General features: G+C 48.5%; 101 protein-coding genes, 2 pseudogenes, 1 riboswitch and 1 other annotated feature (2 of these 105 running past the window's edge). Of the genes and pseudogenes, 53 read left to right on the plus strand and 50 right to left on the minus strand.

Translation table 11 applies throughout. From position 1 onward, the window contains the following. Together UF06_RS19610 and UF06_RS19615 are read left to right on the plus strand one after the other, a co-directional pair. Positions 1-174: the 3' end of an ElyC/SanA/YdcF family protein gene (locus UF06_RS19610; RefSeq protein ID WP_226972431.1), read on the plus strand. The gene continues 504 nt to the left of window position 1, outside the view; the window shows 174 of its 678 coding nt (coding positions 505-678); its start codon lies beyond the left edge, outside the window; its stop codon occupies positions 172-174. Between the two features lie 215 nt (positions 175-389). Further along, positions 390-1760, plus strand: coding sequence for a DASS family sodium-coupled anion symporter (locus UF06_RS19615; RefSeq protein WP_045571921.1), 1371 nt, complete (start codon positions 390-392; stop codon positions 1758-1760). 134 nt (positions 1761-1894) lie between these two features. Here UF06_RS19615 and UF06_RS19620 read toward each other — a convergent pair whose 3' ends face one another. Continuing rightward, the gene (locus UF06_RS19620; protein WP_045571922.1) at positions 1895-3214 is read right to left on the minus strand and encodes a diguanylate cyclase; all 1320 of its coding nucleotides are present in this window, start codon (positions 3212-3214) and stop codon (positions 1895-1897) included. A 333-nt stretch (positions 3215-3547) separates the two neighbouring features. On the opposite strand from UF06_RS19620, the gene UF06_RS19625 reads away from it, so the two are divergent. Beyond that, positions 3548-4372, plus strand: coding sequence for a DUF2797 domain-containing protein (locus UF06_RS19625; RefSeq protein ID WP_045571923.1), 825 nt, complete (start codon positions 3548-3550; stop codon positions 4370-4372). A gap of 361 nt (positions 4373-4733) precedes the next feature. On the opposite strand, the gene UF06_RS19630 is transcribed toward UF06_RS19625, so the two are convergent. Next, the gene (locus UF06_RS19630) at positions 4734-5969 is read right to left on the minus strand and encodes a cysteine desulfurase-like protein (protein ID WP_045571924.1); all 1236 of its coding nucleotides are present in this window, start codon (positions 5967-5969) and stop codon (positions 4734-4736) included. Then, complete coding sequence (locus tag UF06_RS19635) at positions 5953-6612, minus strand: 2OG-Fe dioxygenase family protein (protein ID WP_082069787.1); 660 nt, start codon at positions 6610-6612, stop codon at positions 5953-5955. Before UF06_RS19635 ends, UF06_RS19630 begins: the two co-directional genes overlap by 17 nt. Before the next feature lie 433 nt (positions 6613-7045). Here UF06_RS19635 and trxB point away from each other — a divergent pair, with 433 nt between their 5' ends. The 3 genes from trxB (at position 7046) to cydC (ending at position 11614) form a co-directional block, all read left to right on the plus strand. Further along, positions 7046-8005: a thioredoxin-disulfide reductase gene (trxB, locus tag UF06_RS19640; protein ID WP_045571926.1), complete on the plus strand. Its 960-nt coding sequence runs from the start codon at positions 7046-7048 to the stop codon at positions 8003-8005. A 107-nt stretch (positions 8006-8112) separates the two neighbouring features. Then, positions 8113-9900: a cysteine/glutathione ABC transporter permease/ATP-binding protein CydD gene (gene cydD / locus UF06_RS19645; RefSeq protein ID WP_045571927.1), complete on the plus strand. Its 1788-nt coding sequence runs from the start codon at positions 8113-8115 to the stop codon at positions 9898-9900. Beyond that, entirely contained in the window at positions 9893-11614 is a 1722-nt protein-coding gene (cydC, locus tag UF06_RS19650; protein ID WP_045571928.1) for a cysteine/glutathione ABC transporter ATP-binding protein/permease CydC, read from the plus strand. The genes cydD and cydC overlap by 8 nt, the downstream gene beginning before the upstream one ends. A gap of 257 nt (positions 11615-11871) precedes the next feature. On the opposite strand, the gene serC is transcribed toward cydC, so the two are convergent. Continuing rightward, on the minus strand, positions 11872-12966 hold the full coding sequence (gene serC, locus UF06_RS19655; RefSeq protein WP_045571929.1) for a 3-phosphoserine/phosphohydroxythreonine transaminase: 1095 nt from the start codon (positions 12964-12966) through the stop codon (positions 11872-11874). A 125-nt stretch (positions 12967-13091) separates the two neighbouring features. Then, on the minus strand, positions 13092-14354 hold the full coding sequence (locus tag UF06_RS19660; RefSeq protein ID WP_045571930.1) for a DUF945 family protein: 1263 nt from the start codon (positions 14352-14354) through the stop codon (positions 13092-13094). A gap of 188 nt (positions 14355-14542) precedes the next feature. Here UF06_RS19660 and UF06_RS19665 point away from each other — a divergent pair, with 188 nt between their 5' ends. The 3 genes from UF06_RS19665 to UF06_RS19675 all read left to right on the plus strand — a co-directional run bounded on the left by UF06_RS19665 (position 14543) and on the right by UF06_RS19675 (position 17730). Further along, positions 14543-16477 carry an ATP-binding protein gene (locus UF06_RS19665; protein WP_045571931.1) on the plus strand — a complete coding sequence of 645 codons (1935 nt, stop codon included), beginning with the start codon at positions 14543-14545 and terminating at the stop codon, positions 16475-16477. Beyond that, complete coding sequence (locus tag UF06_RS19670; RefSeq protein WP_039443801.1) at positions 16470-16967, plus strand: response regulator; 498 nt, start codon at positions 16470-16472, stop codon at positions 16965-16967. Before UF06_RS19665 ends, UF06_RS19670 begins: the two co-directional genes overlap by 8 nt. A gap of 214 nt (positions 16968-17181) precedes the next feature. After that, on the plus strand, positions 17182-17730 hold the full coding sequence (locus tag UF06_RS19675; protein WP_045571932.1) for a hypothetical protein: 549 nt from the start codon (positions 17182-17184) through the stop codon (positions 17728-17730). Between the two features lie 64 nt (positions 17731-17794). On the opposite strand, the gene UF06_RS19680 is transcribed toward UF06_RS19675, so the two are convergent. After that, on the minus strand, positions 17795-18382 hold the full coding sequence (locus tag UF06_RS19680) for a TfoX/Sxy family DNA transformation protein (protein ID WP_045571933.1): 588 nt from the start codon (positions 18380-18382) through the stop codon (positions 17795-17797). Between the two features lie 357 nt (positions 18383-18739). On the opposite strand from UF06_RS19680, the gene UF06_RS19685 reads away from it, so the two are divergent. The 5 genes from UF06_RS19685 (at position 18740) to UF06_RS19705 (ending at position 24483) form a co-directional block, all read left to right on the plus strand. Continuing rightward, positions 18740-19660 (plus strand): HDOD domain-containing protein, encoded by a 921-nt coding sequence (locus UF06_RS19685; RefSeq protein WP_045571934.1) that lies wholly within the window; start codon positions 18740-18742, stop codon positions 19658-19660. Positions 19661-19993: 333 nt separating this feature from the next. Further along, positions 19994-20899 (plus strand): lysine exporter LysO family protein, encoded by a 906-nt coding sequence (locus tag UF06_RS19690; RefSeq protein ID WP_045571935.1) that lies wholly within the window; start codon positions 19994-19996, stop codon positions 20897-20899. Positions 20900-20971: 72 nt separating this feature from the next. Further along, positions 20972-21484, plus strand: coding sequence for a hypothetical protein (locus tag UF06_RS19695; protein ID WP_045571936.1), 513 nt, complete (start codon positions 20972-20974; stop codon positions 21482-21484). Positions 21485-21654: 170 nt separating this feature from the next. Continuing rightward, on the plus strand, positions 21655-23310 hold the full coding sequence (gene panP / locus UF06_RS19700; RefSeq protein ID WP_045571937.1) for a pyridoxal-dependent aspartate 1-decarboxylase PanP: 1656 nt from the start codon (positions 21655-21657) through the stop codon (positions 23308-23310). Between the two features lie 318 nt (positions 23311-23628). Then, positions 23629-24483 (plus strand): MurR/RpiR family transcriptional regulator, encoded by an 855-nt coding sequence (locus UF06_RS19705; RefSeq protein ID WP_039429516.1) that lies wholly within the window; start codon positions 23629-23631, stop codon positions 24481-24483. Between the two features lie 38 nt (positions 24484-24521). Here the strand turns inward: UF06_RS19705 and UF06_RS19710 are convergent, their stop codons facing one another. After that, positions 24522-25775: an iron-containing alcohol dehydrogenase gene (locus tag UF06_RS19710; RefSeq protein WP_045572065.1), complete on the minus strand. Its 1254-nt coding sequence runs from the start codon at positions 25773-25775 to the stop codon at positions 24522-24524. A 275-nt stretch (positions 25776-26050) separates the two neighbouring features. Here UF06_RS19710 and UF06_RS19715 point away from each other — a divergent pair, with 275 nt between their 5' ends. Both UF06_RS19715 and UF06_RS19720 read left to right on the plus strand, forming a co-directional pair. After that, positions 26051-26314: a GrxA family glutaredoxin gene (locus UF06_RS19715; protein ID WP_011080656.1), complete on the plus strand. Its 264-nt coding sequence runs from the start codon at positions 26051-26053 to the stop codon at positions 26312-26314. A 181-nt stretch (positions 26315-26495) separates the two neighbouring features. Next, positions 26496-28175: an aspartate:alanine antiporter gene (locus UF06_RS19720; protein ID WP_045571938.1), complete on the plus strand. Its 1680-nt coding sequence runs from the start codon at positions 26496-26498 to the stop codon at positions 28173-28175. 69 nt (positions 28176-28244) lie between these two features. Here the strand turns inward: UF06_RS19720 and fabV are convergent, their stop codons facing one another. From fabV to UF06_RS19760, 8 genes are all read right to left on the minus strand, one after another. Further along, positions 28245-29447 carry an enoyl-ACP reductase FabV gene (gene fabV, locus UF06_RS19725; protein ID WP_045571939.1) on the minus strand — a complete coding sequence of 401 codons (1203 nt, stop codon included), beginning with the start codon at positions 29445-29447 and terminating at the stop codon, positions 28245-28247. 175 nt (positions 29448-29622) lie between these two features. Then, the gene (locus UF06_RS19730; RefSeq protein ID WP_045571940.1) at positions 29623-31905 is read right to left on the minus strand and encodes an acyl-CoA dehydrogenase; all 2283 of its coding nucleotides are present in this window, start codon (positions 31903-31905) and stop codon (positions 29623-29625) included. A gap of 61 nt (positions 31906-31966) precedes the next feature. Further along, positions 31967-32593, minus strand: coding sequence for a TetR/AcrR family transcriptional regulator (locus tag UF06_RS19735; RefSeq protein ID WP_045571941.1), 627 nt, complete (start codon positions 32591-32593; stop codon positions 31967-31969). A gap of 419 nt (positions 32594-33012) precedes the next feature. Next, positions 33013-34170: a Na+/H+ antiporter NhaA gene (nhaA, locus tag UF06_RS19740; RefSeq protein ID WP_045571942.1), complete on the minus strand. Its 1158-nt coding sequence runs from the start codon at positions 34168-34170 to the stop codon at positions 33013-33015. Positions 34171-34470: 300 nt separating this feature from the next. Then, a complete protein-coding gene (locus UF06_RS19745; RefSeq protein WP_045571943.1) occupies positions 34471-35607 on the minus strand; it encodes a lipocalin-like domain-containing protein in 1137 nt (378 codons plus the stop codon). Then, positions 35607-38060, minus strand: coding sequence for an FtsX-like permease family protein (locus UF06_RS19750; RefSeq protein WP_045571944.1), 2454 nt, complete (start codon positions 38058-38060; stop codon positions 35607-35609). The genes UF06_RS19745 and UF06_RS19750 overlap by 1 nt, the downstream gene beginning before the upstream one ends. Further along, a complete protein-coding gene (locus UF06_RS19755; protein WP_039429534.1) occupies positions 38041-38712 on the minus strand; it encodes an ABC transporter ATP-binding protein in 672 nt (223 codons plus the stop codon). Before UF06_RS19755 ends, UF06_RS19750 begins: the two co-directional genes overlap by 20 nt. A 113-nt stretch (positions 38713-38825) precedes the next feature. Further along, on the minus strand, positions 38826-40202 hold the full coding sequence (locus UF06_RS19760) for an MATE family efflux transporter (RefSeq protein ID WP_045571945.1): 1377 nt from the start codon (positions 40200-40202) through the stop codon (positions 38826-38828). Positions 40203-40311: 109 nt separating this feature from the next. Here UF06_RS19760 and UF06_RS19765 point away from each other — a divergent pair, with 109 nt between their 5' ends. Then, the gene (locus UF06_RS19765; protein ID WP_045571946.1) at positions 40312-41763 is read left to right on the plus strand and encodes a DUF2867 domain-containing protein; all 1452 of its coding nucleotides are present in this window, start codon (positions 40312-40314) and stop codon (positions 41761-41763) included. 24 nt (positions 41764-41787) lie between these two features. On the opposite strand, the gene UF06_RS19770 is transcribed toward UF06_RS19765, so the two are convergent. The 3 genes from UF06_RS19770 to rsuA all read right to left on the minus strand — a co-directional run bounded on the left by UF06_RS19770 (position 41788) and on the right by rsuA (position 44590). Next, positions 41788-42447, minus strand: a complete 660-nt coding sequence (locus UF06_RS19770; protein ID WP_045571947.1) for a DUF2913 family protein — start codon at positions 42445-42447, stop codon at positions 41788-41790. Continuing rightward, positions 42447-43649 (minus strand): Bcr/CflA family multidrug efflux MFS transporter, encoded by a 1203-nt coding sequence (locus UF06_RS19775; protein WP_045571948.1) that lies wholly within the window; start codon positions 43647-43649, stop codon positions 42447-42449. The genes UF06_RS19770 and UF06_RS19775 overlap by 1 nt, the downstream gene beginning before the upstream one ends. 239 nt (positions 43650-43888) lie before the next feature. Beyond that, positions 43889-44590 carry a 16S rRNA pseudouridine(516) synthase RsuA gene (rsuA, locus tag UF06_RS19780; RefSeq protein WP_039429560.1) on the minus strand — a complete coding sequence of 234 codons (702 nt, stop codon included), beginning with the start codon at positions 44588-44590 and terminating at the stop codon, positions 43889-43891. A gap of 73 nt (positions 44591-44663) precedes the next feature. Here rsuA and UF06_RS19785 point away from each other — a divergent pair, with 73 nt between their 5' ends. From UF06_RS19785 to UF06_RS19815, 7 genes are all read left to right on the plus strand, one after another. Further along, on the plus strand, positions 44664-46409 hold the full coding sequence (locus tag UF06_RS19785; RefSeq protein ID WP_045571949.1) for a DEAD/DEAH box helicase: 1746 nt from the start codon (positions 44664-44666) through the stop codon (positions 46407-46409). Between the two features lie 81 nt (positions 46410-46490). Continuing rightward, complete coding sequence (locus UF06_RS19790) at positions 46491-46880, plus strand: PepSY domain-containing protein (RefSeq protein WP_045571950.1); 390 nt, start codon at positions 46491-46493, stop codon at positions 46878-46880. A gap of 12 nt (positions 46881-46892) precedes the next feature. Beyond that, complete coding sequence (locus UF06_RS19795; RefSeq protein WP_045571951.1) at positions 46893-47552, plus strand: response regulator transcription factor; 660 nt, start codon at positions 46893-46895, stop codon at positions 47550-47552. After that, positions 47542-48879: an ATP-binding protein gene (locus UF06_RS19800; RefSeq protein ID WP_045571952.1), complete on the plus strand. Its 1338-nt coding sequence runs from the start codon at positions 47542-47544 to the stop codon at positions 48877-48879. Before UF06_RS19795 ends, UF06_RS19800 begins: the two co-directional genes overlap by 11 nt. A 197-nt stretch (positions 48880-49076) precedes the next feature. Continuing rightward, complete coding sequence (gene rplY, locus UF06_RS19805; RefSeq protein WP_039435460.1) at positions 49077-49355, plus strand: 50S ribosomal protein L25; 279 nt, start codon at positions 49077-49079, stop codon at positions 49353-49355. Positions 49356-50007: 652 nt separating this feature from the next. Continuing rightward, positions 50008-51753, plus strand: a complete 1746-nt coding sequence (gene ushA, locus UF06_RS19810) for a bifunctional UDP-sugar hydrolase/5'-nucleotidase UshA (protein ID WP_045571953.1) — start codon at positions 50008-50010, stop codon at positions 51751-51753. Positions 51754-52127: 374 nt separating this feature from the next. Continuing rightward, a complete protein-coding gene (locus tag UF06_RS19815; RefSeq protein ID WP_039429576.1) occupies positions 52128-52349 on the plus strand; it encodes a hypothetical protein in 222 nt (73 codons plus the stop codon). A gap of 114 nt (positions 52350-52463) precedes the next feature. Here the strand turns inward: UF06_RS19815 and UF06_RS19820 are convergent, their stop codons facing one another. Further along, positions 52464-52718 (minus strand): DUF1289 domain-containing protein, encoded by a 255-nt coding sequence (locus UF06_RS19820; protein ID WP_045571954.1) that lies wholly within the window; start codon positions 52716-52718, stop codon positions 52464-52466. Between the two features lie 191 nt (positions 52719-52909). Between UF06_RS19820 and UF06_RS19825 the strand changes: the two genes are divergently transcribed. The 7 genes and pseudogenes from UF06_RS19825 to UF06_RS19855 all read left to right on the plus strand — a co-directional run bounded on the left by UF06_RS19825 (position 52910) and on the right by UF06_RS19855 (position 60014). Next, positions 52910-53356: an META domain-containing protein gene (locus UF06_RS19825; protein ID WP_045571955.1), complete on the plus strand. Its 447-nt coding sequence runs from the start codon at positions 52910-52912 to the stop codon at positions 53354-53356. Positions 53357-53732: 376 nt separating this feature from the next. After that, positions 53733-54878, plus strand: coding sequence for an ABC transporter substrate-binding protein (locus UF06_RS19830; protein ID WP_045571956.1), 1146 nt, complete (start codon positions 53733-53735; stop codon positions 54876-54878). Positions 54879-54887: 9 nt separating this feature from the next. Further along, entirely contained in the window at positions 54888-56597 is a 1710-nt protein-coding gene (locus UF06_RS19835) for a thiamine ABC transporter permease (RefSeq protein ID WP_045571957.1), read from the plus strand. Continuing rightward, positions 56563-57210 carry an ATP-binding cassette domain-containing protein gene (locus tag UF06_RS19840; protein WP_045571958.1) on the plus strand — a complete coding sequence of 216 codons (648 nt, stop codon included), beginning with the start codon at positions 56563-56565 and terminating at the stop codon, positions 57208-57210. Before UF06_RS19835 ends, UF06_RS19840 begins: the two co-directional genes overlap by 35 nt. Next, entirely contained in the window at positions 57203-57811 is a 609-nt protein-coding gene (locus tag UF06_RS19845) for a CDP-alcohol phosphatidyltransferase family protein (protein WP_045571959.1), read from the plus strand. Before UF06_RS19840 ends, UF06_RS19845 begins: the two co-directional genes overlap by 8 nt. A 264-nt stretch (positions 57812-58075) precedes the next feature. Beyond that, positions 58076-59116, plus strand: a pseudogene (gene hcp, locus UF06_RS19850) (hydroxylamine reductase); the annotation flags it as partial. Next, positions 59049-60014: a hybrid-cluster NAD(P)-dependent oxidoreductase gene (locus UF06_RS19855; RefSeq protein WP_045572066.1), complete on the plus strand. Its 966-nt coding sequence runs from the start codon at positions 59049-59051 to the stop codon at positions 60012-60014. The pseudogene hcp and the gene UF06_RS19855, both read left to right, overlap by 68 nt. A gap of 64 nt (positions 60015-60078) precedes the next feature. Here the strand turns inward: UF06_RS19855 and UF06_RS19860 are convergent, their stop codons facing one another. The 3 genes from UF06_RS19860 to UF06_RS19870 form a co-directional block, all read right to left on the minus strand. Continuing rightward, entirely contained in the window at positions 60079-61011 is a 933-nt protein-coding gene (locus tag UF06_RS19860) for a class I SAM-dependent methyltransferase (protein ID WP_045571960.1), read from the minus strand. Positions 61012-61039: 28 nt separating this feature from the next. Then, entirely contained in the window at positions 61040-61732 is a 693-nt protein-coding gene (locus tag UF06_RS19865) for a TIGR01621 family pseudouridine synthase (protein WP_045571961.1), read from the minus strand. A 134-nt stretch (positions 61733-61866) separates the two neighbouring features. Then, complete coding sequence (locus tag UF06_RS19870) at positions 61867-63210, minus strand: sodium-dependent transporter (protein WP_045571962.1); 1344 nt, start codon at positions 63208-63210, stop codon at positions 61867-61869. 346 nt (positions 63211-63556) lie between these two features. Here UF06_RS19870 and cls point away from each other — a divergent pair, with 346 nt between their 5' ends. Both cls and UF06_RS19880 read left to right on the plus strand, forming a co-directional pair. Further along, positions 63557-65011 (plus strand): cardiolipin synthase, encoded by a 1455-nt coding sequence (cls, locus tag UF06_RS19875; protein ID WP_045571963.1) that lies wholly within the window; start codon positions 63557-63559, stop codon positions 65009-65011. A gap of 112 nt (positions 65012-65123) precedes the next feature. Continuing rightward, on the plus strand, positions 65124-66323 hold the full coding sequence (locus UF06_RS19880; RefSeq protein ID WP_045571964.1) for a cystathionine beta-lyase: 1200 nt from the start codon (positions 65124-65126) through the stop codon (positions 66321-66323). Between the two features lie 82 nt (positions 66324-66405). On the opposite strand, the gene UF06_RS19885 is transcribed toward UF06_RS19880, so the two are convergent. From UF06_RS19885 to pspA, 7 genes are all read right to left on the minus strand, one after another. Further along, a complete protein-coding gene (locus UF06_RS19885; RefSeq protein WP_045571965.1) occupies positions 66406-66972 on the minus strand; it encodes a DNA-3-methyladenine glycosylase I in 567 nt (188 codons plus the stop codon). Between the two features lie 81 nt (positions 66973-67053). Further along, positions 67054-70161, minus strand: coding sequence for an efflux RND transporter permease subunit (locus UF06_RS19890; protein ID WP_045571966.1), 3108 nt, complete (start codon positions 70159-70161; stop codon positions 67054-67056). Further along, on the minus strand, positions 70154-71269 hold the full coding sequence (locus UF06_RS19895; protein ID WP_171816763.1) for an efflux RND transporter periplasmic adaptor subunit: 1116 nt from the start codon (positions 71267-71269) through the stop codon (positions 70154-70156). Before UF06_RS19895 ends, UF06_RS19890 begins: the two co-directional genes overlap by 8 nt. Continuing rightward, on the minus strand, positions 71241-72272 hold the full coding sequence (locus UF06_RS19900) for an efflux RND transporter periplasmic adaptor subunit (protein WP_045572067.1): 1032 nt from the start codon (positions 72270-72272) through the stop codon (positions 71241-71243). The genes UF06_RS19895 and UF06_RS19900 overlap by 29 nt, the downstream gene beginning before the upstream one ends. Before the next feature lie 158 nt (positions 72273-72430). Beyond that, complete coding sequence (pspC, locus tag UF06_RS19905; RefSeq protein WP_045571968.1) at positions 72431-72820, minus strand: envelope stress response membrane protein PspC; 390 nt, start codon at positions 72818-72820, stop codon at positions 72431-72433. Further along, positions 72813-73046 carry an envelope stress response membrane protein PspB gene (gene pspB, locus UF06_RS19910; protein WP_045571969.1) on the minus strand — a complete coding sequence of 78 codons (234 nt, stop codon included), beginning with the start codon at positions 73044-73046 and terminating at the stop codon, positions 72813-72815. The genes pspC and pspB overlap by 8 nt, the downstream gene beginning before the upstream one ends. 14 nt (positions 73047-73060) lie before the next feature. Next, on the minus strand, positions 73061-73732 hold the full coding sequence (gene pspA / locus UF06_RS19915) for a phage shock protein PspA (RefSeq protein ID WP_039429618.1): 672 nt from the start codon (positions 73730-73732) through the stop codon (positions 73061-73063). A 226-nt stretch (positions 73733-73958) separates the two neighbouring features. Here pspA and pspF point away from each other — a divergent pair, with 226 nt between their 5' ends. The 7 genes from pspF (at position 73959) to UF06_RS19950 (ending at position 81283) form a co-directional block, all read left to right on the plus strand. Then, entirely contained in the window at positions 73959-74993 is a 1035-nt protein-coding gene (gene pspF / locus UF06_RS19920) for a phage shock protein operon transcriptional activator (protein ID WP_045571970.1), read from the plus strand. A gap of 218 nt (positions 74994-75211) precedes the next feature. After that, the gene (gene sapA, locus UF06_RS19925; protein WP_045571971.1) at positions 75212-76828 is read left to right on the plus strand and encodes an ABC transporter substrate-binding protein SapA; all 1617 of its coding nucleotides are present in this window, start codon (positions 75212-75214) and stop codon (positions 76826-76828) included. Next, positions 76828-77790 carry an ABC transporter permease subunit gene (locus UF06_RS19930; protein WP_045571972.1) on the plus strand — a complete coding sequence of 321 codons (963 nt, stop codon included), beginning with the start codon at positions 76828-76830 and terminating at the stop codon, positions 77788-77790. Before sapA ends, UF06_RS19930 begins: the two co-directional genes overlap by 1 nt. Beyond that, positions 77777-78664 carry a putrescine export ABC transporter permease SapC gene (sapC, locus tag UF06_RS19935; protein WP_045571973.1) on the plus strand — a complete coding sequence of 296 codons (888 nt, stop codon included), beginning with the start codon at positions 77777-77779 and terminating at the stop codon, positions 78662-78664. The genes UF06_RS19930 and sapC overlap by 14 nt, the downstream gene beginning before the upstream one ends. Next, the gene (locus UF06_RS19940) at positions 78664-79659 is read left to right on the plus strand and encodes an oligopeptide/dipeptide ABC transporter ATP-binding protein (protein WP_045571974.1); all 996 of its coding nucleotides are present in this window, start codon (positions 78664-78666) and stop codon (positions 79657-79659) included. The genes sapC and UF06_RS19940 overlap by 1 nt, the downstream gene beginning before the upstream one ends. After that, complete coding sequence (locus UF06_RS19945; RefSeq protein ID WP_045571975.1) at positions 79656-80441, plus strand: ATP-binding cassette domain-containing protein; 786 nt, start codon at positions 79656-79658, stop codon at positions 80439-80441. Before UF06_RS19940 ends, UF06_RS19945 begins: the two co-directional genes overlap by 4 nt. Positions 80442-80494: 53 nt before the next feature. Beyond that, positions 80495-81283 (plus strand): DUF2927 domain-containing protein, encoded by a 789-nt coding sequence (locus UF06_RS19950; RefSeq protein WP_139046420.1) that lies wholly within the window; start codon positions 80495-80497, stop codon positions 81281-81283. Between the two features lie 82 nt (positions 81284-81365). On the opposite strand, the gene UF06_RS19955 is transcribed toward UF06_RS19950, so the two are convergent. Together UF06_RS19955 and UF06_RS19960 are read right to left on the minus strand one after the other, a co-directional pair. After that, positions 81366-81755, minus strand: coding sequence for a DUF2750 domain-containing protein (locus tag UF06_RS19955; protein WP_039429631.1), 390 nt, complete (start codon positions 81753-81755; stop codon positions 81366-81368). 142 nt (positions 81756-81897) lie between these two features. Next, entirely contained in the window at positions 81898-82803 is a 906-nt protein-coding gene (locus tag UF06_RS19960; RefSeq protein ID WP_045571976.1) for a manganese-dependent inorganic pyrophosphatase, read from the minus strand. A 210-nt stretch (positions 82804-83013) separates the two neighbouring features. Here UF06_RS19960 and UF06_RS19965 point away from each other — a divergent pair, with 210 nt between their 5' ends. Continuing rightward, entirely contained in the window at positions 83014-84225 is a 1212-nt protein-coding gene (locus UF06_RS19965) for a putative manganese transporter (RefSeq protein WP_139046421.1), read from the plus strand. A gap of 14 nt (positions 84226-84239) precedes the next feature. Further along, a pseudogene (locus UF06_RS28060) lies at positions 84240-84495 on the plus strand (IS4 family transposase); the annotation flags it as partial. 97 nt (positions 84496-84592) lie between these two features. Here UF06_RS28060 and torA read toward each other — a convergent pair. The 3 genes from torA to torE are packed head-to-tail and all read right to left on the minus strand — an operon-like array spanning position 84593 to position 88489. After that, positions 84593-87055 carry a trimethylamine-N-oxide reductase TorA gene (gene torA / locus UF06_RS19970; protein WP_045571977.1) on the minus strand — a complete coding sequence of 821 codons (2463 nt, stop codon included), beginning with the start codon at positions 87053-87055 and terminating at the stop codon, positions 84593-84595. Positions 87056-87079: 24 nt separating this feature from the next. Continuing rightward, positions 87080-88264, minus strand: a complete 1185-nt coding sequence (gene torC / locus UF06_RS19975; RefSeq protein ID WP_045571978.1) for a pentaheme c-type cytochrome TorC — start codon at positions 88262-88264, stop codon at positions 87080-87082. 48 nt (positions 88265-88312) lie between these two features. Further along, on the minus strand, positions 88313-88489 hold the full coding sequence (gene torE / locus UF06_RS19980; RefSeq protein WP_039431579.1) for a trimethylamine N-oxide reductase system protein TorE: 177 nt from the start codon (positions 88487-88489) through the stop codon (positions 88313-88315). Between the two features lie 775 nt (positions 88490-89264). Between torE and UF06_RS28220 the strand changes: the two genes are divergently transcribed. Then, the gene (locus UF06_RS28220; RefSeq protein WP_264299506.1) at positions 89265-89393 is read left to right on the plus strand and encodes a hypothetical protein; all 129 of its coding nucleotides are present in this window, start codon (positions 89265-89267) and stop codon (positions 89391-89393) included. 43 nt (positions 89394-89436) lie between these two features. On the opposite strand, the gene focA is transcribed toward UF06_RS28220, so the two are convergent. Next, positions 89437-90279: a formate transporter FocA gene (gene focA / locus UF06_RS19985; RefSeq protein ID WP_045571979.1), complete on the minus strand. Its 843-nt coding sequence runs from the start codon at positions 90277-90279 to the stop codon at positions 89437-89439. A gap of 236 nt (positions 90280-90515) precedes the next feature. Continuing rightward, entirely contained in the window at positions 90516-91880 is a 1365-nt protein-coding gene (locus UF06_RS19990) for a hypothetical protein (protein ID WP_045571980.1), read from the minus strand. Between the two features lie 345 nt (positions 91881-92225). Between UF06_RS19990 and UF06_RS19995 the strand changes: the two genes are divergently transcribed. Then, a complete protein-coding gene (locus UF06_RS19995; protein WP_039439378.1) occupies positions 92226-92459 on the plus strand; it encodes a TIGR02647 family protein in 234 nt (77 codons plus the stop codon). Here UF06_RS19995 and UF06_RS20000 read toward each other — a convergent pair. After that, the gene (locus UF06_RS20000) at positions 92449-93195 is read right to left on the minus strand and encodes a transporter substrate-binding domain-containing protein (RefSeq protein ID WP_045571981.1); all 747 of its coding nucleotides are present in this window, start codon (positions 93193-93195) and stop codon (positions 92449-92451) included. The genes UF06_RS19995 and UF06_RS20000 overlap by 11 nt on opposite strands. 298 nt (positions 93196-93493) lie before the next feature. On the opposite strand from UF06_RS20000, the gene UF06_RS20005 reads away from it, so the two are divergent. Beyond that, the gene (locus UF06_RS20005; RefSeq protein ID WP_045571982.1) at positions 93494-94348 is read left to right on the plus strand and encodes an NAD-dependent epimerase/dehydratase family protein; all 855 of its coding nucleotides are present in this window, start codon (positions 93494-93496) and stop codon (positions 94346-94348) included. A 55-nt stretch (positions 94349-94403) separates the two neighbouring features. Here UF06_RS20005 and UF06_RS20010 read toward each other — a convergent pair whose 3' ends face one another. Both UF06_RS20010 and cysS read right to left on the minus strand, forming a co-directional pair. Next, a complete protein-coding gene (locus tag UF06_RS20010; protein ID WP_045571983.1) occupies positions 94404-94982 on the minus strand; it encodes a thymidine kinase in 579 nt (192 codons plus the stop codon). Between the two features lie 76 nt (positions 94983-95058). Next, complete coding sequence (gene cysS / locus UF06_RS20015) at positions 95059-96441, minus strand: cysteine--tRNA ligase (RefSeq protein WP_045571984.1); 1383 nt, start codon at positions 96439-96441, stop codon at positions 95059-95061. A 200-nt stretch (positions 96442-96641) separates the two neighbouring features. On the opposite strand from cysS, the gene UF06_RS20020 reads away from it, so the two are divergent. The 4 genes from UF06_RS20020 (at position 96642) to UF06_RS20035 (ending at position 99828) form a co-directional block, all read left to right on the plus strand. Beyond that, the gene (locus tag UF06_RS20020; RefSeq protein ID WP_045571985.1) at positions 96642-97136 is read left to right on the plus strand and encodes a peptidylprolyl isomerase; all 495 of its coding nucleotides are present in this window, start codon (positions 96642-96644) and stop codon (positions 97134-97136) included. Positions 97137-97196: 60 nt separating this feature from the next. Then, positions 97197-97925 carry a UDP-2,3-diacylglucosamine diphosphatase gene (gene lpxH, locus UF06_RS20025; RefSeq protein ID WP_045571986.1) on the plus strand — a complete coding sequence of 243 codons (729 nt, stop codon included), beginning with the start codon at positions 97197-97199 and terminating at the stop codon, positions 97923-97925. A gap of 122 nt (positions 97926-98047) precedes the next feature. Continuing rightward, on the plus strand, positions 98048-99262 hold the full coding sequence (locus UF06_RS20030; protein ID WP_045571987.1) for an EAL domain-containing protein: 1215 nt from the start codon (positions 98048-98050) through the stop codon (positions 99260-99262). A 65-nt stretch (positions 99263-99327) separates the two neighbouring features. Further along, on the plus strand, positions 99328-99828 hold the full coding sequence (locus tag UF06_RS20035; protein WP_045571988.1) for a YchJ family protein: 501 nt from the start codon (positions 99328-99330) through the stop codon (positions 99826-99828). A gap of 218 nt (positions 99829-100046) precedes the next feature. Here UF06_RS20035 and hisIE read toward each other — a convergent pair whose 3' ends face one another. From hisIE to UF06_RS20080, 9 genes are all read right to left on the minus strand, one after another. Further along, positions 100047-100682 (minus strand): bifunctional phosphoribosyl-AMP cyclohydrolase/phosphoribosyl-ATP diphosphatase HisIE, encoded by a 636-nt coding sequence (gene hisIE / locus UF06_RS20040; protein WP_039432431.1) that lies wholly within the window; start codon positions 100680-100682, stop codon positions 100047-100049. Further along, complete coding sequence (hisF, locus tag UF06_RS20045; RefSeq protein WP_039429666.1) at positions 100679-101452, minus strand: imidazole glycerol phosphate synthase subunit HisF; 774 nt, start codon at positions 101450-101452, stop codon at positions 100679-100681. The genes hisIE and hisF overlap by 4 nt, the downstream gene beginning before the upstream one ends. Beyond that, positions 101434-102171 carry a 1-(5-phosphoribosyl)-5-[(5-phosphoribosylamino)methylideneamino]imidazole-4-carboxamide isomerase gene (hisA, locus tag UF06_RS20050; protein ID WP_045571989.1) on the minus strand — a complete coding sequence of 246 codons (738 nt, stop codon included), beginning with the start codon at positions 102169-102171 and terminating at the stop codon, positions 101434-101436. Before hisA ends, hisF begins: the two co-directional genes overlap by 19 nt. Before the next feature lie 12 nt (positions 102172-102183). Further along, positions 102184-102798 (minus strand): imidazole glycerol phosphate synthase subunit HisH, encoded by a 615-nt coding sequence (hisH, locus tag UF06_RS20055; RefSeq protein WP_045571990.1) that lies wholly within the window; start codon positions 102796-102798, stop codon positions 102184-102186. A gap of 13 nt (positions 102799-102811) precedes the next feature. Next, positions 102812-103885, minus strand: coding sequence for a bifunctional histidinol-phosphatase/imidazoleglycerol-phosphate dehydratase HisB (gene hisB, locus UF06_RS20060; RefSeq protein WP_045571991.1), 1074 nt, complete (start codon positions 103883-103885; stop codon positions 102812-102814). A gap of 58 nt (positions 103886-103943) precedes the next feature. Next, a complete protein-coding gene (hisC, locus tag UF06_RS20065; protein ID WP_045571992.1) occupies positions 103944-104984 on the minus strand; it encodes a histidinol-phosphate transaminase in 1041 nt (346 codons plus the stop codon). A gap of 10 nt (positions 104985-104994) precedes the next feature. Next, a complete protein-coding gene (gene hisD, locus UF06_RS20070) occupies positions 104995-106290 on the minus strand; it encodes a histidinol dehydrogenase (protein ID WP_045571993.1) in 1296 nt (431 codons plus the stop codon). A 5-nt stretch (positions 106291-106295) separates the two neighbouring features. Next, on the minus strand, positions 106296-107192 hold the full coding sequence (gene hisG, locus UF06_RS20075; protein ID WP_045571994.1) for an ATP phosphoribosyltransferase: 897 nt from the start codon (positions 107190-107192) through the stop codon (positions 106296-106298). 44 nt (positions 107193-107236) lie between these two features. Continuing rightward, positions 107237-107373, minus strand: a sequence feature (His leader region). 179 nt (positions 107374-107552) lie between these two features. Beyond that, positions 107553-109154 carry a Na+/H+ antiporter NhaC family protein gene (locus UF06_RS20080; protein WP_045571995.1) on the minus strand — a complete coding sequence of 534 codons (1602 nt, stop codon included), beginning with the start codon at positions 109152-109154 and terminating at the stop codon, positions 107553-107555. A gap of 110 nt (positions 109155-109264) precedes the next feature. Then, a riboswitch (Lysine riboswitch) is annotated at positions 109265-109446 on the minus strand. 456 nt (positions 109447-109902) lie between these two features. Here UF06_RS20080 and UF06_RS20085 point away from each other — a divergent pair. Then, positions 109903-110319 carry an H-NS family nucleoid-associated regulatory protein gene (locus UF06_RS20085; RefSeq protein WP_045571996.1) on the plus strand — a complete coding sequence of 139 codons (417 nt, stop codon included), beginning with the start codon at positions 109903-109905 and terminating at the stop codon, positions 110317-110319. Between the two features lie 51 nt (positions 110320-110370). Here UF06_RS20085 and UF06_RS20090 read toward each other — a convergent pair whose 3' ends face one another. Both UF06_RS20090 and UF06_RS20095 read right to left on the minus strand, forming a co-directional pair. Continuing rightward, positions 110371-111675, minus strand: a complete 1305-nt coding sequence (locus tag UF06_RS20090) for an inosine/guanosine kinase (protein WP_045571997.1) — start codon at positions 111673-111675, stop codon at positions 110371-110373. 117 nt (positions 111676-111792) lie between these two features. Beyond that, positions 111793-112062: a hypothetical protein gene (locus tag UF06_RS20095; protein WP_045571998.1), complete on the minus strand. Its 270-nt coding sequence runs from the start codon at positions 112060-112062 to the stop codon at positions 111793-111795. 191 nt (positions 112063-112253) lie between these two features. Here UF06_RS20095 and mnmA point away from each other — a divergent pair, with 191 nt between their 5' ends. From mnmA to purB, 3 genes are all read left to right on the plus strand, one after another. After that, complete coding sequence (gene mnmA, locus UF06_RS20100; protein WP_045571999.1) at positions 112254-113378, plus strand: tRNA 2-thiouridine(34) synthase MnmA; 1125 nt, start codon at positions 112254-112256, stop codon at positions 113376-113378. A 10-nt stretch (positions 113379-113388) separates the two neighbouring features. After that, positions 113389-114006 carry a high frequency lysogenization protein HflD gene (gene hflD, locus UF06_RS20105; protein WP_045572000.1) on the plus strand — a complete coding sequence of 206 codons (618 nt, stop codon included), beginning with the start codon at positions 113389-113391 and terminating at the stop codon, positions 114004-114006. 143 nt (positions 114007-114149) lie between these two features. Next, on the plus strand, positions 114150-115343 hold the 5' portion of the coding sequence (gene purB, locus UF06_RS20110; RefSeq protein WP_045572001.1) for an adenylosuccinate lyase. The gene runs 177 nt beyond the window's last position; 1194 of the gene's 1371 nt are visible here — the first part of the coding sequence; its start codon is at positions 114150-114152; its stop codon lies beyond the right edge, outside the window.

Raw genomic sequence — 115343 nt, forward strand, 5'->3', positions numbered from 1 at the left:
TCGCAAACGTGGTCAGTACGCATTCGAGAGATTTTTGCGCGCAGCAAAGCGTTATTAGACCTCTACATTATTGATACTCAACCTCGTTTTCTCGGGCCTCAACAACCAATTCTGCGCAGAACGGACGAAGGGGATGCACCCATGTCTGACTCCATCCCATCAGCCAATGGGTAGGAATCTACTCCTTTTCATTCCAGCACCTCACACTTTGTTGCTATTAAGTTAAAAGCCACCAACATAGATTGCACAACTCTCGTAACATCCAAGTAACACAAGTCAGATATTCGCCTCTGCAACAACCGTCCTTGCCATGCCCAGCACAGTGCTGAGCTCTAGGTCGGTTGACAAAACAACAACACGCTACAGAGGCAGAGCAAAAGGAGCACTCAATGACTGCACTCGTCGTTACTCTAAGAAACTGGTTTTTCACCAGAAACAGCATGATATTTATCGCCAATATTTTGTTGTTTATCACTCTGCTGGAGACGCTACCGTTTGACCCAAAAGTGGTGATCGGTTTAAGCATTCTCACTTTCGTCGCAGTATTGTGGCTGACTGAAGCAATCCACGTCAGTATCACCGCTTTGTTAGTGCCGCTGCTGGCGATTTTCTCCGGCATTTTCGACACGCAAGCTGCGCTAAACAACTTTTCTAACTCGATCATTTTCTTATTTCTAGGCGGTTTCGCTCTCGCAGCGGCACTGCACAAGCAAAAACTTGATCAAGCAATTGCGGATAAAGTGTTGCTGATTGCAGGCGGCAAAATGTCAACAGCGGTATTCATGCTGTTTGGTGTCAGCGCCGGTTTGTCGATGTGGATTTCGAACACCGCCACCACCGCAATGATGTTGCCACTGGTTTTGGGCGTGATGAGCAAACTTGACCGCGAAAAAAACCATAACACCTACCTGTTTGTGCTGCTTGGTATTGCTTACTGCGCGTCGATTGGCGGGATCGCCACCATCGTCGGTAGCCCACCTAATGCCATCGCGGCAGCAGAAGTTGGCCTCGATTTCACAGGCTGGATGAAGCTCGGTATGCCGATCACCTTCTTGCTATTGCCAATCGCGCTAATCGTTCTCTACAGCATGACCAAGCCGAACCTCAAGCATTCGTTTGAACTTGACCACCAACCGGTTGAGTGGACCAACGGCAAGCTCATCACACTGGCCATCTTCTTAGTCACGGTGACTCTGTGGATCTTCTCTAAACCGATCAACAGTATGCTGGGCGGCTTTAAGAGCTTTGATACGCTAGTTGCCATCGGCGCCATCTTAGCGCTGGGCGTTTCTCGTGCGGTTGAATGGAAAGACATCGAAAAAACCACCGATTGGGGCGTTCTGATCCTATTTGGCGGCGGTATCTGCTTGAGTAATGTACTGAAAGCAACCGGCACCAGCGTCTTCCTCGCTCAAGGCCTCAGTGCTTTCCTTGACCAAGCGGGGATGTTGCTGAGTATCTTGGCAGTGGTGACTTTCGTGGTGTTCTTAACCGAGTTTGCCAGTAACACCGCTAGTGCGGCGCTGCTTGTTCCTGTGTTTGCCACCATTGCAGAAGCGCTGGGCATTTCACCAGTGATTCTTTCCGCGCTGATTGCGATTTCGGCTTCCTGTGCATTCATGCTGCCCGTGGCGACGCCACCCAATGCAATTGTGTTTGCCACCGGGCACATTAAGCAAAGTGAAATGATGCGTATTGGTATGGTGCTCAACATCGCCTGTATTGCCGCACTCACTCTCTTCGCCGCGATATTTTGGTAATCAGTTTCACTTTGCAGATGCGCAAATCCGTCTAGGATGATGCTTTGCAAAAGCTTGCCCCTTCCCCGGGGCAATCTGCAGCCCCTGTTAGGTGGCCAAGTGCCACCTTTTTTAATTTGTTTTCAACGCAGCGTTTATGCAGAGGCGGCGGTATTGCCGTAGTTCACTTCTACCCGATTACGCCCGCGGTGCTTGGCCTGATAAAGCGCTTCATCCGCTCGTGCCAACACCTCGGTTATCCGCTCTGCGCCCATTTCCGCCACACCAATACTGCACGTCAGCAGCCCACCATGTAACCAAATATGCTGTGCAATATGACGACGCAAGCGCTCCGCCTTTTCACTCGCTTGATGCAAATGGATACCCGGACAAAACACGACAAATTCTTCGCCGCCCCAGCGGACTAACCGTTCATCGCCTTCGAGCAAACTGGCGACCACCATGACAAACTCACGGAGAATGTCATCCCCCATCTGATGTCCATAGCGGTCATTGATGTGTTTGAATTTATCAAGATCGAGATAAAGCAGCGACAAAGACTCTTGCCCCCAACGCACTTGTCGAGCGGTTTGATTGAGCCAATCACGCACTGCATGACGGTTCATCGCTCCGGTCAAAGCGTCGCGGTGCGCCAGCTCGGCAAACTCATAATTTTGCGCGCGTAAATCGGCGTTGAGCTTTTTCAAGTGCAATTGACGTGCACGCACCTCACGAAAGGCTCGTTTGCTTTTACGCAGTTCATTGAGTGAAAAGGCCAAGCCGAGCAACACCCAAGAAAAAAGCAACGTGGTAAGCAGCGTCTCTTTCGCAAGATAAGCGCCTTCAAACTCGATACTTTCGACTTGCAGATGGTGATGACCCAAGCGTGCCCCCGAACCCGTCGCTAAGTCGATGCGCACAATGTTGGTGAACTCCGGCCCCGATTCGACAATCGGAATTTTGTTGTCTGACAGCCACCAGCTCATCACTTGCAAGTTAGCCAGAGGAATTTCAATCGTCTGCGCGCCTTGCACGACACTAAACTCCACGCCGTTGTATTTATAGCTGTACTCTTGCTCTGCCGTCGAATAGACCAGATTGAAGTTGCGCAAATAGAAGCGCAGTCGAGGCTCGCTACTCTCCGGTGCATCATAGCGAAGCCGTAGTCTGACTGTATGATAGTTTGAAAGATCAAGCCCTTGTGTTTTTGTCACCGTATCGGTGTGAATGGAAATACCACAATAAGGCCACGGGTAGTTTTCCAGTTTGAGTTGACATTGCAGATCGAGGGCTTGGTTGTGGGTGTGCATTTCCGACTGGCTGACTCCCCCATCGAGGCGATCATCATTGGAATAAAAAGTGAATTGATCCGGTGTGACGAGGAGTACGCGTGTATCGCCTAGCGCCCGATAGAGCAAAAACAGCGCTATGGTACCTATTGCCAAGACAAGCACCAGTTTAGGGATCGATTTCATCATTGCTCTCCACACTGCTCCAAAAAATCGGAAAAATCGAAACTTAAAATGCAAAACTTTTTTTAGCTTTTTATTGTTATTCTTAATTTAGTTACATCTTATCTTAATCACTAATGTGATATTAGTTCAGAAATAGTCAAGTCTGTTTAAAAGCGCATAATTGCGACATAGTTCACGTCACAAAATAAGCATGCAATCACATAGCCTGCTGGCACTATCCGTCCTCGCAATCGGTCAAGAACAAGGCGTTTGCAAACCGAATACGGCAAAAGCTGCCCACAATCGCTATCAGCCCTGATATACTGCAAAAAAAGCAAAACAATGAGTAATGTCATGTCAAAGCAAATCACCGGCACGCTGGATAAACTGCGTGCGACCCTCGACGGCGTTGTGTCCTACCGCCTCCCGGTCGGAGAGGAAGAAATTGAACTCAACCGCCTGATTGGCCAACCTATTCGCCTCACTTATACCGGCAATATTTTTTGTAGTTCATGCGGCAAAAAAACCAAGAAAAGCTACGCACAAGGCCACTGCTATGTCTGTATGAGCAAACTGGCCAGTTGCGATATGTGCATTATGAAGCCAGAAACCTGCCATTACGCGGCGGGCACTTGTCGCGAGCCTGAGTGGGCACAGAGTCACTGCATGGTGGATCATTTCGTTTATCTTTCTAACACCTCCAGCCTCAAAGTGGGCATCACACGTCATACGCAAATTCCGACCCGCTGGATTGACCAAGGGGCGACGCAAGGCTTGCCAATATTGAAGGTAAAAACTCGTCATATTTCCGGTTTGCTTGAAGTGGAACTGGCGAAGCACATCGCCGATAAAACCAACTGGCGTGCCCTTCTTAAAGGTGATGGCCAACCACTCGATCTCGCCGAGCAAGCCAACGTATTGTTGCCGTTGCTGGAAGAGAAAATCGCTCAGGTAAAAGCCGAGTTTGGTGAAGAGAGCGTTGAAGTCGTGCATGACAGCTTGACCTCTCTGGCGTATCCGGTTGAGCACTACCCAACCAAGATCACATCGCACAACTTTGATAAAGAGCCACAAGTGAGCGGCATTTTGCAGGGAATTAAAGGGCAATACCTGATTTTAGATACTGTCGTTATCAATATTCGCAAGTTCACATCTTACGAAGTGGAATTCGAAGGCTAGAGATCGCCTAAACTATATTCGCCTCAATGATAGAAAGAGCCCGCACTTAGCGGGCTCTGAGTTCTCATGTAACTAGGGTCTGTTGACCTTTTGAGATGATTTTTGCAGCAGTTTGTGGGTTCTTTGTGCAAGGCAGAGGCTTTGAATTGTAGGGGCCTACATGATAAGCCGATAACGCAGCAAAAAGGAGCCACAAACGCTGCCCGAAGGGTTCGAGCTAGGCGCCCCCGCAAAAAGCGTTTTACTCTTTGTTGAGAGGTGTTTTGCTTAGAATGACTAGGCTACAAACCTCTCGCCGCGATTAAAACGCTTTTATCTCGAACAAAATTTAACCGCAAAAGGTCAACAGACCCTAGAGCGACTACTGATCGAGAATACTTTCCAACACGTTAAACAGCAGATCGATCTCTTCAACGGTGTTGTAGTGCATACAACCAATGCGGATCACGCCACCGCTCTCTTCTAAACCAAGCTGACGAACCAAACCTAAGGCGTAGAAGTGGCCATTCCACACACAAATGTTGTGCTCCCCCAAGGTCTTGGCGATAAAACCCGGTGGATATTGCGCAAAACGCACTGCAAACGTCGGAGTACGTTTGTCGCTTGCACTGTCGTTGATGCCGTATAAGGTCGCGCCATCTAACGCACTTAAACGCTGTAAAAAGTGCTGGCTGAGGCGCTCTTCATGCAGATTGTATTGCGCGTAGCTCTGCACTAAACGCTGGCGCAACGGCAGATGCGCCTCGCCAAACTGCGCCAGATACTCCACCGACGCCGTCACACCCGCCAAGCCTTCAAAACTCTGGGTGCCCGTTTCAAAACGGCCTGGGCCAACATTGGTGGCAGGTTCCACTTTGTAAGGTTGTAGTGATTGCAGCCAAGGCTCTGCAACAAACGCGATGCCAACGTGCGGGCCAAAGAATTTATAAGCCGAGCAAGCAAGGAAATCACAGCCAAGTGCCTGCACATCGACCAAGTGGTGTGGCAGATAATGCACCGCATCCACGTAAACCTGCGCGCCCACCGAATGTGCTAACTCAACCACCCGCTCGACATCCACAATCGAACCCGTAGTATTTGAGGCATAAGTAACTGCCACCAAACGCGTTTTCTCATTGAGCAATTGCTCAAGATGCGCCATGTCGAGCGTGCAGTCTGACTCGTTGACTCGCACTTGATGCACAATGGCCCCTTTGTCTTGCGCCGCTTGCTGCCAGCTCGATACGTTGGAGTAGTGATCCAAGGCGGTGACAATCACTTCGTCGCCCGCCTGCCAATCACGGCTGATGGCACGGCTCAATTGGAAAGTCAGCGAAGTCATGTTCGCGCCAAACACAATGTTGTCGGCACTGGGGGCATTGAGCAATGCTTGCGCGGATTGGCGCGCCTGCGCCATCACATCCACCGTGATCTGGCTAGAAAAATAGTGCCCGCCTAAGTTGGAGTTGTAATGACCCAGATAACCAATCATCGCATCCAGCACCGATTGCGGCACTTGAGAGCCGCCCGGACCATCAAAGAAGGTCACCGGTTTATCATTGTGGTACTGATGCAGCGCGGAAAACTGTCCGCGAACTTGCTCAAGATTGAAGTTCATGTGCAGCCCCTTTGGCAGTCAACACAAACACGTCCATATACCCTTCATGCGCGTTTTCCAGAGCACGAATCGGTTTGGCGTTGTGCCACAACTTGCTGTCTGCCAGCATAGCCACTTCGCCATTTTCTAGCACTTTTCTAAAGAAAGGCTCGGCGTGGAAGTCGCTATACAGCAGAATATCACCGCCTTCGATGTTATTGCGGCCGATGCCGACAATAGCGATGTGATCAAAACCGTCTTGGTGCACCCCTTCTGGCGCCACTTCGGTTTGGTCGTAAATGGCGGTGATACGGATCTGATGGATTTCAATTTCCTGCCCATCGCGCAGATTATTTTTATGGGCAAAGAGCTGACACATTTCGCAAAAACCTTCACTGTGTAACGTGTGCGACTCGATCGGCTCGAACTGCCGGGTCACATCGCCTTGAAAACGATTGATATCCGAACTCTGCACAAAGTTACTCTTCTGCAAATCGATCAACTTTCCTTGCTTCATCTGCACGACAGAATAGCGACGCAGACGGTACTTTCCATCGGCATGTTCCGTATGCGGCAAGGTCGCGAACGAGGGAGAGAGTTGTTCGATCGCTTGGCGGCTCAGTTGGGTTAAATGTAAAGTGTTCTCGTGCGAATGTAGCATCATTCACTCCTTTGATAGATACATTTGTTGTTATATTTGTTAACAATAAATTCACATATAGGATACGAGTAAATATCGTCAAAGCAACGTTTAACCACAACTTATTTCAATATATTTATATATTCGACATATAATACCATATTAATTTAAATTACCAGTTCAATAGCCCAAACTGAGCACTTAGCCGATTCCAAAAGCAGTGAAGTTCACTAACATTGAAACTAAAGCTAATATTTTCATAATGTTAAGTTCATTTCCCCCATCAAATGATCTTTAGCTACGTTAGCTCATCAAAAATATGGAACGCCCGCACCAAAGCACAAACTTAGCTATAACCTATAACCAGAAATTCGTTACAGTGTGTGGCTTGCATCTTTTATTAGGCCAATATTTTCCATACAATCAGGCAAATTTATCTGCCCGATAGGGAGTCGAAATGAGCGACGTAAAACACTGTAAATTATTAATTCTTGGGTCTGGTCCTGCGGGGTACACCGCCGCGGTTTACGCAGCTCGAGCCAACTTAAACCCAGTGCTGATTACTGGGATGCAACAAGGTGGTCAGCTCACTACCACCACTGAAGTGGAAAACTGGCCGGGCGATGCGGAAGGACTCACTGGCCCTGCTCTGATGGATCGCATGAAAGAGCATGCAGAACGCTTTGAAACTGAAATCATCTTTGATCACATTAACCAAGTTGAACTAACTTCTCGTCCATTCCGTCTTAAAGGCGACTCTGGCGAGTACACTTGTGATGCACTGATCATCTCAACCGGCGCATCAGCCAAATACCTAGGTTTAGACTCTGAAGAAGCCTTTAAAGGTCGCGGTGTTTCGGCTTGTGCCACCTGTGATGGTTTCTTCTACCGCAATCAAAAAGTTGCGGTGGTGGGCGGCGGCAATACCGCAGTTGAAGAAGCGCTTTATCTGTCAAACATCGCTGCTGAAGTGCACCTTATTCACCGTCGTGATTCCTTCCGCGCAGAGAAAATCCTCATCAATCGTCTGATGGACAAAGTGCAAAATGGCAATATCGTGCTGCATACTGACCGCGTGCTGGATGAAGTGCTCGGCGATGAGATGGGTGTGACAGGCGTGCGCATCAAAAACGTTCACTCTGGCGAGTTCGAAGAAGTTGACGTCATGGGCACGTTTATCGCGATTGGCCACCAGCCAAACACGCAGATTTTCCAAGATCAGCTTGAGATGAAAGATGGTTACATCGTGGTGAAATCAGGTTTGGAAGGTAACGCGACCCAAACCAGCATCGAAGGTGTGTTTGCCGCTGGCGACGTGATGGATCACAACTATCGTCAAGCCATCACCTCTGCAGGCACTGGATGTATGGCAGCGCTGGATGCAGAGCGCTACCTTGATTCACTGAACGATAAATAACTTTTCACATTTGTGTCATAACCTTAAGGCCCGGCAGTGTTCCTGCCGGGCTTTCTTTTGTATACTTAGCTCCCTCGAAATAAAACAATTCTCATTAAGCCTTCACAATGGATAAAAAGAAACAACGCAGCTTGAACAAATGGCTCAAGCAGCAGAGTAAACTGGCCAAGCGCTGGTTGATGATTGCTGTTGGCCTAGGCGTATTGTCGAGCGTGTTTTTGTTGGCCCAAGCCGCTTTGCTCGCCACCATTCTTCATCAGCTCATCATAGAGCAAGTCGATAAGTCGCAACTGCTGCCGCAATTTCTCGGCCTAGTGGCACTCATCGCACTGCGAGCTCTCTGCTCGTGGGGACGCGAGATCGCGGGTTACCGTTGTGGTGAACAGATCCGCGTTTACATTCGCCAACTGATCCTCGACAAACTGCGCGAGCTTGGCCCCGCATACATCAAGGGTAAACCTGCTGGCGCGTGGGCGACCTTAGTGCTTGAGCAAGTCGACAACATGCAGGATTTCTTCGCCCGCTATTTGCCGCAAATGTCACTGGCGGTGCTGGTGCCTTTCGTCATTTTGGCGGTGGTGTTTCCGGTCAACTGGGCCGCAGGGTTGATCTTTTTGATCACCGCGCCATTGGTGCCGCTCTTTATGGCCATGGTGGGGATGAAAGCCGCCGACGCCAGTCGCAAAAACTTCAAAGCGCTGCAACGTCTCTCGGGTCATTTTTATGATCGTTTGCAAGCAATGACCACGATCCGCCTTTTTGACCGTACCCAAGCGGAAACGGAAATCATGCGCGGCGCGTCGGAAGTGTTTCGCAGCCGCACCATGGACGTGCTGCGTATCGCATTTCTCTCTTCGGCAGTGCTGGAGTTTTTCACCTCCATCTCTATCGCTTTGACTGCGGTCTACTTTGGTTTTGCCTTTATTGGCGAACTCAACTTTGGTGATTACGGCGCTGGAGTCACACTGTTCTCCGGGTTGTTTATCCTTATTCTCGCTCCTGAGTTCTATCAACCACTGCGCGATCTCGGTACCTTCTATCACGCCAAACAGCAAGCAGTTGGCGCGGCTGAGAGCATCGTTGACTTTCTCGAAACCGAAGCGAGCAGTGTGCGCTCTGGGGACAAAAGCTTTGACCATTGCCAAGCGATTGAGATCGTCGCTCGCGATCTAGAGGTGTTTTCACCACAAGGAGAGCACTTAGTTGGCCCAATCAGCTTTGCCATCAACGCCAACCAAACGACAGCGCTAGTAGGCCCAAGTGGCGCTGGCAAAACCAGCTTAATCAATGCGATTCTGGGCTTTTTACCGTATCAAGGCTCACTGACCATCAACAGTATTGAGCGCAGCGAGCTCGATTTAGCCAAGTGGCGCAAACAGATCAGTTGGGTTGGACAAAATCCGCTGCTACTGCACGGCTCGATTCGCGACAACATCACGCTCGGCAAAGAGCAAGTAAGCGAAACCCAACTGCGCACCGCACTGGAACAATCGTTCTCAGCTGAGTTTGTTGACCAGCACGGATTGGATTACCTCATCACCGACCGTTCCGGTGGTCTTTCTGTTGGACAAGCTCAGCGGTTGGCACTGGCTCGAGCGATGGTGCAAAACGGTGGTTTCTGGCTTTTAGACGAACCAACAGCCAGCTTAGATGCACGCAGTGAACGGCTAGTGATGCAAGGCCTTGCCAGTCAAATTCAAGGGAAAACCACCTTGATGGTGACGCACCAATTGACACCCTTACAGCACGTCGAGCAGATCCTGGTGATGCAAAACGGCCAACTGGTTCAGTCCGGCGGTTATCATGAGCTCGCAGAGCAAGCGGGCTTATTCCAACGGATGCTTAACGCCAATCAAGCACTTCATCAAACCAACAAGGGGAATCTTGATGCGTGATTTAGTTCCCTACCTAAAACTGTATAAAAAACATTGGTTCGGCCTCTCGCTCGGGATGTTTCTGGCCTTTTTGACCCTGTGCGCCTCCATCGGCCTGTTAACGCTTTCTGGTTGGTTTTTATCCGCCGCAGGCATTGCCGGGCTGACCATCGCACGGGAAACATTCAACTACATGTTGCCCGGTGCGTTTGTACGCGGCTTTGCCATGGGTCGCACTGCTGGGCGTTGGGGCGAGCGCGTTGTTAGCCACAATGCTACCTTTAAGCTTTTGACTGACTTGAGAATTTTCTTTTTCTCCAAGCTAGCACCGCTTATCCCCGGCCGCGTATCTAACCTGCGTGACGCCGATCTGCTCAACCGCTTGGTGGCCGATATCGATGCGATGGATCACGTCTATCTGCGCCTTATCAGCCCTATGGTGGTCGGTACACTGGGCATTGCTGGCCTCACTGCGGTGCTGTGCTGGTTTGATATGACACTCGGCCTCACACTAGGGGCCATTTTGCTGGCGCTACTGCTCTGCTGGCCAGTGCTGTTTTACAAGCTGGGCAAACGCAACGGCGCAGAACTTACCCAACATCGCGCGCAATTGCGTATCGCCGCGCTTGACTGGTTACAAGGTTACAGCGAGCTAACACTGTTTGGCGCAGAAACGCGTTATCACGACGCCATTGGTGATGCACAGCAACGCTTGATGCGTAATCAGTACTTCAATGCCCATTTTTCTGGGTTGGCTCAAGCGCTTTTGATGCTGGCCAACGGCTGGACATTAGTACTGATGCTTTGGTTAGCCGCCGATGGAGTTGGTGGCAATCCACCTGATCCGATGATCGCTTTAGTCGCCTTTGCCACGATGGCGAGCGTTGAACTGCTGATGCCGATTGCGGGCGCATTCCAACACCTTGGCCAGACGCTTTCATCCGCGCGCAGGCTCAACGAAGTGATCTTGTCAGAACCGGAAGTACGCTTCCCTGCCGAACCGGTGGCGCACAGCGGCGAATTCTCGATTGCCTACAACAATGTCTCATTCCACTACCCAGACAGCGAAAAACTGGCGCTGCAAAACGTCAATCTGTCTATCCCTGCGGGTTCAAGAATTGCGATTGTTGGGCAAACGGGCTCGGGCAAATCGACGCTTCTTCAGCTTCTCAATCGCTATTGGGATGTGCAGAGCGGTTCGATTGAAATCGCTGGTCAGCCGTTAATGCAATGGAATGAAAGCCAGCTTCGTCAAGCCTTGAGCGTGGTGAGTCAGCGGGTTGACATTTTAAATGGTAGCTTGCGTGATAACCTCTTGATGGCCTCTCCGGATGCCAGTGACGAGACCATCAGCCAAGTACTAAATAAAGTGGGACTTGACAACCTACTCGAGCACGACGGCTTAAATGCGTGGCTCGGAGACGGTGGTCGCCAGCTTTCCGGTGGTGAGAAGCGCCGTATTGGCATCGCTCGCGCCTTGCTGCACGATGCGCCGATCTTACTGCTCGACGAACCAACGGAAGGCTTGGATAAGCAAACCGAGCAGCAGATCATGCAGTTGTTCGCCAGCCATTTTGCTGGCAAAACCGTCGTTTTCATTACGCACCGTTTAGTCAACTTAGACCAGATGGACAGCATCTGTTTGATTGAACAGGGCGAAGTGGTAGAACACGGTAGCCATCGTGAGTTACTGGCCAAGCAAGGCCGCTACTATCAACTGGCGCAATCTCTTTAAAGGTCAACAAATAACCCGGGCAAGCCCGGGTTATTTTTATCCGCAGTTTTCTCTCAGCGCAGGCGATGAATGCTCATCACGAGCTACTCGCCAAACAAGGCATTTATGCCCAGCTCTGGGCGCACCAAACAGGCGGGTTCCTCGGCGAGAAATAGCGTCTACGCCGTTTTTAAACCACGCGTCGTGTTTTAAATACCGAGCATAAAAAAGCGCCTTTCGGCGCTTTTTCTTTCAAAATCAAGCAATAGAGAAACCGGTTAAGCGTTTTCTTGTTCGAATTTGCGCATAAAATCCACCAGCGCTTGCACGCCTTCAAGTGGCATGGCGTTGTAAATGGAAGCGCGCATACCACCCGCAACACGGTGACCTTTAAGCGATTTAAGGCCAACGGCATCGGCTTGCTTGAGGAACAAGGCGTCTAGCTCTGGCTTCACCATCTGGAACGGCACGTTCATCAACGAGCGGTTTTGCGGATGAATGTTGTTGATGTAGAAATCCGATTGATCGATGTAGTTATACAGCAGTGCCGCTTTCTCACGGTTGATCTGCTCAATCGCTTTCACGCCACCCTGCGCTTTAAGCCACTTAAACACTAAACCAGATAAGTACCATGCAAAGGTCGGCGGTGTATTGAACATCGAATCCTGCTCTGCCAGCGTTTTGTAATCCAAAACACTTGGCAATACCTGTTTCGCCAAACCAAGTAGATCATCACGGACGATGGCAATCGCGATACCAGATGGGCCGATATTTTTCTGCGCACCAGCGTAAATCACCCCATATTGGGAAACATCGATTTCACGAGACAAAATGGTGGAAGACATGTCCGCCACAATCGGTTTATCGGTAACAGGCAGATCATTGATTTCAATGCCATCGATGGTTTCATTCGGGCAAAAATGCACATAAGCAGCGTCTGGATGAATTTTCCACTGCAAAGCAGGCAATACCGCGACTTTGCCATCAATGCTGGTTTTGGCATCGAACACATCCGGCTCACAATATTTCTTCGCTTCTTCTACGGCACTCTGCGCCCAGTAGCCAGCGTCGATATAAGTGGCGGTTTGCGCGTCACCCAGCAAATTGAGTGGCACCGCTGCAAATTGTGCTCGCGCGCCACCCTGACAGAAAAGCACTTTGTAGTTATCTGGGATGTTGAGCAAATCGCGAAGATCTCGCTCGGACTGTTCCGCCACCGCGACAAATTCTTTACTGCGATGGCTGATTTCCATCACCGACGTGCCTAGCCCTTGCCAGTCAAGTAGTTCTTGCTGCGCTTGCTGCATAACCGGTTTTGGTAGTGCTGCGGGACCAGCACTAAAGTTAAATACGATATCCGTATTTTGTTCCATGACGCTCTTTGCTCCTGCTCGATGATATAAAAAACTGCTCAAGTAATAGCATGTTTTTCTTTGACGAAAAACAACAAAAGAGGTCTTACGACCTCTTTTTTTCTTTAAAGCGGATTAATTGGCAATTACTGCATCATCGCGGGCATCAACAAAGAGAACAGCGGGAACGCCTGGCCATTTTCAAACACCAATTTGCCCTCTTTAATATCGGCCTTTAATTGGTAACCACCTTCAATTTGTTCAAGAAGCTCCATCACCAATAATTCATCGACACCCTCTTGGATGAATGGGTATTGCGTGACAAGTTCATTGGAGAAATAGGTGTGCACATCCCCTTGCATTGCCGTGATGATTTTCATCGGATCCTGAGTGATTTTATCTGTTCCTTGAGGAATCTGCAGATGCCATTGATTTTCAAACTTGCCCTCTCCCAACGTCATAGAGAGATTATCGATCGCGATGGCGAAGCCTTTGTCAAACAAGGTGTCGATGTGCGGCAAGATTTTGCCAAGATCTTCTTCTGTAAGTACTGGGGAATTTTGATAAATCGCCATCACTTGATTAAAAGCCTGACGATCAAGGTTTTTCAATGAGAAATCAATATTCAGATTTTGCGCTTCATTACCGTCGGACATCAGCAATTTGTTGGTTTTGAAGCTGAGCTGGCTTTCCAATCGCTCGCCCTTGGCATCTAGCTGAGTGTTGCCAAGATAGCGACTTTGATATAAGCCAAATATCGGTTGTGCATCCACATCACTGAGCTGCAACTCACCCACTTGAATATCTTGTTTACCCAGCCAGTAGCCGCTTTGTTGCTTTCCTTGCCCTGTCCCTTTGAGATTAGACAAATGCAACTCTTCACCCGATTCAAAATCCACCTGAATCGACGGCACATCAAACTCGAAATTGAGATCGCCAAGCACCGTTGCTCTGCCACTGACACTCATCGGCGCGGTAGACACTGAAACGCCCTCCACCTCGCTCTGCACGTTCCAGCTGTCCATCGCGATAGTAAAATCGGTATTACCATTAAGCTGAGTCGTGGAGGAAATCGTCAACGGTAACGTTTCTATACCCAGTAGCAATGATTGCGCATCCAGCGAGGTCAAACCGTGGGTAAGGTCAGAGCGCATCTCAAACTCCACCGGTAAACCGTCAGCTTCAAATTGCTCCGCAATCACTGGATCGATGATGGTATAGCGAGTGGTGACAACGGATGAGAGGTAACCGCGCTCATAGCTGATAATTTCCGCTTTCAGCGATTGGCTGTCGAGCTTGGCAATGCCATCTTCAATGATCGATTGGCCAATTTGACCGACCGCTAGAGGCCAGCACACCGCCAGAGAGACCGCGCCACCAAGAGCAGCCCATTTTTTTAACGTGTTCATAAAGTCACTTTGAGTGAGAAATTTGCCACAGTCTATCCTATCTGAGTATGGGATAAAACATTGAGATATATCAGGCTATTGCCACTTACCAGCTTATAGCTGATAAAACTCAAACTCAGCTCTCAAACCCCTTGTTCACTTCCTGTTAACGTAATGTGGTGTGATTTGCGCCAATCGACGAGGTCAAGGTGAACCGTTACGCCATACTCTGTTTAGATAACAATCCGATCAGTACTGAGCAGTTTCGTCAGGAATTGGCGACGTTTTCTCATAAGTTTGACGTGTTCAACACCGATTCGCTCGAAGAAGCACACCATGCCATTGAATATTTGGAACAAAGCCAGCAGGAAATGGCGCTGGTTATTGCCAGCCACCACGCCGAACTCAATGGCGTCGATTTCTTGATTGGTCTCGATAAGAATCCACGCACCGAAAGCGCACGCAAAATCTTGATCAGTGGTTCAAGCGATATCGGGGCGATTTTGACCGCCGTTAACGAAGGTAGGCTCGACCATTGCCTGACCAAACCACTCCCAGACAACGTCTTGCAGAACACCGTTCAAAAGGAGCTGACGCAATTTATTCTGAAATTTGATAAAGAAGAGTTACTCAGTTACAGCAGCGTTTTGGATCAAAATCGCTTGCTGCGTGCGCACATTGATAATCAGATGCGCAGCTATCAAGCCGGATTCATTCATGATTACCACACCCTATCCGACGTTGAACTCACTGAACGTTTTATTGGCGCACTGCAAGCCTTCTTCCGCGAAAAAGACGAGACTCGCGCCTGCCGCACTTATTCGGCGGAGCATCTGCTGACCATGGAAGGCGAAGCTAACAAGTTCCTCTGGTTTATTACTTCAGGCGAAGTAGCGCTCTATAAACGTGACGATATGGGCATGCAACGGGAAGTAGTCCGCCACGGCAAAGGAAATCTCGTCGGCGGCATGTCCTTCGTGACCGGAGAAAAATCCTTTTCAACCGCACTAACCTTGTGCAAAACCGAAGTGATCAAACTGGACCGCAGTGTGTTCTCGCAAGTGATGCAATCCGATTCCAACCTGCTGCCCCTATTTACTAATCTGTTACTGCGTCACTTCAACCGTCGTTTGCAACGCAGCATCAACACCAAACTGCAACTGCAAAAAACGCTTGAGTCATTGGAATCTGCCCATCAGCAACTGATCGAAAAAGAGAAAATGGCGATGTTGGGTCAACTTGTTGCAGGGGTGGCTCACGAATTGAATAACCCCATCGCTGCGATTTTGCGCGGCATCGAAAACCTCACTCAGAGTCTAGAGTTGGTGCTACAAAGCCGCCATTGCGAGGCACTGCAATCGAAAGGGATCAAAGTGCTCGATAACGCCAAGCTGAGTAAGCCGCTCTCCACCGCAACCCTAAGAGAAAAAGCCAACCAGCTTAATTTAGCAAACCGTAATCTCGCGCGCAAAATTGTCACTCTTGGCCTAGAGCAAGACAGTGAGTTGATAGGCCGAGTAAAACGCTCAGAAACCGGTGTGAAAGAGGTGGAGGTATTAGAAAACTACTTCCAAATTGGTAACGCACTACGTTCTATTGATGTCTGCGCAGCGCGCATTGCCGATATGGTGAAAAGCCTTAAAGGCTACGCCCGCGCCGACGATGAGCGAGTGCATAAAGTCGACATTCACGAAGGCATTGAAGATACCTTAGTGATCTTTGAAAACCGCTTAAAACGACATAAAGTCATCACAGATTATTGCCAGTTGGAACCGATTTACTGCCAACCTATCGCTTTACAACAAGTTTGGACCAATATGATCTCTAACGCGTTGGATGCGATGCCAGAACAAGGTGAGTTAACCATCACCACCGCGCTGCAAACACGCGACGGGAAAAATTATGTCACGGTCGCCTTTTTAGATAATGGCAGTGGCATTCCCGCCCAGCAAAAAGAGGCCATTTTTGAGCTGAACTACACGACAAAAAAAGAAGGCAATTTTGGACTCGGCATTGGTTTGTCGATCTGTTTACAAATCATTCACGCGCACGGAGGATGGATAGACGTAGACTCCGTCGTGGATCAATACACCTGCATGACCATCTGGTTACCGCTCGAAGCAGAAGGAACACACCATGAATAAATATCTGATCTTATGCGTTGATGATGAACGAGAAGTGTTGGATAGCGTGCTGCAAGATCTTGCCCCTTTTGAAGATCATTTTGTCCTCGAAGGTGCTGAATCGGTATCCGAAGCGCGCGCTGTGATTGAAGAGTACCAAGATGACGATATCGCTCTGGCTTTGATTCTGTGTGACCACATCATGCCCGAACAAACTGGCATCAGTTTTTTGATCGAATTGAGCGACGATGAGCACACCCGAAAAGCAAGAAAAGTGCTTCTCACCGGTCAAGCAGGATTGGAAGATACCGTTGAAGCGGTGAATCATGCCAGCTTAGATTTTTACATTTCAAAACCTTGGTATGGTGAAGAGCTTCGAGCCGCCATCAAGAAACAGTTAACTCAATTTGTCATTAAATACGACGATAATCTGCTTAATTGGGTTTCTATCTTGGATGCCGAAGCGATTCTTAACGCGATGGCGGAAAGACGAAGCAGCTTCGGAGAATAAATTGTCTTCTTTCGCTCGTTCGTCCCGGCCTGAATGTAAGGCAGCTGTTAAAAATGGTACTGTTTTTGCTTAAATATTGGCTACACGACAAAACTATGGCATTTTTTTATTGGTCACTTGCATGCAAGTTGATTAAGATGTCGCGAATCGATTATTGGTGAAACTCGCTCGAGTTCCGTCAGGAAACAATTCATTTTAAAAGGTTTACCGAAATATGCGTAAAACAATTCTAGCCGCAGCACTGCTGATTGCATCTGGTCAGGTTTTGGCCAAGGAAGATTCTAATCGTCCAGAAACCATGAGCAATTTTAGCTACGACTATTTCGAAGCTCGCATTGGCGCTAGCCCAATGACCTTCGGTGCTGGTTTCAGCAAATCTGTTCATCCAAACGCTCACCTCATTGCGCGCGTTGATTCAAAGTTCGAAGGAGATTTTGATTCAGCGGCTGGTTTTGGCTTCCATGCTCCAATCAATAACTGGGCAGACATGACGGGCGCTATGCTGCTACGTGTGGTTGAACCAGAAGATGCCAGCAGTGCGGATATGGGGATGGAACTGAATCTTGGTGTTCGCCAATGGCTTGGCCCACAACTGGAAGTTGGCGGTAAAGTAGGTTACGTTTCTATTGATGATAACGATGACTGGATTGGTTCAGCTTACGCACGCTTCCACTCTACTGAGCTTTTCTCTCTTGGTCTTGAAGCACGCATCAACGATTTCTATGACGATCAGTTGATGTTCTCTGCTCGTTTTAAGTTCTAAGTTCTAAGTTGAAGATAAAAAAACCGAGACGTATGTCTCGGTTTTTTATTTCAAGCTAGATGAACTACTGACAAGCAGAAAGCAGTTGGCGACGACGAGGCTCTTGCAAAAGTTTCCAGTGGATGCCCTCTACCGCACCGGCAAATTTCCACAGCAGTTTGACATCAACATCATTGCCGTACGCTTGCCGTACTCGATTAAACACTTCCACAGCACCGAGTTCGATAAATGTCTCAACATCGTCTATACCCGCTTTCTTTACCATGCGCTCCAATGTCAGCTGCATATTCGGCAGATCTCTAAGCCGACGGCTAGCGGACGATTTTTGAAAGCTACGCTGATGAACGGAACACTCAATTGACTTTTTGACCAGACTATCCAGATCCGCATACTGTGTTTCTAACAACGCGCTAATGTCGTAGTAGTTCACCGTTGCAGTCGTCTGTTTCTTTATATGACGATACTTTTCGCACCCTAGTTCTGTCAGTTGTTCATCCAAGCCGTTGCTGCCACGAAGATAGCAGCAATCGTTGCTAATCAAAGCGAACATCGCATCATCAGCGAATAATCCGATACCGCCAAACATAGAACGTTTTTGGAAATCACCAAACTGACTAACATAGTTAAAAAAAGTTTGCTCTGTCATATCCATTGACTCCTAATTCAAAGATTAACCCCGATTAGTTATGTCTCCAGATAGCAGCATTGTATTTTTAGCGAATAAAAATTTATAAATTGGCTTAATTAGATTGTAGTAACGAAGCGCCAATGCCCTAAATCATACTTAACGATAAAAAATAAGTCGGGATTCGTGTCACAAATAAAGTTTCACGTCTCATAACTGCGTGACTAAATTCACATCTTAGAAAAGTTCTATGCTATTTTTTTGACGTCAAGTTTTTGTAAGGTCGAAAAAACATCAAACAAACTGCAGCGTTAGGTGCATTTGATTGCGCTTTCTGCACTGGTAGGAGTACACTGTATTAAAGCTCACGTGTTCAGATTACCTATGGAACATCTATCATTTTTTTGGCTGCCCAACAATAAGGATATGCTGGTGCAGGCACTGGAGTCAGAGTTTGCTCAACTTGTAGAGCAATCACTCTCCACTGGCAAAATTGCTCTGCCGCCTATCCCTGATGTTGTCCTTAAAATTCAACAACTGTGTACACAGGAATCAACTGGTATTGTCGACGTTGCGGACTGCTTACTCGAAGATCCTGGCTTAGCGGCTATTGTCATACGCGTAGCAAACTCGGTCATTTTCAATCGACGTAACATCACCTGTACTGATTTGACCACAGCGGTATCACGTTTGGGGATATTGCGTGTCAGAGACATAGTTACCGCCCAAGCCATTGAACAGCTTAAACATTCGGTTAACCTTAACAAAGAGTGTAATGCGGTGTTAGTAAATAGCGCTGCGGTTTCACGCGAGTTGGGCGCGACCATGGTTCTGGTGGTAAATACTTTTAGGAAGCTTGGTGCAGATAAATATGCTCACCTTGAGGCGGAAAAAGCACTCTTGGTGGGTTTGCTGGCAGATATTGGTCTCTTTTGCCTAGTTAATGAATACCACCTGTATCTTGATAAAGGTAATTATCTTGATCACCAGATTGCACTACAAATCTTCCAGACACGATGCTCCGCGACCAGTAAACTGGTATTAGAAAACTGGGGATTTGACCGCGATTTTATCGAAGTGGCATCCAACCAGTCTTTTTCTCAAACTCGCCCTGAGGTCAGCTACCTCGATATTGCACGAATCGCGAACCACTTACTCATGTTCCGCAGCCAAGATGAGCGCATTGAAGAGCATGAAGTGGAGTTCAATTTAACGGGTGCTGAAGTGCTGTTTGAGCTGAGTAACCTCAACGACAATGAGTTCCAATCGAAGATTAACGACGTGCTAAACGCTAGCGGCTTATAAAATTACCGTCCCTTCGCTCAAGCCCATAAATTCCGAGCTACAAATGAATAACTGACTGTGAAAAGCCACCAGTTTCTGGTGGTTTATCACGGGTTTGTTCTGTATTCTATGCAAGCGTTCACCTAGCGATGTAGGTTGAGCGTTTGCAAACACTGATCTACTTATTAACGTTCGTCCTCAGACAAATCGTATACTGCACACTCTTTGTTAATCGCCATTGTTCAATGGTTTCGAACACAGGCACTGTTTGTCAGACAAATTACGTTGCGATGAAAACGCTAGCTTAGGCCAACGCTCTACATCGGAAAACTATCGAAGGAATCAGGAGTTCTCATGTTGTCAGGGATGCTATTTATTTTTGCTCCGCTTGTTTTCGGCTATTTCATTTCCATTTCGCGTGAAGCAACCTTAGTGACAATTAACAAGGTTACCTCTCAGCTTATTTACGTGATCCTTTCCCTCATGGGACTTAGCCTAGCCGCTTTGGATAACCTAAGCAGTAACTTACAAACGATTCTCCTCTATACAGCCACGTTTTTCTTTTGCTTGGGCATCTGCAATTTGGCGGGCTTACCCTTGATAGACAGACTACTGCCCGTTGTCACAGACAACACACATAAGAAGCTGCCACTTTCCGCCATGGCATTAGAATCAGCCAAATTGATCCTTGTGGTCGGCGGAGGACTCCTAGTTGGTTTGTTGCTGCCTTTTGAGTTGCATTGGGTAGACACCGCTAGCGAGTGGATATTGTTTATCTTGCTGTTTTTTATTGGCATTCAACTGCGTAACAGTGGCCTGACGCTCAAACAAATACTGCTCAATAAACATGGTATGTTGATCGCGCTGGTCATTATCGTCACATCTATGCTTGGCGGTCTACTTGCCGGGCACCTTTTAGGCTTACCCATCTATCAAGCCTTAGCGATGGCTTCTGGGTTTGGTTGGTACTCGCTAGCAGGCATACTCATGGGGGACGCTTTTGGTCCCGTCTTTGGCGGAACGTCATTTTTGATCGAACTGCTGCGAGAACTGGTGGCACTAGTGGTTATCCCGCTATTAATTAGGAGCTACCCTTGTACCTCGATCGGTTATGCTGGCGCGACAGCTATGGATTTCACCCTTCCTGTGATTCAGACGACAGGTGGAGTGCGCTGCGTACCGATTGCGATTGTCAGCGGTTTTATACTCAGCCTACTCGTTCCCGTATTAATGTTATTCTTTGTGTCACTTGCTAGCTAGATCTCAGGATGACCCGCCCGCATTCGTTACAATACGCGCTAAAAATTAAAACATGTGTCAAAAGGAAGAACTATGAAACGTTTCGTTGTCGCTCTTATGCTAGCTTCAACTTCATCTGTTGCCTTGGCTGCCGACAGCCAATGTTTAGCCCAAAAATACGACGCTTACATCGATGCTTCTCTGAATTGGTACTCAGATCTTGCCCAACTGACCACGCAACAATACCCAGAATTGCAAGATGTGAGTGGATGGTTTCTTGAAGGGCGTAAGCACCATTTCGAGCTCAATCGTGCAGCCGTGCATTACTACCTCAAACACGATGCTAGCCGAGTCGCGACCGACAAATCGATTGAAAACTGGTTGCAACTGGAGCAAAGCGACATTAAACAGCTCGCGAGTCGCAGTGATGAATTGGGTGAAATTGCTAAACGAACCTTTGAAGATCGCCAAGCGGCAAACCATGAGAAGAATTACCAGCTGCGCTCCGCGTTTGCCGATCTCCTCAGCCATCCGAAAAAGATCGAAGCTGCGCTGAATCGTTACAATGATGCCATCTCCGGTGTAAGTCAGGTTAAGTGTAACTAAATCACAAACAGAACCATTTTATTCCTAGGGCGTGTTTCTTTTCTGCCAGCCATTCAGTGGCAGATGAGAAACACGCCTCTGTGATCGTTGAATAAAAACGGGACTTTACCGCCATTTTGGTTTAGATTATCCCGCTCGAACTACTAGTATAATTAAGTCGATTTGTTTATATGGCAATGGAACAAAAAATCGCTGACGTCAGCTTCGAAAGTCTGTTAAAAATCTTTACCATACCAGAGGGTCCAGATTCCACTTTGACGCAAATCGAAGCAAAGCTCTCACAAAACCTCAATAAATTCCTCGGTGAACATATCGTGGCAGAAGAAAAGCCTTTACGTGAAATCGAGAAAGACTTTTCTTCTGCTAGAATTCCGGAACAGCCCGAATTTGTCTCTGACCATACAGAACATTTGTTGGACACTCTGGTTTCTCATTCTGTTCATACATCCTCACCCAGCTTTATCGGTCATATGACTTCGGCATTGCCCTATTTCCTGATGCCATTATCGAAGATCATGATCGCTCTGAATCAAAACTTAGTGAAGATTGAAACATCAAAAGCGTTTACTCCTTTAGAACGTCAAGTGATCGGTATGCTGCATCGTTTGATCTACGGACAAGACGACGCTTTCTATTCGCAGTGGATGCATAGCGCTGAGCACTCACTGGGGGCGTTTTGCTCTGGCGGTACCATCGCCAACATCACCGCCTTGTGGGTAGCGAGAAATAATGCCCTACGTGCCGAGGGAGCTTTTCAAGGCGTTGAAAAAGAAGGCTTATTCAAAGCGATGAAACACTACGAATATGAAGGCTTAGCCGTACTGGTTTCAGAGCGTGGACACTATTCACTGAAAAAAGCCGCCGATGTGCTTGGTATCGGCCAAAGTGGCCTTATTGCTATCAAGACCGATGAAAACAACCGCATCTGCCCACAGGCGCTAGAAGAGAAAATTCAAGAGCTCAAATCGCAGCGCATTAAACCGTTCGCAGTTATCGGCGTCGCGGGCACCACAGAAACGGGCAGCGTCGATCCACTGCGCGCAATCGCTGAAGTGTGCCAACGCCATGCTTGCCATTTTCATGTTGATGCCGCTTGGGGCGGCGCCACTTTGATGTCCAACAAGTATCGTCATCTGCTTGATGGCGCAGAGCTTGCCGATTCTGTTACCATTGATGCCCACAAACAGCTTTATGTGCCAATGGGCGCGGGCATGGTTCTCTTTAAAGATCCCAACGCGATGAGTTCGATTGAGCACCACGCGCAGTACATCCTGCGCAAAGGGTCGAAGGATCTTGGCAGCCATACGCTCGAGGGGTCGCGCTCTGGTATGGCGATGTTGGTCTACGCCAGCATGCACATTATTAGCCGTCCAGGCTATGAACTGCTCATTAACCAAAGCATTGAGAAAGCAAAATATTTTGCTACGTTGATTAAACAGCAAGAAGACTTTGAGCTGATCTCAGAGCCAGAGCTTTGCCTGCTAACCTATCGCTACATTCCTGCCAAAGTGAAACAGGCTTTGACGCTGGCTAATGATGAAGAACGTGTTGAGCTCAACGAGTTACTCAACGAACTCACCAAATTTGTACAAAAGCGCCAGCGCGAAACGGGTAAGTCCTTCGTGTCGAGAACCCGATTGAACCCAGCTCAGTGGTCACGAATGGACACGATCGTCTTTCGTGTGGTGCTCGCTAACCCTTTAACTAGCAACGATATCCTTGCTTGTGTTTTGCAACAACAGCGGCAAATTGTTCAGCAACAAGCCCCCAATTTGATGGCAGAAATTGGACGGTTAAGCGAACAGATACTGAGCAAGTCTCACTGAACGCTTCTCCTAACGAGTTACAGCAAAATGAAATTTTCTTTCTCTTTTGCTGTAATTCCAAAGTCAATATACCGTAGAATTTGCCGAAACAGCGTGCGACAACATTCAGTTTTGTAGTTTTAACAAACTTTTGTTTGAGGCCTGTCAAATTCTCACTAAATAGTACGGCTATTTGTTTTAGTCGTATCGCTTATTAGGTTTATACTCTCGCTATGGCGCTGATTGCAGGTTGCCGTCCTAAATATACGTTTTTCCCAAGAATAGTATCATCTGGACTGGTATTGTCGGCGAGTTGTTCTCTATACCCTCGTGAACACTATGAATACATTAGAAAAAATTCAAAAAAACCTTGAGAACTTTAGCAAGTCGGAACGCAAAGTCGCTGAAGTGATTATGGCGTCACCGCAAACGGCTATCCACTCAAGTATCGCAACACTGGCAAAAATGGCAGACGTCAGTGAGCCAACGGTCAACCGCTTCTGTCGCAGATTGGATACTAAAGGTTTCCCCGACTTTAAACTCCATTTAGCGCAAAGCTTGGCGAACGGAACGCCTTATGTTAACCGTAATGTCGAGGAAGATGACGGCCCAGACGCCTACACGCACAAGATTTTCGAATCCACCATGGCGTGTCTTGACGTCGCCAAAAACAGTTTGGACCCGATGCAAGTCAACCGCGCGGTGGACCTGCTCACTCAAGCCAAGCGTATCTCCTTCTTTGGCTTAGGCGCATCCTCTGCGGTGGCTAAAGACGCGCAAAACAAGTTCATTCGTTTCAATATCCCCATTACTTGTTTTGAAGATGTGGTGATGCAACGTATGAGCTGTATCAACTGCAGCGATAACGATGTGTTTGTGCTGATCTCTCACACAGGTCGCACTAAAAGTCTGGTAGAGATTGCCAATCTTGCACGTGAAAATGGCGCAACCGTCATCGCTATCACCGCAAAAGATTCCCCCTTGGAAAAAGCGGCCTCGCTGGCAATTTCTTTAGACGTTCCAGAAGATACTGACGTCTATATGCCGATGGCAAGCCGTGTGGTACAAATGACCGTGATCGATGTTTTAGCCACAGGCTTCACACTACGTCGCGGCTCAGGCTTTCGCGAAAACCTCAAGCGCGTAAAAGAAGCGCTTAAAGACAGCCGATACGACAAGCTGTCCCACTTCTAAACAGCCCTTTTCAACGGAGCCTTCAGGCTCCGTTTTATTTAGTTTTCCACGTTATCGCGACTTGGTAAGCTTCGCTGATTTCCTCCCAGCACCTCTATCACGGCGGCATTGATTGGCTGCGCATCTTGTCCTTCACCCCAGCGGCAACTGCACACCTGATTAAGAATGTAGATGAGGCGATCTTTGGTCAACGGTAACGGGTTTCCTTTTATCGCAACGGACTTCAAGGCATCTTCCGCAACCTGAGTAAAAGAAGTGGCACAGACGCCAAACTGGCTAAGCTGTGGCACCGACAGCTTATCTAAAAGTTCCGCCACCCAATCAATCCCCTCTTCTTCATCCGCCTCTGTTCTTCCCGTTACGATGCGCGCGATAGAGCGGTAGCGATACAGCAAGTCACTGCGCCCCGCGGTGCGTGCGGCCATAATATTTTCCCGCATCACATGAGGAGCCAAGCGTCCTGTAATTACACTGTGCGGCGCATCTAACTTGCCACCTAATGCCGAAGCTAAACCATGCGCTGCGCCCAGTTTAGCATTGGTGATCGCCATACCGCCGAGTAAAGCGGCAAAGGCAACGTCAGAGCGCGCTTTGTGATCATCTTGTAAACAAGCGGGTAAAATGGAATTCGCCAGTCGCCGCAACCCTTCTTCACATATCATGTCAGTTAGGGGGTTCGGTTCTCCACACACATACGCTTCCATCAAGTGAGTGAAAGCATCCATTGCACCACGCCCCGAAGTATAAGGATCGGTTCCGTAAGTCAGTGTTGGATCAATAATCGCGACGTCCGCCAACATGTCTGGGCTGCGCAAGCTCACCTTGACCCTATCTTGACCTGATTTTAATACCGCGTTGCGGGTCACCTCAGAGCCTGTACTCGCCGTTGTCGGTATCGCGATGAAGTGCAATGGATGTGTCTTGAGAGGGACGTTTCGCCCTACCACTTCAACGTAGTCATAGACATTGCCTTGATTGGGAATAATAGCCGCTAGCGCTTTGCCCATATCAATCACACTTCCACCACCAATGGCAACCACCATATCGGGTTTGAATTTTCGTCCAAGGACGGCCGTCTCTTCCACCATCGCGATGTAGGGTTCACCAGAGATGGCAACATGTTGGTAGCGCATATTCTGTGACTTCAGGTAACCAATAACTGGCTGAGCGCGAGAGAGATCTTGCCCTGTCACTAACAGTACGCTGTAACCAAACTGATTAAGCACAGACAATGAGGCTTGCAGGGCTCCCTCGCCAAAAATGATCCTCGTGGCCGTCATAAACTGAAACATAGCGTACATCCTCTTCCTGTCATCACTGATCCTCAGCGCAAGTTAATGTTGCTCACTGTGCCTTGATTTATCGACAAAATGTTTGATCAAGTGCAACCTGCCCCAATTAACCTTGTATTTTGTGAGACTTTTTGCTGTGCCTCACATCATCTGCTACGCAAATTGTCCAGCAAGTGTTCAATGTGTTTCCTCTATCAGAGCGAGAGGCATTTGCCACTTTATTTCCGCCATCGGATCGGGCATAGTTGCAGCTATCAAAATAAAGGAGAAAGTATATGTTCGTAGTTATCTTTGGTCGTCCGGCTTGTCCTTACTGTGTGCGTGCAAAAGAGCATGCGGAAACCCTGAAAGCCAAACGTGACGATTTCAACTATCGTTATGTAGACATTCAAGCTGAGGGCATTTCAAAGGCAGACCTAGAGAAAACTGTTGGTAAGCCGGTTGAAACCGTGCCACAAATTTTCATCGACCAGCAACATATCGGTGGTTGTGATGACTTCGAAGCTTATGCAAAAGAGCACTTAGGTCTATTTGACTAATCTCCGCTCATTTTTCTTTAAACCCGCTGCGCAGCGGGTTTTTTTATAGCGTTTTTTATTAAAACAGCCAATACAAGTCAACTCTTGGCAAAACTGAAAAATTTCTCTTATCTTTTAGCTATATTTGGTTACAATTCCTATTCTAACCCTGTTCCCTGACCTAACTTTTTAGAGCGACAACGTGAATATAGACGTCGTACTTCTTCTTGAGCAAAATCCAGTTCTGCTCATCTTTGTGGTGTTGGCCATCGGCCTCTCTTTTGGCAAAATCCGCTTTGGTAATATGCAGCTTGGCAACTCAATTGGTGTTCTCATTACTTCCCTTATCATGGGCCATCTCGGTTTTTCGTTTAACGCCGAGGCGCTCACCATCGGGTTTATGCTGTTTATCTATTGCGTAGGTATCGAAGCCGGACCCAACTTTTTCGGTATTTTCTTTCGAGATGGCAAACACTATTTGACACTGAGCCTAGTGGTGTTAGTCACGGCGTTAGCTATTGCCTACTTTGCCAGCCATTACATGGGGCTGGATTTTGGTTTGGCCGCCGGCATGATGGCGGGGGCGCTCACTGCGACACCGGTATTGGTTGGGGCACAGGACGCACTCAATTCGGGATTAGCGTCCATTCCGAGAAATATGGAATTTTCATTGGTGCTAGAAAACCTTTCGGTCGGTTACGCCATGGCCTATCTCGTTGGTTTGGTCAGCATGATCATGTTTGCCAAGTTACTGCCTAAGTTACAAAAGCAAAATTTATCTGACTCAGCGCAACAAATTGCGCAAGAGCGCGGTTTGGGCGGTTCGGGACGTAAAGTCTATTTGCCCATCATCCGCGCCTATCGGGTCGGCGCGGAACTTATTGACTGGACGGATGGTAAAAACTTGCGTGAACTGGGTATCTACCGCCAAACAGGCTGCTACATCGAACGTATTCGCCGCAACGGTATACTCGCCCATCCCGATGGTGATGCGATTTTGCAAGAGGGTGATGAAATTGCCTTAGTTGGTTTCCCCGATAGCCACGCGCGTCTTGACCCGAGTTTTCGCAACGGTAAAGAGGTTTTCGACCGAAACCTGCTCGATTTGCGCATCGTAGAAGAAGAGATCGTGGTAAAAAGCGATGCGATTGCGGGCAAGCGTCTTTCCGATCTTAATCTTTCAGAATATGGCTGTTTCCTTAACCGTGTAGTCCGCGCGCAGATCGAAATGCCAATGGATCTCGATATCGTGCTAGCCAAAGGCGACGTATTGCAAGTCAGTGGTGAAAAGAGCCGTGTTCATGGCCTGGCTGAGCGCATCGGTTTTATCTCGATCCACAGTCAAATGGCCGACCTGCTCGCTTTCTGCAGTTTCTTCATTCTCGGCATTATGTTCGGCTTAGTCACCATGACGTTTGGCCAAGTCTCCTTCAGTTTGGGCAATGCGGTCGGCTTGTTGCTCTCTGGGATCACGCTGGGCTTTTTACGCGCAAACCACCCTACCTTTGGCTACGTACCACAAGGAGCGCTTAACATGGTCAAAGACTTGGGGTTGATGATTTTTATGGTGGGGATCGGCCTTAGCGCAGGTGGTAAGATGTTCGACCATCTGACCCTAGTTGGACCGAAAATCATCGGCATCGCTTTCTTGGTCAGTGTCGTGCCTGTGGTTTTTGCCTACCTTGTTGGTGCTTACATCCTTAAGATGAACCGCGCGTTACTATTTGGCGCCATCATTGGTGCTCGTACCTGTGCACCCGCCATGGACATCGTGAATGACTATGCGAAGTCAACCATTCCTGCCCTTGGTTATGCCGGCACATACGCTATCGCCAATATTTTGATGACATTGGCGGGTACGATATTGATTATTCTTAGCTAGCATCAGCCATCACAAGTAAACAAAAGGCGCTCAACTGAGCGCCTTGTCTATGTGTTGTCTAGTATCAGATTAGATAGTGATAAAATCGGTTGCGACTTGTGGATTCACTTCTGCATCGTAATCGACCCCATCAATCCCAAAGCCAAACAGCTTCAAGAACTCTTCTTTGTACTGCACATAGTCTGTCAGTTCTTTCAGGTTCTCAGTGGTGATTTGAGGCCAAAGATCACGGCAGTATTGTTGAATGTCGTCACGCAGTTCCCAGTCATCCAGACGCAGACGGTTCTTCTCGTCCACTTCTGCCGCGCTGCCATCTTCTTTGTAAAGACGCTGGCTGAACATGCGATAGATCTGCTCCATACACCCTTCGTGTACACCTTCTTGGCGCATTTTCTTAAACACCATCGCAATGTACAAAGGCATCACTGGAATGGCAGAGCTCGCCTGAGTAACCACTGACTTCAACACTGCGACATTCGCGCTACCACCAGTTGCGGCTAGCTTATCGTTCAGTGCAGCGGCGGCGCGATCTAGGTCCATCTTTGCTTTACCTAGTGCGCCATCCCAGTAGATTGGCCAAGTCAGTTCGGTACCGATGTAACTGTAAGCAACCGTTTTACAACCGTCTGCCAACACGCCCGCTTCGGCCAACGCATTGATCCACAGTTCCCAATCTTCGCCACCCATAACCGTAATGGTATCTTGGATTTCTTGCTCCGTCGCCGGCTCTACGCTCGCTTCGATGATCACATCTTTGTTGGTATCAACCGCCGTAGACGTGTAAGTTTGACCGATTGGCTTGAGCGCTGAACGAATCAGTTCACCCGTGCTTGGAAGCTTACGGACTGGCGATGCCAAAGAGTAAACCACCATATCTACTTGGCCCAGATCGGCTTTGATGAGTTCGATGGCTTTCTCTTTCGCTTCATTGGAGAAAGCATCGCCATTGAGACTTTTCGCGTACAAACCTTCTTCACGCGCTAGCTTCTCAAATGCGGCCGCATTGTAAAAACCTGCTGTGCCTGGTTTCTTCTCCGTGCCTTCTTTTTCGAAGAAAACACCAATAGTTGCTGCGCCGCCACCGAATGCCGCTGCAATACGAGAAGATAAACCGTAGCCACTTGACGAACCAACAACAAGAACGCTTTTTGGTGCGTTTTTGATCGGGCCTTGCGCCTTGGTGTAAGCAATTTGTTCTTTTACGTTCGCTTCACAACCCACTGGATGCGTTGTGGTACAGATAAATCCACGAATTTTAGGTTTGATGATCATATTCAACTTCCTTTAAAAAACGCTGCTAGGATAAAAGTTTCGACCACAATTCGCATCTAATTTCTGTAAAAATGCGGCGAAAATGCAAGTGGTTGGAGCACTCTCATAGATTTTTCTCCGTTTAAAATAGAAAAAGCACCTTAAATTAGGTGCTTTTTCGGCAATGCGCTGCGAATTATGCAGCGCTAGTCAGCTTTGCTTTAACGGGGGCATCCGTCAAAGTTTCGGAAAAATCGAAGCTGAAGTGGTCAACTTGAATCGCTTTATAGCGCAGTTTGTCCGCCGCGAGGATCTTATCGATCTCTTGCTCGCTTAATACATCGGCCTCAAACGCTTGCTGTAAGCGGTCGTGCAATAAGCCTTTGCGCGCCACTTTGCCCTCTTTGACCGCTTTCATCAGTTTGCGCTCTAGCGGTTTGATGTCATACATGGCTAAGAATGCCTGCTCCATCAAACCAACACTATCATCTGCAGATTTGCCGATGTAGCAGAGGCTTGTCATGCGATCGCGCTGTACGCCCGGAGTCATCATCGCTTCAGCTAGGCTGATGCACAGATCATCACTCGGTTTTTTGAAATGATTGCCCAGTGGGAAAAGCAATGCTTTCAGTACACCGCCTACGTATTTCACTGGGAAATTGGCGTAAGCTTCGTTGAGCGATTTGGCCGCATGGTGCAAACAGTGCTGAACCGCATAGTGGACAAAGTTGAGATCGCCCTGCTGGCGTCCTTCATCTTCATACTTCTTCAACGCTGCTGAGGCCATGTACAGATAGCTAAGTCCGTCGCCAAGACGCGCTGAGATCATCTCTTTGCGCTTGAGCTCACCACCGAGCGTTAACATCGCAAAATCGGCACTCACGGCGAGCGCACGGCTCAAACGTGTCATATCTTTGTAGTAGCGCTGAGTCGGACCGCTCATGTGCGCTTTGACAAAGCGAGAACCTGTCAGTGCCGCCGCCAATGCGCCGAAGGTATTGCCAGCGGCATGTTTGATGTGTTTAAACAACAGGTCATCAAATTGCTTGGCGCCCTCTCTCTCATCCGGGTTTGCCGCCGCTTCCATCTCTTTAAGCACGTAAGGGTGACAACGCGTTGCACCTTGACCAAAGATCATCAAGTTACGTGTTAGGATATTCGCACCTTCCACCGTAATCGCCACCGGAATACCGAGATAATGCGTCGCCAGATAGTTCATTGGTCCATCTTGAATCGCACGGCCTGAATGGATATCCATGGAATCATTAAGAATGGTGCGCGCCATTTCGGTCATATGGTATTTGGCAATCGCAGTCACAATCCCTGGTTTCTCTTTCAGATCCAGCGACGTGGTGGTCAATGTCCGTGTCGCTTCGAGCAGATAAGTTAAACCGCCAATGCGGCCCATCGCCTCTGCAACACCTTCAAATTTACCAATCGACATACCAAACTGTTTACGCACGTAGGCATAAGCGCCGGTTGTACGTGTCGTCAGGTGACCAATCGCTGTGCCCAGTGCAGGCAGCGAAATACCGCGTCCGGCAGAGAGACACTCAACCAGCATGCGCCAGCCTTTGCCCGCATAATCCGCGCCGCCAATCAGCCAGTCCATCGGAATGAAAACATTCTGTCCACGAGTTGGCCCGTTCATGAAAGCTAAACCCAGCGGATCATGGCGTTCACCAATCTCAACCCCTTCGTGATCGGCTGGGATCAAAGCGCAGGTAATACCGATGTCTGTTTTATCGCTAAGCAGGTGATCAGGATCGCTCAGTTTGAACGCCAGCCCTAGTACGGTTGCGACTGGTGCTAGGGTGATATAGCGTTTATTCCAGCTCACACGGATGCCGAGGACTTCTTTGCCTTCGTGCATACCGTAGCAGACAACACCTTGGTCTGGAATGCCACCGGCATCCGAGCCAGCTTCAGGACCAGTCAAGGCAAAACAAGGGATATCGGTACCATCCGCTAAACGTGGTAGCCAGTAGTCTTTTTGCGCTTGTGTACCATAGTGCGATAAAAGCTCACCCGGGCCGAGTGAGTTTGGCACCATGACCGTCACGGCAGTACTGATGCTACGTGTCGCAATCTTCGAAACGATGGTTGAATTCGCCAGAGCCGAGAACTGGCGACCGCCGTACTCTTTAGAAATGATCAACGAAAAGAAGCGCTCTTTACGCAGATACTCCCAAACTTTCGCAGGCAGATCGCGATCTTCCTTAACCATTTTATGGTCATCAAGCATTTCAAGCAGCGTTTCCAGCTCGTTGTCCATGAAAGATTGTTCTTCAGCGGTAAGAACAGGTTTTGGATAGTGATGCAATTTTTGAAAATCAGGCTTGCCTGAAAACAGTTCTGCATCCCACCAGACGCTGCCGGCTTCCATTGCTTCCTTCTCTGTAATAGACAGAGGAGGCAAAACCTTTTTGAATACTTTAAACGCCGGGTCGCTAACCCACTTCCTTCTTAGAGAGCTCATAGTTCAGATCCTTTTGTTCACTGGTGGAACCCGATCAGGTCCTGGTTATCTGTTATTTTAGTTACTCAGCTGACATTCCTGCCGCCATATAGGGGATCAAGAGGTCAACAACTGATTTTACGTCGGTTTTTTTGTTGAAATTGCTTTCAGCAATTTCAGACAGCGCCTGACTGGATGCCATAGTAAAAACACAGGTTCCCAGTGTGAAATGCAAGCGCCAAAAAAGCGTTTCTTCGGTTAAGGTCGGATTGGCTTTCAGCACGGATTCAGTAAACAGCCTCAATACATCGTTATAACGTGTAGTGATAAACCATCTTAAATGCCCTTGTACGTCGGTATATCCGCGGCCAATCAACAACATGAACAGACTCGTGCCATTCGGACGCACTTCGTTGAGTTCTTTGAGCGGTACGCGAAGCGATTCAAACACTTCGGCCATGGTGTAAGACTCTTTGCTGTTCAGTTGTACTAACGAAATTTTCATTGCTGGCATTAACGCTTCGAGATAACGATCTAACACCGCTCGAACCAAGGTTTTTTTGTCACCAAAGTGATAATTGACCGAAGCCAAGTTCACACCGGCTTTGCCAGTAATGGTACGAAGTGAAGTGTCATTGAACCCGTACTCGGCGAACAACCCTTCGGCGATGTCGAGAATTTTTTCTTTTGTACTGCTTCTTGGTGCCATTTCAATCACTCGTATCAAACAACTGTTTGAAATATACTTTTGACACCAATAATTAACAAGCAATTAACATCACATTTTTTAATATTGGTCGGACCAGATTTCAATTTCGCCTGTCAGCCAAGGGGTTAGCGAGAGAAAATTTTTTAGATATTTTCGTTGATTTAGGGAACTGCAGCTCGAACACTTGGTCTGAATAAGGGTAACAACAAGCGCATTGCTAAGTTTCACTGGCCGTCAAACTTGTTTCAGACTTTTGTTACGTTGCTGCTTTTTCATTATTAACTCCTGTGTTTGTATCTGCCCGAATCCGCTTGGTTTGGGCTTTTTTTTGTCCCCTCTTTCTATTGTTATTGCCCGTTTTTAGAAGCAATAAAAAAACCTCCGAAATTCGGAGGTTTTTTAGCCTAACCTAAGTGAGTTTAGCGGCTGCTACTGTCACTCTTTGGTAAAGAGATGTGCAGTAAGCAATAACCTATCACAGCAGCTGTGGTAGAGCCCATCAGGATCCCCAGTCGTGCATACGTATCATACTCTGGACTTAGCCCGCCAAACGCCAGTGAAGAGATGAATATCGACATGGTAAAGCCGATACCACACAGCACTGACACTGCAAAAATATGACGAAAGGTGATGCCCTCTGGCAATCTCGCAACGCCCGTTTTCACCGCCACCCAACTGAAGGAGAAAATCCCCAGAGGTTTACCAATCAACAAGCCCAAAGCAATACCCAGCGGAAGCATAGACGTTAAGCCAGACATCGAAACGCCTTCCAGTGATATGCCCGCATTAGCGAAGGCAAATAGAGGCAAAATCGCAAACGCAACATAAGGATGAAGTGCGTGTTCCATATGCTTGAGAGGAGAATGCTCACCCTTTTTGCCATTGAGAGGGATAGCAAAACCAATGACCACACCGGCTAACGTTGCATGTACGCCTGACTTCAGTACGGCAGCCCACAAGATAATGCCCACTACGATGTACCACGTCAGTTTTGTCACTTCTTTCGCATTCAGTAAGAACAGTACACCAGTCATGATGAAGCCGATTGTCAGCGCCAGTGTCGACAAATCGCCGCTGTAGAACAAGGCAATGATAACGACCACGCCTAGGTCATCAATAATCGCGAGAGCAAGCAAGAATACTTTCAAACTCACCGGAACGCGCTTGCCAAGTAACGCCATGATTCCTAATGCAAATGCAATGTCGGTAGCCGCAGGGATAGCCCAACCTTGCACCGCTTGTGGATCACCGCTGTTAAACAGCACGTAGACCAGCGCAGGAGCTAACATACCACCGACGGCCGCAATCGCAGGAAAAATCGCCGTCTCTTTTGATTTCAACGCGCCTTCCAATAGTTCGCGTTTCACTTCTAGACCGATCAGAAGGAAGAAGATGGCCATCAAACCGTCGTTAATCCAGTGCGATACTGACATACCAAATACATAGCTATGCAGTACCGACTGATATGTATCGTTTAGCGAAGTGTTGGCAATCACCATAGCAATGGCTGCAGCAATCACCAGCAGGATGCCGCCTGCGGATTCCATTTTGAAAAAGTCACGGATAGCATCGTTCATGATTTCGCCCTTATATTTATAATCGTGATAAATGAACAACTAACAATGTGTAGCAGTGTATAGCGAAGAATAATGTAGGAATAATCGCTTGTTTAGATGTTAAACATCGGTTTTTCCTACATTGATGTCAACGTCACTCATTTGAAAATAGCCGCAGTCACCCGATAACTGACTGATAAGATTATAGTCAATGAGCGACATACAGGTGAACATAAGCATGACAACTACGCAACAAATTGTAAATACGTAGAAAAAAGTAAGGGTCCCATCGTCGGGACCCTTTTTACTTTTGAATGCGCTTTAATTGGTTTCGCCGTAGCCAGTTAACTGCATAAAACCCCAACCTTGATGGCTGCCCGCCACCTGAATAGGTCCTTCCCAGTAAGGCAGTAAAAAGGGTAACCACATTTCCTGATCCACAGCCGTGGCGGTGAGGCGGATTTGATACTGTGGCACTTCAACAGACCATCGCAGAGGTAAACGCGTACCATCGGCCAGCTCGCTTTCCTCTAAGGGGATGATCTTGATGTCTTGCTCTTTGAGGGGAAAAACCTTACCCGACGAGGTAGAGAGTGTGCCAAACACATAAGGCAACCGGCTTTTATGTCGGTACTGATTGACGCTCAACGCCATACCGTTGTCGAGATTAAACACCAGCCAGTCCCAGCCCTGTTGATCTTGTCCTACCAGATCTGAGCCCCACTCTTTTTGCAGCCATGCAGAGCCACTCACTTTGATACTTTTGCCATCAAGATGCAAAACACCATCCGTTTGCAGAAACGGTGCGCTCACACTAAACGACGCAACGGATTCCAAGTCATGCTTGAGCTGATAACCACTTTCGCCATTGAGGACAAAAGGGCCGCTGGTTCGCGTGGCCAACTCCAGTGAAAATTCGTCACTGGCCGCGATCAGATTACCCGGAAAAGGGGTCACCCCTAAGGCTCGCCAAGTCCAGTTATCAATCCACATGCGAAACGGCTTATCGCTCGAGCCCGCCTGACCTATGCCCCCACGGGCAATACGTTGGTCTTTCCACACTTTACCTTCGCCACTGACAACCACATTCGCAAGGTAAATCTGTGGGTTTTGCCAACCATTGACGTCTCTTTCATCACCTGCCAGACGAAAAAAGCTCCACTGCACAGAATAAGACGTACCCTTTGCATCTTGCAGACTGGCAAAGTAGTGCCACCACTCATGCTGGTATTGTGAGTGGAAGCGGAAATCGTTTGGCAGGCGGACTTTTTGTCCTGGCAGTACGGGTTCAAACACCATCTGCGGTGGTGCAGCAAACACACTGTTAAATTGATACTGTGTTTGCGTTGTCGAATTTTTGACATAAAAAAGCAGATACCAAGCGGCCACTAAACTTGCAACAGCAATGGTAGAAAAAAGCAGCGACATTAGGATAAATCGACCACGTACTCGCTTCATTACAAGGCGTCCCTTAATGACTTCATCGGCGTATTTCTCACCATTCTGAGCACAGGCAAAGCACCCGCCAGCATGATCGCCAGCATTGCCCACGCAAGGGTTTCACCATATTCGCCGGGGTTAATTTGTAGCTCCAGCGACCAGCCAAAAGATTGCTTAATCACGATGTCAACAATCAAGGTGGCCAGCGCCATACCAAGCGGCACAGCGATAACGGCGGAAATAAGACCAAAAACAAACAGTTGCAGTCCACCCAGCGCGATCAATTCTTTGCCCGATACGCCGAGACAGCGCAAAATCGACACGTGACGCTGACGCGAAACCTCTCCGGCTAACGTGGCGAAGAACAGGCCGAACACCGCGATAACGAGGGTGATATTGCCTAAGGTATCGGCGATGGCAAAAGTATGGTCGAACACTCGCATTGCCTGCTTATAAATATTGTTATTATCGAGCACACGCTCTGGCGTCATGCGGAAAATCTTTTCTAAACGCCCTTTCAGCCCCTCAATATTCACCCCTTCGTGCATGACCGCACCCAGCGCGACATTCCCATTTCCAGCAAAGGCATACAGCCAGTTACGATGGGACAACAGTACCTGATTATACGGATTGCCGTAGTCATAATAGACGCCGACCACCAACCACTTGTCCCCTAAAGGCGCCGTCAGATTGATAAAATCTCCGGGACGAATACCCATTTTCAACGCCATCGATTCGCTGATCATCACACTGCGGGTACTGTTGAGATAATACCAATAATTGGGCACACCGAGCTTGACCGTCAATGCATCAAGTTCCCCTTCCGAAGCACCGGTACTGACCACTTGCAACTGCCCTGCGTCAGTTTGAATCTCTTTTTCCCAGCGCCACCAAACTTGGTCCACTTCTGGCTGCGCCATCAACCAACTGCTGATCCTTGCTGCCGAGTTATTGGTTGGGTAGATATAAAGATCTGCGGCAAGACGCTGGGTTAACCATTTATCGGTCGTATCTCTAAAACTGCCCACCATGGTCTCGACACCGATATTTGCCGCTAACGCTAACATGAATGCCATCATCGCCACACCGCGATAACTCATGCTGGCCGCCGTATCGGCAAAGAACCAACGCAACCTCACCCAGCGCAACGTGTAGGAAAAGCTATTAAATACCGCCCACATCAAAAAGGGAGTAAACAAGGCAACGCTGATCAACATCAAAGCGATAATCGCAAAGCCCGATTCCTGAGTTTTAGGGGCTTGGTAAACGGCAATGGCCGCTACGCAGAATGCACACGCGGCGAGTGCCTGCCACGCAAACTCACGTCCAGCAAAACGCACCAACGAGAGTTTCGCGGACAGACGAATCGGCTGAGATTTCAACAAGCGAATCAAAGGCCAGAGACAGGAAATCAGAGCGCCGAGCGCCGCCATCAGCAAGCCGTACAAGCTCGATTGCCAACTCCAGCTAATCGAAAGCCCGACGTTGGCATCATACAGATCGCTCAAGCTGGCAGAAACGGCCGGGATCAGCTCATTGGCTAATAGCAGTCCAAGCACGTTGCCACATAACCAAGCCACGACCACCAAAATGGTCAACTCAAGAATCAATGCTTTCGCCAGTAGCATGCCGGTGACACCCGTCTGGCGCAAAATGCCTACTAAAGGTTGGCGTTGGATAAACGAGAGCGACATCGCTTGATAGAAGATAAACAGGCCGACCAAAAACGACAGCATACCCATGGCGGTAAGATTAAGATGAAAGGCTTTGGTTAACGCGTTAAGCTCATCTCGGCTATTGCGCACCAAAGACAAGCCATTGGGCAATGATTGTTTTAACGCTTCCAGCTTCTCTGGCGGCATTTCACCACAGGCAATCACCGAGAGACCCGAACTGCGCTGAAGCATACGCAATGTGGCGATGTCAGCCACGATCCGCGTACCATTAAGACGCTCTTCGCTCTCGATTTTCAACGGGCCAAGCAGGCTCCCATCATCCAGCGGAATAGAATCACCATTTTGCCAATGCATATGCTTAGCAAGCGCGTTGCTGACTAAGATCGGGTAAGGTGGGTTCATCAACGCCAGCAGAGAGAGTTCTCCCATCGCATTGGGCTGCTCCAACGAGAGCATCGCAACAGGATCGATGCCCACTAAGGTCAACCCAATTCCGTTGGCGGTGTCGATATGATGCATATCCATCGGTACACATTGCTGATAACCCGCTCGGCGCAGTTGAATGTAGAACCCTTGAGGGATCTTGTTGGCGTTATGCTTTGGCCGAATGCGATAAGGGAGCGGATTGGAAAAGAGCTTTTCACCATTTTGATAGCTCTGTTTCGCATGATGGTTGATCGCAGTAACCCCGACGAGCAGGGAAACGCCGAGCGTTAGGCCAAGCCAGACCAAAATGATTTGCAGCGGATAGCGCCGATAATGACCGAGTAGTGCTTTAACTACGGGCCATAACATGCAGCTGCCCTCCTTGAAGTCGAATTCTTCCTTCCATATGCTGGGCGACTTTTTCACTGTGCGTGACTAAAAGCAAGGTGCAATCGAGTTGGCGAGTGAGTGAAGTCAGTAAGCGCATCACCGCTTCGGCGTTACGCTCGTCTAAACTGCCGGTCGGCTCGTCTGCAAGCAGCAACTTGGGCTCCATATACAAAGCACGTGCAATTGCAGCACGTTGCTGCTGCCCACCGGAGGCCTCTTCGGGATAGCGGCCCAGTAGCGGCATGAGATCGAGTGCAGAAAGGATTTGTCGCAACAGTCCTTTGTCTTCCGGCAAGCCTTTGAGTTGACGGCAGAAACGAATGTTATCGGCGATATTGAGTGTAGGAAGTAAATTAAACTGCTGAAAAATATGCCCAATATTGTTACGGCGGTAGGTTGTGCGCTGATATTCAGGCGCATCATGCATCGCGAAGCCAGGAAAATTGATGGCGCCGGAATCGGCAATGTCTAACCCTGCGATTAAATTGAGCAGCGTACTTTTGCCTGAGCCACTCTCACCCATTAGGGCAATTTGTTCGCCACGTTGCAACGTCAGTTCAGCCCCTTGCAATACCGGATGAAATTCTCCACCATCCACATAGCCTTTACATAGGTCTGACAGTTGTAACATTAACTTTGCCGCTTCGCTTTCAGAAATTGGAACCAGAATCTACACTAAAAAGCTGATTATCGAAAGTATTTTGATTGCTGGATCACATTAAATGAATGCAAATCAGCGCATATCTAATCTTCGATGAGATTTCGCATCCATTTACGGCTGACGATGCGATATAAAACGCCGACCCACTTGACCACTTCTTCGACCAAAAATAACAGATACACCCACACGGGCGACACCTCAAGGTAGATAGCCGCAAACGCCGCCAAAGGGATACCAATGACCCACTGAGCGAGCAAATCCTGATAGAGACAGAATTTCACATCGCCGCCCGCACGCAATACGCCAACAATCGCCATCATCGGCAACGATCTCAGTACCACAGCGGCGCAGAGCACCATCATGAACTGCTCTGCAAGTTGTCGAGTTTTTGGGGTTAAGGCGCTAAAGGCATTTAGAATCGACTGGTGGAATAGATACAACAGCACTGCGACCACAACCCCAATGATGACATTCATCAGTACTGTCGCCCAAGCTTGGTAATAAACGGGCTCAAAATTTTTCGCCCCCAACTGATTCCCAACCAGCACGGCGGCAGCATTGGACAGGCCAATCATCATCGCCAGTGAAATCGACTCCACTGGCGTCATCACCGACAACGCCGCAAGTCCTTGCACACCCGCTTGTCCCATAATGGCATGATAGGCAAACAGCCCGCCAGCCCAGGCTAAGAAGTTAAAGGTCGTGGGTAGCGAGAGTTTGAGAAAACGAACAATTTTTTTCCAATCAAGGATGGCGTGTATATCCGCTCGGCCAAAAGCCAACAAATGCTGCTTCGCGTAGAGGTAACCATATAACGTTGCCACTTCAATCGCCCCGCTGAGCAAAGTCGCGATTGCGGCACCTTTGATCCCCATTGCTGGCAATCCCCAATGGCCAAAAATCAATAGCCAGTTCAAAAATACGTTGGAGAGAATACCGATGCCACTAAAGAAAGTGCTGATACCAGGCTTGTGCATCGCCCTGAGCCCAACCGCCATACTCGCCACACAAGCGACACTGAGCATGGTCAACGAGGTGAGGACCAAGTACTCTCTGCCAAGTTGATTCACGAGTGGCGAATCGGTGGTTAGCGCCATGATCTGCTGAGGAAAGAGCAGAAAAAGCAAGGCGGTTAGCAAGGCAAACGCCATCGACACCAACCAAGTCAATGCCGTACTTTGTCTAACACCGTCTTTATCCCCAGCCCCCCAATATTGCGCAGTCAGCAGAGCGCCACCAGTAGTGACGCCGACCAGCATAATAGTGGTGACAAAGGTCGCTCTGGCCGCAACACCAACCGCAGCAATCTCCGCCTCACCCAGCTGTCCTAGCATCAATACGTCCACCAAACCTCGGCTGGAAAACATCATACTTTGCAGCGCGATTGGCAATGCGATCATCAGCAGACGACGCAAAAACGCCGCGTCGGCATGCTTCGCCACCAGAGCAAGAAAGGACATAGACACCTCAGATACAACTTATTGAAGAAGCGGAGAAAATAGCCGATGATTATAACCAATTGGGTGAGTATTCCACCCACTTTTTCGACTTTTGTTTAGGGAGAGCGCAGTGCAGAAAGTACTAGTGTTGGGCGCATCAGGCTACGTTGGGTCGCAATTGGTGCCACTTCTTTTGGCGCAAGGTTATCAAGTGACGGCCGCAGCGAGACAAATCGACTACCTTAAAGCGCGAGTTAAACCTCATCCGCACCTAAACGTTGCTTACCTTGATTTGGCGGATCAAAGCGCGACTCAAGCGCTCATTCCACAATTTGACCTGATCTATTTTCTGGTTCATGGCATGGCTCAAGGGCACGATTTTATTGATTATGAACTCTCCCTCGCTGACCATTTTTATCAAGCCCTACAGGGAAGCCGCGTCAAACAGGTGATTTACTTAAGCGCACTTCAGCCGCAAAGTGGCAGTTCAGCCCATCTTCAAGCGCGGAAAATGACCGGCGATGTCCTGCGCAAAGCAGGGATTCCGATTATTGAACTTCGTGCTGGAGTGATTATCGGCCCGGGCTCAGCCGCCTTTGAGATCATGTGTGATTTTGTCTACCACTTGCCACTGTTGATCACCCCAAAATGGGTTGAATCAAAAGCCAATCCGATCGCACTGGAAAACCTTAATTACTATCTGTTGCGATTGGCCGAAGAGGCCCACGCCACTCATGCAATCTACGAAGCGGGTGGGCCAGACACACTGAGCTACCGCGAACAATTTCGCCTCATCTGCCAAGCGACAAAACGCCCTTTTCGCCTTTTTTCGACGGCGCTTCTGACACCCAAAATGGCCTCATACTGGCTCGGGTTAATTACTTCGGTCCCTTCAAGCATTGGTAGCGCCCTTTTAGCTGGGCTGGAACATGACTATGTAGCAAACAGCGCAGAATTGCGGCAAAAGTACCCACAAGCCTTGCTCTCATACCAGCAGGCGGTTGAACAAGCAATTGAGCAAGAAGGCACCTTTGTTAGAAGCAATGTCTGGGGTTTTGAACCCGAGGCATTACAGCGCTGGCAGCCGGGTTACGGCTATTACGCGAAAAAAGCAGGCGCCAGCATTCAAACTCAAGCCTCTGCCGAGGCACTTTGGCAATGGGTGGAAAAAATAGGCAGTCGGGAACAAGGCTACTATTTTGCTACGTCACTGTGGCGAACACGTGAGTGGCTTGATGTGCTATTCGGCGGCAAAAAACCGATTCGCCGCGCCCCATCTGGGCCGGAGCTTAAAGTCGGTGATTACATCGACTCTTGGAAAGTGATCCGCTGCGAGAAACCGCACTTTCTTTCTCTGTTCTTTGGTATGAAAGGCCCCGGGCTCGGACGGCTGGAGTTCACTATTGACGATCACGGACACTATCGCCAACTCACGGTCACCGCTTGGTGGCATCCGCAAGGTTTTCGCGGACTGCTCTATTGGTTTGCCATGATGCCCGCCCACTTGTTTGTTTTTAACGGTATGGTCAAAGCCATCGCCAGAAAAGCACTCTCGTTTAACCGCGACAAAAAAGGCGCTTAATCACAGCGCCTCAGAAAATGGTGGTCAGCATTGAAAATTGAGCGGAATTTCCGCCAGCTGATTGCCTAAATTGGCTGGAAAAATCAGGTACTCGCCATGGTATTTCACGTTCGACTTGTAATCCGTCACCTTGTGTACCATAAATCCTGCCTCAGTGGCCTTTGCGACAAACTCGGCGTGATTGCCCCGTACAAACCAACTCATCGGTTTCACTAAGGTGTCGCCATCGAAGCAGCTTTCACACTGCTGGGCGCAAAGCGCTAATGAGTGTTGGCCTTCGGTAAAAATCTGCACTTTACCACAACCCACTAACGGCTCAGCCGTGGAAACTTCCCAGTCGGCTTGCTCCATCTGATCTAAAAACGCTTCTATCTGCTTATCGGTAATCACCGCAGGCTCTTTATCTGCACAGAAAAAAGAGGCATAAAATGCGGCGATACGCTTAAAGGTCGGCAATAGTGCGGCATCGTTGCCTTTCGAGCGACCTGCCTTTTGCCAGCGAGTCAGATCATCGACGACGCAGCGATGAAAACGCTGTGCTTTCAGCGCCTTGGTCACCCAACGCACGAGAAAGTGGTTGTTCGCGACAGGCGCGTCAGCCAGTTTACCTGCGCGATGCTCCGCCTCTAGCTCTTGCAGCGCGGTATTAACCAGTCGTTGAATTTCCGTTGTGTAGTTCGACATTATGCTTTTCTTCCGAATATCCAGTAAAAGAGGGCTGACAGCAACGAGCAGGCTGACATCACCAAAATCATCGGCCACGCAACGGCAGATGGCAACGCAGCCACCAGCGCGCCAACCAGCGAACCAGTGCCAAAGCGCAAAGTACCCGCTAAAGAAGAAGCGGTTCCCGCCATCTGCGGATAACCAGAAAGCAGCAGTGCCATTGAGTTGCTGCCGATGGTGGAGAGTGTACCGATGTAAAGAACCACGAATGGTACCGTGCCCCACAAACCGAGGTCTAGTAGCCAGCTAACAAATAAACCGACTCCGGCGACTAATTGCACGCTAAGCCCCAATCGCAGCATAAAGTGCGACCCGACTTTCTTCACCATGCGACCATTTAAACTGGTCATGATAATCATCGCGACAATGTTAAGCCCGAACAGATAACCAAATTGGTCTGGCGATACGCCATAGATGTCAATGTAAACAAACGAACCTGCGGTCAAAAAGGCGAACATACCAGAAAAAGAGAAAGCACCAGCCAGCATCAAACCTAATGCAGTGCTGTTTCTGCACAGCTTGACATAGTTACGTAACGTGGTTTTAAAGCGCAGTGGTTGACGGTTTTCTACTTTCAGTGTTTCAGGAATTTGCCACCACACCAGCGCGATCACCAACACAGCAAAACCCGCCAGCACCCAGAAAATAGAGCGCCAGCCAAACCAAACCGCAAGGTGTCCACCGATCATCGGTGCGACCAAAGGCGCGATGGTGATAACCAAGGTGACAAACGACATCGCCCGAGCAAAGTCTTCTCTATCAAACATGTCGCGCACCACGGCCTGAATGATCACCGCCGCCGCCGCCCCGGCAAAACCTTGCGCGGCACGCACGTAGGTCAGCGAATCAATGCCGTTGGTGGTTGCACTGACAACCGCCGCTAGGCCGAAAAACAGCACGCCAAGGATCAGCACCGGACGACGACCGAAACTGTCCGAAAGTGGGCCATGAATCAGCTGCCCTAGAGCGAAGCCTGCGGTGTAGGCCGTCAGAGTCAACTGCACCGCACCGGCATCCACGCCAAGATCTTTGGCGATCGTCGGCATGGATGGCAAATACATGTCAATCGCCAACGGCGTAAGCGCACCAATCGCGCCCAGAACGACGAAAAGGAAAAAACTGATGTGTGATTGCGCAGTGGCTTGTGATTTGTCCGTCATTTATTCTCCCGAGAAATGGGTTGGGAATAAGCTTGACGCTGCAACGCCACTGATTAGGTTGACTCTTTATCGTCGTCAGAACAGGGCTGACACAGATTGGTAATCGAGGAACGCTAGGAATGTCGCATTACAGCCAGAAAAGGCTTGATTCTGAAAACTCCGCCCCATGAAAGAGCGGAAAAACTGCCCATATTGTGATACAGATCAAGCCTAAACACTAGTTCCATTTAGGAACTAAATCATTTCCAAACTGAATCTATTTCTTCCTGAGTCAGATAACGGTACTCGCCCGGTTCGAGATTTTCATCCAGTACGATCTCCCCCACTCGCTCACGGTGCAACTGCTCGACTTTGTTGCCCAGCGCAGCAAACATGCGTTTTACTTGATGATATTTGCCTTCGTGAATCGTCAGCAGCAGTTCATTCTCTGCTTCATTCACGACCGTCATCTGCGCAGGTAAGGTGAGCTCCTTTTCATTGCGCAGTTGAATACCTGCCGCCAGCTTTTCCTGATAGTCGCTGCCAATCGGGTCGGCGAGCCAAACACGATACGTTTTGTCGCACTTATGCTTTGGTGACGTGATGCGATGGGACCACTTGCCATCATCGGTGATTAACACCAACCCTGTGGTATCCACGTCCAAGCGGCCAGCAAAGTGAAGCTCGTCCATTTTAATTTCGTCCAGCAGAACAAAAGCCGTATGGTTGAAGCCATCCTCGTGGGAACACACAAACCCTTCCGGTTTATACAGCATAATGTAACGCGGCCCCTGAACGGCCAGCTCGCGACCTTGCCATTCAACCACACTTTGCTCAGAGACTTTGAACGCACCGCTTTTTTGTACCTGCTCATCCACGGTCACTTCACCGCTTTTCAGGATTTTTGTCGCCTCTTTTCGTGTCGCGCCCAGCGCATCACAAAGAAATTTATCTAAACGCATGAATACCTCAACTGGTTAAGGTCGGGTATTATAGCGACCCTGCAAAGAATAGTTGAGTGATTTCACCGTTTTCATGTACACCCTAAGACCCTATCAAGCCGACTCGGTAAAGGCCGTTATCCACTACTTTCGTCAGCACTCCACGCCAGCGGTGATCGTGCTGCCAACAGGGGCAGGCAAAAGTTTAGTGATTGCCGAACTGGCAAGATTAGCACGCGGCCGAGTTTTGGTGCTGGCACATGTCAAAGAACTGGTGGAACAAAACCACTCCAAGTACGAAGGATACGGGCTCAAGGGCTCGGTGTTCTCCGCTGGGCTAGGCCGCAAAGAGACGCAGCATCAAGTGGTTTTTGCCTCGGTGCAGTCGGTGGTGCGCAACTTGGAATCTTTTCGCAACCAATTCTCTCTGCTGGTGATCGATGAGTGCCACCGTGTTCCGGAAGACAAAGAGAGCAGTTATCAGAAAGTGATCTCGCACCTGAAAGAGCTTAATCCGGGGATGAAAATACTCGGCCTGACCGCGACACCTTATCGCCTCGGCGTCGGTTGGATTTATCAGTACCACACCCGCGGGCAAGTGCGTAGCGAAGAGCCTCGCTTTTTCCGCGATTGCATTTTTGAATTGCCGATACGTTATTTGCTCGACGAAGGCTTTCTCACTCCAGCGCGAATGATGGATGCGCCTGTGCTCTCGTATGATTTTTCCCAGCTTAAACCCGCCAATACCGGGCGCTACAAAGAAGCTGAGCTGGATATGGCCATTGATAACGCCAAACGCGCCACGCCGCAGATTGTTCAGCAAATTATCCAGCTTGCCCAGCAGCGGCAAGGGGTGATGATCTTCGCGGCCACCGTCAGACACGCACAAGAAATTCACCATTTGTTGCCAGAAAATGACACTGCGCTTGTGATTGGCGATACACCAACACCAGAGCGAGACGCGATTATTCGCCAGTTCAAAGCGCGTGAAATAAAGTTTCTCGTCAATGTTTCGGTACTCACCACTGGCTTTGACGCGCCGCACGTCGATCTCATCGCTATTTTGCGCCCAACCGAATCGATTAGTCTTTATCAACAAATTGTCGGTCGCGGTCTGCGGCTGGCACCGGGTAAAGAAGAGTGTTTGGTACTGGACTACGCAGGCAATAATTACGATCTGTATCAACCCGAAGTGGGTGATCCGAAACCCGATTCTGATAGTGAAATCATTACCATCCCCTGCCCTGCCTGCGGCTTTAACAATAATTTTTGGGGAAAGTTAGACAGCAACGGCTTTTTGCTTGAGCACTTTGGCCGGCGCTGCCAAGGCTATTTCCCCGACGAAGAGAACGGCGAGCGCGAACATTGCGGCTACCGTTTCCGTGCCAAGTATTGCAACCAATGTGGCGCCGATAACGACATCGCAGCGCGTATTTGTCACGAGTGCGATGCGACCTTGGTGGACCCTGACAAAAAGCTTAAAGAGGCCCTTAATCTGAAAGACGCTTTAGTATTTGAATGCCTTGAGATGGTGCTCAGCGTTCATAAAACGGCGCAAGGAAAATCCCAATTGAAGGTCAGCTATTTAGGAGAAAACCAAGCTCAGGTGCATGAGTTTTGGCCCCTCACCACCCCCAAGCAAAAAACCACTTTCAAGAGTCAGTTTGTTCGCCCTCATTTAGCGGACAAACACCGGCCCTTTGACGATGCCACGCCAAGCAAAGTGGTCGCTAATCAACACCGTTTTCGCCCACCACAATTTGTTATCGCCCGCAAAACCGGCCGTTTTTGGAAAATGCGCGACAAGATTTTCGAAGATGAACTACAAAACCGCCAGTAAGCCCCATGCCGTGGGCAAGTTCACTTTCTATTCATCTTGCCAGCTTTATACTCGGGCAACTTTGTAAAATAGGGTCCGGACATGCGAAACCGAACACTGACGCTTGCGCTTATACTCCCTTGTATGCTGACCATGCCAGCATTCGCCAGCGACGACACACAAAATGGGCACGAACTCATCCAAGATGCTTATAAAGAGGGCGCTCGCATCGAATTTGACGAGGATCAGGATGAAGTTTACGACGCGGTTAAAAAAGGGTTGATTAAGCCCTTCTCTGAACTCTATGCCACCGTTGATAAGCAGCTCAATGGACGTTTAATCAAAGTAGAGCTTGAAGAAGACGACAACGAGTGGGTTTATGAGCTTAAATTAGTGCATGAAAACAATGTCATTAAAGTCGAGTACAACGCGACCACTTTAGAACTGATGGAAATCAAAGGGCGCAATTTGCAAGACGTGATCAAAAAATAGAGTTTCTTACCGATGAAAATTTTAGTTGTTGAAGACGAGCCGCGTTTAGGTGAGCAAATTGTTCAATCTCTTGAGCAAACGGGATGGGTACCGGAGCTATCACAAGATGGTATTGACGCCCTGTATCGGGCTACTTCCGAAGAGTGGGATGCTATCGTACTTGATTTGGGGCTGCCCAAATTAGATGGGCTTACTGTCCTTAAAGGCATACGCGACGAAAACATCAACACGCCCGTCGTCATTTTAAGCGCACGCGACACCTTAACCCAGCGCGTAGAAGGGTTAAACGCGGGTGCAGACGATTATCTGACCAAGCCGTTTGAGATAGTCGAGCTGATCGCTCGTATTCGAGCGCAACTGCGCCGAGCCTCTGGCAACGCTTCGCCCGTACTGCAAGTTGGCGATTTGAGCCTCGACACCCGCTCTTCCAAGGTGATGTGGCAAGGCCACCCCGTGAGCTTAACCGCGCTTGAGTACAAGGTGGTCGCCTATTTCATGCACAACGCCGACAAAGTGATCTCCCGTACGGAATTGGTTGAACACATTTACAGGCAAGACTTTGACCGCGACTCCAATACGATTGAAGTGTTTATCGGTCGTATCCGCAAAAAAATCGCGCCACACATCATTAAAACCGTACGCGGTTTAGGGTACCAACTTGATGCCAGCTAAACTGGACTTACTCAAAAGCCTGAGCCTTAAGCGGCGTCTCTTTTTTGCTTCATTTCTTTGGGTTAGTTCCATGCTCCTCGCGGCGGGCGTCGGTATTCCCACGCTCGTCAAAGAGTATTTAGTGAGTGATATTAAAGGCCAATTGCAGCTTGCCATGGACGAAATCGCCGCCAACTTAGAAGCGAATGCACAAGGCAATTTGTTGCTTCCTGCGCGTCTTTCTGACCCCCGTTTCAGTCAGCCCTACAGTGGGCTCTATTGGAACGCGACATTGGGTGAGCAAACCCTGCGATCCCGTTCCCTTTGGGACAGAAACATCCAAACCAAAGCAACACCACTTGGTCAGCGTCTCATTGGTGCCAAGGAAGAGAATTTGATCGCGATAGAACAGCGCCTATATCTGCCCGAGTTTTCTACCCCGATAACCATTGTGATTGGCATGGATGAAGCGCCCGTTAAAGAGACACTACGCCAGCTCACTAAACAGTTGTGGATGATCCTCGGGCTGCTGCTCTTTGGTGTCATGAGCGTAATTGGCGTACAGATCGCTTGGTCATTTCGCCCACTCAATAAGCTGCAACAAGAACTCAAGGCATTGAAATCAGGCCAGCAAGATCAGTTGCAAGAAAGCTACCCCGCGGAAGTGGCACCGCTGATTAAAGACCTCAACGCCCTCTTGTTTCACTATCAAGAACTATTGCAGCGCGCACGTCACCACGCAGGCAATTTGTCCCACTCCCTAAAAACGCCGCTTTCGGTGCTGAAAAATGAAATATCGCAACTCAACGAACCAGAACGGCAGCAACTCTTACCGTCGTTGCAACAGATCCAAAACCACATTGATTACCACTTGAGCCGAGCCAGAATGGCGGGAGCGATGAACATTCTCTCGGTCAAATCCAACCCAAGCCAACGTGTCGACGCTATCGCCATGGCGTTTGATAAAGTCTACGCCGAGCGAGAAATCGTACTGGTCAATGAACTGGATGATGAACTTGACGTCGCCGTCGAGCAAAGTGATTTGGATGAGATGCTTGGTAACTTGCTGGAAAACAGCTACAAGTGGGGCAAAAGTTTCATTCGTATCTATGCAATCCGCCAACAAAGCACCATCGACATTGTGATTGAAGACGACGGACCTGGCATCGACGAAAAACATTTTGAACGGGTGACCCATCGCGGTGTCCGGCTCGATGAAACTACGGCAGGCACTGGGCTTGGGCTGAACATCGTCTCCGAAATGGCGCACAGTTATCGAGGTCAGCTAACGCTAGAAAAAAGTCAGCTGGGTGGCCTGAAAGCCATTTTGTCACTCAAATCGGCATAAGCCTGCCGTTTCTGACAGAAAAAGCTGAGGCATCGGGGTATTCACAGCAATTTCAGTTGCTCAAACCGCCATTGAGTGCTAGTATCCGCGCTCGCTTTGATAGGAATCTTGATTCCGATTGAAGCTTTACCATATATCTGTAAGGTCGCATTACAGAATATGAAGTTAAAAATGTTTACTAATTTGAGAGTAAAACTATGAAATTCGAAGCAGTCGTACGTACTGAACTAGGTAAAGGTGCGAGCCGCCGCCTACGTAACACTGGTAATTTTCCTGCTGTTGTATACGGCGGAGAAGCAGCACCAGTTGCAATCGCTCTGAACCACGATGACATCGTGAACCAAATGGACAAACCAGCATTCTACGAAGCAATCACTCTCGTGATCGCTGGCGAAGAAGTTCAAGTTAAGCCACAAGACGTTCAACGTCACGCGTTCAAGCCAAAAGTTGAGCACATGGACTTCATCCGTATCTAATTCCCTACCAAGGAATTAAATGGATAACTTCCAACCTTTTGCATAAATAAGATTTACGGCCTTACCAACCGGACAATCTAAAAAATTCGAGACCCCAGAGCCTTACCATCTCTGGGGTTTCACTTTTTATCAACACTGACTTTCTTTTCTGTTTTAAATTGCTCTTTTCTCCTTTATTCACCAATCTATTTTGAAAATGAACATAGATCATTGAGGACAAGACGATTAATTAGCATTTTCTAAATAATTTAGGTCAAACATACTCACGCTGCTGTGATGTTAAACAGAGATATCTTTATCATCCCATTCTGCTTTTGATATAACACATTAAATCTTAATAAAATATTTCTTACTCGGGTACTAAATTCTAAAGTGAGTCAAAAACCAACTAATATTGCTCACCAATTGCACACCTCTTATTTTTCATTTCTCTATTGATTCAAATTCAACGACCCAAATCACAAATTTATTTCAATTTAATAAAATATATCATCCAGAGCACTAAATTTGTGTATTTCTCGATAAGGCTTACAAGCTCATAAATTTCTTCTGCTAACAAAAGTACTAATAAGATTAGGATCACTAAAATTTAATATTAATTACGTATATTGCACGCCGTAACGATATGAAAATCACAAAGAAAGGATCCCTTATGAAGTTCTCCAAATCCCTGTTGGTGTTGTCCGTCGGTGTTGCTCTGGCGGGATGTGGTTCAGACAGCGATAACTCAGCCGCGACCGACAAAGACAAAGTCGTCACCTGTGCCACCGCAACTTCTTGTAGCAAATTTACTGTGCTGCACACCAATGATCATCACGGTCGTTTCTGGGAAAACAACAATGGTGAATATGGCATGGCAGCACGCAAAACGCTGATTGATTCGATCCGCGCAGAAGTATCGAGCAATGGTGGCACCTCAATTCTGCTCTCTGGTGGTGACATCAACACGGGTGTCCCAGAGTCCGACATGCAGGACGCCGAACCTGATTTTATCGGCATGAATCTGCTCGGCTACGACGCCATGGCGGTCGGTAACCACGAGTTTGACAACGAACTTAGCGTGTTGGACAAGCAAGCGAAACTCGCTGAGTTCCCAATGTTGGCGGCCAACATCTACAAAAAAGACGCCGATGGTAAAGTCACGGATGAGCGTTACTTCCAGCCGTATAAGGTATTCGATCTCAATGGCGTAAAAGTCGCCGTGGTTGGCCTAACCACGAAAGATACCGCGAAACTGGTCAACCCAGACAACGTGGCGAGCATCCACTTTGCCGATCCGCAAACGGAAATCAAGAAAGTTCTGGCAGAAATCGAAGCCAAAGAGAAAGTGGATCTTGTCTTTGCTACAACGCACATGGGCCACTATGCCAACGGAACACATGGTACTGAAGCACCTGGCGACGTAATGCTCGCTCGCTCGTTAGAATCCGGTCAGTTGGATGCGATTATTGGTGGCCACTCACAAAACCCCGTCTGTATGGAACCGGGCACCAATCAATACGCCAACTTTAAGCCAGGCGACGCATGTGCTCCAGATCAACAGAACGGCACTTACATCATGCAAGCACATGAGTGGGGTAAGTACGTTGGTCGTGCAGACTTTGAATACTACGATGGCAAGCTGCATTTAGCTAACTACGCCTTGATTCCGGTTAACCTGAAGAAGAAAGACGCGGAGGGTAAATATCAGTTCATTACCAATGAAATCGAAGCTGATGCGACGGTTAAGGCTGTTCTTTCCCAGTATCAAAAGCAGGGTCAGGCGCTATTGGGAGAGAAAGTTTCAGAGACCGATGGCAAGCTGATCGGCGATCGCGCTATCGTCCGTTCACAGCAAACCAACTTAGGTCATCTGCTTGGTGAAGCTTATCGCACGTACAACTTAGTCAACGCAGACTTTGGTGTGATGAACTCTGGCGGTGTGCGCGCGTCTATCGAGGCGGGTGATATTACTTACCGCGACGTGCTGACGGTTCAGCCTTTTGGCAACTTTGTCACCAAAGCAACCATGACAGGCCAAGAGGTCAAAGATTACTTGAATGTGGTGGCCACTCTAACGGCAGGATCTGGCGGTTACGCACAGCTCGACAACATCACCATGTCGGTGGATTGTGACGCCAAACAAGTCACCATCACAGATATCAACAACAAGGGCTTTGATCTCAACGCCACTTATAGCTTCTCTATCATTAGCTTTAGTGCCGCTGGCGGAGACAACTACCCTGTCATCGATGTGCAGTCAACTCAAATGACCGATGCTTCTGTGCTGCGTGAGTTTTTCGTCAAAAACCCATCGATCTCTGCATCTGACTATGAGAAGAACTTGAACAACATTCAGTACCTCAGCAATGGTCAAGCGGTAAAAGGCTGTCCTGCACCTGCTCAGCCGGGCGCATAATCTTTCTACCTTTCCCTCAGACCGGAGCCCTGTGCTCCGGTTTTTTTGTACGGGTAATCTTATGAATTTGTTGTGTCTTTTCGTTAGCTGATAAAAAACCGTTTAAAGTACGATTGACGGCTGTTTAAGCGACTTCTATGTTTGATATTGTCTTTCAGTCAGCTGAATTGATTGACTCTGCGCTGTTTTATTCTCGCGCCAGAGCATGATGAGTGCTGTCGAAAGACGAGTTTGGCGTTAAAAATACTGCTCTCATACAATTTGTGTCTGTTTAAAGACCCCGAACCATGGGGGACACCACGATGTGTGCCTCAGTGAGCAGTGCGGAAACGCCAGTGTGTTTGGACTGCTGCATCGAGTTCGGGAGGTCAAAAATGAAACGAATCAGCAATAGCTACAGACTACAACTTATTAAAGAAGTGGTGACTCGCAGAGAACAGCAAGCGTGTAATGACCCCATGGCCAACTACATTCATCAACTATTAACGGAAAATCCCAACAGCAAATCGGATGCCGAGACGAACCATCGTTTCTCTGGTTGCCATTTCGATGAACATGCTGGCGGTTGGATAAGCGATCGTTGGGCGATGAAATAACCGTGGATGATAGGGAGCAATCGTGACAAATTCCCGGCTTAACAGAGCGCTTTGTCAATCTAGGCCGGGAATCGAGACTTGATTTGGCCATTTGCCGCCGAGAGAAAGGTGAGCTTAAAACAGTTCCTGTTGTGGTGAAAATCCAGTGTCGTCCTGCTGCAATGGTTTGTTGGCTTTACCCGCCAAGCGTTTGCGCTGATAACGCTGACGACAGAGCTTGATGATGTGCAGTTTCTGCGCAGAGGTAAACGTCAGCCAGTGAAAGCGCTCATCGCGATTGCGCATACACCCTTTGCAATAGCCTTTGTCATCGACCGTACAGACGCCCACACAAGGATTGGGTACGTTGAAAAATTCGAGCTGTTCCATATCCCTCCTGCTTTCTGAATTTCTTGTTCTACTCTAATCTCGTCACTCAACATCGTGGAAGCCGATTTTCCACAAAGTTTGACCTTCGCATAAACCAGTCAAAAAAGCCCTCAGAATGATGACCTTAAACTGACAAATACGCCGTGCGCTTAACTATACTTGCTCTGTTTTGCTCATTAGGAATCAATATCATGAAGCTTAGATCAAAAACCTTGCTCGCAGCAATTTCTCTCCCCTTGTTGCTGAGCGCCTGTGTTAGCAACGGAAACTCTATGACCTCAATAAGCGCGCAAGATCTGCAGCACCATCACTGGCAGTTAAGCCATATTGATGGAAAAGCGCTGACAGAAAATGAAGACACTCTCATTCCACGTTTAGAAATTGGCGAAAACCTTACCACCAACGGTTTTGCGGGTTGTAACCAATTTTTTGGCCAAGCCGAACTCAAAGGGACGCAACTGCGTATCGAGAAAATGGCCATGACGATGAAAATGTGCCACGAAAAACAGATGCAGGTTGAACAGCTAGTCTCCAGCACTCTCACTAATTGGAGTGAGGTGACTTTGACAAACGAAACTTTGACCTTAAAAAATGCGCAGCACGAGTTAATATTTACTCTGCGTGATTGGGTGAATTAGCGTCACGGTTTCATCAAAAATGCTTTTTGCAAAGCAGCTTATCGCTGCTTTTTTATTCTATGTTGTCAAGGCACCAAAGAGATTGAGCCGCTCTTAAAACGCGGCCATTTTCATCCATTGACGAAGAAATTGCACAACCAATGGAAATCTCCTTCCTTTTGAAAGATTTTCAACTTTAATCTGGTCTCTCTTTTCTAACAAACAATGACTCTTGACTTTTCACCACTCAGATCAATCTCATTGAGGGCGATTTTTATTAACTTTGCGTTGATAATCAAAGGGGATAGATTAGTATCCACAAGAGGAAACAAAGCCATTGGCTGCTCGCCAGTGGCTTTACCGTTGCAACCTAACCAACGAAAAACACGGATTACGTATGAAAAAGCTTTTGAGCACCCTTGGTATTTTAGCCACCACATTGACTGCTTCTGGCTACGCAGAAACTTGGCAAGAGGTTGAACAGCAAGCCGATGGGCAAACGGTTTACTTTCACGCTTGGGGCGGCAGCCAAGAGATCAATCGCTATCTGCAGTGGGCAGGGAGTGAGTTAAAAACGCGCTACAATGTCACGCTAAACCACGTCAAAGTGAGCGACATTGCACAAACCACCGCGCGTTTGATTGCAGAAAAAGCGGCGGGCAAAAACAGTGGCGGTAGTGTTGATATGGTTTGGATCAACGGTGAAAACTTCAAATCGATGAAAGACAACCAACTGCTGTTCGGCCCTTTTGTCGAGCAGCTACCGAGCTGGCAATACGTGGATAAATCACTGCCCGTCACGGTCGACTTTTCGGTCGCCACCGATGGTTTGGAAGCGCCATGGGGTGTTGGCCAGTTGGTCTTTATTCATGATACGCAAACCCTGAACAACCCGCCTCGCTCATTTGCGGAAATGCTCAGCTACGCGAAAGCTTTTCCTAACCGCTTAACCTACCCTCGCCCACCGGAGTTTCATGGCACCAGTTTTCTTAAGGCGATGTTGATTGAGTTGACTCAAAACGACCCTGCGTTGCAAAAACCGGTCTCTGATGCCGACTTTGCAAAAATCACCCAGCCTCTTTGGGCTTACTTAGACCAGTTTCACAAAGTGGCTTGGCGTGGCGGTAAACAGTTTCCGGCTGGCACCGCAGAATCACTCCAGTTGCTGGATGATGGACAAACGGATCTCGCGATTACGTTCAATCCCAATGCGGTCTTTTCAGCTCAAGCAAGCGGTAATTTAGCCCCAACCACTAAAGCATACGCGATGGACGCGGGGGCACTCTCGAACATTCATTTTCTCGCGATTCCATGGAATGCCAACGCCAGCGCTGGCGCACGCGTTGCGATCAACTTCTTGCTCAGCCCAGAAGCTCAATCGCGCAAAGGCGATCTGAACATTTGGGGAGATCCTTCGGTGTTGAGCAGCCAATATCTCTCAGGCAGCGCGAAAAACACTCAGCAGTTTAAATCCATTGCCGAGCCTCATCCAAGCTGGCAATCGGCGTTGGAGAAAGAGTGGCTCAAGCGTTACGGCAATTAAGCTAAACCGATGCTAAGAGCGCTTTATCTCGCCATGATCGCGGTGTGCATTCTCCCGACCCTTCCGGGTCTGATTGGAGTGATGGTTTCCGCGCTCGGCTATGTACCGCCTATCGGCCTCAATCAGTTTTCACTGACTGGTTTTTCCGCCGTTTTTGCCTGGCATGGCGTTTGGCAGTCGATTGGTCTGACACTTTATTCCGCCATTCTAAGCAGCTATCTTGCTTGTTTGATAACATTTGCCATCTTACAGGCAGCCTGGAATCGCACATTTTGGCGCAAAGTGGAACTAAGCCTTTCGCCGTTACTCGCCATGCCGCACGTCGCATTTGCGATTGGCTTTGCTTTTTTGTTTGCCCCGACAGGATTAGGCATGCGCGTTTTACAGCAGTGGTTCGGTTACGATCCCAGCGATCAGACCGTTAACGATCTGGCGCTATTAGTTAAAGACCCTTACGCGCTGGGCTTAATTGTGATGCTCGCGCTAAAAGAAGTGCCCTTTTTGCTGTTAATGAGTATTCCTATTTTGCGCCAGTTGAAAGTCGAACAAGTTGAGAAGGTTTGTCACTCGTTGGGGTATGACTCGGCGCAAACTTGGTGGAAATGCATTTTCCCGCAATGGTTCAGCAAGCTGCGTTTCCCGATGCTCGCCGTCATCGCCTACAGCTTGTCGGTGGTCGATGTGGCACTCATCATCGGCCCGACCAATCCTCCCACGTTTGCCGTATTGGTATGGCAGTGGTTCAACGATCCCGATCTATTGCTGTTACCACGCGCTGCCGCGGGTGCTGTGGTGCTGTTTGCCATCGCCAGCTTGCTGATAGCCTTTGCCAGAGTGATTGAATGGCTTGTGACACAGAAATATCGACGATGGCAATACGCTGGTCGGTTTGGTTTTGCTTTGCCAGGACGAGTACTCTTTCTGTCTATCGCCCTACTTGCCGTGTTGATGGCACCACTTTTGCTGCTGTGGAGCATTGCCCAGCGTTGGCGTTTTCCTGATCTGATGCCCAGCCAGTTTAGCTTGCGTTTCTGGCAACACGAGTGGCAGGGAACATTGGGCGTATTGCAGCAAAGTATGCTTATCGCCGTGATCTGTGCATCAATTGCGTTGTTACTAGCACTGATTGCTCATGAATATCGGCTGCGCTATCGCTGGCAAGTTCCGGGCTACGTGATCGCGATTCCTATGTTGATCCCTCAACTGTCAATCCTATTTGGCATGCAAGTCGTGACACTTTACCTAAGCGGCGACGGCTACTTTTTTTGGGTCTGCTGGGCGCATATCTTTTTTGCGTTTCCGTTCGTGTATCTATCGTTGGATGGCCCATGGCGAAGCTTTGATCAAGGATTGACTCGCGTCGCGTTAAGTTTAGGTAAATCACCACTGCAAGTTTGGCTTAAAGTTAAATTACCGATTTTGCTGCCAGCTGTCGCCTTTGCCTGGGCGGTCGGTGTCAGCGTCAGCTTGGCACAGTATCTGCCAACCTTAATGCTGGGTGCAGGCCGTATCATCACCATTACGACCGAAGCGGTTGCTCTGTCGAGCGGTTTTGATCGGCGAGTGACCGCCATTTATGCTCTCTGGCAAGCATTGCTGCCATTGCTGTTTTTTTCCATAGCGATTGTCGTTAGCCGTTGGCAGGCAAAATATCGTCGTATTTCCATAAAAGGGTTACTCCTCCATGAGTCTTTGTCTCGAAAACCTCGCCATCCATAAAACCAGCGGCGAGCCACTGTTTTCCGCGTTGGATCTCACCGTGCAAAAAGGCGAGATCGTCACGCTAATGGGGCCAAGCGGTTGTGGTAAGTCGACCTTGTTGGATGCAATCGCGGGTCACCTTGCTAGCGAGTTTCGCTATAGTGGGCAAATTTGGCTCGATGGTGAGAAGCTTGATACGCTCGCCGCTCATCGCCGCCAAGTCGGTATCTTGTTCCAAGACGACCTACTGTTTCCTCACCTAACGGTTTGGGAAAATTTAGCTTTTGCCCTGCCCGATAATATCAAGGGCGCCGAGCGTAAAACGCGCGCGATGGAAGCGCTGAAGTCCATTTCGCTCACTATGCTCGCCAACTCCTTTCCCGACCAAATTTCCGGCGGACAGCGCGCGCGCATTAGCCTGACGCGTATGCTGTTGGCCCAACCCAAGGTGGCGCTGCTGGATGAACCCTATAGCAAGCTGGATAAAGATTTGCGTGCTCAATTTCGCCAGTGGGTGGTCGAACAACTGCGACAGGCGAACATCCCAACTTTGATGGTGACTCACGACGAGGATGACATCCCGGCTGGCAGCCGCTGCCTAACTTGGCCTTGGGAGAAGGAAGATGCTTGACCGTTTCACAATCAAAGCCATTCGCTGGCCGTTAACCCACAGCGCAACACTGGCTAATCAGTTGGGGATCAGCGCCAACCAAACCACAGTGGTCGGTTTTGCCATCGGTTGTTTGGCGCTCCCCGCCCTAGTTTGGCAACAGTACCACTGGGCGCTGGCTTTTATTGTGCTCAACCGCATTTGTGACGGATTAGATGGCGCACTGGCGCGCATTCAAGGTATCAGCGATGCGGGTGGATTTCTCGATATCAGTCTGGATTTTCTTTTTTACTCACTGATCCCGTTTGGTTTTGTACTGGCCAATCCGGAGCAAAATGCCATAGCGGGGGCATTTCTCATTTTCTCCTTTGTCGGGACTGGCAGTAGTTTTCTCGCTTTCGCGGTACTCGCCAGTAAACGCGGCATTGATAACCCTGTCTATCAACATAAATCGCTGTATTACATGAGCGGTCTGACCGAAGGGACAGAAACCATCGCCTGTTTTATCGCCTTTTGCCTCTTCCCGCACCATTTTGCCCTGATTGCTTACTTGTTTGGCGCGGCTTGCTGGTTCACAACCTTTACTCGGATTTATTCAGGTTTTCACACATTGAAAAGCTAATGGGATGACAAAGCCGGTTTTCGGTGCGTCTTTAGGGAGCAACCTTGCGCGTATAAAACCAAGCGAAGTAGGTAAAAAATTAGGCATTCAAACAGCGTGAAAAACAAAGTTCGATGTCTAAATGACTACAAACACGTTGTTATTTAGACATCACAACACTCAAGACAAAAAAATTAATCCAAATAAATCAATAGATTAAAAACTGGCACGCAATCTGCTCTCTGGGGAAAACTTGATCAACATAATCATGACCGGAGAAGCAAAATGTTCTGTATTCAATGTGAACAGACAATTCAACCCCCTGTAGTCAAAGGCTGTTCATTCGCCCAAGGTATGTGCGGTAAAACCGCTGAAGTCTCAGACCTGCAAGATGTATTGGTTTATTGCTTGCAAGGCGTCTCTTTTTGGGCAACCCAAGCGCGTCGTTTCAATATCATCAACGATGAAATCGATCAGTGGGCTCCAAAAGCATTTTTTGCCACTCTGACTAACGTCAACTTCGATCCCGAACGCATCCTAGCGCTGACCTCGACTGCAGAGCAGTACAAAACCCAGTTGAAAAACGCGGTACTTTCAGCGAGCGCACTCTCCTCCCAAGAATTGGATGAGTTCCCCAAGGTAGCCGATTTTGCACTCCCCAGCGCTGCCTCTGAGATCCTCGCCATAGCGCCTCAAGTCGCCGTCAACCGTGGTAAAGGAACGGTGCATGAAGACGTCATCGGCTTACGTCTACTTTGTCTTTACGGGTTAAAAGGCGCAGCAGCCTACATGGAACACGCACGAGTGCTGAGGCAAACCAGTGCAGAGATCTACGCCGAGTACCATGAGATCATGGCGTGGTTAGGCAGCGATCCCGACGATCTCAGCGCACTACTCGATTGCTCCATGCGGATCGGTTTGATGAACTATCAGGTGATGACGATGCTCGACCACGGAGAGACGGCCACTTTCGGTCATCCGCAGCCGACGGCGGTGAATGTCAAACCAGTCAAAGGCAAATGTATTCTGGTTTCTGGCCATGATTTGCATGACTTGGAGAAAATATTGCAGCAAACGCAAGGCACGGGCATCAACGTCTATACCAACGGTGAAATGCTGCCTGCCCATGGCTATCCTCAACTGCATAGGTACCCTCATCTGGTCGGTAACTACGGCAGTGCGTGGTAAAACCAGCAGAAGGAATTCGCCAATTTCCCAGGGGCAATTGTCATGACGTCCAACTGCCTGCTGAGCCCAAATGTCGGTCAGTACGCTGAGCGCCTGTTTACCCGTAGCATCGTTGGCTGGCCGGGCGTGGCTCACATTGGGCGTCGAAATTGAGGGGAAGTGGGTTTTTCGCGCTTATTCGTTAAGTTCACTTTCTGGCGAAGATTACCTGCAGCTCACCATTAAACGTATGGAGGGTGGTTTGGTCTCCAACTACATTTTTGAGTCACTGCTGCTGGGCGACACCGTACAAGCGTTTCCGCCAGCCGGCGAATTTAACTGCATCGATTCCCCGCCTAAATGGAGCCATGGGCAACAGAAAGCACTGCTGATCAGCGCGGGTTGTGGTGTGACTCCGGTTTTCGCCATGGCGAAATACTGGTTATGTAACGATGCAAAGGTCGATATTGCCTTTCTACACGTTGCGCGCTCTGCCGAAGAGACTATCTATTTTGACGATCTGCGCACCTATCAAAGTGTCTACGACGATTTCCATCTGCACTTGCTGCTGAAAAATGCCCAAGGCACTTCCCACCCTCAAGGTCGATTGGATGCACAGTGGCTGCAAAAACTGGTGCCTGATTTTCACCAGTGGACCGTCTATTTGTGTGGGCCGAACCAGTTCATGCAAGATACGCAAGCTTACTTGCAGCAACTTGGTTTTGATATGCAGCAGTTTCATCATGAGAGCTTTACCCCTGCCGAAAACACATCGCCTGTGCAAAGCGAACAAGGGGTACAGGTAAGCGTGCCAAACTTTGCACAAACCATTGATGCCAAGCGAGGCGAAGTGTTGGCCGACGTATTAGAAGGCGCAGGGCTGCCCCTGATTGTCGCCTGTCGAAGTGGTCTCTGTGGATCGTGTAAATGTCAAGTTCGCCACGGTTCGGTCATCTCCAGCAGTCAGGAAACCTTAAGTGCACAAGAGATAGAACAAGGCTTTGTGTTAGCGTGTTCGTCACAAATAGAATCGGATCTTGAAGTGACTTTAGGCTAAAGGGCAAAAAGCGCCAAGGTGGCGCTTCTTGTTTTGACGATGTGGCAGTTTTGGCGATGTGACGTTAGCTAAAGCGCAGCACTTTCAGCGCCGCTTCGCTGTCGATGTCCATGAACTCCGGCGGATTGAGCAAACGTTCGCGAAAAGTCAGTGATGGCGCTTCCTCTTGCATACTTTCAATCAAAAAGTCGCTGCTCACGGAAGGCGAGTTAACGCAGGCCAGCACCTCTCCACCCGTGGCGAGTAAGTCGGGTAAACGGCGTAAAATCTTCTTGTAATCGGATGTCAGCGCAAAGCTGCCCTTTTGGAACGAAGGTGGGTCAATAATGATCAAATCGTATTGGCCTGCCTTTTTGATTTTGCCCCAAGATTTAAAAATATCATGGCCAAGGAAGAACACCTGATTGAGGTTGTGTCCATTGAGTTTATGGTTTTCACGCCCTTTGGAAAGGGAGGCTTTCGCCATGTCGACGTTGACCACTTTGTCCGCCCCTCCGGCGATCGCCGCCAGCGAAAAGCCACAGGTATAGGCGAACAGATTGAGCACATTCTTCTGTTTAGCGTGCTCACGTACCCAATCACGACCAAAGCGCATGTCCAAAAACAGGCCAAAGTTTTGATTTCGTCCAATATCCAATTGATATTTAAGACCACTTTCAACTACCACAGGACGTGCATCCAGATCGCCCAGCAGCACTTCTGACGGCGCACCGTCTGCGTAGCGATGTTGGATCAGCATGCATCGGCCTTGCTTCTCTCGCCAGATATCCGACTGTGCAAAGCGCAGTAAACCCGCTCTTAGCTCAGTCAAAAAGTCTTCGTCAACTTGATGAAATAGATTGACGACCATCTGCCCTTGCAGCCAATCACAAGTGATTTGTTCTAAGCCAACAAAACGGCGACCACGGCCGTGAAACAGACGTCGTATTTCATCAGGTACACTCGCCAATTGCGCTTCGATATGTTGAAAAAACTGCGTCAGTTGGGAAACTTGCATTGAATTCTCTTTTTGATGGGTTGTTTGATTATTTGATGGTAGGCCACGACAACTGCCAAGGCGTCAGCCAGCTTTCAATGCCTTGTGAAACCACATCGCTATTCCATTTTTCCCCCAACGCAGGCTGGTGTCGCGGGTCGCAGACAAAGTGGAACGCTTCATCTTGGTAGGAAAAGCAGAGGCAAAATGCGTGTAAATAGCCTCTATCTGCTTCACTGCCCGCATTGTAGATAGCATCGCCGATGATCGCGGAACCAACCGATTTTAGCGCGACGCGGATCTGGTGGGTTTTCCCCGTGTGCGGCTTGCATAAAAACAGTCGTTCTCCAGGCTCTGCCGCCAAAGAGAAAAATTGGGTAATCGCAGGATTATGCTTGCTGCTGAGTAACTTCCACGCGGCGCGGCGCGAGCGTTCCATATCGCCAATCACCAGCCCTTGCTTTTTCTTCGGTTTTTTAGCTCCAAGCGCTAGATAAAATTTGGCTACCTTACGCTCGGCAAAAGCGCGTGAAAGCGCACTGGCCGCAGTTGCGCGTCGACCAAGCAATAAAATGCCCGAGGTCATTTTATCGAGACGGTGGATCAGATAGAGCTGTGTGTCACCACTTCGCTTCGCCACTTCATGCAATAACATGGTCTCACCATCATCTTTGTGTACGGAGACATTGGGATGCTTGTTGATAATGAGAAAATCAGGGTGAGTAAACAGAATGTCAAACATGGTAGTCAAGTAACTTTCGGGTGGCTGCCATCATCATGGCTGGTTTCATTATGAGGGGCGAAGTATACCTTTTCTCACTCTGAATACCAGTAACACAGCCGCAAGAAGTAAAGCCCCTTGCGGGGCTTAAAAGGTTATAAAATCGAGAAGAGGAACACAGCCATGATCGCTACCGGACATACGATGCGCACATACCAAGGCCAGATTTTCCAAAACAGGCCCTGAGCGATGTCTGGGTTGCCTTCTTTCAGTTCGTTGAGCAGGTTGTTGCGGTTCCAGATCCAACCCACCACGATAGCCCATACCACACCAAGCAGTGGCTGCATGTAAACGGTTGAAATATCAGCAACTAGACCAAACAGAGCGCCAAAATTCAGCGAAATGACAATACTGACAATGAGGATCGCGCCACCAATGAGCCAAGTCGCGGTGTTGCGCTCCATTTTCAGCTCGTCTTGCGCACAGGAGACAGGCACCTCCAGCAAAGAGATCGAAGACGTGAGCGCGGCAATCACCATCAGGACAAAGAAACCGATACCCAGAATCACGCCGATCCCGCCCATGGTATCAAACATCGCAGGCAGCACCGCGAACACCAAGTCACCAGAGCTCATCAACTGGCCTGCGTCGTTAAAAATTTGCACGCCGTTGTTTTTGGCAACAAACATCGCAGGAAGAATCAGCAAGCCCGCCGCAAACGCGACACCCGTATCAATTGCCGCAACTTGACCTGCGGTTTTGGGAATATTGACCTCTTTTTGCAGGTAAGAGCCGTACACCATCATTGAGCCCACGCCCAAAGAGAGAGAGAAGAAGGCTTGTCCCATCGCATCGACCATCAAGCTTGCCGTGATGTGGGAAATGTCTGGAATCAGATACATTTTCAGACCTTCCATCGCTCCATCTTGAGTAAAGATGTACGCGATCATCACAGCAAAAAGAACGAACAGCATAGGCATCAAGCGAGTTGACCACTTTTCGATACCATCGGCGACGCCTTTTTGCACTACAAGAATAGTCAACAGCGAGAATAGAACGGCTAAGACGACGTTACGTGCACCACCGAAGTTGACCAGCCAGTCAGCTGCGCTTTGTAAACCGACCACTTCCAATGCAGGTGCTGCGGCAAAGCCCATCAACCAACCTGCCAAAATTGAGTAAAAACTGAGGATCATGGAAGCGGCGATCATGGCGATCAAACCAAACAAGCCTGCGGCTGCGCGATTTTTCGTCCAAATATTACGCAGTGAAGCAATCGGGTTCGATTGACCATGACGGCCTATCGTCAATTCTGCCACCAGCATAGGAAATGCCAGTAGGAAAACCATCGCCAAATAGATCACCAAAAATGCCGCGCCGCCGTTGCTCGCCGCTTTGGTTGGGAATCCCCAAACATTACCAAGACCGACAGCCGAACCTGCCGCCGCCATAATAAAGCCAAGTCTCGATGAGAAGTGGCCTCGATTGTTACTTGCCATAATTGTTACCGCTGTTGTGTGTGCTTTTTATCTTGTTTCGGCGTCAAACGTGAGGTGTAATAATTTTTGTACACCCATCGAAAATATCGGCCACGTGATGAATGTGGCAAGTAAATCAGTTTGAGCATAAAATTGGAAGCCCGGCTGACATAATTTCCTACCACAACTGTAATAATCATCATTAATCGCTGATTATTTACCCACAATGCAACATTTATGACCTGTTGTTAACAATCTTTAAACATATTCATTCTGTTTGCGTGATACTGGTATCATTTGCTACCTATTCCTAATTGGTGCGTTTGCGCTTACTATCAAAAACGAGAAAAAATGTTTAGAGATCATGATGGATAAGTTCTACCACTTTCTTACTCTTGCTGGCATCGGTTTATATTGGGTACTGGTTGCCGGGGTCACCTTGCGAGTCGTGTTGAAGCGACGGGCCGTGAGCGTCTCGCTGGCATGGCTGATGATCATCTACATCTTGCCTGTATTGGGCATTGCCTGCTATTTCCTGTTTGGTGAGTTGAACTTAGGTCGTAAACGCGCCGAGCGAGCCAAAGAGATGTTTACTCCCTACGCCAAATGGTTTGCGCAGTTGAACGATTGCCAAGCACACACGCCAGAGTCGATGGGGCACCATATCTATCGGATAGATGAGCTGTGTAACAATCGCCTCGGCTTACCCGCTCTAAGCGGTAACTCGCTTTCGCTGCAACGCTCACCAGACGAGATCCTGCATTCTGTTATTCGCGATATCGAAGCGGCGCAAAGTTGCATTCGTATGGTGTTTTACATCTGGCATCCCGGAGGGCTCGCGGATTCGGTGGCCTCCGCACTGATTCAAGCAGCCAAACGAGGGGTGGATGTGAAACTGCTGCTCGATTCCGCAGGCAGCCCGCGCTTTTTCCGTAGCCCTTGGTATTCGATGATGAAAACCGCCGGCATTCACGTGGTTCAGGCATTAGAAGTGAGCCCTTGGCGGATATTCTTACGACGACTCGATTTGCGCCAACATCGCAAGATCATCGTTATAGATGATGAAATTGCTTATACAGGCTCGATGAATCTGGTTGACCCGGCTTTTTTCAAACAGAGCAGCGGCGTCGGACAGTGGATCGACATCATGGTGCGTATCACCGGGCCTACGGTGAATGTGCTCTCAGCCATCCATTGCTGGGACTGGGAAGTGGAGACTGGCTCTCGATTCTTACCAAGATTGCCCGAATGCCCTTTGGATGCCGAGCTGCATAAGCATCCCATCCAGGTGGTTCCCTCTGGCCCAGGTATGCCTGAGTATCTGATCTATCAAGCGCTGACGCTGGCGATCAACCAAGCCAACCATTCGGTGACAATCACAACCCCTTACTTTGTGCCAAGTACCGATTTGCTCGAAACACTCAAAATGACCGCGCAAAGAGGGATTCAGGTTGAGTTGATCATTCCGCACAAGAACGACTCTATGATGGTGCAGTGGGCCTCACGCGCGTTTTACACTGAGCTAATGGAAGCGGGTGTGAAAATCCATGAGTTTTACGGCGGCTTACTGCACACCAAATCGGTCGTCATCGATAAGCAATTCTGCCTAGTCGGCACGGTGAATCTTGATATGCGCAGCCTGTGGCTGAACTTCGAAGTCACTCTCGCTATTGAGGATCTGCAATTTACCTTAGAGATGCACCAGCTCCAGCAAGAATATAAAGCGCAGTCGCATAAACTGCGACTACAGCAATGGAATGAACGCAGCCTCTATTCTCGCTTCCTTGAAAGGCTCTTCTATCTGTTTAATCCTCTGCTGTGAACGTTAGGCCAAACGCTTTTAAGAAATGCTTTTTTGTTTGGCTTGTCCCCTTGCCAATCCCCTGCTGTCCATGTTTTAAATAGAGGATTCTTATTTAGGACAAGGAACTGATATGTCGCAAGGCAAACAAACAAAATTCGTGACGGCGGGACGCAACAAAAAGTGGACCAACGGAGTGGTAAACCCTCCAGTACAACGCGCTTCGACTGTCGTTTTTGAGAGTGTGGCGGAAAAGCATCATGCGATGGTGAATCGCGCCAACAAAACCTTGTTCTACGGACGTCGCGGTACGACAACGCACTTTGCCTTTCAAGAAGCGATGGTGGAAATTGAAGGTGGCGCGGGCTGTGCGCTTTACCCCTGCGGCACCGCAGCCATCAGTAACGCGATTCTTTCGTTCGTCGAGTCCGGCGACCATCTATTGATGGTGGATACCTGCTATGAACCCACCCGCGACTTCTGTGACAAAATCCTTAAAAAATTCGGCGTTGAGACCACTTATTACGATCCGATGATCGGTGAAGACATCCGTTCACTGATCAAACTGAACACCAAAGTGCTGTTTACCGAATCTCCGGGTTCTATCACCATGGAAGTACAGGACATTCCGACACTCGCACGCATCGCTCACGAGCACGGCATCATTGTGATGCTGGATAACACCTGGGCGGCAGGCGTGAATTTCTCGCCATTTGAACATGGTGTCGATATTTCCATTCAAGCAGCAACTAAGTACATCGTTGGTCATTCCGATGTGATGTTAGGCACCGCGGTTGCCAGCGAGCAATACTGGGATCAACTGCGCGAGCAAAGCTACTTGATGGGCCAGTGCGTTTCGCCAGATGACGCTTATCTTGGCCTACGCGGCATTCGTACTTTGGACGTGCGTCTGCGCCAGCATGCGGAAAACAGCCTAAAAGTTGCCGAATGGCTCGCAACGCGCCCCGAAGTCGACCATGTTCGCCACCCTGCTCTACCGAGCTGTCCGGGGCACGAATTTTTCAAGCGCGATTTCACCGGTGGCAACGGACTGTTTTCATTCGTGCTAAAAACCAGCTGTCCAAAAGCGACCACGGCACTGCTAGATGGAATGCAGCACTTTAGCATGGGCTACTCTTGGGGTGGGTTTGAAAGCTTGATCTTGGCCAATGAACCGAAGAGCTTTAACAGCCTGCGCACCATCGCCAATCCCAATTTTACAGGCACGCTCATTCGCCTACATATTGGTCTGGAAGATATCAACGACCTGATTGCCGATCTACAAGCCGGGCTTGAACGCTACAACGCCGTACTGATAGAAAAAGAGGTGTAGCTCAGTCAGTAATCAAGATGTGACTCGCCCTCCGTTGTGGAGGGCGAGTTGTGTTAAAGGATTTGTCTTACTCACGCCCGAGTTAGTGTTGCGCTTTACAAGGACAGCCGACCACGTGATCATCGACCATACCAACCGCCTGCATGAAGGCGTAACAAATTGTCTCACCAACAAACTTAAATCCACGCTTTTTCAAAAACTTGCTCATTGCTTTTGATTGCTCGGTGGATGCAGGCACTTGCTGCATCGACGTCCACGGATTCACCATTGGTTTATGTTCGACAAACTGCCACAACGCGTTACTGAGTGAGCCAAACTCTTGTTGTAGTGCAATCGCCGCTTTTGCATTACTGAACACCGAAGCAATTTTGCCTTTGTGTCTCACCACATCAAATCGTTCAATAATTTGATCGATACGCTCTTCGCCATACGTAGAGAGAAGCGATAAATCGTAGTCCTCAAATGCCTGACGATAACCTTCGCGCTTTTTCAGTACCGTAATCCAGCTTAACCCGGCTTGAGCACCTTCTAAGGTAATAAACTCAAATAATTTTTTGTCATCAAAAACAGGCTTCCCCCATTCAGCGTCATGATATTCACGCTCCAAGGGGTGGTTCATCGCCCATGCACAGGTATTCTGTTCTGTCATTCAATTATCCCTAAACAATGCGCTTTGCGGTCACGATAACCTCACCAAACAAAGCGCATCAAATCAACGCTCTCCCGTGCCTTATTTCGGCACAGCCACTTTATGGAACAGACGATACAGCACAGGTACGACAATCAATGTCAGTACTGTAGCAAATCCAAGACCAAACATAATTGTCACTGCCATCGGCTTGAAGAAAATATCAGGCAGTAACGGCACCATACCTAAAATGGTGGTAATCGCCGCCATACACACCGGACGCACACGGCTGAGTGAGGCATCAACCACCGCAATATAAGGGTCTTTACCCGATTTCATTTCTATTTCGATCTGATCCAGTAGCACAATACCATTTTTCAACAACATACCCGAGAGGCTTAAGAAACCAAGCAGCGCCATAAAGCCAAATGGGGTATTGAGTGCAAGTAAACCCGTCGTCACGCCAATCACCGCCAGGGGCACGGTTAACCATACGATGAGAGGTTCCTTAACCGAATTAAACAGGAACACGGTGATCAGGAACATGAATAGGTAACCCATCGGCATGGTCTGGAACAGCGATGCTTGCGCATCTCTTGATGACTCATATTCGCCGCCCCACTCTAGCGAATAGCCGGGAGGCATCGGAATCGCTTCAATTGCTGACATCAATCTCGTTTGTAGTGTCGCGGCGGTTTCTTCACCTAAAATGTCTGGGTCGGCCATCACCGTGAGAATGCGTTTGCGGTTTTTCCGTACTATGATGGGGTCTTCCCACTTGAGTTCATAACCCAAGGTGACCTGCTGCAATGGAATATACTCACCCAAAGCTGGGCTCCAGATCTTCATCCCCTCGATATTACGAATATCAACACGCTCAGCTTCAGGCAAACGCGCCATAATAGGCATCAAGGTTGTGCCATCACGGTATACCCCAACAGCCTTACCAGAAAACGACATCGCGAGGAAATCATCCACATCCGACTTGGTGATGCCATAGCGTCGTGCTTGGCTTTCATTAAATTGCGGCTCAAGTACTTTGGTCCGTTCTCGCCAATTGTGACGGACATTGGTCGCGCCGGGGTCTGCATACATCACGTCCATCACCTGTGATGCGATGGAGCGCAGCACTGTCGGATCCGATCCGACGATACGCGCCTCGATTTTCGCGCCACCACCAGGACCTAATTCAATCTGTTTCAGTTTGTAGTTAATTTCAGGAAAGTGATTACCGACATATTGGCGAAACTTATCCATCAGAGGTGCCAGTGTTTCGTAATTGGTCACGCGCGTCGTGATTTCGCCATAAGCGGCATAGCTTTTCTCAGGCGCGTAAGTCAGCATAAAACGCTGCAAGCCTTTACCAGCAGTTGTCGTTACATGTTCTACACCGTCTTGTTCTACCAACCAATCTTGCAATACTTTGAGTTTGGTGTTGGTCGCACGAATATCACTGCCTTCAGGCAACCAGATGTCCGCTTGGAATATCGGCGTCGTCGACGATGGGAAAAACGCCTGTTTAACCAAGGTAAAACCATACAAGCTGACGAACAAACCGACTAATAATACCCCTATCGTCAGCCACGCGCGCCGCATACAGAATTCGAGAAAGTTTTTGTATACGATAAAAATCATTCCCTTGTAGGGATCAACCTCGTCGCCATTTTGCTGCGCATTTACCTTTTGTCCTCTAAAAAAGAGATCGGCAAAAAATGGGGTTAGGGAGATAGCGGTGAACCAGCTCAACATTAAAGAAATCAATAGAACCGTAAACAACGTGCCACAATATTCACCCGATGCGTCCTGTGACAAACCAATCGGTGCGAATGCCGTTACAGCGATCACCGTGGCGCCGAGCAAAGGCCACTTGGTTTGCGTGACAATATCCGTCGCGGCTTGAAGACGTGTTCGTCCTTTTTGCGTGCCAATTAAGATACCTTCAACCACCACAATGGCATTATCGACCAGCATCCCCAGCGCGATAACCAAAGCCCCTAGGGAGATACGTTGCAAATCGATCTTAAAATACAGCATGAAGATGAAGGTACCGAGCACCGTCAGCAATAAGATCAAACCAATGAGTAACCCTGAACGTAATCCCATAAAAAACAGCAAGACAATGATCACAATCGCCACGGCTTGCCCGAGACTTACAACAAACCCACTGACCGATTTATCCACTTCTTTCGGCTGACTGTAAATTTCTGCTATGTCGATGCCAACGGGTTGTTGGTATTTTAGCTCGGCCAAACGTCGATCAAACAAATTGCCGACTTCCACCACGTTGACACCTTGAGCGAATGAAATGCCAATATTCAGCGCCAACTTACCGTTAAAGTTAATGATATTGCTAGGAACCTCAACATACCCACGTTTGATCTCTGCCACATCGCGCAGATAAATCAGCCCCTGCGCACCATTCTCTGTGATGATCAAATCGCCCAGTTGATCCACATTCTGAAACTCACCAGTAGGATGTATGCGAATGTACTCATCACCAATGCGAATCGCTCCGGCATCCGATACCGCATTCTGCGTTGAAAGTAAGTTGAACACTGTGTTGGGAGAAAGACCAAGGCTACTCAAGCGCTTCATCGAAACTTCAATAAACACTTGTTCTTGTTGCTGCGCAGACACCGATACCTTACTGACTCCATCGACCAGTTCCAGCTCTCGGCGCAAATAATCGACGTAATCCAGCAACTCTTTGTAACTGTAACCTTCTCCGGTAATCGCCAACAAAATCCCATACACGTCACCAAAATCATCAATCACTTGCGGCTCATTGAGACCCGGCGGTAACTGGCCTTTCAAGTCATTGACTTTGCGACGCAGTTCATCCCAAATCTGCGGTAAGTCATTTGGCCCGTAGTTCCTTTTCATTGAGACGGTGATTTGTGACAAGCCTCGACTCGACAAGGAGTTCACTTCGTCTACATACGGAAGCTGTTGAATGGCTTTCTCTAGCGGGTAGGTCACTTCTTCTTCGACTTGCTGCGGTGTTGCTCCGGGATAGGAGGTCACCACCATGGCGTCTTTAATAGTAAAAGCAGGGTCTTCCAAACGCCCCAGACCAAAAAACGCCGCCGTACCACCAATCAAGAAAATCAACGAAATCATCCAGCTGATCACACGATTACGAATAAAATAGGCCGCAATTCCCGCTATTTCTTGGTCGCTTTGAGGCGAGTGTTGTTTGTTGTCAGTCATTGCTAGCCTCCTGAGCAATCACGTTTACCGCCATACCATCCCGCAGTCTGGCAATTCCCGCGACCACGACTTGATCATCCTTGTTTAAGCCTTGGTAGATCTGCACGCTCTCTTTCGAGGCTTTACCGACCACAACTTTGCGCTTACTTACCGTGCTATCGGCGTTCACAATCCAGACAAACTTGCTGTCCGTATCCAGCGGATCGCCATCAGCATTGAACACCGCTTCGATTGGTACTCGGATCCCTCGATTGAGCTCCAATCCCACCTGCTCTCCTCTCGTCGTCACTTCAACCGCCATGCCATCAAGAATGAACTCGTTTTCAGGCATTGGCATCGACAAGGTGACGGTAAACGTGCCCGTTGCGGGATCGGGTTCTGTGGTGAACTCTTGAATGCTTGCCATATATTCATTGCCACTAGGAACACGGACACTCGCTTGGACATGAGAAAGTTTTTCTTGGGATGGCTGGTTGCTATAGAGTTGATCGGGCAACTGTATGAGCACTTCCACGGCATCCAAACTGTGGATGTTGACCACTTGCTGGCCAACTTGAACATTCTCAAACTTCTCAACACTGACCCGAGAAATTATGCCATCCATCGGCGCTTTCAGTTGAGTAAATGAGAGGCGTAATTTAGCCAGCTCTAATTCGGCTAGGGCAATTTCTCTTTGTGCCGCAATTTCATCAAATTGCGATTTTGCCAACAGTCCTTTGTCAACCAGAGGTTTGGAGCGGTTGAACTGGCTGTCTACCACGGAAAAGCGCGCTTGGGCATTTTCAACGTCTAATCGATAGTCGGTTGGGTCGAGTTCGGCGATCATTGCGCCTTTAAGGATCCTATCCCCTTCACGAACATGCAGATTAGTGACCTCACCAGCAACACGAAAGCCCAACTGAGACCGTTGCGCGGCATGAGCCACCGCAGGAAAATAGAGATTGTCTGGTGTTGAGCTGTCTACCTGACTTGCCACTTTTACGTTGGGAATAACAGGGGCGGTGGCTTGTTGCCCTTCACCACATCCGCTCAACAGCGAGAGGGATGCCAACGCGCTAAAATATGTCCATTGCTTCACGTTACAGCCCTCGCTCTTTGATCCATTCACGCACTTTTATTCCTGCCTCTATACCGCTGACACCAGAAATAATGATCTTGTCGCCATCCTGAAGACCGCTCAATACTTCACGCTTAGGATTAAGTTCAATCGGCGCAGCCTGAACAATACCTTGTTCATCCACACGCCAGACATACTGCTGTTGCTCACGCATAAAAATGGCATTTTGCGGGATCTGCGTTGCGGCATTGGAAGACGCCACAAGACGCACATTGCCAGCCATGCCAGGTAATACCCCTAAATCTTGGGGGCGTTCCATAATCATGGTAACTTTGTAACTGCCTCTTGTGGAGTCTGATTCAGTATCTATTTCTTGAAAACGCAACGGAAATTCATGCTCAGGGAAAGCATCGAACTTCATACTGGCAACGGGCTCTTTTTCTGATGAAAAACGCCCGAGCAGATGGTCCGGCAATTGGAAAATCACCTTTAACAGTTGATTGCTCTGGATATTCATGACCGTCTGCTTCGCGCCAACGTATTCGTGCGTCTCCGCGATAACCAGTGATACTGTACCGTCGTAAGGAGCGACAAGCTTAGTGTAACGCAGGTTGGCTTCCGCTTGCTCTAAGGTGGCACGTGCCGATTTATGATTGGCTTGAGCCTGGTCAAAGTCTTGTTCTGAAACCACTTTGTCGGCGCGCAGTTTTTTAAAGCGTTCATATTGCACTTCAGCCAAGGTAAAATTCGCTTTGGCTTGTTTGCTAAGTAAGGCGTATTCGTCAGGATTTAGAGTGGCCAGCGTTTGGCCTTTACTCACTCGCTGCCCTGCGGTTACTTCAATGGTTTGCAACTGCCCAGGAACCCGAAAGGTCAGCACGGCTTTGTCGCCAGCTTCTGAAACGGCAGGAAAAGTACGTTCAAATTGGGAATTGCCAACGGAAACAGTAAATAACTTAGCTGGCCTGGATTCTGGTTCGGGAATTGGCGGGAGTTCTCGGCCACAACCACTGACTGTTGCCGCAACCGCCAGAAAAACAAACGCTCTTCTCATGGTAATCATCCGGTTAGATTTAAGTAACTAAACCTTAGATGACGTATGCTTTTTGTTCCAGTTCAGGTTGCTGAACTCTCGGTGGAACAGCAAAAATAAAGAGCAAGCCTGAAGCTTGCTCTCACTTTTTTGTTTGATTTGACTGGCACTTGGCTCGCTTAGAGCTTGCTAAACTCGCGGTTCACTTTGAACGTATCAGAAGTCACATACGCTTCCATATCGCGTACCCTGCCTTCAATTTTACTAAAGTCTTTTTCCAACACAGACAGCAGTTCTTCCGCGCTTTGCCCTGCCTGCCAAGGCTTTGCTTTGAGTTTGTGCTCATGTTTTGCCTTGAGATTTTCTTCATATCTTATCGGCTGCTTTTCCAGCGTCAACGTCATCGCGACATAGGCCAAGATAACGAGAAAGCTGCCGCCGAGTAGCGCCGCCGAAATCACCAAGATACGAATCAGCCACACTTCCGCACCGAAAAAGTTGGCAATGCCCGCACATACTCCAGAAAGTTTGCCATTCACCGGGTCACGGTACAGTTCTCTATCACTCATATCTGCGCCTCCAATCAGGTGTTTCTGCGTCGAGAATGCGTTCCAGAGTCTCTAGTCGGTTCTGCAACGATTCTGCCCGTTCCGATAGAGACTCTAGCCTTTGCAGATCGACATTCGATAGCCCGCTGCTGGCTTTGCGCTTACTACGGTAATGAAGGAACAGCCAAAGTGGTGCGACAAAAATCAGAAAGACAGTTAATGGTCCAGCGATCATAAATGTCGTCATAGTGGCTCCTTGGATTATTTTTCTTGTGAGTTAACTTGTTCTTTTAGCTTTGCCAGCTCTTGTTCAATTTCGTCTTGCGCCTGAAGTTCGGCAAACTCTTGTTCAAGTGACTTGGACGCGCCACTGTTGGCGTAGAGATCCGCTTCCGCTTCAAGCTCATCGACTTTACGGGCGTATTGTTCAAATTTGGCCATCGCTTCATGGGTGCGGCCAGAACTTAGATGACGTTGTACATCGCGACGATTTGACGCCGCTTGATTGCGAATGGTCAACGCTTGCTGCTTGGCACGTGTTTCGGCAATTTTGGTTTCCAGTTTGCCGATTTCACCCGTCAACTTTTCGATGGTTTCTTCGACCAATGTCTGTTCAGTATGCAAGCCTTTGATAATATCTTGCAATTTTTGTCTTTCAATCAGCGCGGCACGCGCCAGATCTTCACGCTGTTTGGTCAACGCTAAGGTCGCTTTTTGTTGCCAATCGGCGATCTGTGCTTCCATCGCTTCAACTTTACGCGCCAGCTCTTTTTTATCCGCTAACGCTTTAGCGGAGTTGGTGCGCACTTCAACGAGTGTGTCTTCCATTTCCTGGATAATGAGACGAATCATTTTTTCCGGGTCTTCAGCCTTGTCGAGCAATGCGCTGATGTTGGAATTGATAATGTCTGCAAAGCGAGAAAAAATGCCCATAATGAAACTCCTCTGTGGCTCTCTGGACTCGTGCGCTGTGTTAGGGTGCACGACATAAAATACTTGGTTGCTAAAGGTATAACAACAAGCGTGCCAACTTAAATTTTTCTTTTTTTTCATACAGATAGCAAGTCGCTTGTCTGAACACCACACTATGCTATGATGATTCTCACCAATTTTTGGCAAATTTTACCACTTCGCCTCTGCTGACCATGAGAAGGATGTTATGAAGCAAAACCTTATCGGTGAATCGCCGGCTTTTCTTGCTGTGCTAGACAAAGTATCGCAATTGGCACCTATTGAACGCCCTGTCTTGATCATTGGCGAACGTGGAACGGGAAAAGAGTTGATAGCCCAGCGGCTTCACTATCTCTCAAAGCGTTGGGATAAGCCATTGCTGTCACTCAATTGCGCAACGCTCAGCGAGGGTCTGATTGACTCCGAACTGTTTGGTCACGAATCTGGCTCGTTCACGGGTTCAAAAGGAAAGCACAAAGGCCGTTTCGAGCGGGCTGAAGGTGGCACTTTATTTCTTGATGAACTGGCAACAGCACCGCTTATGGTTCAGGAAAAGCTACTTCGGGTGATTGAATACGGCGAATACGAACGGGTTGGCGGCCACCAAGCACTGACCGCCGATGTACGTCTAGTTTGCGCGACTAACGCCGATCTACCGCAAATGGCAGAAAGCGGTGTTTTTCGCGCCGACTTGTTAGACAGGCTAGCGTTTGACGTCATTATGTTGCCGCCGCTTCGAGAGCGTAGAGAAGATATCTTATTGTTGGCCGAACATTATGCAATCAAGATGTGTCGCGAGCTAAAACTCGATTACTTCGTCGGTTTTACGCAAAACGCCCAAAACCAGTTGAACGAATACCCATGGCCGGGCAATGTGCGTGAATTAAAGAATGTGGTAGAACGTGCTATCTACCGTCACGGAGTCGACCCTGACCCCATTGACGAATTGAGTTTCAATCCATTTGCCACCAGTTGGACACAGAAACACGCTGTAGTGACTCCGGCGGCTTCGCCCGCCAACCAGAAAGAGAGCCGCCCTAGCGCAACGACGGATCAGCCCTCCACCCAGTTTAATTTCCCATTGGATTATAAGCAGTGGCAAGAGAATCAAGATATTTTGCTGCTCACACAAGTACTGGAAGAGAGCAAATACAATCAACGCCAAGCGGCTGACTTGCTCGGCTTGAGTTATCATCAGTTTCGCGGCATGGTGAGAAAATACGCATTAGTTGGGCAAAACTAGCCTAACCTAGCACGAAAAAGCAGCGTGACAATGTTACACTTAACACAATCGCGCGAGTTGGTTTATTCAGGTGGAATACTTCTTCCCATAAGAAAAATTGCCTTGATAACGCCTTGCTGAAAAACGAATTTGTGTTTGGACCCCAGTGATAAAAATGGTAGATTAGTGCGCTATTTTGACGCTGATTCTCAGCTCATCCATATGAAACGTTTCATTTTATGAAAACATTGATACAGCTTGCATTCGGATTGATTGGCATCGGCCTACTTACGGGATGTGGTAATGAAGTTGACCACACAGAAATCCGTAAGGGCGGTTTTGTTTTCTGCGGCCAGAGTAATCTGAAAACTTTTAACCCTCAGCTCATTGATAGCGGGATTACCGCAGACGCGTTGAGTCCGCAAATTTACGATACTCTCCTCACGTTAGATCCCACCACACACCAACCGATCGCGAGTATTGCCCAGGATTGGCAGGTGAATAAATCTGGCACCGAATACATTTTTAATTTGCGAGCTGATGTCGCGTTTCAAAAGACGGCATGGTTTACCCCAACTCGCAACCTCAATGCGCAAGATGTGGTGTTCAGCTTTCGTCGTATCATTGATCCAACACATCCCTACCATTTGGTTGGCGGTGGCAGTTATCCTTGGTTTACGGGTATTGATCTGGTGAACTTATTGACCGATGTGGTTGCACTTTCCGATCATCAGGTAAAATTCATTCTCAGCCGTCCTAACTTTGCTTTTTTATCGAATCTCGCCACTAGCCACGCCGTGATCCTTTCCGCTGAGTATGGCCACCAACTGGCACAAAAGGACAGCAAAGAGAAAATGGACCTCTACCCTGTTGGTAGTGGACCTTTTGCGCTCGAAGAGTACCAAATCAATGATCTGGTTCGTCTGCGCCGCCATGAGCACTACTGGCGCGGGCCAGTTAAGATGGAGCAAGTGGTGTTCGATATTTCTCAGCGCGGAACAGGCACTTTGGCTAAGTTACTGCGCAATGAATGTGATGTGCTCAGTTCCCCCATATCGAGTCAGATCCCCGTTATTGAACAGCACCCCAGCATGGTTCTAACGGCGACACCTGCCATGAACGTTGCGTTTATTGCCATCAATACCAGCCATCTAGCGTTGCAAGATGTCCGTGTTAGACAGGCACTCAACTTGGCCATCAATCGACAAAATATCCTTGATTCTGTCTACTATGGCACGGGGACCATCGCTTACACCTTGCTGCCGCCAAGCTCTTGGGCATACCAAAAAGACAGCGTCAAGATTCGTTTTGACCGCAACTACGCCTTAGCCCTGCTGCGTGAGGCGGGCTATGAAAGCGGATTAACGCTATCTATGTGGGTCCCTTCAGAGCCGAGTGCCTATAATCCGAGCCCACGTAAAACCGCAGAACTGATTCAAGCCAATCTGGCCGATGTTGGGATTCAACTTAATCTGCTTTATGAAGAGCGTTTCGAACGAGTATTGCCAGATGAAACGGCCGCTGATCTGATTCTCACAGGCTGGGTCGCTGATACAGGCGATCCGGATAACTTTCTGCGCCCGCTGCTGTCGTGTAATTCTGAGCTTGCTGGCATTAACGTGGCGATGTGGTGCAACAGCGACTTCGATTTTCTGCTCGATCTCGCGCTTGAAACCGAAAAAAATCGTTATCGTTTAAACTTATATCGCCAAGCACAGAACATCCTCAATGAGGATTTCCCTGCCATTCCATTGGCACACGGCGTGCAATTCCGCGCCCACGACAAATCTCTGGTTGGTTTTAAATCCAGCCCGTTTAACTCGCAACCTTTCGACAGTGTGGAGAGAACCTATTAATGTTTTGGTACTCGGTTCGACGACTGAATCTGTTTGTCATTACGCTGACGATGCTTACCATCGCTGGCTTTTCCATTCTGCGCCTAGAGCCTGATTCGGTCTGGGCGAGAGCGGATTTTTGGCAAGGTTGGCAGCTTTATCTCAGCGAACTAACTCAACTTAATTTTGGCGTGAGTAAGAATGGCAACCAAATCTTTGATGAGCTGGCAGTGGTGTTTCCCGCGACACTTGAGTTGTGTATTTTGGCCTTTCTATTGGCGCTATTTATCGGTATTCCGTTTGGCACGATTGCGGGAATGAAGCAAGGAAAATGGGTCGACACCACCATCTCATTCATCTCGATGTCGGGATACTCTGCGCCGCTTTTCTGGGTCGCACTGCTAATGTTGATGGTTTTTTCGTTGCACTTTGAACTCTTCCCAGTTTCTGGCCGTTACGATCTGCTTTACGAGATCCCTCATGTCACTGGGTTTGCTATTGTTGATGCGTTTTTGGCTCAAGGACCTTACAAAGCGCACGCACTGCAAAGTGTGCTTGAGCATTTAGTGCTCCCTTGCTTGGTACTGGCACTCGCGCCAACCACACAGGTGATTGGCCTGATGCGCGCTTCTGTGGCCGATGTCATGAGCCAGAACTACATTCGTGCAGCTCGCATCAAAGGTTTGACCACTCGGCAGATCGTCACCCAGCACGTAATGCGCAATGCCATTCCGCCAATTATCCCCAAAGTGGGCGTACAACTTTCCAGTATGCTGACGCTGGTTATCATTACCGAGTCGATCTTTAACTGGCCTGGCGTGGGAAGATGGCTGCTTGATGCCCTCTCCAACCGAGATTATGCCTCCATTCAAGCGGGCGTTATGGTAGTGGCGACGCTGGTTCTGACGGCGAATATTCTGTCTGATCTGATTGGCGCGATGATAAACCCTCTGGTAAGGAAGGAATGGTATGCTAACCGATAGCGTCTACCAGGAAGAGCATATTCCAACGCAATTCGAGCGTTTCTGGCGTAGTTTCCGCAGTAATAATCTCGCAATGTTTGGTTTATGGTGTTTGGCGTTGATCACGCTCGTCACGCTGTTTGCGCCTCTGCTTGCACCTTACGATCCACAAGCGCAAACCAGCCAACTTTTGCATCCGCCTTCATGGAACCCAGCAGGCACAGTGGATTATTTTCTCGGTACCGATGACCTTGGCCGCGATATTTTGTCGCGTTTGATCATGGGCACTCAACCGACCTTCGGTGCTGCCGTGATCGTCACAGCTATCGCCGCTTTGATTGGCTGCGCCATCGGCATTTTGGCTGGCATGACCAAAGGCCTGTTGTCGAGTACCTTAAACCATTTGCTCGACACCATTATGTCCATACCTTCGCTCCTTTTGGCGATCATTTTCGTCGCGTTTTTCGGCGTTGGCGAGATGACGGTGCTGCTCGCGGTGTGTTTGGCGCTTATCCCGCGTTTTATTCGCTCGGTTTACATTGCGGTGCATACTGAGGTAGAGAAAGACTACATTATGGCCGCACGGCTTGATGGAGCAAATGACTTCTACTTGCTGTGGAACTCAATATTGCCGAATGTGCTGACGGTTGTCGCCGCTGAGCTGACGTTGGCGCTCTCCGTGGCGATTCTCGATGTCACCGCACTCGGTTTTCTTGGCCTTGGCGCACAAGCGCCCAGTACCGAATGGGGCGCAATCATTGGTGATTCGGTTGAACTGATTTATTTAGCGCCTTGGACGGTCACCCTGCCGGGATTATCGATCATGTTTACTGTGGTGGTGATCAACTTAGTCGGCGAAGGCGTGCGCCGCGCGCTCAATGCGGGGATTGAATAATGCCGCTGCTAGACATTCGTCATTTGACGATAGAAATCGAAACCCCTCAAGGCTTGGTCAAAGCGGTTGACCGAATGAGTTTAACCTTGAATGAAGGGGAAATTCGTGGTTTGGTGGGCGAATCTGGGTCGGGCAAAAGCTTGGTCGCGAAAGCGATTGTCGGCGTGTGTAAGGATAACTGGAAAGTCACCGCAGACCGTATGCGACTCGGCAACATCGACTTGCTCCAGCTCACTCCGAGCGAGCGCCGTCGCGTCATCGCCCGCGATATCGCGATGATCTTTCAAGAACCTTCGACCTGTTTGGATCCTTCTGAAGAGGTTGGCCATCAGTTGATTGAATCGATTCCATCGCGCACTTTCGATGGAAAATGGTGGGAACGTTTGAAATGGCGTAAAAAACGTGCGATTGCCTTGCTACATAAAGTGGGTATCAAAGATCACGAGCGCTTGATGAAAAGCTACCCCTATGAGCTAACCGATGGGGAATGTCAGAAAGTGATGATTGCGATGGCCATCGCCACCGCACCAAAGCTGCTTATCGCTGACGAGCCGACCAATGACTTAGATCCGATCACGCAAAATCAGATCTTGCGTCTGCTCAGTCGTATGAATCAGCTCAACAACACCACTATTTTGTTGATCGGCCACGATTTAACCAACATTACCCAGTGGGCTAGCCGCATCACTGTGATGTATTGTGGCCAATCGGTCGAATCGGCAGATACCGACAAAATCTTGGAAGGGCCTAAACATCCGTACACGGATGCTCTGCTCAAAGCCATGCCTGATTTTAACCACTGGATCCCGCACAAGCAGAAATTGCAATCGTTGCCCGGCTCCATTCCGCCTCTGCAACATTTGCCAATAGGCTGTCGACTTGGTCCTCGTTGTCCATACGCACAGCGTCAATGTGTGGAAATCCCTTACGCAAGACGAATTAAAAATCACAAGTTCAGTTGTCATTTCCCTCTTAATACGGAGAAAGATTCATGAGTGCTCTGCTGGAAGTGGACAATCTGTGCAAAGATTTTGTCACTCGTTCAGGCTTGTTTAGACGCAAAGTTCAGCATGCGGTCAAACCGGTGAGTTTTACCCTAGAAGCAGGGCAGACGATCGGTTTTATCGGTCAAAATGGCTCTGGAAAATCGACTCTGGCTCGCATGCTGGCGGGGATGGTTGAACCCACCTCAGGCGAGATACGCGTCAATGGTGAAAGACTGGAGCACAAAGATTACGCCACGCGCTGCAAGCTGATCCGAATGATATTCCAAGATCCCAACACTTCGCTCAACCCGCGTATTCAGATTGGACGCATTTTGGAAGGACCGCTGAAGCGAAACACCAACATGCCACCAGAAGCGCGTCTCAAACGTGTTAAAGACACTTTACTGCGCGTTGGCTTGCTGCCTGAACATGCCTACTTTTACCCGCAGATGCTGGCCGCCGGGCAAAAGCAGCGTGTTTGTTTGGCCAGAGCGCTGATTCTGCAACCCTCGATTATTGTCGCCGACGAAGCACTCAACGGTTTGGATATGGCCATGCGTTCGCAGATCATCAACCTGTTTCTTGAGCTTCAAGAAGAGATGGGTGTGTCGTTTGTTTACGTCTCGCAGCACATCGGTATCATCAAACACATTACGGACAAAGTGATGGTGATGCATGATGGCGATGTGGTCGAGTCTGGTGAGACACAACTGGTCCTTGGCGATCCTCAACACCCGATCACACAACGCTTGGTTGAAAACCATTTCTACAAAGCACCCGTCCATTATTGATCTCGGCAGGAACGACATTGGGCGATTGAGAGGATCACGCATTGGAGTCACGAATGAATCTCAAGATGAAGTCGCTGTGGAAAGGTTTTCTTGTGCTGCTTTTCTCTCCCGCCCTGCACTCTGCACCCCGGTTCGAAACTTGGCTTGACCCCGCGTTTGTCGAAAATGCCTTTATTCAAGTGGCGTTACGTGACGAATACAGCCCGGGCGAAAAGCCCATTCGCAAGTGGCAAGAGCCCATCTCTATTTTTGTTGAACATCAGGTCGGTGACCAAGCGCTGCACAACCAGTTGCTACAGATGCATATCGCCCACTTAACAAGTGTCACTGGTCTCTCGATTAAGGCGACCGATAACCGAAAGCAAGCCAACGTGGTCTGGGTGTTCACTCAAGAAGCAAACTATCAACAAGTGGTGAGTCAATGGATAGGCAAAGCGTCTGACGAAGAGCTCGCCAGTGCCATTTGCAAAGCAGGATTCAAGCAAAAAAATGGCGCGATCTATTCTGGCGCAGTGGTGATCCCTGTCGACAAGGCGCGAGAATATGGCAAGTTGGTCGCCTGTGTGGTGGAAGAGATCACTCAAGTACTTGGCTTACCGAATGATTCTGATGAAGCCTATCCTTCGATATTTAATGACCACTCGCCGGAAGAGCTGCTGTCACCGCTGGATGTGGTCTTACTCGCCCTGCTCTATCATCCAGAGATTAAAGCGGGCATGTCGGAAAACGAAGTCAAACCCGTCATTGAGCGAGTTTTACGCCAATTCGAGCACGACGGCACGTTAAAGAACGCGGTTAAAACGGCCAAGAGTGCTGAGCTTTTTGCGCTGGTGGGTTACTGATTGGGCGAAAAAATATCGCTTGAAATAAAAACGGCGCTCACATGCGCCGTTTTTATACTGTTCACTTTTGCTGTCAGCCAGCTTATTTGCGAGCGGCCTGTTTTTTCAGCTCAAAATCGAACTCGTCAGGGAACAGAATGACCCCTTCTTCGTTGATACTAGGAAACACTGCGACCGACAGTTGGTCTTCTTCCAAACCTTGCGTCCAACGACTGTGCCATTTATTGAGCGAAATGGACTCCGCCTGACACTCTTGCCAATCGCCCGTTGCCCACTCTTCGGCAAATTCTTTGTTTGGCCAGACAGGCACGCACTCGTCTTCGTCACTGTTGAGCATCACACAGCCATGCTCGTCGGTGAGGATCCATACTTGGCGCTGGGCAACAATCTCTTTAATGCAGTAACGCAGGCGCTGCTCTTGGTCGTAGCTGTTGATGGTTCGGATTTGATCTTGGGATAAAGGGGTCGTCATGGCGAATCTCCGCTCGTGCCGTTATGGGCTAAAATTGACCAGTAAAAACGCCCACCTGCGGCCGCAAATGGGCGTTTCCATTATGGGGTACTCCCCGAGGATCTACCAGCGCGAGTAGAAATACCCGGCGCTCATCCGCAGGTTAAACCAGCTCAACTTGCAGCCAAGGCCAGCCTTGTTTTTTGCGGCTCAAGGTGTTTTCCATCATCAGCAAACCGTCTTTCTCGTGTTTTGCCAATTTCTCTGCCCATTCACCTTTGTAAATCAGACGTGTCTGCGCGGTTGTGATGTCGGTGAGCATCACGGCTGCAAACGCCAGCGCTTGCTCGTCACAACGACGTTGCAGATCCGCTTCAAGCGCATCAATCATGCCATCAACCTGCTCAAGCGTCGCCAGTTCAACCTGACCAACCACCACATCACGGCCATTAAATGGGTAAGCTTTAAGATCTTTTTCCACCAACTGAGCCGCAGACAATCCTTCAATGTCTGTTTTAGCAATCAGTAGATCTTTGATGAACTTATCAAGATCCGTCACGCCCGCCAACTCTGCCAGCTCCATCACCGCCGCTTTGTCTTTTTCCGTGCAGGTTGGAGAAGCGAAACCAACGGTATCGGAAAGAATGGCAGACATCATCAGTGTCGCCAGCTCACGTGTAATTGGCGCATTTTCCATTTTGAACAGGTTGAACAAAATGGTGCAGGTACAGCCCACAGGCCAGATCCATGCTTCGAGTGGATTGACAGTCATCACGTCACCCAAACGGTGGTGGTCAACAATACCCAAGATTTCTGCTTCGTTGATGTCATCTGGCGCTTGAGCCAAGTCCGTGTAGTCAACCAGCCACACTTTCTCTCCTGCGACACTGGTGCGCAGCTCTGGCTGATCAACGCCAGCGGTTTCAAGAATGTGTTGAGTTTCGCGGTTGATTTCGCCTTGACGAATCGCTTTCGCTTCAAGGCCACGAGCTTTCAAAAGCTCAGTTGCCACCAAAGCGCCACAAATGCTGTCACTGTCCGGGTTTTTATGACCTACAACTAGAATCATTGTCTTTCCTATCTCAATATTGTTATTCCCGCCACGCTGCCGCTCAGCGGGTATGCTCACAAAGCCGCATACTTTACCTGATTTTTCTAGAATGTCATTGGCCGAAAACAAGAAAATCGCTGTTTCAAGCAAAGGGCAGAAAATCATTTGAGAATAATTGTCATTTGCATATAATGAGAATAATTCCTATTTGTATGTAGTGAGGTACCTATGGAGATGACGAAATCTGTACAATCATGGACAAATCCATTTTATCTCTCGCAGTTTCACTTTGCGTACAAACGTCTGTTGTTACCGGTATTCCTGGTCGCTTTACTGGTGACGCCAAGTACGCAAGCCCTGACCGTTGCCGCCTTGTCTGACTCATTTTGGGCGGTCTCTTGTTATGTCGCGCTCACCTTAGTGATTTATCATTACTTGGCGCTTGTGGTGAAAAAAGATAACGCCCTAACCCGTTTGTACCGTTATTCTCGCAATTATCAGGTATTGTTTGCCGCCCTGTTAGGCGCGCTACCCGGCTGTGGCGGTGCGATTGTCGTCACCACTCAGTTTGTCAGCGGGCGAATTGGCTTTGGCGCTATTGTTGCAGTGTTGACCGCCACTATGGGCGATGCGGCGTTTCTTTTACTGGCTAGTGAGCCCATCACTGGGCTGGGTGTGGTCGCTCTCGGTGTGGTAGTGGGTACGCTTTCGGGCCTGACGGTGAACTACTTTCATGCCGATGATTTTCTGCGTCCAAACAAACCTGAAAAGGCCGTGTGTGATGTGTCGTGCAAAAGAACGTCTGCCGATCTTACCCAGGTGCAGCAACACGCGATTAATCTGCAAGGCACGTTCTGGCAATGGATGATTGTACCTGGTGCTGTCGTTGCCCTGCTTGGCTCATTTCAAGTCGATATCAATCAGTGGTTGGGCCTTGGTGAAGAGCGCATTGAATGGCTGGGTGCTCTGTTAGCCATAGTTTGTATGTTGCTTTGGGCGCTCACCAAAGAGTTACAGGATTACCAGTCGACGGTGGCAGAAGATGACAAAAAGGCGGGCTCACACCCAATGCAAAAAGCGGCGCAAGACACCAATTTCGTCAGCGCTTGGGTGATCATGGCTTTTCTCGCCTTTGAGATGTTCAACCATTTCTCCGGTATCAATCTCACCGAATCACTGGCAGGCTGGGGGTTATGGATGCCGCTAGTCGGCTTAGCGGTTGGTATGCTGCCCGGATGCGGTCCGCAGATTTTGGTCACAAGTTTGTACCTCTCTGACGCAGTTCCTCTGTCTGCACAGTTGGCAAATGCCATCTCGAATGACGGCGATGCGCTCTTCCCTGCGATTGCGATGGCACCCAAAGCCGCCTTGATTGCGACGATTTACTCGTCCATCCCCGCATTTTTGGTCGGATATGGCTATCTGTTTCTGTTTGAGTAAACCACTTTATCCGCAGCCCCGAGCGCTTTGATATCATGCTATTGATAGTGTTGATGCTACATTGCAGGAGTGCATGCCCAGCAGAAGGGCTGGGATAAACACTTTCAGGCCAACACAGTAAGAGATAGAAATGCGCTCTCAATGGCTCGTTTATGTGTGGAAGTTTTGAGGCGAACGGATGACGAGATAACAAGGCAAGAGCTATTGTCTGTCGCAAGTATTATAGCTCAGAAGACTTCCAAAAACGGCTGCGTCTTGGCTGGATTATGAGCGTTCCTTCACGCTTTGTACTGACTGAGCATATTTCAACCATGAGAAACCGCTTAAAAAATACCAGCCCGAAGGCTGGCAGATAAGACATCGATGGTTAAGCCACTTCTATTGGCCCGCCAAATGAGGTCACCGGAGGGGCTTTACCCGTGAATTTCTCGAAATCGACAATGCAGGTGTTGGCCGAGGTCGCCTGAGCTAGCTCAGACGAGCCAATGTCTTGAGTGAGCGTATTTGGGTCACCATAGGTATCCATCGCCCCCAACTTTTCACTCAGCGGACCGTACCATGCCCCTTCTTCAATACGAATCACACCACGCGGATAACTGTCGCTCAAAACGGCCCCAGCCAGCAGTTGGCCGCGATCGTTAAACACACGCACTAAATCACCCTGCTTAATGCCTTTGGCTTTGGCATCCAACGGGTTGATGTAGACAGGCTCTCGACCTTGCACAGCATACGTGGCACGAAACGCCTCGGATTCACACATCTGCGAGTGCAGACGCTTGTCTGGGTGGCACGACTGCAACCAGAACGGATGTTTGTCTGAGCCCGGGCCACCGTGTGAACGCTCCGATTTTTCAAACCACATTGGGTGCTCTTGGCAATGTTGGTAGCCGTAACGACCAATCTTACGCGATGTGATTTCGATAAAGCCTGACGGTGTGCCCAACGGGTTAATTTCCGGATCTTGACGGAAGTCGGCATGACGGACCCAAGGTTGACCTTGGCCAAAGTCCAGCACACTTTTTTCCCAGAATTCATCGAATTCTGGCATCTCAAACTTGCCTTGATTGGCTTTCTTACAGTCGTTGTAGAGGCTGCGAATCCAATCCATCTCACTCATACCGCGTGAGTATTCTTCACTGCGACCAAAACGTTCCGTCAACTCCTGCATGATTTGGAAATCGGGCTTAGATTGGAACAGAGGATCCACCAAACGGTGCATTGCAATCAAACCGCGGCTTGAGTAAGAGCCGTATACGTCGATGTCGTTACGCTCCCACTGGGTACACGCAGGCAACACGATGTCGGAGAAGCGACACGTTGCCGTCCAAGCAAAATCAATCGTCACTACGGTTTGTAGCTTCTGGAACGCTTGCTTCATACGGTTGCGATCTTGGTGGTGGTGCCATGGGTTGCAGCCGGAAATCACCATCATCTTGAAATCTGGCAACTTCACTTTACCGCCGTTGTAGTTGATCTCTTTACCTGGCTCTAGCAGACAGTCAATCCAACGCGCTACAGGAATAGTACGGCTGTAACCATTGAAGTCATTGTTGTCCCATTTTGGCTTCATGCCAGTATCGAGGTTTCGCGGGAAACCGCCGGGGCCAGCAAAACCCGTCGAGGGTACACCGATGCTTGAATAGTGGTGACCGTAAGAGATGCCCCCGCCCGGCAGACCAATTTGGCCAATCATCGCCGCCAGAACCGCCGCCGCCCAGTAAGGCTGCTCACCATGCTCCTGGCGCTGGATACACCAGCCCATCAGGATCTGCGTACGCCCGCCAACCAACGTGCGCGCGAACTCGCGGATTTTGTCGGCTTGCACGCCACAGATCGCTTCTGCCCATTCTGGCGTTTTCGCCACTTTGTCTTTGGTGTTGCCTTGAACGTAATCGATAAACTCGGCAAAACCGAGACAGTAGGTTTCGATGAATTTCTTGTCATACAGATTCTCGTTGTACAACACGTGCGCAATCGCCAACATGAATGGGACGTCGGTCATCGGGTTCACGTACAAATGTTCGTTTTGCAGATAACGATGCGTCTTGTTCTTCACCGGATCGACCGAGATCACCTTGATCTCACCTTTAGCCACTTTGTCTCTTAGCTGCTCAAGGTAGGCGAACGACTCATGAGTTTCACAGTTCCAACCCACTTGCAGGTTTTTCACCGGATCATTCGCCCACAGAATGATGTTGTCGGCATTTTCTAGAATCTCAGACCAAGAGGTGCCTTGCGCGTACACTTCGGTGGAACCGAGTACATACGGCAAAATCGTTTGACCCGCGCCAGTCGAGTAGTCGCCCACTTTAGTAATGTAGTTACCGTGCATGCCAACAGCTCGCTGCATGTGCGCCGTACAGTTGTTGAATGAGCCCGTTTGGTTCCAGCCTGTTTGCCCAGCGTGTAGCGCCCAAGGACCGTACTCTTTTTGCACCCGCTCAAGCTCGCGATAGAAAAGATCTAACGCTTCATCCCAAGTCACACGCACAAAACGGTTGTTACCGCGTGTATCCGCGCTGTACTTATGTTTTTTCAGCCAGTCTAAGCGCACCATCGGATAGCGAACGCGCGATGGACTGTAGATGATGCCTTTAATGCCATTGAGCATTTCAGTCGGATTTTTGTCCAGCTCAAGCGGTTTGATCTCTTGCACTTTACCCGCATAGATGTGGGCGCGAAATGCGCCCCAGTGAGAGCCAGACACCTTCCAAGTTCCAGTGGTTTCTACCGCGTGTGCCGAAGCCGATGCCAATAAGCTAGGACCAATAACTGAGGCTGCGCTTGTCGTTGCAACCCCTTTGAGGAAACTTCTTCGCGTAATCGCCATGTAAATTACTCCATCCAAGGCTTATTAGTGATGACCTTCAGCATAATCTGAAGAGTGCTTCTGTAGATATTTGAGGATCAACGCTTCGCTGTCGGTATCGAGGTTGACGAACGCCAACATCCCATCGAACATGCCAGGCCAAGTGTTGGCATCAAAATGCGCTTCATCCGGCTGGGTATGACAGACCGAGCAGTTAGTTTTGTACGCTTCGCTCGATTTTTCCCACACAGGGTTGATGTCATTGAGCATTGACTCTTTTTTGAGCCACACTTTCGCCGCCACTTTTTCCCATGGCAGACCCGTGAGCTCATCGACTTTTTCTTCGCCCGTGGTCACCACTTTGTCATCCAGCGCGGCTTCTTTTAATAGCGAGGCCACTGCGATGTTTTTGCCGAAATCCTCTTGGATAACACGGCCAAACCCTTTAGCTTTACGCCAGCCGTCGATCTCAACCTCAACGTATTCGCCTTTCGCTTGCAAAACTTTAACCGTAGATGCCGGGTTAAGCAGACCCGCTTCGTTGGTGCCTTGCGCGTCAAAATAGATTGGCAGATGGCGCACGCTCACCAGCGATTTTCCGACCGAGTAATCTGTATTGGAGGCCATCTGTTCTAAGTCGCCAACGATTCCGCCAATGCTATCCATACCCGCTGGCAGCTTGTGCGCGATGCCCTTGTGGCAATCCACGCAGCTCTGATCTTTCTCTGCCGCTTGCTTCATTTGAATGCGCGCAGTTGGCGACATCAGCGAGAAGTCCATGGAGTCATAATCGTGGCAGTTTTTACACTCAAGCGATTTGTTGGCAGAGAAGCGCTCCCACTCATGCTTAGCCAGTTCGATACGGCGCGCTTCAAACACACCGGGTTCATCGTAATTACCAAAAACCTGTGCAAACACCTCTTTAGACGCTTGCATTTTGCGTGCAATTTTATCAGTCCAGTTGTGCGGAACATGGCAGTCTGGGCAAGTGGCACGAACGCCTGAGTGATTTTTCCAGTGCACCGTCTCTTGCAGTTCTTGATAAACGTTGTCGCGCATTGTGTGGCAGCTGATGCAGAACTCTTCTGTGTTGGTTGCTTCCAGAGCCGTATTGAAACCGCCCCAGAAGATTACCCCAGCGATAAAGCCGCCCATGGTCAACACGCCCAAGCTGATATGCATCGCCGGGCGCGACATAGTGCGCCAAATTTTAATGATGATTGATTTCATGGTTTGTTCTCTAAAAAACGTGTCGTAGATGTGGACTGAGCTCAAGGATTAGCCGTGACCGCCAGGAGGACCGAAAAAGAACACTTGTAGCATCCAGACAATAAATCCATACCCGCCGACAAAAGCGATACTTAACGCAGGAAAGAGAACGACCGTAATGAAGAGAAAGGATTGCCACTCTAAAGAGCGCTTTTCACCACTCTCAATTTTGTTAACATCACTCATACATTTGCCTACTTTGTATTGGTTTGTTTTGCTTACCTCAATCGAATGCAACGAGGTATCTAATGTCATCTTTAGCAAAATGTTAGACCATACCATTTGTAGGGTTCAATTAAATCTCTGCTTGCAGCAGCGGTTATTTAACACTTTTTTGAGCTCATCCAGAGATGTATCTGATTGATATTTCATGTGTAAATTTGTGAATGAATATGAAAAATTGTGCAGTTTGCAAATTTGTTAAAACAAAAACATAGCAGAAACAATTAAGCACAAAGTGGGAGAGAACAAACAGGAAAAAGGAGGGGAAATTGTCGTTGAACAACGCGAAAATGTAAAAAATTTGTAGTGCAGATACTAAATTCTCATGCCGCTAAAAAAGCACTTTCGCCGCGAAATATACGTCGAAACCGACTTATTTTAAACCACACACGCTTGTTCCATTTCTGCTGGTAAGCCACTTCATTGACGATTAATTACTTTAGCCACCATATTTTCTACCAAATCACAGAAATGATGCCTTTATAGCCATTTTTCCAACATAAAATCGCAAGTAAAACGCCCAGATAACGAACGATTAACTTGTTATTTTTAGATAAGTTAGCGAATAAAAAGATACACACGCGCTTTGCGATAAGTTATCCACAGAAAATGTGGATAACCTAATTCTCTTACCCGCTATTAAGCTGACGATAGCGGCCAGTTACCGAATTTGACATCACACTTTTGCAATATCCAATCACTATAGTCTCACCAATGGTTTCAATAAGGACAGTTGACAATGGAAACTCAAGGCTTGGCAAGTTTGCACCGACACGAAAATGAGTTAGAGGAAGGGGTTTTAGACTGGCTCAAACATGAACCCGAAGAGTTGGTCGAACTCAAAGAGTGGATTGAATTTCAGGCATGACATGCATAAAAGAAGGGCAGACTCGCGTCTGCCCTATTGTTCATCAGTCTCTTAGGTAGATTAACCAATACCACATACCGACAAACACACCGCCACCGATGATGTTCCCCAACGTCACTGGCAGTAAGTTATTGATTAAGAAATTGCTCATGGTCAAATCAGCATAGTCAGCGATATTCGCGCCGGTGATTTGCCAGAATTCCGCTGGCGCAAACAGCTTGATGCCAACCGCCATCGGTACCTGGAACATGTTGGCAATGCAGTGCTCAAAACCCGCTGAGACAAACATCGCCACAGGTAAAATCATCACCGTGATTTTATCGGTTAGCGTACGACCACTAAAGGTCATCCAAACGGCGATACAAACAAGCACGTTACACATGATGCCAAGCGCGACGGCCTGAAAGAAACCGTGATGCAGTTTGTGTTGGGAAACAGCCATGGCGTTTAGCCCGACTTGTCCGTGGTCAAACATGTACTGCTTAGTGATCAACATACAGGCAACCAACAAAATGGCACCGACCAAGTTGCCGACGTACACGACCATCCAGTTTTTAAACAGCACCCGCCATGAGATTTTTCCGCTTGCACGCGCAACCAATGTGAGTACTGAGCTGGTAAAGAGCTCCCCGCCCGTCACCACAACCAAAATCAGGCCTAAACTAAAAGCCAAGCCCCCGACTAAACGCGTCATCCCCCAAGGAAGATCGCCAGCACCTGTGGTAACTGTGGTGTAGAAGACAAAAGCAATGCCGATATGAATACCCGCAGAAATAGCGAGTAAGAACGATTTTACGGGGTCTTTAGTTGCTTTGCCTTCACCGATCTCTGCCGCTCTTTCAGCAGCCTGGGGTGGCAGTAGCGAGTCAAACTGATTGAAGTTCATTGGTAGTTACAATTAGAAACAATTCCGAATGGCGCGGATAATCTCTCCTTTTCCGGACTTTTTCAAGGGGCATTTGGAATGTTTACAAAATTTGTTGCTTTCGTGACGACAAAAACTATATCCGATCACACTATGTAGATCCCTTTTGTTGTTAAAAAACAAGCTTCAGGAATTCTAAAGACAAAAACGCCCTGATAATGAAACCAATATCAGGGCGATGGATAAGGGGTTGAATACTACTCAGCGACTGTGGTTTCTACCACTTCGTCTGCTACTGCCGCTTCCGTTTCCACTACAGGCGTTTCCGCCACAGGTGCTTCTGCTACCGCTGCATCAACACCTTCTGCAACTTCGGTAGTTTCTGCTTGTACAGGCGTATCGGCGGCGTTTTTCGCTGGAATAGTTTGGCTCAGCGCCAACTGCTGTTTCAGATTCGCAATCAGCTCTTCAAGGCTCTTGATGTGCGATGCTTCACGATCAATTTGCGCTTGCAGAGAAGCTTCGCGCTTGCTGGCTTTCTCTGCCGCTTTTTGTTGCTCGCTGTTTTTCGCATTCAGTTCAGACACTTTGCGTTTTAGCGCGGTCACTTCATCCGCCAAGTCAGAGGTTTTATCTGCTGCGTGCATCTTTTCCACACTCGCTAAGATTTTCTCTGTCTGTTCGCGCAGCATAACGTTGCGGTAGTCAGAGCCATCAACAGCTTTTGAAATAGCCAGCAGTTTGTTCTCGATCTCTAAAACCGAGTTTTCAAATTTCTCATCTTCCACTGATGCCAATAACTTCACTTGGTGAGTCACTTGCTTAACGTGCTCGATTTCAAACTTCGCATTGAATACGGCTTGCTCGATCGCAGTTTTGTCACGTGGGTTGGTTTGCGCGATATTGGCGGCGATATTCACCACGTTTTCCGCTGTCGCAAAACTCACTGGCGCAACTTCGTTAAAATCCTCTTTCTTCAACGTTTTCAGTTCTTGCTGTAGCGGAAGAATGTAGATTTTCTTAACAACTTTGATTTCAAGTTGTTTAGCGTTGTTGAGGAACTCGACCTGCTTCGCTTGGGCCTCTTCAAGCTCATCGACAACCACATATGTAAACAGTTTCTTGTACTGAACGGCCAAGCGATCGTAATCCGCTTTGTAGTAGCTCACCGCGTCGATCTCATCGAGATATTCCATCTGAGCAATCGAATCGGCCAGAATAACGTCTGCTTTTTGTTTTAAGGTTTCTAGAGCGCGATAGTTCTGCTCAACCAGTTTAATTTGTTCATCGTACGCTTGCGCATAAGTGTCGCTTGAAAAGAGTGAGTAACTTTTACCCGCAAGTGACGGCTCTTTCTCTATTTCTGCATAGATTTTGCCAGCTTCTTTCCAAGCATTAAGCAGCTCACGATAGTTTTCTGGCGCATAGACGTTGAGAGAGTTCACATCTTCCAGAGTCTCAACCCAGTACTTGTGAGACTTTTGCACACCCTTGAATGGCGCACTGGTATCTTGGCTTGCTTGATTGGTTTCACTCGCCGTTGCGTTCTCTTCTGGAGTGGATTGACAGCCAACAATCGTCAACAGCATTGAGACCGCCAATGCTAACTTCATCTTTTTCATTGTTTTTTCCTTTTCTACGACTTATCGACTGCTTTTTTGCCTTCTGATGAAAAAGAGTTACCGCAAAACTGAGGTCGACAACCAGAGACAAAAATGTGCTTAATTAAATAGCCACCAACAAGCCGCTAATTTTCACAAACTTCGCTAAATATAATACAACTAATGTGTAAATAATACGTAGCATTGACTAGGCGAATAATAAAACAGCGTTTCTTGTACAAAAGCTTTTTCAGTGCACAAAATGAAGCACAACCTTTCAGACATTTAACATTTCTTGACCTTATTCATTGTCAGGAGCGCGAAGGCGTACTAAGTTGAAACGAAAATGATAATCGGAGTATGTCCATGAAATTTACCGAAGAGCACATCGCAGAACTGAACCTATTGCTTCAGTTCGATTTAAGTAGCGCAGCCACAGGTATTAAAGTTCACAAAGAAGCCTCTCAATCGACGCAAGAAGCGGTAAAACGTCTATTTGACAAAGGTTTATGCACGCAAATTGATGGCGGCTATTTAACCGACGAAGGAATTGAAGTCGCAGAGCATGCGGAGCGTACGCTCAGAGTACTCAGTTCTTAGTCGTATTGGATAAACGCTTTACGCGCTCAATAACGGCCAGCCTATCAACTTGAGCCAACCCTTGATTAAAAGTATCACGCCACTGAATTCCCAGTGGCGTGTTTTTAAAGGCAATATGAAGCTGTTTTTCGACCAACAACTTCTCATTCATTTTCACTCGCTGACGGAGAAAGTCCGCTTTAGGATCCGCTTCCACCAAGTAAGCTAAAACATTGGCATCAATCACCGCAATATCCAGCCGCCCCTTGGCAACCAGATAAATGTTCAATAAATCGCTGGCGCTTTGCTCAACGTAGAGTTGCTGCGCAGCGATCATCGCATCCAATTCCGGTGTATTGATATAGTCCTGCACGACGCCGACCCGAAAAGGTATGATGTCTCGCAAGCTCTTCCAACCTATAGGCTTATTGATATTTTCCACAAACCCGAGCGGGCCGCTACCAAGAGAAGTCGAAAACACATACTCTTGGGTGGCAAACTCATATTCAGGAAAGTAGCCGACGAATTGCTCACTTTTCGCTACTTTGGCGATTGCTCTTGGCCAAGGGTGAAACTCCACTTCCAGTGCATATCCCATCGCTAAAAATGCTTCGCGAGCAATCGCTACCGAGTAACCATTTTCGGGTAAGTTGGCTCCAGAATATGGCGGCCATTCCAATGAGGTGAGGTGTACCTTGGGCATTTCAGCTCGGCACACCACACTGTAACAAAGTACTAAAACCACCAACCACTTCATCACGGCTGCTCTCTCATTAATGATGGAGTACTTAGTAAAGATAATGCCAGATGGTTTAAGATGCGACTTTAACTCGCGACTTACACCGCTGCACTTCGTCGGATGAGAGTGAGCCAGATGTTTCTTTTCACTTTATTGCCTACAACCGCGTAACTCACTTAATTTCTAGGCAGACCCACTATTTGAGCTCGCTTGCAAGCGTTAGCGTAATTCGGCTGGTATTTTTAACAAAACACTGGTTAGATGCGTTTTATATTGCAATGAGTACTCTTTTGAATAATTGATTTCAGGTTTAGCGATGAAAAACATTCTTATCATTGGTGCGGGTTGGCTCGGTTTTCCTCTAGCACAAACACTCACAACACTTGGCCATACGGTGTTTATTACCCGTCGCTCACAAGAGGCGCTCGAAAGCCTCGATTTCGCCGCCAACAGAAAATGGCCGCTGGATCTCAATCATCCCGATGCGCGCCAACAGCTCAGCCACCATCTCAATACAAAAAAATTTGACGTAGTCATTGGCTGTTTTCCTCCCGGCTTTCGTAAAGGCCAAGGCGATGAGTATGCCCAGCACTGGCAACTGGTTGTCGATGCGCTAAGCAGCTCACCTGCAACTAAGGTGATCATGATAAGCTCAACCACGGTTTACCCAAATCGTGCAGAGAAAATGGTCGAAGATGCCGCCAGTTTGGCGATAGCGCAAAACAATAGCCAGTTTAGCGACAAAGCACGTATCATGCTGCAAGCGGAAAACGCACTCGTTCAATCTGGCCACCCTTTCACCATCTTACGCTTGAGCGGTTTGATAGGGCCACAACGTCATCCGGCTCGATTTGTCGCTCACTTAAAGCAGGTGAGTCGTCTTGCGCCTGCCAATATGCTACATCAGTACGATGCCGTAAACGCTGCGGTTTTTGCCGTCACTCATGCTGATGATCAGATCCTCAACGTGACAACGCCGCGCACCGTCGATAAGGCGACGTTTTATCAAAGCGCTTTAGAAGCGGCAGGGATGCCCGAAGCATTACCTGAGATAGTCGATGTGGCAGATAAAGAGATCCGCGCCGAAAAGCTGCTCTCACTGGGGTTTAAGTTTCACTATCAATCCACTCTGGATGCCTTGTCACTAACCAACGAGTCAACAAAGGGATAGTAAAAAGGTGAGAAAATGGGCTGCCATAAAAAACTCAAGGTAGCCCTAAAATATGTTACTTCCCAAGCGCCTCTTTGTAGTGCTGACGACAAACCGACACATAGCGGTCATTGCCACCAATAGCCACCTGATCCCCTTCTGCAATGGCATTACCATGTTCATCGGTGCGAATGACCATGTTGGCTTTACGGCCACAGTGACAGATGGTTTTCAGCTCAATTAACTTATCAGCCCAAGAGAGCAGATACTTGCTGCCTTCAAACAGTTCGCCGAGAAAATCCGTGCGCAGGCCATAACACAGTACAGGGATGTCGAGCTTGTCGACCACTTCGGTCAATTGATAGACCTGCTCTTTCGACAAAAACTGGCTCTCATCCACCAGCACACAGTGCCGTTTTTCCGCTTGGTTTAATCTGGCAATCTCATGATAAAGATCGCTTTCGCCAGTGAACAAATGCGCTTCTGCTTGCAAACCGATGCGAGAGCTCACCTTGCCGACACCATAACGATCGTCCAAGGCGGCGGTAAAAATAACCGGCGTCATGCCCCGCTCTTGGTAGTTAAATGCCGATTGAAGAAGCGTTGTTGATTTACCCGCATTCATTGCTGAGTAGTAAAAATACATCTGAGCCACAGATTGCTACCTAAAATGAAAAGTGAAAGATTCAAAGAAAAGGGCTGAATAATCAGCCCTTTTTAAAAAGATATAATTATTTGCGACGCCAGCTCGTCCCTTCTGGACCATCTTCCAGTACGATGCCCATCTCGTTGAGTCTGTCGCGAGCTAAATCAGCGTTGGCCCAATCTTTCGCCGCGCGAGAGTCATTACGCAGCTTGATCAGTGCTTCAATTTCGGCCACTTCGTCGTCGTTACCCGCATCGCCTTTGAGAAACGCTTCTGGATCTTGATGCAAAATACCAATCACATCCGCCAGTTCACGCATCAGCGCACCTAGCGCGCTCGCTTTCTCGAGGCTTTCGTTTTTTAAGCGGTTAACTTCGCGAGCCATATCAAACAGCACTGAATACGCCTCTGGGGTATTAAAATCGTCGTTCATTGCGGTAGTAAAGCGCGTTACATACTCTTCACCACCGGCTGGCGCGGCGCTGAGATCCAAACCACGAAGGGCAGTGTACAAGCGCTCAAGCGATGCACGTGCTTGGTTTAAGTTCTCTTCGCTGTAGTTAAGTTGGCTGCGGTAATGACCTGACATTAAGAAGTAGCGTACCGTTTCTGCATCGTAGTGAGACAGCACGTCACGAATAGTGAAGAAGTTACCGAGTGATTTTGACATTTTCTCTTTGTCGACCATCACCATGCCGCTGTGCATCCAAGTGTTAACGTACTTAGTCTCATGCGCGCAGCAAGATTGCGCGATTTCGTTTTCGTGGTGCGGGAACTGCAAGTCCGAGCCGCCGCCGTGAATATCAAAGTGGTTGCCAAGAATCGACGAGTTCATCGCAGAACATTCAATGTGCCAACCCGGACGACCCAGCCCCCATGGCGATTCCCACGTTGGTTCACCCGGTTTAGACATTTTCCAAAGGACGAAATCCAGTGGGCAACGTTTGGCCGTTTCCACATCAACGCGCGCACCCGCTTGCAGTTGATCCAGATCTTGCTTCGACAGCTTGCCGTATTCGTCGAACTTATTGACTTCAAACATCACGTCGCCGTTGTCGGCCACATAGGCAAAACCGCGCTCAATCAGCTTCTCGACCAGCTCAATAATCTCTTGGATGTATTGAGTGGCACGAGGCTCAACATCCGGACGCTTCATGTTCAAGGCGTCGAAATCGGCGTGCATTTCGCCAATAAGACGCTCTGTCAGCGAATCGCACGATTCACCGTTTTCGGCTGCACGTTTGATAATCTTGTCGTCGATATCAGTGATGTTACGCACAAATGTCAGGTCATAGCCTAAGTAGCGCAGGTAACGAGAAACCACATCAAACGACACAAACGTGCGTCCATGCCCGATGTGACAAAGATCATAGATGGTCACCCCACAGACATACATGCCAACTTTACCGGCCGTAATTGGTTTGAATTCCTCTTTCTGTCTGGTGAATGTGTTATATATCTTCAACATGATCTCTATCTAAGCTTGTGAATGAATTACAGGAGGGCGAGTATATCAACTCAATCTCTAATAGGTAATAGCAATTAACCGATAAAACGATAAACGGCTAAACTTCAGACACAAAACCTCGAATTGTTCGCACTGCGTTTGCATGCGACTGAACTTAGGCTAGAATTCTCATTTTGACAAAAACAGTAAAGGAACAGCGCATGATCACCCTGCACACAAATTTTGGTGACATTAAGATTCAATTGAACGAAGAAAAAGCACCGGAAACCAGTGCGAACTTCCTACAGTACTGCCGTGACGGTTTCTACGACAACACTCTGTTCCACCGTGTTATCGATGGTTTTATGATCCAAGGCGGCGGCATGGAATCGGGTCTTCGTGAAAAACAAACCCGTTCACCGATCAAAAATGAAGCGAACAACGGTTTGAGCAACAAAATCGGTACTATCGCGATGGCACGTACCATGGAACCGCATTCAGCCAGCTCACAGTTCTTCATCAACGTAAACAACAATACCTTCCTGGATTTCCGCAGTGAAAGCCTAGATGGTTGGGGCTATTGTGTATTTGGTGAAGTGGTTGAAGGCATGGATGTGGTAAACAAGATCAAAGGTGTGAGTACTGGTTCTCGTGGCATGCATCAAGATGTACCACTTGAAGAAGTGATGATCACAAGCACCACTATCCACGCGTAATCGCTCGCGGTATTTTCAACACGAAGAGTTGATGGGGAGGCAATGCCTCCCCTTATTTCTATGACGACACTATTTATTTCAGACCTGCACCTTAGCCCCGCACGCAGCGACATTACCGAGTGTTTTGTCCGTTTTATGCGTGATGAAGCGCCTCACGCGGATGCCCTTTATGTCTTGGGCGATCTGTTTGAATTTTGGATTGGCGATGATGACCAAACGCCGTTTGCCAATCAAATTCGCATGGAGTTCAAAAGGTTAACCGACAGCGGCGTTGCGGTTTATTTCGTGCAAGGGAACCGTGACTTTCTGTTGGGTAAGCGCTTTTGCAAACAAACGGGCATAACGCTGCTGGCAGACGTCACTACCATAGAGCTATATGGGCGAAAGGCGGTAATTTTACACGGCGATACTCTTTGCACCGATGATGTCAGCTATCAAAAGTTTCGCCATACCGTGCATCAGCCTTGGTTGCAATGGCTGTTTAAACGCATTCCTTGGATGATCAAAAAGCGTATTGTTGCCAACGTCCAGTCCGGTGTTCGCGACGACAAGAGCCATAAGTCACTTGAGATTATGGACGTCAATCAGGGAGAAGTCGAAAAGGTGATGGCGCAATATCAGGTGACACTGATGATTCATGGCCATACCCACAGACCTAACGTCCATCACTTCGAAAATGCGCAAGGTCAGATGACACGTATTGTGCTTGGCGACTGGTATCAACAAGGCTCGGTTTTACGTGTCACAGCAGAACAGTGTGAGCTGCAAACTCGACCATTCAACGCTTAAGAGGGAACCAAAAGTAAAGAGATGACCGGGTTAGCAAACTGTCGTATTGAGCATAGATCTTTTGTTAAAAGTCGCTATCATCAAGACAAACTCACATGCGTTGATCAGATTAAGTAAACCACTTGAAGTATTCATACGTTGCACGACAGCCCATTCTAAACCGGAATAAAAAGACGATTGGCTATGAGCTCCTATTCAGGGATGGACCGAAAAATACCTTTCCTGAAGTTGAGCCGGAGTTAGCAACCAGCCGTCTGCTGTCCGACCATTTTTTGTCTACCCATTACAGCACGTTGGGCGACAAACTAGGTTTTGTTAATTTTCCCTATCAAAGCCTGCTCAATCTCGTCCCTACCCTATTCCCCAAAGAAAGCTTAGTGGTAGAGATTTTAGAAGATTGCCCACCGACGGATGAACTGCTTGAGGCGGTTAAAACGCTGCACCGTGCAGGCTATCGCATCGCTTTGGATGACTTTGTGCCGAACCGTGCTTGGAAACGCTTTCTGCCTTTTATCCACATTATTAAATTTGATATCCGTATCGTCCCGATTGATAAAGCGGCAGTCTATATTGGCTCACTCGCCCGCCTTAATATTGAATTCTTGGCAGAGAAAGTCGAAACCTATCAAGAGTATGAACAAGCGATCGAGGCAGGCTTTCATTATTTTCAAGGCTACTTTTTTAGTAAGCCAGAAATGATTCAGAAAAAGAAGCTCAACCCTTCATTTCTCACCGTAGTGCAACTCTGTAAAGAGATCGCCGACGAGCCGATTGATTTTAATGAAGTAGAACGGCTATTTTCCATTGATGTGACGCTCTCTTACAAGCTGATGACTTATGTCAACTCAGGTTATACCTTGGCGGCGAAAATTAAGTCGTTTCGTCAAGCGCTGATTTACCTTGGGGAAGATAGATTACGACGTTTTATCTCTTTGGTTGCGGTGGCATCGGTACAAGAGGATAAGCCGGATTCGCTCTACGCGCTCGCTGTGCAACGCGCTCGAGCTTGCGAACTATTACTTGGGTACACCAAAGCGCAGTACGATCCTGGTCAGGCATTTCTGACTGGTCTATTTTCACTTTTAGACTCCCTGCTTGACCAACCGCTCAACGACATCCTTAACGACATTCCGGTCGATGAAGAAGTCAAAACTGCCCTTATCGAACGAGAAGGATTGCTTGGCTATCTACTCTCGATGATCATCGCTTACGAACAAGCGGATTGGGAGTTGGCCAGCAGATATCAACAACAGCTCGATATCAGTGAAAATCAGTTGTGCAAAGCTTACAGCCAAGCGACCAGTTGGACACAAGAACTGCTTTCGCAAACATCGTAATCGAGTATACTGCCACCAGCCCTCCTAGCGAGGGCTTTGTGTTTCTATTTTAGCTGGATACCGTTATGTCTTTATGCCCTTGTGGTTCTCAACTCACCTATCAACACTGCTGTGAAAAAGCGCACCGTAATCATAGTAATGCGACAACGCCGGAACAGTTGATGCGCTCGCGCTACACTGCTCATGTGTTGGGTTTGGTCGATTACGTTGTGAAGACCTACCACCCAAGCTGTCATGCCGAAGAACAGCGCGAAGGCATCGCTGAATCCATTGAGAATGATTGGTGCAAGCTTGAAGTGGTCAAAGCAGAAGCGGGAAGCAACAAGAACGAAGGTTTTGTCGAGTTCAAAGCTTACTTTAAGGAAGACGGCAAGCAATATTGCTTAAGCGAACGCTCACGTTTCGTTAAAGAAGAGGGGCTTTGGTACTACATTGATGGCACGTTTCCAGACGAAGAAGCCGAGCCAGATCCGCGTCTTAGTCAATCCATTAGCAGCTTGAAAGTCGGGCGCAATGATCCCTGTATTTGTGGCAGTGGCAAAAAGTTTAAGAAGTGTTGTGGGTGAGAGTAGGTTCTAGGTTCTAGGTTCTAGGTTCTAGGTTCTAGGTTCTAAAGCCCGAGTGTACCAACTCTCGCTAGGTTGTTGAAATGAGGCGTTCCCGTATTCAGCACACTAAGTATTTGATATCCGACAGCAATCACTAACTTCAATGAAGTGCGCAAGAGCCCCTGCGCACTCTATCTAGGATCCGAGGACCTATGGACTAGGACCTCGTCTCTCCCTTACTTGTGGCGCTCTTTGAGCTTGTTGATCACATCACTCAGCGACAGGCCTTGATCTTGCAAAAGCACCAACAGGTGATAAATCAAGTCGGCGGATTCACACACTAACTCCGCCTTATCGCCCGACGTCGCCGCAAGCGCGACTTCAACGCCCTCTTCGCCCACTTTCTGCGAAATACGTTTGGTACCGCGAGCGTATAAACTGGCGGTATAGGAAGAGTCAGGATCGGCACTCTTGCGGGCAGCCAGTAGCTGCTCAAGTTGATGAAGCCACACCATTTGTGACTCCGCTTGCGCATCGCCATCCCAACACGTTGTCGTGCCAGTGTGACACGTCGGCCCAATCGGGTTCACTTTGACCAGCAAGGTATCACTGTCACAATCCAACGCGATGTTCACCAACTGCAAAACGTTACCTGAGGTTTCCCCTTTGGTCCAAAGGCGCTCTTTAGTGCGAGAGAAAAACGTCACTTGCCCTGTTTCACCCGTTTTTGCCAATGCTTCTTGATTCATGTAACCCATCATCAGCACTTGGCTCGATTGAAAATCTTGTACGATGGCTGGCACCAAACCGTCGACTTTCTGCCAATCAATCCGTCCCTGCAGGGCGTTCACGTCTGCTGTACTAAAACTCATACTCGTACCTCAATACCCTGTTGTTTTAAATACTGTTTCAGCTCACCGATATTAATGATCTGTTTGTGAAATACCGATGCCGCCAGCGCGCCGTCCACATTGGCTTTTTGGTACGCTTGCGCGAAGTGCTCCATTGCACCTGCACCACCAGAGGCAATCAACGGCACCTTACATACTTCACGCACCATGTTGAGTTGCTCAATATCGTAGCCGTTACGCACGCCGTCTTGGTTCATCATATTCAACACAATTTCACCAGCGCCGCGCTTTTGCACTTCTTGTACCCAGTCTCGGGTTTGCCACTGAGTCGCTTTAGTGCGCGCTTCATCACCAGTGAACTGATAAACCTGATATTGGCCAGTTTCTTTGTCGAAATAAGAGTCGATGCCAACCACAATGCACTGAACGCCAAATTTATCGGCAAGGTCGGTAATCAATTGCGGATTGGCCAAAGCGGGCGAGTTGATCGACACTTTGTCAGCGCCAAATTCAAGAATGCGTGCTGCGTCTTCGGCTGATTTAATCCCACCAGCGACGCAGAAAGGAATGTCGATCACTTCGGCAACGCGAGCAACCCAGCTTTTGTCGACCACGCGACCATCGCTGGAGGCTGTAATATCGTAGAACACCAGCTCATCAGCGCCCTCTTCTGCGTAACGTTTTGCCAGAGGAACGATGTCACCAATGATTTCATGGTTACGGAACTGAACGCCTTTCACCACTTGCCCATCACGGACGTCTAAACACGGAATTATGCGCTTTGCCAACATGCAAATGCCTCCTCTGCGCTGAACTTGCCATCGAGTAGCGCTCGACCAACAATCACTCCCGCCACACCGCTGCCTTTCAGTGCTTCAATATCCGCCAGTGAACCGATGCCGCCAGACGATTGAAACTGCACTTGTGGGTACTGTTTGCACAAATCCACATACAGTTCAACATTGGAGCCCGCCAAGGTGCCATCGCGGGAAATATCGGTACACAGTACGTGTTGTAGACCCACCGTCAGGTAGTCATCAATCAGCGCTTCGATGGTGACGCCTGAATCTTCCTGCCAACCGGAAATCGCCACTTTGCGCGTGCCGTCTTGGTCGATATTGATGTCTAGCGCCAGCACAATTTTCTCCGCGCCGTATTTTTCCATCCAACCTTTTACTAATTCAGGCCGTTTTACTGCCGTAGAACCCACCACGACACGCTGCGCTCCTGCTTCAAGCAGATCCACCACGTCTTGTTCTGTGCGCACACCACCGCCGATTTGAATATGCGCTGGCGTGCTAGCAAGCAGTTTGGCAATCAAATCAAGTTGGCGCGCCGAGGTGTCTTTCGCGCCCGTTAAATCCACCAAATGCAGCCAGTTGGCACCCGCTTGGTGGTACAAGTTAAACTGCTCTGCAGGGTCGACTTTGTATTCTGTCACTTGGCCGTAATCACCCTGATAGAGGCGAACGACCTGTCCTTCAATTAAATCAAGAGCTGGAATAATCACACTCAATCCCTTTTATAATTCTAAGAAGTTTTGTATCAGCTTCGCGCCCGCTTTTGAAGAACGCTCTGGGTGGAACTGCACGCCGTAGTAGTTACCACTTTGCACTGCGGCGGTGAACGGGTTACCGTACTCACATTCGGCAATGGTGTAGCTACCGACTGGCATCGCAAAGCTGTGGACAAAGTAAAAATACTCCCCTTCCTCGATGCCTTTAAACAGAGGATGCCCATTTTTCGCCGACACGGTATTCCATCCCATATGTGGTAGCGGCAAATTGCCCGTTTCAAGCAGCTTCACTTCGCCATCACAAAGGCCAAGGCACTCAACCAGTTCGTCCGCTTTTTGGCCTTTTTCTTGAGAAACCTTACCCAAGAGTTGCATGCCCAAGCAGATACCGAGCAGCGGTTTTTCTACCTTCTTAACAAGATCAATCAGATCGCGCTCTGCGAGGTTTTTCATCGCTTCACTCGCGGTGCCTACGCCCGGAAGGAACAGCTTGTCGGCAGAGAGAACCACTTGCGGCTCTCTGGAAATCACCACATCGTAGCCGAGACGTTCAATGGCAAATTTTACCGAAGAGACGTTAGCACAGCCTGTATCAATAATAACCACTTTCTGTTGTGTCACGGTTTTCTCTCCTTTAAAGCACGCCTTTGCTGCTTGGCAACTCGGTTCCTTCCACTTTAATCGCTTGGCGCAAAGTGCGACCAAACGCTTTAAATAAGCTTTCTATGATGTGGTGATCGTTGTCACCCGAGGAAGAAAGATGCAGTGTGCAAGCTAAGGTATCAGTGAGCGAACGGAAGAAATGCACCACCATCTCGGTGGAGAGATCACCGACCTGCTCGCGGCCAAATTTCGCGTCAAATTTCAGGTATGGTCGACCAGAGAGATCCAAAGCGCACTGCGCCAAACATTCGTCCATTGGCAAGCTGAAACCAAAACGGCCAACACCACGCTTATCACCCAGCGCTTCTTTCAATGCCTGACCAAGCGCCAGTGCGGTATCTTCGATGGTGTGATGATCATCGATATGCAGATCGCCTTGCACTTGACACACCATTTTAAATCCGCCGTGTGTGGCGATTTGATCGAGCATATGATCGAAGAAACCAAGACCAGTAGAGATCTCATTACCGCCTTGCTCATCAAGATTAACCGCCACTTTGATGTCGGTTTCTTTTGTGGTGCGAACTACCTCAGCAACGCGCGCTTTCAAGGTGAGATCTTTCAGGATCTGTTTCCAGCCCATATTTTCTGGGTGGTATTGAATACCGCGAATAGCCATATTTTCTGCAAGTTGGAGATCCGTTTGACGATCGCCAATCACGTAAGAATTCTGGAAATCCACTTTCCCGGCCTGTAAGTACTCTTTGACTAAGCCAAGCTTAGGTTTGCGACACGAACAGTTCTCACGCTCAAAATGGGGGCAGATCAATACATCATCGAACTTTACGCCTTGAGATTCGAAAATCTCCATCATCATATTGTGTGGTGCGTCGAAATCTTCCTGCGGATAGCTGTCGGTCCCCAAACCATCTTGGTTGGTCACCATCACCAAGCGGTAGCCTGCCGTTTGCAGCGATAACAGACTTGGAATAACAAATGGCTCCAGTTTCAGCTTATCTAGACGGTCTACCTGAAAATCCACCGGTGGCTCGACAATCAAGGTGCCGTCTCGGTCGATGAAAAGAATTTTTTGTTGCTTGCTCACGCTCACTTCCTTATTTTTGACCCTAAGTCCATGCTGGCTCAGGGCGATGCATTCTGCTTTACGAGTAGTAATTGCGAATAAAACCGAGTGTTTTCTCACACTCTTCACGATTACCAACACTGATCCGCACACAATCCTCAATCGGTGAATTGCGCAGGATAATTCCAGTCTCCCACGCAGCTTTAAATAGCGCATCACCATCAGGGAATTTGACTAACAAGTAGTTACCCCAGCCTTCAAAGACTTGCAATCCTGGGATCATAGAAAGACCAACTTGTAAGTAGGCACGGTTGGCGTTCAAATCGAGGACTTGGTATTTCGCACGCGCTAAGCCAGCCTCAGATAGCGCCTGCATGGCAATTTCCGCCACTGGCACGGGCACCGGATAGGGAGCAATCACTTTGAGCAATACGTTGATTAGCTCTTCGTTGGCCAACGTAAACCCACAGCGCAATCCTGCCAAGGCAAAGGCTTTGGAAAGGGTACGCAAAATGGCTAAGTTCGAATATTCACTCATCAAATTCACTGTCGAAGCTTCAGGACAAAAATCGATGTAGGCTTCGTCCATCACCACAATCGCACGATCTTTGGTCATCTCAAGCAGGGTAATAATGTCTTCGCGTTTGACCAGATTGCCAGTCGGATTATTTGGGCTACAGACAAACACCAGTTTGACCTTATCCAAATTAGCTTCAATCTCGTTGAGATTGAGTTGCCAATCCGCCGTCAGCGGCACCGTTTTACGCTCTACACCAATCGTTTCCGCGCTGACCGAGTACATGCCGTAAGTCGGCGGACAATAGAGAATCGCATCTTGTCCCGGCTCGCAGAACGCCCGGATCAACAACTCGATGCCCTCATCAGCACCGCGAGAGGTCAAGGTTTGCTCAGGCGCTATTCCGGCATACGCCGCATAGGCGGCAATCAGACCTTTCGGCTGGCACTCACTATAACGATTCAAGCGGGTAAAATCGGTACGATATTCATTGTCAAATGGCGATTCATTGGCGTTAAGCCACACATCACCGCAGCCACCGATGCGACGCGCTGAGAGATAAGGGGTCAGTTGTTGCACACTTTTACGCGCTAATTTTTCCATTTTTTCTTCCTTATCGACGCGACTGTAATTTTTCAACACGAATGGTCACGGCACGTTTGTGCGCATCCAACCCTTCGGCTTCGGCCATAGTGACGACGGTTGGCGCTAAGTTTTTCAGCCCCTCCGCAGAGAGCTCCTGAACCGTCATGCGCTTAGAGAAATCGGCCAACCCTAAGCTTGAGTAGGTTCGAGTGTAACCATAGGTTGGCAGCACATGGTTCGTGCCAGAGGCATAATCCCCAGCCGATTCTGGCGACCAATCGCCAAGGAAGATGGAACCCGCATTATCAAGTAGCGGCAGCAGCTCACGCGGCGCTTTGGTCTGCACAATCAAGTGTTCTGGCCCGTAGTAGTTGGAGATAGAGACCGCTTGAGTGAGCGAATCGGCAATGATGATGAGGCTCGATGCCAACGCTTTTTGCGCGATCTCGGCTCGGCTGAGCTGTTTGAGCTGACGCTGAACCGCATCGGTCACTTTATCGGCGATCACCACAGAAGGGGTAACAAGAACCACTTGAGAGTCAGGGCCATGCTCTGCTTGGCTAAGCAGGTCAGCAGCAATAAACTCCGCATCCGCGGTATCGTCTGCGATCACCAACACTTCTGATGGGCCTGCTGGCATATCAATCGCTGCACCGCGAAAATCTTTGCTGACCTGACGTTTCGCTTCAGTGACATAAGCATTGCCGGGACCAAATATTTTATCGACTTTGCTAACCGTTTCCGTTCCGTAAGCCATCGCGGCTATCGCTTGTCCGCCACCTAGGTTATACACCTCGTCGATATTACACAATTTGGCAACATAGAGAATCTCGTCCGCAATTGGCGGCGGAGAACAGAGCACCACTTTACGACAGCCGGCTATTTGTGCCGGCACACCCAGCATCAAAACCGTGGAAGGCAGTGGTGCGCTGCCGCCAGGAATATACAAGCCCACTTTTTGGATAGGACGAGTCACTTGCTCGCACACCACGCCAGGCTGAGTTTCTACTTTAATCGGCGTGGGTTTCTGTGCTTTGTGGAACTTATAAATATTGTCATACGCTTGCTGCAGCGCTTGCTTCATCTTTTCCGAAAGGCGCTCTGCTGCCGCATTAATGTCTGCGGTGCTGACACGAAGCGATTCAGGTTTGACTCGGTCAAATTTTTCGGTCAGCTCAAACAGGGCCGCATCACCGTCTTGACGTACTTTCTCAATCACAGCGGTTACCGCAGCGGTGATGTTCGCGCCTTCCGCCATTGCTGGTCTTTCGAGCAGTGAATCTTGCTGCGCTTCACTGAGTGACTGCCATACAACCGTTCTCATGCTGCTTACTCCATCATTTTCTCAATTGGCAGTACTAGGATAGAACTCGCACCGAGTTCTTTCAGCTGTTCCATGGTTTCCCAGAAAAGGTTTTCTGAACTCACCAGATGTACCGCCACTCTTTGTTTTTCCGCGGACAGCGGCAGTACCGTTGGATCTTCCGCACCAGGAAGAAGTGCTTTTACTTGTTCTAGCTTATCCACAGGTGCGTGCAACATGATGTATTTAGACTCTTTTGCTTGCTGAACCCCCTGCATACGAGTCAGCAGTTTTTCAATCAGATTTTGTTTGTCCGCATCAAATTGCCCAGCACGTTGGATCAGCGTCGCTTTGGATTGGAAGATGACTTCAACCTCTTTCAAACCGTTCGCCTCTAAGGTGGCTCCAGTGGAGACCAAATCGGCAATCGCATCCGCCAGACCTGCGCGCGGAGCTACTTCTACCGAGCCGGTCAGCATACAGGTTGAAAATGGCACGCCTTGCTCATCCATGTAAGCTTTGAGTAGCTGCGGATAGGTGGTCGCAATACGTTTGCCTGCTAAATCTTTGGGGCCGTTGTACACCGCGTCTTTATCCAAGGCAATCGATAGACGACAACCGCCAAAATCTAAACGTCTTAGTGTTTCGAACTCACACGCGGTCCCGGTCGCTTTGCGCTCCAAACGCACCTCTTCCAAGACGTTTTCACCGATGAAACCGAGATCCACCACACCATCCATGATTAAACCTGGGATGTCGTCATCACGAACTAAGAGTAAGTCGATAGGCATATTTTCAGAGTGAACCACGAGGCGCTCACCCATGATGTTGAACTTAACACCGCATTTTTTCAGCAGCAGTTGGCACTCTTGGCTCAAACGGCCTTTTTTCTGAATGGCGATTCTTAAACGTTGTGTTGGCATGACATAATCCCTGTGCTTCAATTTGAAATAGTTAAACCGTTGAAATTAAAAAACCCTCGGAAGATGTTGGTCTCCCGAGGGTTTAAAATCTGCATTCGACGATTTTCACCTCCGGAAGATTCCTGTCTCCCGGGTATGCGCTCATCTCCCGAAAGACTAGGCTGGGTGATGATGGTGATGAATGTTCATTACAAAAATGCGCATACTTATTTGCTCTTTACGTCGTTCACTTTGTTGCTAACCACACTAACCAAGCTGTGGAAATTTTGCAATAGTTTATTTTCAAAAATGACCAATTTGTATATGACAAATAAAATGGGAGGCTAACGCCTCCCATTTTATTTTCTATAAATCATTGAGTTAAGCTTTCTGCAAGGTCACTCTTTTGGATTTAGACATCCAAGAAAACACCGCGCACACCACGATGAAAGCGGCACTCGCAGCGGCCAGAGAGAGCGTTACTGACGCCGTCATGCCAAGCGCTACAAAGCCGATACACGAGACAAGTGCAACAGCAAGTGCATAAGGTAACTGAGTCGCGACATGGTCAATGTGATTACAACGCGCACCGGTCGATGACAAAATCGTGGTATCTGAAATCGGCGAGCAGTGATCACCAAAGACCGAACCAGCCAATACTGCACTCAACATCGGCAGCATCAACGCGATGTCCGTCGCCCCCGCCATATCACCAGCGATTGGCAGCATGATGCCAAACGTGCCCCAAGAGGTGCCGGTTGAAAACGCCATCAAACCGGAAAGCAGGAAGAGAATCACAGGTAACCAATGGGAATCAATATTGCCTTGCGCCATCGTCGACAAGTACGAGCCTGTTTTCATGTCGCCAATCACCGAGCCGATAGTCCAGGCAAACACGAGAATCAAAATCGCGCCAAACATTGATTTTGCGCCAATCCACAAGGTGCGAGCAATTTCGACCAATGCAAGGCCCTGTTTTAGCACGGTGAACAGCGCTACTGCTAGGCCGACTAAGCCTCCGTAAATCAGCGAAGTGCCAACATTCGTGTTTTCAAATGCCCCCAAAAGATTAAACGCTTTACCATCTGCAGCCAGCGCTTGTGCGCCGGTATAAAGCATCGAAGCGACGGTGGCAATAATCAGAGCAACGATGGGTAAGACAAGATCGGACACTTTCCCTTTTTCGCTTTCACGTATATCCAGCTCTTCGTCAATTTCATGTGCTTCTTTAAGATCGGTTTCCGCGTCATTGTCGAATCCATGGCCTTGCGAAGCGGCAATTTCATGCTCACGCATCTTACCAATATCAAGGCCAAACCAAGCGACAGCAAACACCATCAGCAAGGCAAAGATCGCGTAGAAGTTCATTGGAACCAAACGCAGGTATGCCCCTAACGCTGAATATTCAGTGATTCCATGTGAAACCAGAATGCCACCGATGATGGTCATAATGTACGCACCCCAGCTTGACGCTGGCATCACGACACACATTGGCGCTGCGGTGGAGTCAAGAATGTAAGCCAGTTTGGCGCGAGAAACGTAGAATCGATCGGTGACTGGGCGAGAAATTGCGCCCACAGCCAAGCTGTTAAAGTAGTCATCAACGAAAATAAAAACGCCTAAAAATGCGGCAAGAAGTTTAGAACCGCGCTTACTTTTTACTCGCGATTGTGCCCATTCGGCAAACGCACGAGTACCCCCGGAAAGAGTGAGTAACGCTGTGGTCATACCGAGTAGCAAAAGGAAACCCACAATACTCATATTCCAAGTATTGAGGCCGCCATCTTCAACGAAAACGGCCGATACTTTTTCACCAACATAAGTCGCCGCGTTGATTACAGAGTAACTGTTGAGCAAAATCGCTCCGAGAATAATACCGACGCCCAGAGAAACCAGAACCTTGCGGGTTAATATCGCCAAGGTAAGAGCCACTATTGGCGGTAGTAAAGAAATAGGAGATGTAGAAAAATCTATTAAATTCATGATCTTCAAAAACCAGTTTTTGGTTAGAGATCTACTGCAGAACAAACCGTCAGAAAAATTTCCGATGTTTTTGTTGAACTAAGCGACAGGGAAGTGAACACTTCACCCAACCCTACAGTAGCGCTCCATAGTTTATACATAAAAGACTATGGCAGTGTTGTTCCTATTCGAATACAACACCAGCAAGCCGCTTTGATATGCAACTTACTTCGGCAACTTACACCTTTCACTATTATTCATTGGCATCACCCCAATAATAGTTACTCTTTGTCGTTGCGCCTCTACGGCGATAACTTATTTTTAACCATTTATTGTTTATAAAAACAACAAAGCAACTAAGTTATCGCATCAGGTAGGCGTCATTGTACTCATCCTCATAGGCTTTGCAATACATCTGTCTAAAAACATCACCTAATAAAACAAGGGAAAATGCCCACGATATGTATCCAGTTGCGTCACGATGTTTAAATTGAGGTGGAATTTTTATCACGCTCAACTATGAATCGTAGATGTGAATTACACTTAATGCATAACATTTGTCACAGAAATTCGCACGATTAGCAAGTGCCTATAGCAAAGCTGTGGGATATAAAGTTAGTAACGATTAAACAATAAAAAAAACACTATAAATATTGCTTATATCGTATTTAGCGTTAATATTAGCAACGTAAAGAATTTATTCTTATTCGTTTTATCTGAACCTCGATATTATTATTGCGATGTCGACTTACTTAACATAGGAAAGGTTATGTCGGAACTAACAAAGACTCTACTTAATATTCGTAGCCTACGTGCTTACGCAAGAGAACTCACTTTAGAGCAACTAGAAGAAGCATTAGACAAACTGTCAACGGTTGTTGCTGAGCGTCAAGAAGCGGAAGCGGAAGAGCGTGCGGCAAAAGCTGAACAAGAAGCAAGACTGGCTGCAATTGCAGAGCAGATTGCAAAAGATGGAATTGACGTTGATGCGCTTATCAGCGCGCTTTCTGGCGAAACCAAAAGCAAGAGCAAAGGCAGTAAAAGTAAACGTGCTCCACGTCCTGCCAAATACAAATATGTTGATGTGAACGGCGAAGAAAAAACTTGGACAGGCCAAGGTCGTACTCCATCAGCAATTCAAGCGCAGTTAGATGCAGGTAAATCTCTAGAAGATTTCGAAATCTAATCTTAGCATTATATAAAAAAGGCTCCTTGCGGAGCCTTTTTTATTTTCTATTTAACGTTCCCAATACGCTTCTTCTAAGCTATCTTCCCGTTCTGGTAAGCCACGTGACAAACGAGGTGAGTGCTGAGCAAGAACTTCATAACTGGCACGATTTGCATACTTACACACTTGAGAAAAAGATGAATAAGTGAGAAATTCGTGCACATGCTTGCTTGAGTTGGGCACATTCTCTTTGTGGTATTTATTCGCTGCCATATCGTGCAACACCGCAGAAAGTGCCGCATCGCCCGCACCATTGGTATTTTTAATTTTCTCAGGGCCCCCCATATATGGTGAAATATGTGAGTAAACCTTAATCGGGTTTTCACATGACGCCTTTCGCGTCGGGCGACTAAATTCATAGCGATTAAACTCAGCAATACAGCCAGGCAAAAGAGGCAGTGATGTTTCACGTTTTGCACTCTCTTCGGAATAACCCGCCATAAATAATCCAAGCGGCCCCGCCGTACACAATACCAAGTCTGCCCAGTCGAGAGTTTTATCTGAAGCAGCAAGCGGATCGCTTTCACCGGTTAATGCCTCGGCTTCATCTTCATTCATCGCTACTACCGTGACATGATCATGAATAAATGATTGCCAAAACTGCGGATCTTCCTGAATAACAAACTTAGTGCCAAGGGTTAGTACAACGGGCACATGGTATTTTTTCGCGTATTCGATCGCTTTCATTGTGGCTTCCGGCATAGGATCGCCTTCCTTACAACGAATCAAATAAGCCGTCAAAACCAAGGCAGATGCTTTTTTAAAAATCTTTTCAGGGATACTTTGCGGCTTTAGCTGATTCATTTGACCTTCGCTGATCGCGAACGTTCGTTCACCGTCTTCGGTAATTAGCGCAAAACAGCGACCTATTGCTCCATCCACACCCTGCAAGTAATTTAGATCCATACGGCTGGATGTATTACATAAATAACGATAACCGTAGCTGCCAATTTTAATATCTTGGCTCATGACACCGAGTAGCGTTGAGCGATCATCGGCCAATACAGAGTAATTATGCAATGTATTTCCTATCGTCCCGCCCGCATATTCGTTGGTAATCAAATTCTCTTGTTTTAATTGCTGATAAAGTGCTTCTGCCGTTTGGTCATCAATAACCAATGAGTGACCTTTACTCAGACCGTATTTCTCAATCACCTCTGACGTCACTTTCGCTTCAATATCCACCAAAGTTTGGTCAATACCGATAACATGTGTACGCGTCATTCGTTTGCTTTCCTGCGCTTGGCTCACCAGCGGATCGCGGGCATGTACAGGAAAATAATGCTTTGATTTGCGTTGTCCGGGAAATTTCATAGTGCTCGTCTGAGTAAGGGGTTAAAAAAGAGAGCGGATTCTAACCTGCTGCCTAACCAGCGGCAATAAAGGCAATTATAGCAAACGTTTGCTCTGCTCTTTTTCTTTTGCGTGCGATTATTCCCCTTCCATAAAGCCAAGATCGGGTAGCTGATCGAGATGCTCGGCGTAACGTTTGAGATTAAATTTTCCTTCATTTCGCATCACATCAAAAATCTCAATTGAAACGGCGCATGCCATCATCGCAATGGCTTCCTCACGCGAATGGCCAGTCATCATTAAACGCATCAAGGTTTCTTTCACTTTAACTGGGTTGCCATCTTCGAGTTGATTTTCGATCACTTCAATCAATTCTGCTTCTTCTATAAACTGGTTTTCGTTACTCATAGGCTCTGTTCCGATTTGAAATTTGGCTCACTATGCCACAGTTCGCTTTTCTCTACGCACTCTATTCTCTTTTGGAGAACTATTTTGCGGAAAAATTCGGCAAAACGATTTGTGATTGCCGTCGCGGATCTGTTGCCGCTGTGTGCTTTCTGTTAGAATCTGCGTCCAGTTAATTGAAGTGGTGTTAAGTAATGTCTGATAACAGCCAAAAGAAGGTCATCGTTGGCATGTCCGGCGGTGTAGATTCATCGGTTTCTGCCTATCTCCTCAAGCAACAAGGCTATCAAGTCGAAGGCCTGTTTATGAAGAACTGGGAAGAAGATGATAACTCTGAGTATTGTACCGCAGCCGAAGATTTAGCGGACGCTCAAGCTGTTTGCGATAAACTTGGCATTCACCTGCATACGATTAATTTTGCCGCAGAATATTGGGACAACGTGTTCGAATATTTCCTTGCCGAGTACAAAGCAGGTCGAACGCCAAACCCAGACATTCTTTGTAACAAAGAAATTAAGTTCAAAGCCTTCCTTGAGTTTGCCGATGAAGTTCTTGAGGCAGACTACATTGCGATGGGTCACTACGTGCGTCGTACTTTCCCCGCTAACGGTGAAAAGCCGCAAATGCTGCGTGGTTTGGATGGCAATAAAGACCAAAGTTACTTTCTGTATACCCTGAGCCACGACCAAGTGGCGCGCAGCCTTTTCCCGGTTGGTGAACTGGAAAAACCCGAAGTACGCCGTATCGCTGAAGAACAAGGTTTGATCACTGCGAAGAAAAAAGACTCGACCGGTATTTGCTTTATCGGCGAACGTAAATTCACCGATTTTCTTAGCCGCTATCTGCCTGCCCAACCGGGTAACATTGAAACGCCAGAGGGTGAAGTCGTTGGTCAGCACCAAGGCCTGATGTACCACACCTTGGGCCAACGTAAAGGCTTGCACATTGGTGGCCGCAAAGGCGGTGGCGGTAATGAAGAGCCTTGGTTCGTCGCCGAAAAAGATCTGAAACGCAATGTGCTCATCGCCGTACAGGGGCAAGAGCACCCGCTATTGAAATCTGAAGGCTTAGTCGCCTCTCAACTGCACTGGGTGGATCGTGAGCCAATTCGCGAAGTGATGAAATGCAGCGTAAAAACTCGTTATCGCCAGCAAGATATTGCTTGTACAATCATTCCTATTGATGATGACAACATTAAAGTGATCTTTGATGAGGGGCAAATTGCCGTGACTCCAGGGCAATCGGCGGTTTTCTATCAGGGCGACGTTTGCCTTGGTGGCGGTATCATCGAAAAACGCATTCCATACACTCAAGCTTAGGAGACGTTACGTGGCGAATACACTTTATGACCGCACTATCGCTTTTGCTGGCATGTGCCAAGCTGTAGCACTGGTTCAAGAAGTGGCGAAAAACGGACATTGTGATCAAGATGCCTTTGCAACGTCGATGAAAGCCATCGTGAATACCAATCCAGCGAACACACTGGATGTGTTCGGCCATGAGCAAAGCCTCAAATTGGGGTTGGAATGTCTGGTCAAAGGCATCGACAGTACCCCTTCTGGCAACGAAATTACTCGCTATCTGATCAGTCTGATGGCCTTGGAAAGAAAGCTGGTACGTCGTAACGATGCGATGGCTCAGCTCGGCGACAGAATCCAGATGTTACAGCGTCAAACCGAGCATTACGATCTCCTCGAAGAGCAGATGATCAGCAACTTGGCGAGCGTTTATCTTGACGTAGTGAGTCCCATTGGACCACGCATTCAGGTAAACGGCACCCCTTCTGTGCTGCGTCAAACCGCCAATCAGCATAAGGTTCGGGCACTACTGCTCTCTGGTATTCGCTGCGCCGTATTGTGGCGTCAGGTTGGCGGCAAACGTCGCCACTTGATTTTCGGTCGTAAGAAGATGATCGAACAAGCCCAAATTCTCTTGGCCAGAATGTGATTGTTTAGCTCGCGATAAAACGCGAGCTAACTTTTTCGGGCTAAAATAAACTCCGCGCAAACGTTTGCGCAATATTCGTGACAATTGCCACAGTTATTGGTATAACGCTCACAAAATTTAGAAACCCAATTCAGGAGAACATCATGGAACTGTCAGCATTGACAGCTGTTTCACCAGTAGACGGCCGTTACGGAAGTAAGACGATTGCATTGCGCGAAATCTTCAGCGAATACGGTTTACTTAAGTACCGTACTATCGTTGAAATCCGTTGGTTACAAAAGCTTGCAGCAACCGATGCAATCAAAGAAGTCCCAGCGTTCAGTGCCCAAGCTAACCAATTCCTTGATGACATCGCGGCAAACTTTTCTGAGCAAGATGCGCTTCGCATTAAAGAGATCGAGCGTACCACCAACCACGACGTTAAAGCGGTTGAATATTTCCTAAAAGAAAAAGTGGCGAGCGTGCCTGAACTGCACGCAGTGAACGAATTTATCCACTTCGCTTGCACCTCAGAAGACATCAATAACACCTCTCACGCTCTGATGCTCAAAGAAGCACGTGAGACCGTGATTCTACCGGAAATCCGTAACCTGATTGACGCCATCAAAGCGTTGGCAGTGGAATATCGCGACATCCCTTTACTTTCTCGTACTCACGGCCAGCCAGCTTCTCCATCCACCATGGGTAAAGAGATGGCAAACGTGGCGTACCGTATGGAGCGTCAATACAAGCAGATCGAGAATGTTGAAATCCTAGCGAAAATCAACGGCGCGGTTGGTAACTACAACGCTCACCTTTCTGCTTATCCAGAGCTTGATTGGCACAAATTCTCAGAAGAGTTCATCACTGAGTCGCTTGGCGTGACTTGGAACCCATACACAACCCAGATCGAGCCACACGATTACATCGCTGAGCTGTTTGATGCTGTAGCCCGTTTCAACACCATTTTGATTGACTTCGATCGTGATGTTTGGGGTTACATTGCCCTTGGTCACTTCAAACAAAAAACCATTGCTGGCGAAATCGGTTCTTCAACTATGCCGCACAAAGTGAACCCAATCGACTTTGAAAACTCGGAAGGTAACCTTGGTCTTGCCAATGCCGTATTCGGTCACCTAGCGCAAAAACTACCCATCTCTCGCTGGCAACGTGACCTAACTGACTCAACGGTTCTGCGTAACCTCGGTGTCGGTGTCGGTTACGCCATCATCGCCTACACCTCTACTCTTAAAGGCATTAGCAAGCTGGAAGTCAACCGTGAGGCACTTTTGGCTGAACTGGACAAAAACTGGGAAGTTCTGGCTGAGCCAGTACAAACGGTGATGCGCCGTTACGGC

Origin of the sequence: Vibrio sp. S234-5, assembly GCF_000960595.1 — a bacterium.
Lineage (GTDB): Bacteria > Pseudomonadota > Gammaproteobacteria > Enterobacterales > Vibrionaceae > Vibrio.

Coding starts and splice junctions, on each gene's coding strand:
- UF06_RS19940 (WP_045571974.1), top strand. CDS start 78,664: ATGCCGCTGCTAGACATTCGTCATTTGACGATAGAAATCGAAACCCCT.
- UF06_RS19620 (WP_045571922.1), bottom strand. CDS start 3,214: ATGAAATCGATCCCTAAACTGGTGCTTGTCTTGGCAATAGGTACCATA.
- trxB (WP_045571926.1), top strand. CDS start 7,046: ATGAGCGACGTAAAACACTGTAAATTATTAATTCTTGGGTCTGGTCCT.
- UF06_RS19950 (WP_139046420.1), top strand. CDS start 80,495: ATGAATCTCAAGATGAAGTCGCTGTGGAAAGGTTTTCTTGTGCTGCTT.
- UF06_RS19715 (WP_011080656.1), top strand. CDS start 26,051: ATGTTCGTAGTTATCTTTGGTCGTCCGGCTTGTCCTTACTGTGTGCGT.
- UF06_RS19990 (WP_045571980.1), bottom strand. CDS start 91,880: ATGAAAAAGATGAAGTTAGCATTGGCGGTCTCAATGCTGTTGACGATT.
- pspF (WP_045571970.1), top strand. CDS start 73,959: ATGAAGCAAAACCTTATCGGTGAATCGCCGGCTTTTCTTGCTGTGCTA.
- UF06_RS20035 (WP_045571988.1), top strand. CDS start 99,328: ATGTCTTTATGCCCTTGTGGTTCTCAACTCACCTATCAACACTGCTGT.
- hisG (WP_045571994.1), bottom strand. CDS start 107,192: ATGCCAACACAACGTTTAAGAATCGCCATTCAGAAAAAAGGCCGTTTG.
- UF06_RS19870 (WP_045571962.1), bottom strand. CDS start 63,210: ATGGCAAGTAACAATCGAGGCCACTTCTCATCGAGACTTGGCTTTATT.
- UF06_RS19965 (WP_139046421.1), top strand. CDS start 83,014: ATGGAGATGACGAAATCTGTACAATCATGGACAAATCCATTTTATCTC.
- UF06_RS19635 (WP_082069787.1), bottom strand. CDS start 6,612: ATGATGCTACATTCGCACGAGAACACTTTACATTTAACCCAACTGAGC.
- UF06_RS19815 (WP_039429576.1), top strand. CDS start 52,128: ATGAAACGAATCAGCAATAGCTACAGACTACAACTTATTAAAGAAGTG.
- UF06_RS19880 (WP_045571964.1), top strand. CDS start 65,124: ATGTCGCAAGGCAAACAAACAAAATTCGTGACGGCGGGACGCAACAAA.
- UF06_RS19685 (WP_045571934.1), top strand. CDS start 18,740: ATGGAACATCTATCATTTTTTTGGCTGCCCAACAATAAGGATATGCTG.
- UF06_RS19615 (WP_045571921.1), top strand. CDS start 390: ATGACTGCACTCGTCGTTACTCTAAGAAACTGGTTTTTCACCAGAAAC.
- UF06_RS19865 (WP_045571961.1), bottom strand. CDS start 61,732: ATGTTTGACATTCTGTTTACTCACCCTGATTTTCTCATTATCAACAAG.
- UF06_RS19885 (WP_045571965.1), bottom strand. CDS start 66,972: ATGACAGAACAGAATACCTGTGCATGGGCGATGAACCACCCCTTGGAG.
- UF06_RS20090 (WP_045571997.1), bottom strand. CDS start 111,675: ATGAAATTTCCCGGACAACGCAAATCAAAGCATTATTTTCCTGTACAT.
- UF06_RS19755 (WP_039429534.1), bottom strand. CDS start 38,712: ATGTTACAACTGTCAGACCTATGTAAAGGCTATGTGGATGGTGGAGAA.
- UF06_RS19900 (WP_045572067.1), bottom strand. CDS start 72,272: ATGAGAAGAGCGTTTGTTTTTCTGGCGGTTGCGGCAACAGTCAGTGGT.
- UF06_RS20085 (WP_045571996.1), top strand. CDS start 109,903: ATGTCGGAACTAACAAAGACTCTACTTAATATTCGTAGCCTACGTGCT.
- UF06_RS19830 (WP_045571956.1), top strand. CDS start 53,733: ATGAAAAAGCTTTTGAGCACCCTTGGTATTTTAGCCACCACATTGACT.
- UF06_RS19710 (WP_045572065.1), bottom strand. CDS start 25,775: ATGTTTCAGTTTATGACGGCCACGAGGATCATTTTTGGCGAGGGAGCC.
- mnmA (WP_045571999.1), top strand. CDS start 112,254: ATGTCTGATAACAGCCAAAAGAAGGTCATCGTTGGCATGTCCGGCGGT.
- UF06_RS20000 (WP_045571981.1), bottom strand. CDS start 93,195: ATGAAGTGGTTGGTGGTTTTAGTACTTTGTTACAGTGTGGTGTGCCGA.
- UF06_RS19845 (WP_045571959.1), top strand. CDS start 57,203: ATGCTTGACCGTTTCACAATCAAAGCCATTCGCTGGCCGTTAACCCAC.
- pspA (WP_039429618.1), bottom strand. CDS start 73,732: ATGGGCATTTTTTCTCGCTTTGCAGACATTATCAATTCCAACATCAGC.
- UF06_RS20095 (WP_045571998.1), bottom strand. CDS start 112,062: ATGAGTAACGAAAACCAGTTTATAGAAGAAGCAGAATTGATTGAAGTG.
- UF06_RS19660 (WP_045571930.1), bottom strand. CDS start 14,354: ATGAACACGTTAAAAAAATGGGCTGCTCTTGGTGGCGCGGTCTCTCTG.
- UF06_RS19625 (WP_045571923.1), top strand. CDS start 3,548: ATGTCAAAGCAAATCACCGGCACGCTGGATAAACTGCGTGCGACCCTC.
- UF06_RS19890 (WP_045571966.1), bottom strand. CDS start 70,161: ATGACTGACAACAAACAACACTCGCCTCAAAGCGACCAAGAAATAGCG.
- UF06_RS19840 (WP_045571958.1), top strand. CDS start 56,563: ATGAGTCTTTGTCTCGAAAACCTCGCCATCCATAAAACCAGCGGCGAG.
- UF06_RS19735 (WP_045571941.1), bottom strand. CDS start 32,593: ATGGCACCAAGAAGCAGTACAAAAGAAAAAATTCTCGACATCGCCGAA.
- UF06_RS19855 (WP_045572066.1), top strand. CDS start 59,049: ATGTCGGTCAGTACGCTGAGCGCCTGTTTACCCGTAGCATCGTTGGCT.
- UF06_RS19820 (WP_045571954.1), bottom strand. CDS start 52,718: ATGGAACAGCTCGAATTTTTCAACGTACCCAATCCTTGTGTGGGCGTC.
- lpxH (WP_045571986.1), top strand. CDS start 97,197: ATGACGACACTATTTATTTCAGACCTGCACCTTAGCCCCGCACGCAGC.
- cls (WP_045571963.1), top strand. CDS start 63,557: ATGGATAAGTTCTACCACTTTCTTACTCTTGCTGGCATCGGTTTATAT.
- hisF (WP_039429666.1), bottom strand. CDS start 101,452: ATGTTGGCAAAGCGCATAATTCCGTGTTTAGACGTCCGTGATGGGCAA.
- UF06_RS19775 (WP_045571948.1), bottom strand. CDS start 43,649: ATGACGGACAAATCACAAGCCACTGCGCAATCACACATCAGTTTTTTC.
- rplY (WP_039435460.1), top strand. CDS start 49,077: ATGAAATTCGAAGCAGTCGTACGTACTGAACTAGGTAAAGGTGCGAGC.
- UF06_RS19675 (WP_045571932.1), top strand. CDS start 17,182: ATGCGTAAAACAATTCTAGCCGCAGCACTGCTGATTGCATCTGGTCAG.
- torE (WP_039431579.1), bottom strand. CDS start 88,489: ATGAGTGATGTTAACAAAATTGAGAGTGGTGAAAAGCGCTCTTTAGAG.
- UF06_RS19695 (WP_045571936.1), top strand. CDS start 20,972: ATGAAACGTTTCGTTGTCGCTCTTATGCTAGCTTCAACTTCATCTGTT.
- hisIE (WP_039432431.1), bottom strand. CDS start 100,682: ATGAGTTTTAGTACAGCAGACGTGAACGCCCTGCAGGGACGGATTGAT.
- UF06_RS19785 (WP_045571949.1), top strand. CDS start 44,664: ATGTACACCCTAAGACCCTATCAAGCCGACTCGGTAAAGGCCGTTATC.
- UF06_RS19760 (WP_045571945.1), bottom strand. CDS start 40,202: ATGTCCTTTCTTGCTCTGGTGGCGAAGCATGCCGACGCGGCGTTTTTG.
- pspB (WP_045571969.1), bottom strand. CDS start 73,046: ATGACGACATTTATGATCGCTGGACCATTAACTGTCTTTCTGATTTTT.
- UF06_RS19960 (WP_045571976.1), bottom strand. CDS start 82,803: ATGATTCTAGTTGTAGGTCATAAAAACCCGGACAGTGACAGCATTTGT.
- UF06_RS20020 (WP_045571985.1), top strand. CDS start 96,642: ATGATCACCCTGCACACAAATTTTGGTGACATTAAGATTCAATTGAAC.
- pspC (WP_045571968.1), bottom strand. CDS start 72,820: ATGAGTGATAGAGAACTGTACCGTGACCCGGTGAATGGCAAACTTTCT.
- UF06_RS19690 (WP_045571935.1), top strand. CDS start 19,994: ATGTTGTCAGGGATGCTATTTATTTTTGCTCCGCTTGTTTTCGGCTAT.
- cysS (WP_045571984.1), bottom strand. CDS start 96,441: ATGTTGAAGATATATAACACATTCACCAGACAGAAAGAGGAATTCAAA.
- hisC (WP_045571992.1), bottom strand. CDS start 104,984: ATGGAAAAATTAGCGCGTAAAAGTGTGCAACAACTGACCCCTTATCTC.
- UF06_RS19705 (WP_039429516.1), top strand. CDS start 23,629: ATGAATACATTAGAAAAAATTCAAAAAAACCTTGAGAACTTTAGCAAG.
- UF06_RS19770 (WP_045571947.1), bottom strand. CDS start 42,447: ATGTCGAACTACACAACGGAAATTCAACGACTGGTTAATACCGCGCTG.
- UF06_RS19790 (WP_045571950.1), top strand. CDS start 46,491: ATGCGAAACCGAACACTGACGCTTGCGCTTATACTCCCTTGTATGCTG.
- panP (WP_045571937.1), top strand. CDS start 21,655: ATGGCAATGGAACAAAAAATCGCTGACGTCAGCTTCGAAAGTCTGTTA.
- torC (WP_045571978.1), bottom strand. CDS start 88,264: ATGAAATCAATCATCATTAAAATTTGGCGCACTATGTCGCGCCCGGCG.
- UF06_RS19945 (WP_045571975.1), top strand. CDS start 79,656: ATGAGTGCTCTGCTGGAAGTGGACAATCTGTGCAAAGATTTTGTCACT.
- cydC (WP_045571928.1), top strand. CDS start 9,893: ATGCGTGATTTAGTTCCCTACCTAAAACTGTATAAAAAACATTGGTTC.
- UF06_RS19930 (WP_045571972.1), top strand. CDS start 76,828: ATGTTTTGGTACTCGGTTCGACGACTGAATCTGTTTGTCATTACGCTG.
- UF06_RS28220 (WP_264299506.1), top strand. CDS start 89,265: ATGGAAACTCAAGGCTTGGCAAGTTTGCACCGACACGAAAATGAGTTA.
- UF06_RS19795 (WP_045571951.1), top strand. CDS start 46,893: ATGAAAATTTTAGTTGTTGAAGACGAGCCGCGTTTAGGTGAGCAAATT.
- UF06_RS19995 (WP_039439378.1), top strand. CDS start 92,226: ATGAAATTTACCGAAGAGCACATCGCAGAACTGAACCTATTGCTTCAG.
- UF06_RS19680 (WP_045571933.1), bottom strand. CDS start 18,382: ATGGATATGACAGAGCAAACTTTTTTTAACTATGTTAGTCAGTTTGGT.
- ushA (WP_045571953.1), top strand. CDS start 50,008: ATGAAGTTCTCCAAATCCCTGTTGGTGTTGTCCGTCGGTGTTGCTCTG.
- sapC (WP_045571973.1), top strand. CDS start 77,777: ATGCTAACCGATAGCGTCTACCAGGAAGAGCATATTCCAACGCAATTC.
- UF06_RS19835 (WP_045571957.1), top strand. CDS start 54,888: ATGCTAAGAGCGCTTTATCTCGCCATGATCGCGGTGTGCATTCTCCCG.
- UF06_RS19825 (WP_045571955.1), top strand. CDS start 52,910: ATGAAGCTTAGATCAAAAACCTTGCTCGCAGCAATTTCTCTCCCCTTG.
- UF06_RS19630 (WP_045571924.1), bottom strand. CDS start 5,969: ATGAACTTCAATCTTGAGCAAGTTCGCGGACAGTTTTCCGCGCTGCAT.
- UF06_RS20080 (WP_045571995.1), bottom strand. CDS start 109,154: ATGAATTTAATAGATTTTTCTACATCTCCTATTTCTTTACTACCGCCA.
- UF06_RS19730 (WP_045571940.1), bottom strand. CDS start 31,905: ATGAGCTCTCTAAGAAGGAAGTGGGTTAGCGACCCGGCGTTTAAAGTA.
- UF06_RS19955 (WP_039429631.1), bottom strand. CDS start 81,755: ATGACGACCCCTTTATCCCAAGATCAAATCCGAACCATCAACAGCTAC.
- UF06_RS20005 (WP_045571982.1), top strand. CDS start 93,494: ATGAAAAACATTCTTATCATTGGTGCGGGTTGGCTCGGTTTTCCTCTA.
- UF06_RS19750 (WP_045571944.1), bottom strand. CDS start 38,060: ATGTTATGGCCCGTAGTTAAAGCACTACTCGGTCATTATCGGCGCTAT.
- UF06_RS19670 (WP_039443801.1), top strand. CDS start 16,470: ATGAATAAATATCTGATCTTATGCGTTGATGATGAACGAGAAGTGTTG.
- fabV (WP_045571939.1), bottom strand. CDS start 29,447: ATGATCATCAAACCTAAAATTCGTGGATTTATCTGTACCACAACGCAT.
- UF06_RS19860 (WP_045571960.1), bottom strand. CDS start 61,011: ATGCAAGTTTCCCAACTGACGCAGTTTTTTCAACATATCGAAGCGCAA.
- nhaA (WP_045571942.1), bottom strand. CDS start 34,170: ATGAACGATGCTATCCGTGACTTTTTCAAAATGGAATCCGCAGGCGGC.
- cydD (WP_045571927.1), top strand. CDS start 8,113: ATGGATAAAAAGAAACAACGCAGCTTGAACAAATGGCTCAAGCAGCAG.
- UF06_RS19745 (WP_045571943.1), bottom strand. CDS start 35,607: ATGAAGCGAGTACGTGGTCGATTTATCCTAATGTCGCTGCTTTTTTCT.
- hisD (WP_045571993.1), bottom strand. CDS start 106,290: ATGAGAACGGTTGTATGGCAGTCACTCAGTGAAGCGCAGCAAGATTCA.
- serC (WP_045571929.1), bottom strand. CDS start 12,966: ATGGAACAAAATACGGATATCGTATTTAACTTTAGTGCTGGTCCCGCA.
- UF06_RS19800 (WP_045571952.1), top strand. CDS start 47,542: ATGCCAGCTAAACTGGACTTACTCAAAAGCCTGAGCCTTAAGCGGCGT.
- rsuA (WP_039429560.1), bottom strand. CDS start 44,590: ATGCGTTTAGATAAATTTCTTTGTGATGCGCTGGGCGCGACACGAAAA.
- focA (WP_045571979.1), bottom strand. CDS start 90,279: ATGAACTTCAATCAGTTTGACTCGCTACTGCCACCCCAGGCTGCTGAA.
- sapA (WP_045571971.1), top strand. CDS start 75,212: ATGAAAACATTGATACAGCTTGCATTCGGATTGATTGGCATCGGCCTA.
- torA (WP_045571977.1), bottom strand. CDS start 87,055: ATGGCGATTACGCGAAGAAGTTTCCTCAAAGGGGTTGCAACGACAAGC.